Source organism: Thalassotalea mangrovi, from assembly GCF_005116735.1.
GTDB lineage: Bacteria > Pseudomonadota > Gammaproteobacteria > Enterobacterales > Alteromonadaceae > Thalassotalea_A > Thalassotalea_A mangrovi.
The window spans coordinates 57,672-173,014 of record NZ_SWDB01000009.1 but is presented as its reverse complement, the minus strand read 5'-3'; the positions used below and the strand labels follow the sequence as shown (position 1 = coordinate 173,014).

Sequence of the window (115,343 nt, the reverse complement as noted above, 5' to 3'; positions counted from 1 at the left end):
TGTATTTATTTCAGTCTCTAACTTAAAAGGATGTAAACGGGGTAGCGTATGATTCTGGTTGGCATAACAGGGACGTTCGTCCCTTGGCTGAGATTCCCTGTCGTGGCAGGGAATGACTCAAGGGATTTCGCTTTTTGCTCGGAACAGCGTGTGCTCGGAGCTGATGACATCAGCGTGCTCGGAGTGACGTATTCCGTCACGTGCTAGGAGTATCGTTTACGATATGTGCTGAGGGAGTTAATAACTCCATGTGCAAACCCGTACAGCGTCCTGCTCATCAAAAACAGAATCGATTGTCAGTTCTCGGCAATTGCCCCTGCATTGCTCTAATAAATTACGTCCATGTAACGACCGACACATTCGATATACATACTTCCTTGTATGCAACCATCCATGGTTCGGGAGGAGATATAAAGGGATTTATGGAATGTCGAGATATCAGGGATGACTATATCTCGACTAAGCACGTCCATGAAAGCAAACCCTCCCTTGCTACCATCCATGGTGCGGGAGGAGATATAAAGGGATTTATGGAATGTCGAGATATCAGGGATGACTATATCTCGACTAAGCACGTCCATGTTCATACCCGTACCGCGTCCTGCTCACCGGGCATACTTACATCCCTGTAATAAAAAACGCCCTTGCGGGCGTTTTGTACATTTAGTTAGCAGCTAAGGTTATTACATAACCTTAGTCACAGTCAGGGTCGAATTTAGCGGGTCCGGACCGGTTACCGTGAACAGGTAATCGCCAGCTTCACTAATATCAATCTTGAAGTTTGTTTGCGAATCCTGAACCAGGGCTTCTGGAGTACTCAGGAAAACATCGGCATCGTCACCAGAGGTGGCACCTAAGTTAACCGTTGACCAGTCTTGAGAAGCAACTTTGAATTCATAACTCTGTGCATCCAAAGACAAGGTTAGCGTGTATGTGCTGTTGCCAATGTATGTCATGGCATCGTTTTCGGACCAACCATTCATACTCCCTTTTACATACACTGTAGTTTCACCAAACATTTTGGCACTGTATACAGACAGGATCGGTTCTTGTTGGTTAGACGCATCAAAGATGAAGGTGTATTCACCATCGGCAAATACCATGTGCAGGTTGTCATTTGAACCCGGCACCAAAAGCTGTTCTTCACGCTCAAATACCTCAGTATCATCAAATGGCGCGCCCATGTTTACGGTTGCCCAATCGGCAGAAGCTACTTTAAAGTACTTATCACCGGCTTCAATAGTGGTAGTTAATGCGTATTTACCATCACCGATATAGGTGAATGGAGTGGTTTCACCCCAACCATTCATATCACCGCGTAGGAATACCGTTGTACCATAGAATGGCTCTTCATAAGTGACGCTTAGTATCGGCGCCGACGTATTCGTTGCGTCGATAGAGAAGGTGTAACGAGTCTCTTCGGTAATGGTGATCTTCAGATTGTCGTTGCTACCCGGCACCAGTACCAGATCGGTATTTAACATAACCGAATCACCATTTGGCGCACCAAGGTTAACCGTAGACCAGTCTCCTGAAGCGACTTTGAAGTTGTATTCACCTGCCGCTAAATCGATATCCACCGAGTAAACGCCGTTACCCTGATACGTCATTGCATCAGTTTCACCCCACCCATTCATGTCGCCTCGGACCAGGACAGTGGTATCGCCATAAGGGACAACATCAGGCGCACCTGCGGTCGCGAATGCTGATAGCCCTTCGCCTTGCATCTCGCCCTGAAGTTTTACAAATACCGCAGTGCTCAGTGCTGGCACGGTAAAAGTACCTTCGCCTTCGCCCGAAGTAAAACTTGCACCGGAAACCACACCATCAACAGAATTCTGTTGCACACTATGCAGCGTAAAACCAGACGCCGTTGCTACTGAATGAGAGTGCTCCATGTTACTTGTGTTAACAACAACGACGACTGCATCATGCATTGGGTCAAGGTCGGTAAAACCAGTACCATCGTCAATACTCATCACGATTAGTCCCTGAGTCTGACGCTTGCCAATATTGTGGAAACCAACACGGTTAATAATGTCATCAGCGTTCGTTAAACGGAACAGCTTACTGGACTGGCGAATCTGCAGAAATTCATTGAAGACATTGCTGGCAAAGCTGATTTCATGCATGCCGACCTGGGCCATGGGGTTTGATGCTAAAGAGACTAAAGTATCGTCATTACGACCACCTTTATCTAACGGCAGACCAACATTAAAATTGTTGCCGTAGAAATCAAAGTCGACTTTGTTGTGCCAATCGCCAGCGTCATAGGTATTGCGATCAAGTGATTTAGACCGCAAGAAATCGCCGCCCATTTGCAGGAACGGAACGCCTTGCGAAAGCAGAATAATCGACTGTGATACGTTTTGAGCACGCACTCGCTCGTCCATGCTCATAGAGAACGGCAATACAAACTGCAATTGATCCCAAAGTGATTCATTATCATGCTTGGAGACATAGTTAATAACATCTGCAGGGTCTTTTGCGTACATACCCGGGTTATAGGCACTACCCGTCGCATCAACACCGTTGTAGCTTTTTAACACATAGTCGGCTAATGAACCGGCCATACCAAGTTTAACAATATCCTGCTTGATGAAAGGACCATCCTCATAATCAATGTTTGAGAAGATTTCACCTGTGCGGATACCTTCGCGGATGCGGTCGTTAAAGGTAGATATTTCGGTACCAGCCATATTGAACTGGTTCGCCTGCTCAAAACCACGATCGTCTCGAGTCCAGCCTTCACCGTAGAAATAATTGTCTTCATCGATTTCCCGGACGGCATCACGAGCGGCAAGCATTTGTTGCTTAGAACCATGACTCATAATGTCAAAGCGGAAGCCATCGTACTTATATTGTTCCGTCCAAAGCAGCAGTGAATCTACCATGAACTTGTCCATCATACGGTGCTCAAGTGCCGTATCATTACAACAGGTCGACTGAATGACCGTACCTGATACCAGATCGCGGCTGTGGTAATAACCCGGGACGATTTTATCGAACACCGAATTATCCCAGAGGCCTGAAGAATTAGTGTGGTTGTAAACGACATCAAGGACGACCCGCAGACCAACTTCGTGCAGAGACTGAATCATCGTACGCATTTCTTTGATACGCGCTACACCGTCTGCATCGGAAGCATAAATACCATCAGGTACATTGAAGTGCTTAGGATCATAACCCCAGTTGAAGCTATCAAATTCACGCAACACGTTCATCAGGTCAGCGGCATCGTTAGTATAGGGACTGTAGTTTTCTAAAACAGACTGCAGTGATGCATTGTTGTCTTCCACGCCACAAACCGGTGCATCCGCTTTTAATGCACAAAGATCAGCAACCGTATCGGTTAAATCAACAATACGCTCTGGATCTTCATTAATCGACGCAATGTCATTGGCAGGAAGAATGTGGAAATGCGTTAACCCACTCTCCGCAAGTTTTTTCAGGTGCATGACCGGCGCGCTATCCATTTCAGCGAAAGCCAGGTACTTACCACGGTTTTCTTCAGAAACCGATTGGTCCATGGCACTGAAATCACGGATGTGAGCTTCATAAATTACCGCATCTTCAATGTCGGCTATGGTGGGAATGGATTGCTCAATCCAACCGTCAGGATACAAATCTGAATCTTCCAGATTCACAAACTGAGAAAACACACCGTTAGTCGATAAGCTTACCGAATACGGGTCAGTTACCAATAAGGTTTCGACCATCTGGTTTTGTGGGTGATAAACGGTGATTTCAAACTGATAAAAAGCGCGATCCATGGCTAAGTCAGCACTGTAGCTCCAGATACCTGTCATCGTATCTTCGCTCATTGGATAGCTGCCAGTTTCTACCTTGTTGGCATCATAGACTTTCAGCACAACGTTTTGAGCAGTCGGTGCCCAAAGCGCAACATCGATCATGCCATTGTCGTAGTTCAGGCCTAACTGCGCTTCATCGGCATCCATTTCGCCCATGGTGTACAGATAATCAAGAACCTTATCGGCCTGCACATTGCTGGCGGCTACAGCTTTGTCGTCGCTATCATAACCGACGAGTACTAACTGACCTTTTAATACCGATTTCGCTTCTTCTGCCGTCCAGTTACCCTGGTAGGCTGGCCAGTCTGCCACTTTCGGCGCAAAGGCTTTTTGTTCGTCGGTTAAATCGACAAAGCCTAGCTCCAGGGTTGAGCCATTGAATACATCATTTTCATCAGCTTCGATGCCGGCACTGGCTGAATAGTGCAGTTTGACACTACTAATGTCTGCATCTGAGTTCCATACCAGGGTATTGGTATCTATCCAGTGGGCAGCAAAGTCTGCGGCTTTAACCGGTTGTTCACCTAAAGATACTACTGGGTACTCAAACACAGAAGGTTCACCATTAAAGGTGAAGTTCATCCGTGCATAGGTAGGGTCGTCCTGACGCAACGGCATCTGGAAATCACCGCTACCGAGAGCTTTACCCGCATCATCAGTACCGATATGAACGATGAAATTACCACATTCGGTATAACCTTCTTTCAGGTTAAGGATGTAATACGCACCGTAGGTTGGATCAATGCCAGCATAATTGTGGCCATTCGCCCAATCGGATTCATCATGCGGTGGTGCATAAGCATCACACTGATCGGTATTCCAGGTATGCAGGCGGTAACCTTCGTAGGCACTTTCATCATCGGTGCCCAGGTTAAAATAAAGCACGGCTTCATTTTCTGCCGGGAAGTAAACTGGCGCTGGCGCATTCGGATCGACACCAACCACACAGGTTTCGTTTAGAGCATCCGGAACCGTTGGTACCGGACATTGAATCGGCTCAGGCGCCACACAAGATGTGCCGCTGGCATCAGGTACCATAGGTACATTACAGGTTAACAGGGACTCCCCTGACTTAATATCACTCTCACCGCCACAGGCGGTAAGAAATAGCGATACCAAGGCGACAATCAGCAAATTTGCTAGGTTTTTTGTCGTTTTCATTCTTATTATTCCTTATTCAATCGTTACTTAGGGTTTTCGATTTAGCCTGTGGCTAGAACGAGTAAGTAACACCTAAGTAAAATTGGCGACCGAAATACTGGGTCGTCCCGGAAAACTGCTTACTACCAAAGTAACTCTGGGTTGGCTCATCGGTCAGGTTGTTTACCTGGAACAAGGCGCCAAAATTTTCGGTAATGTTGTAAGAGGCTTGATAGTCAATGATAACTTCCTCATCGAAGTTAGCGATTTGCTGGTTTACACCCCATTGCTCAGAGACGAATTCGTCGCGATAACGAACACTGACACGGGTTTCAAAATCCTGGTATTCCCAGAATAAAGTCGACGTGAACAGGTTCTCTGAAAGCCCTGGTAGTGATTGTTCAACCGAACCACCAGCTAGATCAGTCACTAACTCAACATCACTTTTAGTGTGTGAGTAGCTCAGGCTAAGACCTAAACCAGACCATAGCTCCGGCAGGAATGAGAATACCTGGGTATAGGAGATTTCAAGACCTTTAATATTACCGCCTTCTTCGTTATTGATGGCGGTGCTGTAGATACCAACCGGGTCAACTTCACTGACCACACCTGTGGTTTCATTTTCAATGGTATCCGGCACGTAAAAGCCCGCTTCTTTAAAGTCAAAGTTGCTAACCGTCAGGTTTTGAATGAAAGACTCAATGTCCTTGTAAAACAGGGCTACAGCAACCGCTCCGTCGGTTTCGCTGAAGTAGTATTCGTAGGAAAGATCATACTGAGTCGCATAAAACGGCTTCAGGAACGGACTGTTATTACTTGACCCCGACACTTTTCCGTCGTCAGCCACAGTCGCGCTACGATCGGCGGCTAAGCGATTGATTGGCGGACGAGACATCACTTTTGCGGCAGCAAAACGTAATTGCGAATCGTCAGTCAAGCGAGCATTTAAGTTAAGCGATGGCAAGTAGTCGGTATACTCAATACCAATGACTTTCGGCGCATAATTAGAATTAACCAGGCCAACTTCGTCCATGACATTCTGGGCGCCGGCTGCCAATACGCCGCCAACGTTGTCCAGTGCCGTGGCACTTTGGTCAGTATCGACCATGCGAATACCAATATTTCCGCTAATTGGCGTATCGAAAAGTTCAAAATCAAGGTTGGCCATCACATAAGCGGAGAATACTTTTTCATACACTTCACCACTTTGCAACACTGACCAAGACGTGGAGTTATTGATTACACCATCTTCATCCGCACCCCAGGTTTGCACGGGTTGTGGAATATCATCACCGAACCAGGCGTTCAGGGCCTTATCTAGATCAATGGCCAGGTAGCTTGGGAAGTAACCAAACTCACCTTCCCAATCAACCACTTCAACCATGTCTTCGGTCAGACGAAGCGGTGGTTCACTGCTGGAAAAGTTATTGTCAGCACCATATTCGTATACCGAACGATCACTGCTGTAGTCACGATCAGAATAACGAACACCGAACTCAACCGAAGAGATAAAGTCATTATCTAATGAATAGTTAAAGTCAAGGCGATAGGCTTTCAACTCATCGGTATTCTCATATGGATAAATACCGTATTTGCTTACCATGACGCGATCGATGTCGGTAAATGCATCTTCCTGGCTAAAACCAACATCTGGAAGATCCAGGCCGTTTAGCATGTAGGAAATCGACACGTTTTGATCGAGAACCGGGTTTTCTGCGTTCGCGTCTTCTGCGACTAGCGACCAAAGCAGACCGTTGCGAAATTCGCTTTCGGCGCTGGAATAGCTGATATCCATGCTGGCATTTAACTGGTCGGTAATTTGCCAATCGAGATTCAGGCCATAACTTTGTACTTCATCGAAATCCTGATTGTCATCATTGACCAGCTCAACGCGGGTGTTGTTGCCTTTACTTTTACGATTAATGGTACCGCCAATCATTGAGTTATTAACGATAACCGGATTGGAAATGGCCGCTGTTTCACCATCAAATTTTACCCGAAAACCACGAGCAAAGGACTCACTATCAAATTGAGAAATGAAAGCATCGGCACGGACGATAAAAGTATCGTTTGGCGCCCATTCAATCGCACCAATATAACCGTTTCGGGTTTCCTCACCACCAAGATGCTGTAGCTCGAAACCTTCACTGATAAACTCGTTTTCTGGCGCATCGGCCGGACCATCCATATCATTTGCCAGGAAGTCGAGATCTTTATCGGCATTATATGCAAAGCCGATAAACTGGGTGGCAACACCTGGTTGGTACAGGCGGGCATAACCTAATGAAAGGCCTAAGGTTTCCTCGAGAAATTTACCTTGGTAAGAAAAACTGAAACGATGACCAAATTCTTCAGCATCAGCCACTTCCGATGCCCGGTCATTATACATGCCACGCAGGTTTACATTGAAAGTGTGTTGTTCTTCATTGGTCAGTGGACTTGCGGTTTTAAGTTCGACGGTACCGGCGACACCCCCTTCAATTAAAGAAGCTTTTGACGATTTGTAGACCGCGGCTGAAGAAATCAATTCAGAAGGATACTGATCATATTCGATTGAGCGGCTACCGGATGTGGATACTTGTTCACGACCATTTAACGTCGAAGAAACAAAGCCGCCGCCAAGACCACGAATGTTAATTTCTGCTGCCTGACCACCAGTACGTACCGCTGCTATACCCGGTAGTCGGGTTAAGGCATCGGCCATGGATACATCAGGAAGACCGCCGAGATCATCGGCTGATATTTGCTCGGATACCGTATCGGCCCAGCGTTTTTGGTTGATTGATTTGATTAAAGAGCTTTTAAAGCCAGTAACCTCAATCACTTCAATGTCATCTTCATTCGTCTCAGCTGTGCTGTTCTCAGCTTCCTGCGCATAGGTTTGCGCAGAGATCGCCAGAACGCCACTTGCCATCAGAGCAAGAGTGACTTTGCTAAAATTAAACATAGTGTTTTCCCCAGATGTTCAGTCCCTGAACCATCAATTTTTTATAAGCTACCTTGCTGTTGTTTTTATTATCCAACGCCCAACACAGAGGTTGGGACAGTTTTATATTAAAAATTGGGCGGGTGAAGAACTATACAATGCATACGTATTCATATCGGTTGACCAGGTTGCTAATAACTATGAATTATTTCGTAAGATCATGTAGTTAATTTACTTGTTTTCTAAATATGAAGTGCAGGCCAATAAATTCAGCCTGTCGGTGATTGCACGGCAAAATAAAACAATTTAACAAGGCTTATTTTTGGTGGTAATGAATACGTATGCAATGACCCTGGTGGGAAACCTGAGACAGGCTTGTTATCCATTGATGCTGGACTATTATTGAATAGGTTTAACTTATTGTTTGTTCAGCGGTTGTCGCTGCCTGCGGAGTTTTTATGAGTACCTCTAAACTGAAACTGGGCCTGATTACCTTAAGTCTGGCAGTCCCTGTTCTCGTTCATGCCAGCCCTGAAAACGAAGAACTCGCAAAAAAATTATCAAACCCCGTAGCGTCTCTTATAAGTGTGCCGTTTCAGTTTAATTATGATCATAATATTGGTGGCCGTGATGATGGCGATCGCTACCTGACAAATATCCAGCCAGTCATACCAATCAGCTTAAATGATGACTGGAATCTGATTTCCAGAACCATCCTTCCGGTTGTTTCTCAGGATGATATTTTTCCTGGTGCCGGTAGCCAGTTCGGTATTGGCGATGTAGTACAAAGCTTTTTCTTTTCGCCGGTCAGGCCGACGAAAAGTGGCTGGATTCTCGGCGCTGGCCCGGTTTTTTTGTTGCCAACCGGTAGTGATGATTTATTAACCGCCGATAAATGGGGCGCCGGACCGACCGCAGTAGCCCTGCGCCAGGATGGGCAATGGACGTATGGTGGGTTATTTAACCATATCTGGAGTTTTGCCGGCGAAGATGATCGGGCGGATGTAAATACGACATTTATGCAGCCATTTATCTCTTACACCACGAAATCGGCCATTACTTACTCACTTAATTCGGAAACCACCTACAACTGGGAAATTAAAGACTGGGCGGTTCCGGTGAACTTTCAGGTATCTAAGGTCGCCCAGCTTGGCGGACAAACGGTCAGTTATGGTGCCGGTTTACGCTATCATATTGCCAGCTCCAATGGTGGTCCTGAAGGTTTCGGTGTGCGTCTAATTTTTACCTTGCTGTTTCCTAAGTAAAACCGGGCATCAAAAATTATCGTAAATTTGTGTTGTTTAAGCGCTACCAATCTATATCTTTGCTGGCGAATGGTTTACTCTGAGCATTCGCTATTTGTCTTTTAAACACTATGCAAGTTATTGAAATATTTGCACGCTTCTTACTATTAGGTTGTTATTCCTTTGGTGGGCCAGTTGCCCATATTGGCTATTTTCGCCATGCCTTTGTTGAGAAATTGCAATGGGTCGACGATAAGCATTACGCTCAGTTAATTTCACTAACTCAATTCTTACCCGGACCAGGCTCTAGCCAGATTGGCTTCGCCATTGGTCTGGAACGAGCCGGATTGCTGGGTGGACTGGCAGCATTTCTCGGTTTTACCCTACCCTCATTTATATTGTTGTTTGTGCTTTCTTCAATGGCCTCACAATTTGAGCAAAACACCTTGTTTCAGGGCATTACTCACGGCTTGAAACTGTTTGCAGTGATTGTTGTCAGTGATGCTGTGCTTGGCATGTACAACAATTTCTGTAAACGACGCTTTCATTCTGGGATCGCGATTATTTGTGCTGCAGTATTATTGTCTTTGCCGGGGTTGGGGATGCAGCTAGTCGTGTTGGTTACCGCTGCCGCTGTTGGTTGGCTAGGCAAAGGCTGGAACCCGGCAATTGATAATTCAACGCCGCTACTGGTAGCGGATAACAACAGTCGATTGATCTCCTGGCCATTGGTGATATTTATAGGGTTATTTATCGCCCTGCCAGTGCTAGCCTCTACCTCTCTGGCATGGCAGACATTCGCTTCGTTTTATCAATCCGGGGCATTAGTGTTCGGCGGTGGTCATGTGGTGTTACCGTTATTGCAACAAACCTTAGAGGGATTGATCAGCAATGACCAGTTCTTAACGGGCTATGCTGCTGCTCAGGGTGTTCCGGGCCCGATGTTTACTGTTGCGACTTATCTGGGCGTACAAATTAACCCGGAACAAAGTTTGCTGTTTGCAATACTGGCGACAGTGGCGATATTTTTACCGGGCTTTTTATTAGTGATAGCCTTGAAAGACGCCTGGCTATCGCTGGCGCATAAACCTGCGGTCAGTGCCTCGGTCGATGCAATTAATGCCGCCGTTGTCGGCCTGCTGATTGCCGCCTTGTATCAGCCGGTATTTATCAGTGCCGTTGAGGGTGGTGTGGATATGGCTCTGGTGATTTTAGGCCTGTTTTTAATGAAAAAACTTAAATGGCCAATCATCTACCTGGTCATGCTATTTATCGCTATCGGCGCCGGATTAAGCGTTGTGAATATTTATTGAAAAATTTTTTAACCATAAACAAGAAGCTGAAAATGAAAAACTTAAGTCTTATTGCAAGTGCACTGCTTCTGGTCGCCTGTGGGAGCGAACCGGATAATAAGGTGCAACCTGAAACAACAATGGAAACGACAGAAATCACTTATCCAAATACACGAAAAGATGACGTGGTCGATGAGTACTTTGGCACCAATGTTGCCGACCCTTACCGCTGGCTTGAAGATGATCGCAGTGCTGAAACCGGCGAATGGGTAAAAGCGCAAAATAAAGTCACTTTCGGTTACTTAGACACCATTCCATATCGCGATACTCTTAAAAAGCGCTTAACTGAGCTTTGGAATTACGAAAAGTATTCCGCACCTTTTACTGAGGGCAACTATACCTATTTCTACAAAAATGATGGTCTGCAAAACCAATATGTTGTATATCGTCAAAAAGGTGACGGCGAAGCCGAAGTCTTTCTCGATCCAAACAAGTTCAGTGACGATGGCACCACGTCGTTATCACAACTGAGCTTTTCTAAAGATGGCAGCATTGCCGCTTATGCTATTTCTGAAGGCGGCAGTGACTGGCGTAAAGTCATCATTATCGATGCCGAGTCGAAAAAACAACTGGAGCCGGCGCTGGAAAATATTAAATTTTCCGATATTGCCTGGAAGGGTAATGAAGGCTTCTTTTATTCCAGTTATGACAAGCCTGAGGGCAGTGAGCTTAGTGCCAAAACTGATCAACACAAGCTGTATTATCACAAACTTGGTACCGCCCAATCTGAAGACAAGGTGATTTTTGGTGCAACTGCAGAACAAAAACGTCGTTATGTCGGTGGCCAGGTCTCTGAAGATGATCGCTTTTTGCTGATTTCCGGTGCTCAATCAACGTCAGGTAACGATTTACACCTGTTAGACCTGAGCAAGCCAGATGCGACCCTGCAAAAAGTGATGGATGATCGTGGTGTTGATACCTATTTGCTGGACAGCAAGGGTGACAACCTGTATCTGGTAACTAATCTCGATGCACCGAATCAGAAAGTGGTCGCCATGGATGTTAATAACCCGGCGCCTGACAACTGGAAAACCATTATTGCTGAATCTGAGCATGTGTTAAAAGCCTCGTCTGGCGGCGGTTATCTATACGCTCATTACATCGTCGATGCAACGACTAAGTTGGTGCAGTTTGACCATCAGGGCAATAAGCAACGAGATATCGCCTTACCGGATGTAGGTTCGGCATCAGGTCTCGATGGTAAAGCTAAAGATCAGGTTCTTTATTACAGCTTCACTAACTATAAAACCCCGGGCACGATTTATTCCTTCGATGTGAAAAGTGGTGAATCTGATCTTTATCAGGCTTCCGGCGCTAAGTTTAATAGCGACGAATACGAGTCTACGCAGGTATTTTATACATCAAAGGACGGTACTAAAGTACCGATGATCATTACCCACAAAAAAGGCGTTGAGCTGAACGGCAAAAACCCAACTATTTTATATGGTTATGGTGGCTTTAATATCAGTCTTACCCCGTCATTCAGTGTCGCTAATGCGGTTTGGATGGAACAGGGTGGTGTTTATGCGGTCGCGAACCTTCGCGGCGGTGGCGAGTATGGTAAGGACTGGCATAAAGCGGGGACACAAATGCAAAAGCAGAATGTATTTGATGACTTTATCGCCGCAGCCGAATACCTGATTGATGCCAATTACACGTCATCGGATTATCTAGCCATCCGTGGTGGCTCGAACGGTGGCTTATTGGTCGGTGCGGTCATGTTACAGCGCCCTGAACTGTTTAAAGTGGCTCTGCCAGCGGTTGGTGTGCTGGATATGCTGCGCTATCACAAGTTTACCTCAGGTGCCGGCTGGGCCTATGACTACGGTACGTCGGAGCAAAGCAAAGAAATGTTTGAGTACCTGTATGCATACTCGCCTTTGCATAACGTAAAAGAAGGCGGTCAGTACCCTGCGACGTTGGTTACCACGGGTGATCACGATGACCGGGTTGTTCCTGCCCACTCGTTTAAATTTGCGGCTGAATTGCAGGCGAAACAGGCGGGTGAAAACCCAGTGCTGATCCGTATTGAAACCAATGCCGGACACGGTGCGGGTACGCCGGTATCGAAATATATTGAGCAATACGCCGATATGTTTGGCTTTACCCTGTTTAACATGGGCGTTAAACAACTTTAAGGGCTAACTACTGCAGGTCCTCGCGCTTTTAGCGCGAGGACCTAATCACTCAATAGCTGACTTGATCAAAACCTTTCCCCAAAGTGAAAATTACCATCACTGTAAAATTAATTGTCACTTTTTCTTTATTTATAAATACCTTATTACCCCTGCCCATCCACTAACCTATTGAAAGAGCTTTGTTTTATGCTCTTTTAAAGGATTTTCTTAAAAGTGTAAAAAAATCCTACATTTTTCTGTCGTTTTTCGTTCTTTATCTATACTTAGGTTTATAAATCGATGGCCAATGGAAAGATTCCGGCCAAGTCCCCCAGGTTGTCTGTGTTGTTTCTGTTTGTCTGGGGCGATGTTTGAAGCTCGTCAGAGCAGCGATAAAACAGGGTACAACACAATGAAAAAACTAACGTCAAACCTTCATGTATCGGGCCTTAACCAGTCAGGCTTGGCTTTAACCTTAGTGCCACCCGAATCGAATTGCAGGTGCAATCGGTAAGCGCGCCAATCCCTTAAACGTCCACTGAATTTTCATTCAGCTTTTTTATGCACTTTTCTGGTGTAGGGGTTCCGCAGCTTAAATTCTGGAAAAGTACGACAAGGAATGCATGATGGTTAAGTTAACAGCACTACTTTTTGCTTTATTTTCCTGCAGCACTATAGCCATGGAGTTTGAAGTAAAACTTGGCGGTTGGTCGGATCATTTAAAGAAAAATGATACCGAGGCTATTATCCGTGAATTTATTGATCCGGAGTTTGAATATAACGAGAACCACAAAGGCTACGGGGTCAAATGGTACTTTTATGAATTATCGCCAAAATGGCAAATTAATCTTGAAGTCTGGCACATGCGCGACTCCCACGATATGGATTATGATTCCATCGGCCTGGGGTTTACCCGGGATTTTCCTCTCGAGGACAGTTTTCTCGACAAAATAAGCTTATCGATGCCAATCACCTACGTTGATCGCTCCGATATTTTGTACTCGGACACCAGTGCCGAGTTTATCCGTAAAGAATTCGTTCATTTCATGCCCTACTTAAGCTTTTACAAGAAAGGCTTTCATGTGGATTTTACTGTGCTTCCCCATGATACCAATACGGGCTTTTCCATTACCGCTTTTGCCCGCCTTGGCTATCGTTTTTGATTAGTGAATTGACAGGTAAGTCTCTTCATTAATGTCCTGACACCTGTTGCTTGCTGCGACCAGGCAGGCGCATGTTATCCACCATTAATTTCGCTTTTTCCGGCGCTTTGCTACCCAAAGCGGTGACGATAATCGCCACCGTAAAGTTCACGATCGCACCTACGGCACCAAAGGCGTTAGGCGAGATACCAAAGAACCAGTTTTCTGGCATTGCTCCTAAAAATCTGGTGCTGGGAATAAACATAATGCCTTTGTGCTGGAATACATACAGTAAGGTAACGCCAATCCCGGCACACATACCGGCAACGGCAGCTTTTCCCGAGATGGTTTTCGAAAATATGCCCATCATTAATGCCGGAAAAATCGAGGATGCGGCCAGGCCAAAGGCCAGGGCAACGGTTCCGGCGGCAAATCCTGGAGGGTTTAAGCCCAGGTAGCCGGCCAGCAGTATCGAAAGGGTCATGGTGATTCGCCCCGCCAGCAGTTCCCGTTTTTCAGATAAATTGGTGAAAAACAGTCCTTTCATCAGATCATGGGAAACCGAAGACGATATCGCCAGCAATAACCCGGCTGCGGTTGATAAGGCGGCCGCTAAGCCCCCCGCCGCCACCAGGGCGATGACCCAGTTGGGCAGATTGGCAATAGCCGGATTTGCCAGCACCATAATGTCGCGATCAACCGTTACCAGTTCATTAATATTTTCATCGGCATGATATTGGATTTTGCCATCATTATTTTTATCTTCGAACTCTAATAAGCCGGTGACTTCCCAGTCTTTAAACCATTGTGGTCGTTGTTCATATTCAATATGCTGACCGGGCTCTGGTTCGATGGTATGGGATAAGTTCAATCGTGCCATGGCGCCAACCGCCGGGGCGACGGTATATAGCAAAGCGATGAATATCAATGCATAGCCGGCACTTGAACGAGCGGCTTTAACGCTGGGCACCGTGAAAAATCGCATGATTACATGCGGCAGGCCGGCGGTGCCGATCATTAACGACAGGGTGTAGGCGAACATATCCAGGCGATTGTCCATACTGGCTGTGGTGTATTGAGCAAAGCCAAGATCGGTGACCACCTGATCGAGTTTATCGAGTAAATAGGTGCCACTGCCATCGGCGAGCGTCGAGCCTAATCCTAATTGTGGAATCGGGTTTCCGGTTAACTGCAGCGAAATAAAAATTGCAGGTACCGTGTAAGCGAAGATTAACACGCAGTATTGGGCTATCTGGGTGTAAGTGATACCTTTCATGCCGCCCAGAACCGCATAAAACCAAACCACTATCATGCCGATTCCTAAGCCCAGGCCATAGTCCACTTCCAAAAAGCGCGAGAAGGCAACACCTACGCCTTTCATCTGGCCGATGATATAGGTTAGGGAGGCAATGATCAGGCAGATAACCGCGACAATTCGCGCGGTACGGGACATAAAACGGTCGGCGATAAATTCCGGTACCGTAAATTTACCGTGTTTACGCATATAAGGTGCCAGTAACGTTGCCAGCAGCACGTAACCACCGGTCCAACCCATTAAAAAGACACTACCGCCGTATCCAAGAAAGGCAATTAAACCGGCCATGGAAATAAACGAAGCGGCACTCATCCAGTCTGCCGCTATGGCCATACCATTTTGTACCGGGCCGACATGACCACTGGCAACATAAAAATCACTGGTCGAAGCGGCTCGCGCCCACCAGGCAATGGCAAAATACAGGGCAAAGGAACCAAATACAGCAATGTAGGTATATAACTTCAACTCATCCATGATTTATTCCTTCACTGCAAACATTTTATCCAGTTTATTCATTTGCCGGGTGTAGTAAAAAATCAGAATGACAAAGGTATAAATAGAACCTTGTTGGGCAAACCAGAAGCCGAGCTTATAGCCACCGAGGCGAATCTCATTAAGTGGCTCAACCCACAATATGCCACAACCAAAGGAGACCAGAAACCAGATGCTCAGGCAAATGCCAATCAGCCGTAGGTTGGCGCGCCAGTATAGCTCATTCGCGAGTTCCTGGGTTTCATTGAGTCCCTGTTGTTCTTTAACCTGTTGATTCATTGCGATTCTTTATTGTCATGTCCTGACTATTTTATGACATGTTTTGTTGAAAAAATCACCTATTTAAATTTTCATGGTAGATTGACCCAAAGCAGCGACGCCTGCTGAGAGCTTTGCATGCGGGGAGTGGCGAAGCCAGGTAGGAAAAACGGGCCGAAGCCCGTTATTTACAATGTGATAAACGCCTACTCACTTGCCCCGTTAGCGGAGGGAGCGGCACCATTATTTTCAGAGTGGTTAGCAGGTTTTTGTGGTTGGGTTACAGTGATAGCGTCCCGAACCAAAGGGTGTTCACCGGTTAGCAAGTCACTCAGGGTACCTTTTTCTTTATCGACAATACCTAATTCTCGCATCATGCTGTCAACTAATGGCGCATTGGCGCGATAGTTTAATGCGGCGTTTGTGATTTGCTCGGAAAGGCCAGCACCAGCTCCCGAACTTTCAGCCCCAGAGGCAACCGTATTACCCTGTCCATAGCCTTGCAAAATCTTGATGCCTTCGATGTTTTCAAGCGGCTTGACGGCGCTGGCAACAATTGATGGTAAGGCCTGAAGAATCGCCAGGGATTTTTGCAATTCCACCTGCTCATCACGGAGTGTATTCTCTGCTTCGTACAGGGCTTTTTTACCTGCAGCTTCTACCGCGTAGACCTTTTCATCGGCTTCGGCTTTGAGTTTTTTCGCATCCGCATCCGCACGGGCTTCGGTCAGAATCGCTTGCGCTTTATCTTCTGCCGCTCGCTTATCCGCTTCCGCCTGAACCGTGATGCCTACCGCTTCACGTTCCGCTTCTTTTTTCGCATCGATAACTTCGATTTCTTTTTGACGATTCGCGACCGCGATCTGCTTGGCGGTTACAACCGCCTCTTCTTTTTCTACCTTGGCTTTTTCAGCCTCGGCTGCTTTTGCGCGAGCTGCAGACTCTTCTTCCGATTTTTGAGCGACTGCAATCTGTTTTTCCTGCATTGACACTTCAACATCACGCTCTTGTTGAATACGTGCCTGCTCAAGTGCTTTGCGTTTTTCAATTTCCTGCGTTTCAATATTTTTCGCTTTTTCAATTTCAGCCGCTTCAACAGCACGCTGTTTGGCAATTTCAGCCTCGCGTTCTTCACGCTCTTTGATTTCACGTTGTTTAACAATTTCTGCCTGTTGCTCAACACGCTTGAATTCGATCGCCTGCTGTTGGATCAACTGTGCTTCCTGTTGTTCTTTTTGAATTTCCAGTGACTGCTTTTCCGCTTCCAGGTTGCGCTGCTCGATCAGAATACGATTTTCCTGTTCGATATCGTTGGTTTCTTTACGCTTTTCCTCAATGATTTTTGCCAGGCGGGCACGACCTTCCGCATCAAATGCGTTGTTTTCATTAAAAAACTGTAAATCTGTCTGGTCAAAACCGGTTAATGATACCGATTCCAGCTCGAGACCATTTTTCTCAAGGTCGGTCATTACATTTTGCTGAACTTTTTGTACAAATTCGCTTCGTTGTTCATGCATCTCAGTCATGCTCATCTCAGCCGCAACCGCACGTAACACGTCAACAAACTTAGATTCCATCAACTTTTTCAGTTCTTCAACACGCATGGTGCGGGTACCAAGCGTTTGCGCGGCCATAGAAATACCTTCGCTATTGGGTGCTACCCGAAGGTAAAAATCGGCTTTTACATCGACTCGCATACGATCTTTAGTGATCAGAGCATCTTTTTGTGTTTTTTCCACTTCGATGCGCAGCGTATTCATATTTACCGGAATCGTTTCATGAACGACCGGCAAGACGATAGCACCGCCGTCCTTAACGACCCTTTCACCACCCATACCGGTGCGGACAAAGGCGATTTCTTTGGTTGCTCGAATATACAGCTTGGCGATGATCAGGCCGATGGTCATCAGCGAAATCAGTACTACACCAGTAATAATTAACATCAGGGTGAAATTGTCACCCGCAGTGAACTGTTCCATTTGGTTTCCTTTACTTTTTTCGTTTTTATGGGGTTAAAGGTGCAGCTATCCAGCTGCTGTTGGCTTTTTCAATTAATACAACCTGAGTACCTTGCAGGAACTCATCATGGTCATTTTCGGGTTCCACCATTACATAGTGTTTTTGATTGAAATCATCTACCAGAGAGGCTTCGGCAGCATTGCCTCTGCGGGCCCTGCCCAGGGTGATGGTGGCAACTTTGCCGGAAAATTCAATGGTCGACACTGCCGAAGTTTCATTTTTTGGAATGATCCTGGCGATCGCATCACCAAACGTGTGGGTGATGATCAGCGCACAAAATAAAGCGACAGGTTTTGCTGCCCAATAAAGGAGTTCAATATTAACTGAGCTTAAAACAAGATAGTTATAGATCAGTCCGGACAGACCAAAACTGGTAAGCATCAGAATCAGCCAAACCAGCAAGGGTAACTTGTCCAGACACAACCAGCCAAGCACTGAGGTTAGGCCGCCAGAACTGACATCCGCATCGACATCTGCATCAATATCAAACCCGGTCAGATCATCAAGCAGGGTCATCACACTGGAGCCAATGACCAGCGCAATACCCTCCAAAAGGGCCAATCCAAAGACAATGGTGAGCGCGACGGAAAACGCAAAATTCACGTCGCTTAATAAAAAATTCAACAAAAGAGATTCCCTTCTTCGCTATTTTTAAAGCATCAATTTACTGTATCTTTAGTGCTCATGCCAAGGGTTTCTGTTTAACAAGTAATCCATGTCATTGGTTATACGTCTCGGCTACATCCAGGATCTGGGTTGGCGCTCGACTTCAAAAAGGGCAAAGTCGGCGATGGTTTTGGCTAACTCTTCTTTTATGTAGGGAACCGTGACAGAGCCACTGGCAAGGACAAACTGGACACTGGCCAGTTGATGTCTCTTCTGCCAGATACTTTGTTTGATTTTCACTTGCTGCAATTTATAGGCTTCAAAAATGTGGTAATCAACGCCAAAACAACCCTTGCGCACGTAAATATAATGATTATCAGTGGCAATTCCCCAACGACGATAGCGCATAAAAATAACCACAGATAAAAATACGCTCAGCAGTGATGTGATGAGCAGTGGCATCGTTTTATCGGCAACGGCTAACAGGGTAAGCAGTGGAATGGCAATTAGGGCTAACAGTAGATACAGGCGCAGCAGATAGCGACGCTGGATGGGCTGAAAGTTTATCGCCGGCAATTGGCTTTGCGGATAAGCATCCGCTACCAGAAAGTCCCGCTGCTCAGCGGTCACTGATGGCACAATGATTTTATTGGTTCCTTCGCTTAGGGATGGCTGACCTTGATTGGCAGCATTAGCGTTCATTTGCTCAAACTTGATATTGATTCGTTTGAATAATTTGTCTAGCCAGTCCTGCTGACAGGTGACCATTTGCATGCGCGAATGCGGCATGGTGATTTCATGCCGGCTAAACAGTCCACTTCTGCGAATATATTTACTGTCTGCCTTACTCAATGAAAAATCATAAAAAGTGATAATGGCACCAATCACAGAAATCAGAGACATGATTGCCATGACAATAATCACCAGGGTTATTACCGCAAGGGTTAATTGCCACCATGGCATGTGTGCACTACTGACGATTTGATCGATATCAATGCCTTTCGCCTGCAGGTATTCGGGAATGCCTTTGGTCAAATTATCAATAAAGGGAGCGAGCGCACCCAATACAATCCATACCCGGTTATTAGAAATACCGTGCAACACAATATCTGAGATAGAACGACGGTTAAGTACGACCTCTCCCTCGAGAGAAGCCGATTGCTCCCCGGCAAGACCTTGTTCATTTGTCGTGGTTGTTGCAGATTGGCGATTGTCTGATGCTTTATGACGCACGATTTCGCGCCTGAGCTGCTCGGCGAAATGTTTTTCCAGTGCCGCGATATTGGCTTCCTGTTGCGCCGAACCGGCACTGTCGAGTTTTAGCGTTGCATAGCCAAAGGGACGATAGTACCAGGGGTGGCTGACTTCAACATTTTGAATGCGGTTAAAGGGTAAGTTCAGATATTTTTTAGAAAATACACCGGAGCGAATTTCCAGGTGATCATTACTCAATCGATATTGGAAAAACCAATAGCTGAGAATTGAGCTGACGATTATCAGGGCTAAGATCGCTATCGAGAGCGGCAACGCTGCCTGGGGATTTTTTTGGATCTGGTTATAGCCGACCAGCAACGCTGGCAGCAGGTAAGCCATATTACCGACAAAGCCGCGGACAAATCTGAGCGCATAATAGATGACCGCGATCGGCGATATGCGGTGCCATTGACTGACAGTGGCTGCGCCTTGATAGTCGCTATTATCAGATGGCGTGTTATCCGTCATTATTACCGCCTTTGTGGGAAAGAATAAACTGACGTATCGATTGTGCAGTTTTCAGCTCAAGTCCGGGGATCTCAAAGGTGTGCATCGCCCCACCAGCACTAAACACCTGCAGTTTTGCCAGTTCATTGCGGCGATCCAAGGGCCCCCGCTTTAGTTCAACATGCTGAATTCTGGTGATTGGCTGGGTGATTACTTTACGAAACAACAATCCGCTTTGATAGGACAGGTCCTGTTCTCGCAAGGCATAGGCTTTAATAGGCTCAGCAAACCACTGATAGATAAATGTGAACAAAAATATCAGTGATAAAATTGCAAAGACAAATAACAGGATGTTGCTGACCTTTTCGGGTAACCAGGTGTCAGGCAATACCAGGACGATTAACAACAGGGATGGAAACACGAATGACAACAGACATCCCAGGATCCGTGTCCATTTGATATGCATTGGCGAGATAGCGGTAAAATTTATCGACTGTATTGATGGCAACACATCGACTGGCAATTGGTTATTGCTAAAATCGGTATTCAAGCGATTGCTCCCGGTAAACGAATCTGAACGGCTGGTAGTGATAACCGTGCATCACAATATTGTAAGTAACACTATGATCTTAAATCAATTAACTCATGCAGATGAAGAAAAATCAAACGCTTTGATCGATCATCCAATGGCTAATGAAATAAACACTTATGATTTGGATCGCAACAATGTATGATTTGAAGGTGTTAAGAATTAATTATTCCTAATAAATTGATTTTATTGTAAGTTAATATTCCTTGAGTTTACCTGCTGTCCACGTTATAAACTACAGCATTATCCGCTAGCATCCCGATGAAAAATTCATGTCTGTTTCTGAGTCGCATCATCAACATACCGGGCTAACTGTCTTCATTGAACAGGTGGCGCGATTTCTTGCGTCAGAGCAGATCATTGATGACTATACCAGGCGTTATGCCTACGGCACCGATGCATCATTTTATCGCCTGGTGCCGGAGTATATTCTCCATTTATCGTCACTGGCGCAGGTGCAACTGGTGCTGGAACATGCGAATCAGTGCAAAGTGCCTGTCACGTTTCGAGCGGCAGGTACCAGTTTATCCGGTCAGGCGATTAGCGACTCGGTTTTGATCATACTTTCCGAGCAGTGGCAGGATTACCAAATCTTCGACAATGGCGAGAAAATTAAACTGCAACCAGGCTTAATCGGTGCCCGGGTTAATGAAATATTGAAGCCTTACGGCCGCAAAATAGGTCCGGATCCGGCGTCTATCGACAGTTGTAAAGTAGGCGGCATTGCAGCCAATAACTCGTCGGGGATGTGTTGTGGAGTAAAGCAAAACTCCTACCATACCGTAGCCGATGTGAGCATGGTGTTGGCTGACGGTACCCTGCTCGATACCAGTGACCGACAAAGTTGTCAGCAATTTATCGACAAGCGTCCTGAGCTTTATCATGGATTAATGGAACTTGCCGTTCAGGTGCAGGCCGATGAGGAACTAGCCGCGCATATCGCTCATAAATATCGCCTTAAAAACACCACTGGCTATGGCATTAATGCCCTGCTCGATTTTCAGGATGGTATCGAGATCATCAAGCGTTTGCTGATTGGCTCGGAAGGCACGCTTGGATTTATTGCCGATATCACCTACCACACGGTCGTCGACCATAAATTGAAAAGTGCCGGGTTATTCATTTTTAATGATATTCGCCAGGCATGCGAACTGGTACCTAAGCTGGCACCCCTTGACGTTGCCGCGGTTGAATTACTCGATAGCAAAGCATTACATGCGGTCGAGCGGCACCCATTGCTAGCGGGACAGCTTACCGATTTACCTGCAGCTGGCGCGGCGTTGCTGATTGAAGTCCAGGCAGATGATAACGCGACGCTAAGCCATAAAGCAGATGTCATCACTGACCTTATTGATTCAATGCGTTCGGATATATTCCTGTCGTTGGATTTCAGTCAGGATGTGAGTCGCAACGCCCAGTTATGGAATATTCGCAAAGGGACCTTTCCTGCCGTGGGCGCCCATCGCGACAATGGCACGACGGTGATTATTGAAGATGTGGCGTTTGCGGTGCAAGATTTAGCGGCTGCGGTGACCGAGTTACAGCAGTTGTTTGTAAAATATCACTATCATGAAGCGATAATCTTCGGCCATGCGCTCGATGGTAACCTGCATTTTGTGTTCACCCAGGCATTTGCCACTCAGGAACAAATCGGCCGCTACCAGGCGTTTATGGAAGCGGTAAGCCAACTGGTTGTTGCAAGGTTTGGCGGTTCGTTAAAAGCCGAGCATGGCACCGGTCGCAATATGGCGCCCTTTGTGCGACGGGAATGGGGTGATAAAGCCTATCAGTTAATGCTGAAAATAAAGGCGTTATTTGATGAGCATAATATTTTAAACCCTGGGGTTATCATCAACGATGATCCGCATGCTCATCTTCAGCATTTAAAAGCCATGCCTGCGGCCGATGACATCATTGATAAGTGTATCGAATGTGGATTTTGTGAGCCGGTTTGCCCTTCTAATGGCCTTACCTTAACACCACGGCAACGGATCACCGTCTGGCGGCGGATCAGCGAGTTAAAAGCCCTGTTGGCAGATGCTAATGCTGCTCCAACATTGCGCCAGCAGTGGCAACTGCAGTTACAGCAACTGCAAAAAGACTATCCGTATATGGGCATAGAGACCTGCGCTGCGACCGGTTTGTGTGGCATGCGCTGCCCAGTCGACATTAACACCGGGGAGTTTGTTAAAGCTTATCGCCAACAGGCCATTAAGGACTCGGCAATCAGGCGAAATGTCAGTAAACAGCTCGGCAATCGCTTTGCTACCACCCAGGTTCTGGCTCGATGGTCATTAGCGGCTCTTGATAAAACCCGCGCCCTGGTGGGAGAAAAAGCGGTTTCAAAAGCCATGGCATTAGGTAACTCTATCTCTAAAGGCCTGATCCCTGAATATCAATCATCCCTGCCTGCCAGCGAGCAACCTCTTGCGGCGGAGAAGCTTAACTCTAATTCTCAAAAACCGGGCGCGCCAAAGGTCATTTATTTCCCGACATGTGCCGGACGGATTTTTGCTGCCGATAGTGATGCCGACGATCAACGACCCTTGCCGGTGGTGTTTACGCGGCTGTTGCAAAAAGCCGGTTTTGATGTGGTAGTACCCGAGTCAATGAACCAATTATGCTGCGGAATGCCATTTTCCAGCAAAGGTGACGCGGCGCAAGGTCATGAAAAGGCGAAGCAAGTGATTGATACCCTCGATGATTTGCTGTTGAGTGAACGCAAAGATGGCGAAACCTGTTATCTGGTTACGGATGCCAGTTCCTGTGCCCTGCACCTAAAAGAGCAGCAAGGCCTTTTGAGCTCTGGCCAGCCATTGAAAGTGTATGAAGCGGCAGAATTTTTAAATCAGTTCGTGGTGGAAAAACTCACCATTACCCCGGTTAGTGAGCCGGTGATGTTACATATAACCTGCAGTTCAAAGCGCTTAGGGCAGGAAAAACATTTATTGCAGCTGGCACAGCGTTGCGCGGCAGAGGTAATCGTCCCTGCCGATATTCATTGTTGCGGGTTTGCCGGCGACAAAGGCTTTTTCGTTCCCGAGCTTAATGCTAACGCGCTGAAATCGCTACATGCGCAAAAGCCGGAAAATTGCCAAATCGGTGTATCTAATGCCCGCACCTGTGAAATAGGCCTGTCGAAGCACAGTCAGATTCCTTATCAATCAATTGTTTACCTGCTGGATAAGGTCAGCATTAACGACAACAAAGCAAGCAAGAGTAATCCAGATGACGTATATTGACCATAGAAATTGGCGCGCCATTATCATTAGTTGCCTATGCGTTTTGGTGCTTAGCGCTTGCCAGGTCACCTGTGACCTGGAGCAGCCTCCTCTGGTGCCTGGCCCGGTGAAAACCGGCTCGCACTTCTCCAGCGGTCAGTTTGCCTCGTTATCCGAGCTATTATCGCAACTGGATGACGTCGACGTACTCCTGGTCACCGATCATACCCTGCCGGAACATCTTAATATGGGGACCGGTGGTGCCCAGGGCAAAGAGCGGGTGTTTATCGACCCGGCGGCCACGCTATTGGCTCGTGAACTGAATAATCTCGGTTTGAATAGTTTTACCTTAAATGTCGAGGATATGACGTTTGCAAAGGGTGAACTGGCCGATAAAGCATCGGTGGATTTTGCCTATGGCGAATACGATAAGGTTTTGCAGCGAGCGGTCGCTAATGGCATTACCATCATTGCCCTGCATTTTGATGCTGATATCATGATTGCAGATGGCGAGACCGTTGCCAATTATATCGGTGGCACGCAAATTATTTTTGACCCTGATAGCCTGTCTGAGAGCTCGTTTAAGCTGGGCTATTACTTATTGCATGATTATCAGGTCCTGGAGTCTTTGCTTGATGCAGGATTCCGACCTCGCCCGGGCTATCGCCATGAATTTCGTTTTCAGGCCAACCAGACATTAAAGATCATTGGCGACTCAACCGGTGGCGGTTTGCTGTTGGAATTGGCCTCACAGGAACAGGCGATGCGTTTGTATCGCAGCCCTGAGGCGATAACTGCGGCATTGCAACCAAGTTTGCAATTATTGGCACGAGCCATCAGTGATTTTCGCTGGCAACTTTCTCAATCTGACAAAAAATTATCTCAACAATAACTCGATTACTTATGATGAACCTATTTACCCGTGCACACAATCTGTCTCGCTTCGCACGCACGGCGATGATTTCCGGTATCGCCTTATCCCTGTTTTCCTGCGCTAGTCGCGATATCAATACTGATTTTCAGTCTGAAAATTATTCCTCCCGGGTGCGTTTCCTGGTCATGCACTATACCGTCAGCGACTGGCAAAGCTCACTGACCACCCTGACCAAACCACCAGGGGGGGTGAGCTCTCATTATTTGATACCCGAGACCAACGATGAAACTTACCAGGAGAGCGATTTGCAGGTTTACCAACTGGTCGATGAATCGCAACGCGCCTGGCATGCAGGTCCCAGCTCTTGGGAAGATCGCAGTGCTATCAATGACCAGTCGATTGGCATCGAACTGGTGAATCAGGCCAACTGTATTTATCAGGAAGACAATCAGCGTCTCGACTTTCACAATGACTACCTATGTGATTATAAAGAGTTTTCCGAGCAGCAAATCCAACTGCTGATTAAGCTCAGCAAAGATATTTTAAAACGTCATCCACAAATTACTCCGACCCGTGTCGTTGGCCATGCCGATATCCAGCCAGAATGGAAATCTGATCCGGGTCCCAGGTTTCCCTGGTACACCCTTTACCAGCACGGCATCGGCGCCTGGTATGATCAGGAAACCTTATTTCGTCACTGGCAGCAGTTGACCAGCAAAGCGTTGCCGGAAATTTCCCAGGTCCAGTGTGCCCTTAAACAATATGGTTATGGCATTGAACTGACCGGTGTGTTTGACGAGCAAACGCATGATGTTATCCGCGCGTTCGAGCTACATTTTCGCCCGTGGCAGGCCGACGGTTTTATTGATTACAAAACCACGGCGACTCTGTGGGCGTTACTGGAAAAATACTTCCCGCATGCGATAAATCCAAAAGGTGAATTTTTCTGTCATTTTCAGGATCAGATTCACCAGCTAGCACCAGGCAAAGAGGATCAGCGCCAGGGAGTCTTTACTTCAACGCCGAACTAAGGTTTCGATGGAGTTTTTTCAAAACTATCGGTCAGGGCGATATCAGCTCATTGGTAAGGTAAGTTGTCACCAGCAATCATGGTGAACAATCAATAAAGAGAAACAGCAACAAGTTTGAAAATGGATTTACATTATATTTCTGCAACCGAGTTGCTTAACCGCTACCAGGATCTTAGCCTTTCGCCAATTGAGGTTTGTGATGCTTACCTGCGACGAATCAATCAGCTAAATGACAAGGTCAATGCTTTTACTTCGCTTAACCCTGAGGTGGCGATGAGTAACGCATTGCAGGCGAAGGAGGATTATCATCATGGCTCCTTCTCGGCTCTGAGTGGCTTACAGCTTGCGATTAAAGATGAAACTTATATTGCCGGTGAGCCGATGACTAATGGCTCATTGTTGCTTAAGGATAATATTGCCAGTACAACCGATCCGGCGGCGGAAAAACTTCTGACTGAGAAAGCCAGCGTTATTGGCCGCACCACTACGCCGGAGTTTTCCGCTTCCAGTGTCACCTGGTCAAATCTGTGGGGGGTAAGTCGCAACCCCTGGAACCTGGATGTTACCTGTGGAGGTTCATCGGGCGGCAGTGCGATAGCCGTTGCCAGCGGAATGTGCAGTTTTGCTAATGGTACTGATATTGGTGGCTCGATACGCATTCCAGCTGCCATGTGTGGTGTCTATGGTTATAAGCCTCCGCATGGACGAATCGCCGAAATCAGCCCATACAACATAGACCCCTATTGTCATCACGGCGTCATTGCCCGTAGTGTTGATGATACTTTTCTTGCTTATCAGAATATGAAGGGCCCGCACCCACTCGACTCTCACTCATACATACCGGATAACTTTTCCATATCATCGGCCCTGCCGGATGTGCGAGGAATGCGCATTGCCGTTTCCACCAATCTTGGTTTTTATCAGGTTGAACCGGATATAATCGATAATTTGCTGGCGTCGGTGAGGTTATTGAAACAGGCTGGCGCTACGGTTGAAGTTGTGGAAATTGATTGGGATGAGCGCATCATTCAAACCGCAAAAACCCACCAACGCGCCCTGATGGGTAAATTAATGCTGCAGGATTATGGTGCGCCAGAGCAGCGTAAGGTACTCACGCCGTACATGCGGCATTATCTGGATAAGGTCGAACAAACCACCCTAGATGATGTGTTTCAGGCAAACCAGCATTTATGCGAAATGTGGGACAAGATTGCTCCGGTTTTTGCTCGCTTTGACGCCCTGCTGTGTCCGACGGTTGCCACCAGCAAAGTACCCGCCGATTATGATTATTCGGTTGATCAGCTTGAGATAAACGGCCGACCGGTTGATGCCAGCAAAGGCTGGTTTATGACCTACCCGTTTAACAGTCTCGGGCAGTGTCCGGTAATGGCGATGCCGAATGGCATGTGTACCAACCAGGTACCAAGTTCGCTACAGATTGTTGGTCGCCCGTATCAGGAAGCACCGGTATTTGCCATCGCCAGGTATCTTGAACAGGCACAACCGATCCGCTGGTATCAGGATCATTTCCCGAGCTTTCAATCCGTTGGCTTGTCTGGTAATAATTAAAATCAGGAGATTGATGGTAACTAATTGAAAAAGTTATTGTCTTACCTAAAGTTTGGTGGCCGCTTCAGACCACGTTACAGCACCCATACTTACCATTAATCAGGGAAATTCCATTGCAAGCCGATCTAAAACGTATTTTTAAATGCCTAATGCTGATTGTTTGTTCAGGCTTAATCTTAGCTTGCGCCGCTATCGGAGATAACAGTGCAGATATTGATGAGTGTCGCGCGATTGCCTATACATCTTCAGATGACTCGGGTCATGGTGCTGTCGCTACGTTTGATTCATGCATGGCGGTAAAAGATAAACAGCGAAAAGAACATCAGAGGCAGGAAACAATGCAATTGTGGGCGAATTATTTTTTCGACCTTATTATCGACAATGATGAAGAAGACTATTAAAAATCAAGGGGTCAGAGTTGTTGATTTTCAACAACTCTGACCCCTTGATTTTTAATGTTAGTTTTTGCCCATTAATACTTTACCCAACTGGGTAAATTCATCAATTAACCAGTTTAGCGCAACCCCCATAGCACCCTGGCTGTGCCAGATCATGTCGACGCAGTGGGGAAACGTCACCGTCTGGTGAGTCGTGGGCAATTTAATAAGCACGCCCGATTGTAAATCTTTTTCGATACTGGCAACGGGTAGTTCAGCCCAGCCAAAGCCATGTTTTACCCCTTCAATTAGCAAACTTGCATCATTGCTGTACCACACCGAGGTAGATAGCTCACTGTCAAAACGGCGGAAGCCGGTAACGGTATCGGTAATGCGTAAATGTCGGTAACTGGCAAGATCCTGAGGAGTCACTTGTGCAAATGTTGCCAGCGGATGCTGATTGCTGACGACGGTACAGTAATGGGCATGGGATATACCTCGAAATGCAAACTGTTGCGGGTAATCATCTTTAGAAAGGGCAATCGCCAGATTGGCCTTGCCCTCGCTGATCAGGTGGTAAGCATGCTGGTGCGGCGAGGTATATAGCAGTAACGAGGTATGAGGAAACTTTTGTTCAAACCGTGCCACTAAGGGCAGCAATTTGGCGTGGGGAATCGCAAAACTATCAATTGCAACGGCGATTTCCGGCTCGACTTCTTCCGCAAGGTTAGCAATTCGACTGGTCAGGTTATGGTGACTGTTCAATACCGCATTAATATCGTTTAGTAACGACAAGCCTTCCGGGGTCAATTTTGGTGAGCGACTGGACCTGTCAAACAGAGAAAAGCCAGCATCAATTTCCAGGTTCATAATGAGCCCTGAAATCGATGATTGCGCTTTACCGAGTTTACGGGCGGCAGCGGAAAAGCTCCCGGTTTCGACAGTCACTTTAAATGCCTGAAGTTGCTCTAATGATAACTGCATTGTCTTTCGCTTATTATTCTTGGTTTGTTAAAAACTAACCCGTTAAACCGGTTTAAACAATATCTTAAATACCCGCAAGTGGCATTTCTAAGCGTTTTTGATGAGGTCTTTTACCTATGACATGAATGAGTTAATACACAATTTTAATCCTAATAGCATGTTTTTAAATGAATTAATTTTTTATTTTCATGGGGTGTAACTGTGAGAATAATTTAAACCTCTTCATCTATCGCCTTAACCGATAGAAGATAATTTTACCTTTTACTAACAATCTTTAATTCTAACCTCATCCCAGATTTTCAGCTGCCGCGACTGACTGATAATCATGACAAAAAACGATAAAACACTAAGTTGAGGTTGAATATGTTGCCGTTCAATATCCGCAAATCGGCGTTGCTTGTCGCAACCGCCCTATTGACCAGTCAGGCCTATGCCGAAGAGCAAGCACCTGATAGCTCGCTTAAAGACGAAGCCAAAGATATGGAAGTTATTGAAGTAACGTCTCTGGGCCGTGAAAGCCTGGCCAGCAAAGTGCCATTAAACGTAACCGCGATGGGCGCTGAGGAGTTGCGCGCAAAAGGCATTACCGATATTAAAGATTTATTCGCCGATAGTGTTGAGATCAGTGCCCCCGGAAATGGCGCTCGTTTTAATCAATCGGTCACGGTGCGAGGCCTAAACGTTTCTGCGGTAAGGGCAACCAACCTCACCTATTTTGAACGCACTACCCTGGCTTATTACCTTGATGCTACCTCATTGCCACAAATGGGTTATCGCATTAAAGATGTTGAGCGGGTCGAAACCCTGCTTGGACCGCAAGGCACCTTATATGGCGGCGGTAGCTTAGGGGGGACGGTTCGCTACATTACCAACAAACCGGATGTTGAAGGCTTTACCTTTGACTTTAATACCAGCGTTTATCAGGTAAAAGAAGGTAGCCTGAGCCATGATACGGATATGACGTTTAACGTACCGTTAGGTGATACCGTAGCGGTACGGGCGAATATTTCCCGTCTTGATGATAATGGTTATGTCGACCGTTACAAGCAAGCTGTCTGGTGGACTGAAGACGAATATCGTAAAGGTAGTCCGGAAGGTGAGTTCTTTGAAGATGATGACTGGGAAGAGACCACTTCTGGCCGTATTCAGTTGATGTGGACGCCATCGGATACGTTCGATATAAACTTCTCGTATATCAAGCAGGATCAGACGGCACATGGTACGACTGCGGCAAGTCGTTGGGATGTCGGCGAGGCATGTGAAGCGTTTTACCCTGGCTCCGAGTGTCCTTACGTTGATCGTGAGGGCGCGCCATTACAATATGATCGCTATACCTTGCAGCGTGCCCATGAAGAATTTACCGACCGTGAATTTGAAATGTCTTCGGTGGAATTTAACTGGGACGTGGGCTTTGCCAATATTACCAGTTCGACCGCCTATTATGATCAAACCAGTGATGGCCAGGGGGATTATTTAAACTACGGTATTCTTTATTACAATGTGTTCGCCTTTATTCCAGGCCTTGGCTTTAATGATACTAATGAATCGGCATATGTTCTGTATGACAATTCTTATAGTGGTTTGGAACATGAGACGCGCTTTACCTCGGACGGCACCGGTGACTGGTCCTGGATTGCCGGCTTTTATTATTCTGACCGGGAAAGTAGCCTGAAATTCTGGGAGATTTATCCAACATTGGACCAGGCGATGATTGATGCCTGGGCATTTGACCCGGTAGCAGCGTACCCGGGACGACAATATATGGATTCCGGATATTTTGAGGATATTAACTCCAACTATGAAGAAATCGCCCTGTACGGAGAGTTGGATTATAAAGTCACTGAGGATTTGACGTTAACGGTGGGTGCCCGGGTATTTAACTGGGAAGATACGAATAACCGCAATATTTCTGACTATACCGGCTGGTTAGGTGTCGATGAGAAGACGACTACCAATAAAGGCACAGGCGAGTCGATTTTTAAATTCAATGCCGCCTACGATATTACCGATAACCAACTGGCCTATTTTACCGCATCTCAGGGCTTTAGGCGTGGTGGTACTAATAGCTATCGTGATGATGGTGATTTGATGGTTTCTGATCAGGCGCAGGTTTTCCAGCCAGATGAAACGACTAACTATGAGTTGGGCTATAAGGGCACCATGCTCGATGGCGACCTCTACTTTCAGGCTGGCATGTATTTCATCGAATGGGATGGCACCCAGACCTATAATAGTCAGAGTCTGTTTGGCTTCCCGTTAAATGGCACCAACAATGGTCCGGATGCCGAATCGAAAGGGATTGAGCTTCATGCCCGTTATAACATTACCGATAGCTGGACGGTAAAATGGGCAGCCGCTAATGCCAGTGCCGAGTTCGTTGAAACTAAGTCGCTTTGTATTTTCGAAGGTGATGAAAACACCCCGGGTAATCAGTGCCGTACCTGGTATGAAGGTGGTGAGTTGGGAGGAACCCCGGAATGGCGTCATAACTTAAGCGTGAACTACTATCAGGAACTGGGGGAAGGTGCGCTGGATGCGTCTTTCCGTGCCCGTTATGTCGGTGAGTTGTATTCAGACCGTGTCGATACAGCACCAGATGAAAACGGTAATTTAGAAGAGTTTCCACCGTTTAAGTTTGAATCTTACGTGCTTTACAACGCATCGATTGGTTATGCCATGGATAACTGGAAAGTCACTGCCTGGGTGGACAACATTACTAACGAAGATGCCCAGACATCCTATCACTTTGATGGTGGTCCATTCGGCTATAACACCATTTACGTCACACCAAGAACCATCGGCGTTAACTTCTCTTATAACTACTTCTAAATCGTAGGATAAGAGTTTCCTTCAATGTTGTAGTTTTTAAGGGCCTTCGGGCCCTTATTACATGGATGGATGTATGCCCGGATATCGCCATGGAGGGTGTGTATATCGAAAATGCCGGGAGCAATTTTTGATGAAGCCGCCTACACCCAATAAAAGGTTCAATTCTCAAGCCACTGTGTTTATTATCATTTTTATAGTCCAGAGGAAGTTATGACAACAACAATAAGTAAACACTCTCAGGCTTCTCAGGTTTTGACGAGCGGATTGAACTGGTCCGGGCGAATTGGCTACTTTGCCCTGCTTTGGGTTGCCATGATGGGTGCTGCGGTGACAACACTTATGCCGCTCATCCTTGGCGCATTCTCCGAGTCCGGTCTTTTCTCGGTACAACAGGTCGGCTGGTTAACATCGGCGGACGTGGCGGGAATTTTATTATCCAGTGCCTCGGCATTTTTATGGGTACGTAAGGTGCCCTGGAAGCCTGTCGTTGCCCTGACCCTTGCCGGGTTTATTGCCGCCAACGGCATTAGCACATCGCTGACCGATTTTACTTCCTTGCTGGTATGTCGTTTTGTCGCCGGATTATGTTGCGGCGTGAGCTATGCCATTGCCCTGGCAGCGCTGGGTGATCAAAACAATAGCGATAAAGCCTTCGGTGATGCGGTTACGCTGCAGGTGATATATGGCACAATAGGATTTGCGATATTGCCCTGGATTATTCAACACTGGGGTTATGCGGGGATATTTCAGTTTTTTAATATCAGTTTGTTGATTACCTTCGTGTTGGTGTGGGTTCAGTTCCCGAGAAACCAGCGAACATCTAGCCAGGAAAACACCAAAATTGCGGTTTCACCTGTCGCCTTAATCTTCTTTGCCATCGTCTGTTACTACTTTGCCCAAGGTTTGATTTGGGCGCACCTTGAGCGTATCGGTGATGCCCATGGCATTAGCAGTACAGATATCGGCCTTATTTTGTCTGCAGGTTTTGGCATTAGCGCCCTTGGTTCCTGGTTGTCTGGTCCTTTAGCGAAGAAAATTGGCCGTCCAGCATCCTTGTATCTAACCCTGGTTTTGCAGCTTGGGTGCATCGTCGCGCTTATGCTGATGAATCAAGCCAATGCCTGGATCATTTATGCCATCGCGACCGTGATTTATCAGATATTCTGGAGCTTTGTGGTGCCCATTATGATGGCGATATTTAACGATAGCGACAAATCCGGACGTTTAATTGTTTTTTGTATCAGCGCGTTTAAGCTTGGCCTTGTTGCCGGGCCACCAGTTGCCGGTTTTATCCTTGCCTCCCATTCGCAGTACCATGTTATTGTTATTGGTGCTATGGCAATTGTGGTAAGTATTGTCTGCTGCCATCTTGCCAGTAAACAAATCGCAAGCAGGACATAGCGCTATCTAATTGCAAATTAGACCGTTAATGGTTTGACATTAACCTGATGACTGGCAATGATGTCTGTTTTTAATCTGCAAATGAGTTCAAAATGAAAAAGCTAATCTTCGCATTGACAGCGATGCTTGTCATGATTTCGCCTTCCCAGGCCGAAGAAAAGTACAATCACTTCCCTGCCCTGGAGTCTCCGGATACCGCAACAGCACTATGCAATATTCGAAATTTTAATGAAAAGCTGAATGCCCTGACCAGCAAAAAAACGTTAACCGCAGAAGATATGGTTAAGGTGCATGAATTAACCTATACACTGGAAAATGCGGTGATGCGGTTGCAACAAGACCTGGATGCCATTGCCGTGGACTTAGAAAAAGTACATAAAGCGTCAGAACAATTGGACGCCGCGACGATTAAAGACAGCGGTGAGAAATATCTAACGGCGACCGGGCTTATCCTTGATCCCAAAAGTTGTCAGTAACCTGCCCTGACTCGTAAATCAGGGAGCGATGACGTTCCCTGCAAATCTGCTTATTTACACTGTTCAGCATCGAGGCACAATCCGGCAACCTTAAATTGTGAATAGGATCTTATCAATATTGCCTTGTTTCTATATATGTTGGCTTAAGCCCGTGTTTCTCAGTCCTGATAAGGGCGCAGCAGGTAGTTGAAAATTAATCATTTATTGATTTATTGCAAAAGTCTGGCTTGTTTCAAAATGAATCGTTAAGCTTTTCAGCGAACGAGTAGAGAAGCGCTTGTGAGATCTTTCCTTTTCGGCTGATAAATAACGTCAACCCCCCAGATTTCCTGAAGTTTTGCGTGTTAATTTGTTGAGATTTTGCATACGTATGCAACACTTAAATGCATTACATACGTATGCATATGTTTGCTACCAAAGCTTAAATTAACGACACTTACTGCCAGAATTATAAATTTGCCTGAAATTTAAGCAGTTGTTGCAATTGAATTTGTTATGACTGAATTATCGTCCGCATGCTGGACAGATTCGATTACCAAAAGAGAAAAGTTTTACTATGGCGACAGCAACGAAAAAACCGTTAACCGCAGCGCAATTCAAAACCAAGGTTCTTCATCACCTGAACTTTACCTCCAGTGAAGTTGACTTTCAGGACAACCCATCGGCCGTTTTGCGAGCAGTGTGTCTGGCAGTGAATGAAGTTGTCTACGAGAAACTGAAAGAAACCAATGCCGCTCACACTGAGCAAAAAGCTCGCTCAGTAAACTACCTGTCCCTTGAATACCTGATGGGACGCATGCTTTCCAATAACCTGCATAACCTTAACCTGTTCGACATCGCCCAAAAAGCGGTTGCCGATCTTGGCTTTGAACTGGAAGATATTTTTGAAGAAGGTCATGACCTGGCACTTGGTAATGGTGGCCTTGGCCGTCTTGCTGCCTGTTTCTTAGATTCACTGGCGACCCTGGATTATAACGCTGTAGGTTACGGCATCCATTATCAACATGGCCTGTTTGAGCAACAGTTCCACAAATGTCGTCAAATTGAAACCCCGGATGAATGGCGTGAATATGGTAACCCTTGGGAAGTCTGTCGCCCGGAAGCGGTACAGGAAATCCCATTATTTGGTTCTGTAGAAACCCAGGCACAGGTAGATGGTAGCGTTAAGAAGATCTGGCATCCTGGACAGATCATCAAAGGGGTTCCATGGGATGTGCCGATCGTCGGTTATAACTCAAAAACCGTAAATGTATTGCGTTTATGGGAGTCTCGTGCCTGTAGTCATTTTGACTGGGACCAGTTTAACGCGGGTGCTTACCAGGATGCTCATAGCGCCCAGAACCAGGCGGAAACCATTTCGAAAGTATTGTATCCAAATGACGAAACCGAAGCCGGTAAAGAGTTACGTTTCATTCAGCAGTACTTCTTCTGTGCCTGTTCTATTAAAGACATTATTAAGCGCTATCAGAAACAATACGGTGACGACTGGTCAGAATTCGCCAATCAGACCGTAATCCAGTTAAACGACACGCATCCGACCATCGCGATTCTGGAATTAATGCGTACCCTGATGGATGATTACGATTTCAACTGGGATAACGCCTGGGCTATGTGTCGTCAGGTATTTGCCTACACCAACCACACCCTGCTTCCTGAAGCATTGGAAAAGTGGGCTGTGTCCATGTTCGAACGTGTACTGCCGCGTCACCTGGAAATCCTCTATGCCATCAATGAGCAGTTCCTGAATCATGAAGTGGCTCGCATGTGGCCTGGTGACGTACAGATGCGCGCGCGCCTGTCGTTGATTGAAGAAGGCCAGCAAAAAATGGTCCGCATGGCCCATCTTTGTGTAGTGACATCTTTTAAAGTCAATGGTGTGGCGCAGATTCACTCTGACTTAGTGCAATCTGATTTGTTCCCGGAATTTAACAAGTTATATCCAGGCAAACTGACCAATGTTACCAATGGTGTCACTCCGCGTCGCTGGTTGAAAGCCTGTAACCCGAAACTGTCTAAGCTGTTAGATACAGTAGTGAAAAACGACTGGGCGAAAGAACTTTCCAGCCTTAACGCCGTTGCTGAATATGCTGATGATGCCAAATTCCAGAAGAAATTCATGGATATTAAGCATGAGAACAAAGTAAAGCTTGCTGGCGAAATTCATAAGCTGACCGGCGTAGAGGTTAACCCTGAAGCGATTTTCGATGTCCAGATCAAGCGTTTGCATGAGTACAAGCGTCAACATCTGAATTTCCTGCACATTCTCGGCTTGTATCGTCGCCTTCTGGAAAATCCGGATTACGATATGCATCCACGGGTATTCATCTTTGGTGCCAAAGCGGCTCCGGGTTATTACCTGGCCAAAGAAATTATCTATGCCATCAACAAAGTGGCGGAGCGTATTAACAACGACGCTCGCATTAAAGACAAACTGAAAGTGGTATTCCTGCCGAACTACCGCGTTACCCTTGCCGAAAAAATCATTCCGGCAGCCGATGTTTCTGAACAAATCTCTACCGCAGGTAAAGAAGCTTCAGGTACCGGTAATATGAAGTTAGCGCTTAATGGTGCGGTTACCATTGGTACCCTTGACGGGGCTAACGTAGAAATCGCTGAAGAAGTGGGTGATGACAACATCTTTATCTTTGGTAACACGGTTGACCAGATTAAAGCGATGAAGGTGGCGGGTTACAATCCGTGGCAGTTTTATGAAGCGAATGAGGAATTAAAAGACGTCATCGACTGGTTACGTGGTGACTTCTTTACCCCGGGTAAGCCTGGCGAGTTGGGTGCGATTGCCCACAGCCTGCTCGAAGGTGGTGACCCATATCGCGTACTTGCCGATTATGACGATTATGCCCGCGCTCAAGAAGCGTTGGATGTGGCCTATAAGGACAGCAAACGCTGGGCTCGCATGGCAATTTTAAATACCGCTAAAATGGGTAAATTTACGTCGGACCGTTCGATTCAGGATTACGTTAACAATATCTGGAAATTAACGCCGATTAAGTAAACAGCCGCAGGCTGCAGGTGATAGGCGACGAGTTTATGTCACTTTTGCGTTGCAGCCTTGCTGATAGTGTTAAGCAAAAGCCGTAGTATTTTTATGCTGGGGCTTTTGTTGTATCAGCCGATAAATAAACGGATACGCTGGTGTAATTGATTGAATTGGTCGCCATTGAGGTAACCGGGATAAAAGAGTTGAAGGAACAGTAAATCATGCATGAACATAACCAGGCACTGAATAACGCCGAGCACGCTAACCCATTTAGTTTTTTAGGGATGCAAACTAATGAAAAAGGTTATCTGCAGTTCAATGTATTTATCCCCTGGGCCGATGACGTGGCGGTAATTGATCGTAAATCCGGTAAAGTGGTGGCGACACTTGAGCGCATCAGTGACCAGGGGCTGTTCAGTAAAACTACCCGTCGTAAAAACACATTTTCCTATCAATTACAGGTTACCAGTCAGGACAGTAAACGCGTTATTGATGACCCTTTTTCCTTTGGTTGTGTGCTCGGTGAAATGGACACCCACTTATTTATCGAAGGAAGCCATAAACATTTGTACCAGAAATTAGGTGCGCATTGTATTCAACATCAAGGTGTGGCCGGAGTCAGCTTTGCGGTATGGGCACCCAATGCCAGCCATGTCGCTGTAGTTGGTGATTTTAACGACTGGGATGGTCGTTGCCATCCGATGCGTAAATTATTAAATTGCGGTATCTGGGAGATTTTCATTCCTCATCAGAGTGCTCGTCATCCCCTGCAGCCAGGTTGTCACTACAAATACGAAATAAAAGACGCTGACGGTAATCTATTGCCTCTCAAAGCTGACCCGATGGGCCTGCAGGCGCAATATCGCCCGGATACGTCGTCAGTGGTCAACGGCGAAGCGGCATTTGACTGGGCTGATAACCAGTGGATGACTAGCCGCGAAGCGATGAATAATCGACATGCGCCGATCAGCATCTATGAAGTGCATTTAGGTTCCTGGCAGCGTGATGAACATAATGAGTTTTTAAATTATCGACAAATTGCGGAACGACTCATTCCATATGTTCAGGATCTTGGTTTTACCCATATTCAGTTGATGCCGGTCAGTGAGCACCCGTTCGATGGTTCCTGGGGCTATCAACCGGTAGGTTTGTTTGCTCCGACGGCGCGTTTCGGTAGTCCGGATGACTTTAAATTCTTTATCGATCAGTGTCACCAGGCTGGCCTCGGGGTATTAATCGACTGGGTACCCGGACACTTCCCGGTGGACGATCATGGGCTGGTGCGTTTTGACGGTACCTGTCTTTATGAACATGAAGATCCACGCAAAGGCTTTCATCCGGACTGGAACACCCTGATTTATAACTATGGTCGTACCGAAGTTGCTAATTTCCTGCGTGCCAGCGCTACCCACTGGCTGGAAAACTATCATATTGATGGCGTTCGGGTCGATGCAGTAGCGTCGATGTTATATCTCGATTATTCGCGCAATGAGGGTGAATGGGTAGCCAATCAGTTTGGTGGTAACGAGAACCTCGAAGCGGTCGATTTCCTGAAACGATTCAACGAAGAATTATATAGTGATTATCCCGGTGCCTTTTCGGTAGCTGAGGAATCCACTTCATGGCCGGGGGTATCTAAGCCGACCGATATGGGAGGCCTGGGCTTTGGTTTCAAGTGGAACATGGGCTGGATGAACGATACCCTGCAATACATGGGGCGCGATCCTATTCACCGTAAGTTCCATCATAATGAAATCAGCTTTGGCTTGGTCTATGCCTTCGATGAAAACTTCGTTTTGCCATTAAGCCATGATGAAGTGGTACATGGTAAAGGCTCCATTCTTGCTCGTATGCCAGGGGATGACTGGCAGCGATTTGCCAACCTGCGCGCCTATTATGGCTTTATGTGGACCCACCCAGGTAAAAAACTGATGTTTATGGGCTGTGAATTTGCCCAGCAGAATGAGTGGAATTATCAACAATCCCTGGATTGGCATTTACTGGAACATGAGCCGCATCAGGGCGTGCAACGGATGATCCGCGATCTGAACCGTCTTTATAAAAATACCCCGGCTCTGCATCAGCAAGATTGTCAGCATCAGGGCTTCGACTGGATTGATTATCAAAATGCTGAGCAATCCATTTTCAGCTATGTGCGCTATGGTGAGGAAGGAACCAATCCGCTATTGGTGGTGGTTAATTTTACCCCCGCTGTGCACCATGAATTTCGCGTTGGTACCCCGATTGCCGCCGAACACAAAGAAATATTTAACTCAGATGCAGCCATCTATGGTGGTAGTAATGTCGGCAACCCGGGGTCTGTGTATCCGACTGATACGCCATGGCAGGGCCAGGCACAGTCGCTGAGTATTACCGTACCGCCACTGTCTGCCGTGGTGTTTGAGATCCTTGGCTAATGCGTAAATTAAAGGCTGGAAAACCTTATCCTCTGGGTGCCACATTTGATGGTCAGGGGACTAATTTTGCCTTGTTTAGTGCGCATGCCAGTAAAGTAGAATTGTGTCTGTTTGATGCGACGACTGAGCAAGAGCTGGAGCGCATTGAGCTTTGCGAGTATACCGATGAAGTCTGGCATGTATATTTACCCGATGTAAAACCCGGCTGCCTTTATGGTTACCGCGTTCATGGGCCCTATGAACCCCATTCCGGACACCGGTTTAATCCAGCGAAGCTGCTACTCGACCCTTACGCCAAACAATTAAGCCGCAGTTTTACCTGGTCTAATAAACACTTTGGTTATGATCCACAAAGTCGTCAGCAGGATTTGATTATTGATCTTCGCGACAATAGTGACGTTATGCCTAAATGTGTGGTCAGTGAAACCATTAAAGGCCTGGGTAACCATATTCAAATCGCCGATCATGACACCATCATCTACGAGGCACACGTTAAGGGCTTTACCCAGAATCACCCTCATATTGATGCTGAAATGCGCGGGACTTTCAAGGCGCTGGGCCAGCCAGAGGCGATCCAGTATTTCAAAGACCTGGGGGTTACCAGTGTTGAACTGCTGCCGGTACAGGGCTTTTTTGATGAGTCTTTTCTTCGCGAAAAGGGATTGAAAAACTACTGGGGTTATAACTCAATCGCGTTTTTCGCACCGGAACCCAGATACTGTCATCAGAACCAGCTGGTCGAATTTCAGCAAATGGTTGAGAACTTCCACCAGGCAGGACTGCAGGTTATTCTCGATGTGGTATACAACCACACCGCCGAAGGCAATCATCTCGGGCCGACCTATTGTTTTAAGGGCATTGATAACCTCAGTTACTATCGTCTTGAACAGGAAGATAAGCGCTTTTATATCAACCACTCTGGTTGCGGAAATACCCTGAATTTAAATCATCCCAGGGTGTTGCAACTGGTGATGGATAGTTTGCGTTACTGGGTTGATGTGATGGGCGTAGATGGTTTTCGCTTCGACCTGGCACCGATTCTCGGGCGCAAAGACTATCAGGGCAACGACAGCTTTTATCAGCATGCCAGTTTCTTTGCAGCCCTGCGTCAGGATCCAACGCTCGCTAATGTAAAATTAATTGCCGAACCCTGGGATATCGGCCACGGTGGTTATCAGCTTGGACACTTTCCCAGCGGCTGGCTGGAGTGGAATGATCGCTTTCGCGATTCGGTGCGCCGATTCTGGCGCGGTGACGATGGCATGATCCCGGAGCTGGCGAGGCGCTTGCATGGCAGTGCCGACATATTTGAACATCACGGCCGCCGGCCCTATGCCAGTGTCAATATGGTGACCAGTCACGATGGTTACACCCTGCATGATTTGGTCACCTATGAAAAACGCCATAATCACGCCAATGGCGAGGAGAATCGCGACGGTCACAACCATAATTATTCACGCAATTATGGGGCTGAGGGGGAAACCGATGACAGTGAAATCATCCAGCTCAGGCAGCAGCAAAAGCGCAATATCCTCGCGACCTTATTTTTAAGCCAGGGCACGCCAATGCTGCTTGCCGGTGACGAAGTTAACCACAGTCAGTGGGGCAACAACAACGCCTATTGCCAGGATAACGAAATGACCTGGCTGAACTGGCACTGTTTAACCGATACCGGTTCGGCCAATTGCGATGCCGACCAGCAACAGTTGCAGTTTGTGCAAAAGTTGATTCAGCTGCGTAAGCTGCATCCGCTGTTAAACCGATTAAATTACCAGCATGGTTTGCAGGTTTCGGCCAAGACCGGACTGCAGGATCTAAGCTGGTTTAACTGTCATGGTGAACCTATGACAGAGGACAACTGGCACAATAAAGCGCTCAAATGTTTCGCCATGATGCTGGCGGAAACCGAGGCGTTTGAGCCGGACTCGACTCAGGATGGAGTCCAGGATGATGCATTATTGATTATCTTTAATGCCCATAAACATACCAGTCGATTCCAGCTCCCCAAATTACCGGGGCGCTGGACGCGCATCATTAATACAGCCGAGCCGGAGCACAGTCTTGCCTGCATGCTTACTGCCGCAACTCAGCAGTCCATTGATACGGCCTTAATCGATATTGCCGCATACAGCTGCTCGGTACTTACTTACAGCCAATATGATACTCAGGAATTAAATTTATGACGCCTTTACAACAGTTAGCCGATATTGTCGGTTTTCATCCAAGTTATAAGGATTGTTATGGCAACATGGTTCATGCCAACCAGGAGGCTTTGCAGGCGTTGCTGCAGGCAATGGGGTATGATTTAAGCTCGGACGTGGCGATTCTGGCCGCTGCCCAGGAACTGAAAAACAAATCCTGGTTAACCTTACTGCCAGCGATGTCGATGATCAAATCGGAAGCATCGCAGCATACCGTGACCTTAAGTGTTGCCGCTCAGGATGTCGCCCAGACTATTAGCTGGCAAATCACTCTGGAAAGCGGTGAAGTGCTCAATGGCACCCAGGCACTGTCAGAACTGAACAAACTTGATGAGCAGGACGTTGAAGGCGAGTTGTATCAGAAGCTGACCCTGGTGCTACCGCACGTTGAAGAAGGTTATCACCAGCTAGCCGTTGAGCTTGATGGACTGAACTCTACCGGGCATCTAATCGTTGCCCCGAAAACCTGTTACAGCCCGAACGAAGCAGCAGACTATCGGATGTGGGGCCTGGCGGCCCAGCTTTATTCTTTAAAGTCTGATAATAGCTGGGGCATGGGCGATTTTGGTGACTTGAAATCTCTGGTAGAGCAGTCGGCGAAACGCGGCGTTACTGCCATTGGTTTAAATCCATTACATCCGCTTTACCCGAATAATCCGGGACATATCAGCCCATATTCGCCTACCAGTCGCTGCTTTTTAAATACCCTGTATATTGATGTCACGGCAGTCCCTAACTTTAGCAGCTGCGAGGCCGCTCAGGATGTGGTTAACAGTGATGATTTCCAACAGCAGGTTGCTCAGGCCAATGGCCATGAATTTATCGATTATCCTCATGCCGCGCATCTGAAATATCAGGTATTGGAATTGCTGTATCAGGACTTTATCACTGAGCATTTAGACAAAGGCACGGATGTTGCGAAGCAATACCAGGCATTTTGCGATGCCATGGGTGACGACTTATTTGAGCTGGCCACCTTTGATGCCTTGTATGAACACTTCCGCAAGCTTGATTTCCATGCCTATGGCTGGAAGAAATGGCCTGTTGAATATCAGGACCCGCATAGCCCGGAAGTGGAGCAATTTAAGCTCGATCATGCTGAACGTATCGGCTATTTCCAGTTTCTGCAGTGGCAGGCCGATGCACAAATTGGTGCGGCGGCAAGCGCAGCCAAGGCCAATGATATGCCGGTTGGCCTGTACATGGACTTAGCGGTAGGTTGTGATGGCAGCGGCGCGGAAGTCTGGGCTGATAAGCACAGCTATGTATCTGGTGCTGCGGTTGGCGCGCCACCGGATGCGATGAATACCTTAGGCCAGGATTGGGGGTTAACGCCGATCAATCCGGTTGCTTTGCAGGAACAAGGCTATTTACCGCTGGTGAAAGCCCTACGCAGCAATATGCGCCATGCTGGTGCCCTGCGTATCGATCACGTTTTGGGATTGATGCGTCAATACTGGGTAGCGCCGGGCATGCGTGCCGATCAGGGCATTTATATTACCTTCCCGCTCGATGAAATTTTCCGCATTATTGCGCTGGAATCGCGTCGCAACCAATGTGTGGTGATCGGTGAAGACCTGGGCAATGTGCCGGAAGGGTTTGGTGAAATCATGGCGGAAGCTGGCCTGCTTTCTTATAAAGTGCTGTTTTTCGAGCGCTGGGATTCTGGCTTGTTCTTCCGTCCGGAGCTTTACCCAGAGCAGTCAATGGTCACCGTTTCTACCCATGATCTATCAACCATGGCCGGTTGGTGGACCGGTAACGACCTGAAATGGCGTCAGGAGCTTAACCTGTATCCTAATGAACAAATGGGCGTAGATGAGCGCAATGGTCGGGTAACCGATCGTGAGCAGTTATTGGCCGCTCTTGAGCATGAAGGTGTCTTGCATGCGGATGAGTTCCCGGGCATGGCGCCAGCGACCATGAATAATGCGCTATCGCGCGCCGTTCAGGCGTTTTTGGCCAAAGCCCCGAGTCGTATCCTGCTGGTGCCACTGGAAGATGCCTTGGGACTGCATGAACAGGTGAATATACCAGGTACTGTTGATGAACATCCGAACTGGCGTCGTCGGATGCCAATCACGATTGAGGAGTTCTGGCAGCATGTTGACATGAACAACCTGGTAGAAGTGATGAACAACGAGCGTCCAAAGGGATAATTGGACTAGCATTTTGAAGCCCATGCTTTGGCATGGGCCTGGATTATACATTGAACTCAATGGGGAGAGGGAAAATGTCAGCAATGAAAGTTACTAACAATATGATAAAAAATACCTTAAAACTGGCGGTAGCCAGTGCCTTCGTAACAGGTATCGCCGCCTGTTCTTCGGAAAAAAGTGAGTCGGTCGATATTATCGAATCGTCACCGGCGGTTGAATGGCATAAAGTGTCGGCCCAGAACCTGGCGCCATATCAGCAACGCGATGTACGTGATGAAGTGTTTTATTTCGTCATGCCGGACCGTTTTGAAAATGGCGATGTTAATAATGACAATGGTTCAACAACTAAGCTTGAATCCCGCGGCGGCTTTGATCAAACCAACACCGGTTATTACCATGGTGGCGATCTGCAAGGCCTGCAAAACAAACTGCCATACTTGCATGAAATGGGAATTACCTCAATCTGGATGACGCCAATTATGCGTAACCAGGCAGTGCAACATGATGGCAGTGGCTACCATGGCTACTGGGTTGTCGATTTTACTGAAATCGACCCGCATCTGGGTACCAACGAAGACCTGAAAACCTTTATTGAAGAAGCGCATAAACTCAATATTAAAGTTTTCTTTGATATTATCGCCAACCACACCGCCGATGTGATCAAATACAAAGAATGTCATGGTGAAGATGGCAAGCAATGGCTCGGTGAAACCGTTGGCCTTTGCGATTACAAGACATTAGAACAGGTCGCCGCCGGCGATGCATATACCCCATTTGTGATGCCGGGTAGCGAAGACATTAAAGTGCCGGCCTGGTTAAACGACCCTAAGTACTATCACAACCAGGGCGACAGCACCTGGGAGGGTGAAAGTGCCGTTTATGGCGATTTTGCCGGCTTGGACGATATTGATACCGATAATCCATACGTGGTGCAGGGCATGATCGATATCTTCAAAGATGTGATCACGGAATTTAAACCGGATGGCTTCAGAATCGATACGGTTAAACATGTGAATATCGAATTCTGGCAGGAGTTTTCTCCGGCGCTTGTTGAACATGCTAAAGCTCAGGGAATTCCACAATTCTTTATGTTTGGTGAGGTTTACTCTGCCGATCCTGAGTATTTGAGCCAGTTCACCACCACAGGCAACCTGCAGTCGATTCTTGATTTTGGTTTCCAGAGCGCCGTGCAGGCAACTCTGGTTGACCAACAGGGCACCGACGTAATGGCTAAGCTATTTGAAGCGGATCGCTTTTATCAAGATGAAGATTCCGATGCCAGCATGTTGGTTAACTTTACCGGCAACCATGATATGGGCCGTTTTGCTTACCTGTTAAAAAGCAAGCACCCGGATATGAGCGAGTCAGAAGCGCTGGCGCGCATCAAGTTATCCAATGCCCTGATGTATTTCTCCCGTGGTATTCCGGTCGTTTACTATGGCGATGAACAAGGCTTTGTTGGAGATGGCCATGATCGCGATTCGCGTCAGGATATGATGCCATCGAAAGTACCTTCTTATAACGATGATGACTTGTTGGGTACCGATGCGACCACAGCGGATGCAAACTTCGATCAGGAACACATTCTGTATAAAGATTTGACCTATCTGGCCAGCGTCTATCAGCAGCATCCGGGGTTGCGTATCAGTGAGCAGGAAACCCTGTATTCGCAGGATAGCCCGGGTATCCTGGCATTCACCCGCACCACGGATACGGAACAATATTTGTTGGTATTTAATACCGCATTGGAAGATCAGCAACAAAGCTTTGATATGCCGTTAGCCGGTTATGAACCAGTTGTAGTTGCCAAGGATAAAACCGAAAAAGACAGTAAGGTGACGATTAACCTGGCACCACTGAGCTTTGCGATATACAAAGCCGAAGCCGCAAACTAAAGTCTTTTGATTTAACGAAAAACACCTGGCATTGACCAGGTGTTTTTGTTTCTGCTTGTACCTATTCCATTAAGTTCTTGCACAACTCAGGCAGAGGTTGATTTGCAACATAGATTTCATTGATATAGTGATTCTATATTAATGAAATGGTATTAACGGTAGGCTATGGCGTTAACCTCTATCACCTGTTCACTATAGCCAAATTGCCATTCGGTTCGCTCTTCGATGATGACATCGGTGAGATAGCGGGTCCCTTCCCGCTGCGCTTTAGCTGCCGCTATGGCCTGCTGAGTTGAGGGAGCATCACCGATGGGTATTAGGTACAGAAACCACCGTTGTCTGGACTGCCCGGTCACCTCTCCAAGCATGGTTCCCGCTTGGCCGGGATCCTCGATGTAAGTGGCCGGGATAAAAGCGCCCTGGTTCGCCGTCATGCAACCGCTGATTACGAACGTCGTTAACAGCAGTACAAGGATTTTAATAAGATTCATGATGCTCTGCGCTGAGACAGCATTAGTGAACAATGAAGATGCTGCCGGCGGCTACTCGTGCCTTTCGAGTTGAAAGTATAGAAGCTTTATTCAATTCCACCGCTAAATATAACGAACCTAATCCAGATTGAGCAGCTCAAGCCCTTTAACGATAATACGGTAGCAACTTTCTGGGTTTTCCAGCGGCAACAAATGTCCGTGCTGCAAATCTTCCAAAAAAAGAGCATCAGGCTGACATTTTTGCCATTGTTGCCAGATTTCTTCGCTAAAGAATAGATTTGGCTTGCCTCGTATCGCTACGGTGGGCACAGAGATACGGGAAATTTCTTTGAGCATGTAAGGTGGCCTGGAAAAATTATGGGCCTCCCAGGCTTTCGGAAATCTTAGTGTGACTTCGTTCCCGTCATCAATGACAGAGTGTTCCACAAAGGCATCAAAGCTTTGCGGATGGAATCGTTGAAAGCTGCGTCGCTGCTGGCAATACTCGCGATAGCTTTGCCTGCAGGCCCAGCGATCCTGTTTTTTTAACGTGGTTTTTACCGGGTCGATATATTTCAAAAGTGCATCTGGCATCCACTTAATGGCGGTGGCCACGCTGCGCTTAACCATCGCTGGCTCGATCAATACCAGGGCTTTAAACAAATCCGGGCGCATATTCGCCGCATAAATGGTGGAACTTGCGCCTAGTGAATGGCCAACGGCAATAATCGGTGCGTCGTAGTGCGTTTCAATGAAAGCGATCAGGTCTTCACCATAAATCTGCCATGACCTGCTTTTTGGTGGTTTGCCAATATCGGGCCATGCGGCCCTGGAGTCTAACGCCGAAACGTTAAATGACTGGGTTAAGGCTTTGATAAATGGCTGGTAGGTGGCACTGGAAAAGCCGTTAGCATGGTAAAAGTGCAGGTCTTCACCCTTGCCGCTGTAAAACTGGAAACTGGCATTGTCGGGTAAGGGATGAAAAGTCGATTGGCTGGATTTGGGAGAAGTCATGACGCCGCCGATTCAAAATTTTACAAAAGAGACGTCATGTTAACGGCAAGCTGGTCGAAAAAGCAACTTCTCATCCGACCAGTATAGTTGACTACTGGTGTAAGTATTGAGTGGTTACTCGCTCAATACTTTAGGTTTGATCTCCTCAACGCGCATCCAGGCGATAGCGGAAATCAATAAACTGACCGCACTGATCACAAAGATAAGGCCTTTGTCTTCTGCCTGCGATACCGCCAGGCCCACACCAAGACTCACTACCAGCTGGGGAATAACTACCGACAGGTTGAATAAGCCCATATAGCTTCCCATGCGGGACTGATCGATTTTCTCTGACATAATCGCAAACGCCAGGGAAATAACCGCTGACCAGCCTATACCTAAAAATGCCATTAAACCGTAGAGCATGTATTCACTGTGACCAAACAGAACCACACCGAAATAACCGAGTGCCATGGTGGCGATACATACGGTATGAACCCGGACCAGGCCATAGGATCGGGTTAACGGTAACAGCACCAGGGCTGGCAGAATGGCGGCAACACCATTTAACACCAAAAAGCTTAAGTTAATAATTTTACCCAGTTCGTCATCGGCAATGCCTGGCATCTTGTCCTGAAGAAATGCGAACAGGAATACAAACATCGACTGAATGCCGATCCAGCTAAATGAATGTGCAGCAAGGACTTTACGAAATCCGATCAGGTTTGCTTGTTGTTCTGGCTTGCCTTGCTCTGAAGGGAGTAAGGTTGTGAATACAAAATAAGCGGTAAGGATAAGGCAGGCGATTTCCACCCAATAGTTATCGACCTGAATGCCTGCAAGTTTAATAAATAAGGCATAAGCATCATAGATTAAAAAGCCCCAAAGTGGCTTGATATTAACCAGGATCTCTTTCAGGTTGATAGCACCCTGGTCATTGCCGTCTTCATTTTCGGTCAGCTGTTTTGGCTCTTCGATGAAAAAAGGCGGAACAACGGCAAGCAGAAATACTAATGCTGCGCCGAGGTATATCAATACATAGTTACCTAAGGTAGCGCCGATGGCGTATGCCATCATTCCAAAGGTTCCTGAAATGAGCTGCATCCAGGTATATCCCTGGGTGCGCTGTTCACCCTGCGGGGTTACGTCGGCAATGATAGAACGGGTAGGATTCATGCTGACATTAATGGATAAATCCAGCGTCAGGGCGATAACAATCGCAATACCGAGCAGACCGTCCATGCCAAGAGCACCGGAAACAATGTCGATATTTGGCAATGCCAGCAACATCATCCCGGCCAGCACGCCACCCACTATGATAAATGGACGTCGACGACCTCCCCAGAACCAGACTTTATCGCTGATAATACCGATAATCACCTGGCCAAGAATACCGGCAATTGGACCCGCCGCCCAGACCAGGCCGACTTCGTGAATATCCAGCCCGTATTGGGTGTTTAACAGCCAGCTTAAAGCCGCAATCTGAATCGACAGGGCAAAACCCATCGCCGTCGAGGGTAAGCTCAGCAGCACATAAAACGACCGGCTCAGGTTTTTTTGAATGGTTAGCATCAGGGTTCTCTTGTTGTTATCCGGGTAGCAGGGGTAATTATTATTGAGCTACCGTCGTCGGTTGAAATAATTGGTATATTTAATGTATGGTGAGCAAATTACGTGGTCAAGCAGACGCTGACAAATTATTGCATACGTATTCATCCAGATATGCTTCTGTCAGCACACAAACTTTCTATTAACGGCCGGAAAAGGTATCACATTGATTGATATCGCCCGTAGTAAAGCCTCGTTTAAACCAGGCGACCCGTTGTTCCGAGCTACCATGGGTAAAGCTGTCCGGAGTTACCCGCCCTGTCGCCTGTTTCTGTAACCTGTCATCGCCAATGGCCGATGCGGCAACCAGTGCTTCATTGAGATCGCCTGAGTCGAGCATTTGTCGTTTGGTATCGGCGTGATAACCCCAGACCCCGGCATAACAATCTGCTTGCAATTCCAATTTTACCGAGAGCTTATTGCCATCCACTTTTGACATCATTTGTTGCGAACGATGCACTTTGTCTGATGTACCGAGAATGTTTTGCACGTGATGACCGATTTCATGGGCAATCACATAAGCCTGGGCAAAGTCTCCTGGCGCGCCATGGCGATTTTTTAAATCTTCGTAAAATGATAAATCGATATACACCTGCTCATCGCCAGGACAATAGAAGGGGCCTACGGCGGCACTTGCCATGCCACAGGCAGAATTGACCTGGCCGGTAAATAAAATCAGTTTCGGTTCGCGGTATGGAATACCTGCTGATTCGAGGATGCTATGCCAGGTTTGTTCGGTATCGGCGAGGATTACGGCAACGAAATCGCCCATTTGCTGTTGCTCCTGGGTAAGTTGTGCCGGCGCCTGGGCGCTACCTCCTGACGACAGACCTGGGGCAACATCGATGCCAAGAAATCGACTACCAACGAATACAACCACGCCAAGAATCAATAAGGTTCGACCTAATTTACTGCGTAGCAAATAAGGTAAAAATCGGAATAATAACGCGCCAATCCCGGCTCCGGCAGCAACGCGCTGACCTCGCCTGTCTTCGACATTACTGCTTTTTCGTTTGCCCTGCCAACGCATAAACTACCTCCGCCGCCTGTTGTAAAATTTAGCAGTTGTCACAGAGGGAGCAAGAAAATGCGATGAATAAACGGCAAGAATAAACCACTAAATTGCAAATGAAAATTATTCGCATTTTTATTTAGCGGCAATGCAAAGCCTGTCTTATAGTTAAAACTGGTTTCGATAAAGATTTAATGCAGGTCGTTTTTCGCCCATAGCTGTTTCTGGCGATCAAGCATACGCTATTCAGTTGTGGAGTATTTTATGACGACTTCCCGTGGTCTTTTGTTTGCTTTGCCTTTTTCTACTTTCGCCTTGTTGCCATCTGTCAGTCACAGCCAGGAAGATACGCTCGAATTCGTGTCAGGCCTGAATCAGGGGAAAATTGTTCATTGTGATAACAGCGTCGATAGCGGTAGTTTTCTCGATGTCTTTGTCTGCGGCGATGAACTCTTTGCTTTTACCTATAATGCGCTGGATGGCGTTGGTATGAACCTTGGTGACGGTGGTCGTCATAGCCGCGTACCTCGAGCTGATCTTTTCAATTGGGCTAATACCATACCACGGCGCAAAACGGGTCCAAACGCAGCAGCCTGTAGCGTTTGTCATACTCCCAGCAATATTATTGGTGGCGGTGGCAATGGTGGTGGCGCCGTCGTATTTAACGCGATTCGCGACCCGCTACACAGCAATCAACCCGGCTTATTTATTCAACGTAATACCACTCATTTGTTTGGCATGGCAGGCTTGCAATTACTGGCTGAAGAAATGACTGATGCATTGCAGCAACAGGTCGCTGACACGGTAGCCATGGTCTGTGAGTCGGGCATAGCACAACAATCCCTGCTTACCGCCAAAGGCATGGAGTTCGGCTCTGTGAATGTTTATCCCCCTTGTGATTCGCCGCAGATTGATGTGCAAAGTCAGGGCGTTAAAGATGATTTAATCATCCGGCCGTTTCAATGGAAAGGCAGTGAGCTTAATGTGCGCACTTTTTCGCGCGATGCCTTTCATAATGAGCTTGGCATGGACCCTGTGGAATTAACCGGTGATGATATTGATGGTGATTTTGACGGTGTCGTTAATGAAATAACTATCGACGATATTACCGCCATGGTGATATATCTGGCGGCGCAACCGCGGCCGACGAGTTTACTTGAGCTGGATGAACTTCGCAAAACGCTGCTTGGACGTCGCTATCGGGACAGTGGTGGGCCAGAGCTGGCCGAAGGGTTAATGCTTCCCCATTTAACCACAGGTGAACGACGTGCTATTAAGCGCGGTCAGAGGTTGTTCAACTCGATTGACTGTTCATCATGCCACAAACCCAGTATGACTATTGAACAGCAGTTTGTTTACAGCGAGCCTAGCGATAACCCGCTGTATCGTGAACAAACCTTTCCTGCCGGGCAAGCCGGTATTGAAATGATAAAAGCCATTCGCTTCGATATTCGCCGCGATCAGCCAGATAATCAGATAGTGTTAAATGGCGAGCTGATCAGTCATCTGGGCGCTTTTGAAACAAACCGAAAAGGTCAGGTTATGGTGCGTTTGTACGGTGATTTGAAATTGCATGATATGGGCCCGGAACTGGCGGAAAATATTGATGAAACCGGCGTTGGTGCCTCAGTATGGATGACAAAAGAATTATGGGGAGTAGGCAGTACTGCACCATATCTGCATGATGGTCGGGCAAGTACACTAGAAGAAGCGATATTAGCGCATGGCGGTGAGGCAGAAGCATCAAAACTTAACTATACTCGATTAAGTGCAACTAACCGTCAGGCGATACTGGCATTTCTAGAAAACCTGGTGCTTTACCTGCCCGCGACCGTACCGTGATTCGATTACACCTTATCGGTGTTTGGTGGATGTCAGGTGGGCAATAAACTTTTTGAAGTTGGTTCAACTAAAACTGGTTTCAGGTGGTACATATGAGATGTAAGCTGTGATCGTTGTACGTTGTTTTGTACCACCTTTCCTTCTATTTGTATTGCAAATTCAGGTGGCATCTATTGTTGCAAACGCCCGCACCGGAAACGTCCCTACCCCCTTTATCTTTACCGGCGTCGCAGTGAATCGAAAATTATCCTCGGGAATTTGCTTAAGGTTGGTGAGGTGCTCAACAATCAGGATGTTATTAGCGAGTAAGATACTATGCACCGGTCGGTTAGAATCCTGAGTATCATCAATGTTTAAACTATCAATGCCGACCAGGGCGACTCGTTGTTGCTGCAGGTATTCAGCCGCATCCTGGGTTAAATAAGGGTGCTCCTGGTAATATTGTTCGCTATTGAAGTGGCGACTCCAGTTGGTTTCCACCAGAACCGCTTTTCCTGTTAAATCATCAAGATGTTGAAAATATTCGGCATCAATAGCGCGAATCCCCTCTGCCACGGTAATTTTGATGCCCGGAAGGTTAGCCAGTGCCGACAAGGGTACAGCGCTGGTATCTTGGCCATTTTGATAGCGATGAAATGGGGTATCGAGATAAGTACCGGTATTCGAGCAAAGGGTAATTTCACTGATTAAAAAGCTAGTGTCCGGATTGTAGTGCTTTTTCGACTGTTCCCGGCTTAAAAAATCGCAGACATGGGGCGCAGGCAGGCCTTTGTAGGTGATCAGACCGTCGAAGATGGTGTGGCTGAGATCAATAAGCTTCATCGGTGCTAGTTAATCGGCTTTTAACCACTGCCAGGCTTGATACAGCTGGTCGTGATGAAAGTGACTTTCATCGATATTGACCAGCTTGGCGAGCACCGCGTCTACCTTAATTAACCATTCCCAGACCCTGGAATCCGATACGACGGCAACTTTTTCAATGTGCCTGATATTATGAAAGACCCATTTTATATCCTGCCATCCCGCTTCGACACCCCATCCGGCATCGTCATCGAGCAATAGCAGGATGCGAATTTTATTATGCTCGGCAATTAACCGGTCAAGTTTGCCGAGCCACTGTTGTTCGGTGTTTGAGTCAATTTTTCCTGATAGCTTAAAACCAATATATTTACCTTCACTTTGGGCGAGTTCTGCAATCATAAGGTTGGGTCCTAAGTAGGGTTAAGAGTCATGAGGTAAGGGTTCTGTACTAGGTTGGGCGATCTTTGCGATATTGCGGCAATTCATCGTTGATTGTGTACCATTCGACTTTAGAGTCAACATGCACATGGGCATCAGGAACCGGTAACGGTGTTAGCGAGCTGTCATCCATATCCAGGGTTGCCAGGGCAATTTCCAGGGTGTTGTTATCATTTGCCGATTGGAAGGTAAGGCTGGAACCACAATTGACACAAAACTGGCGTTTCGTGCCGTTACTAGCTTGATAGGTGGCTAAGCATTTGGCCCCGGTTTTCCAGGTTAAATCAGTCCGTGCCACAGGGACAAAAGTGCTAAAGGCGGCACCATGAAATTTACGACACATGCGGCAATGACAATGAGCAATTTCATTATCAAACCGGGTAAACTGATAATGAATGTTGCCACACAGGCAGCTACCTCTATACGCCATTACCTGGCCTCCGCGGTTATCTTCTCTGGGTTGGTATAAGTTCCGGAGTTGAATTTAACCACCGGTCGTCCTCAATGCCCACCAGGTGAGTAACAAGCCGGCGGCAATGCCAAGCATGAATAATCCCCAGAGTGAACCGACATTGGTTTCATCACCAAACTTATCGGAAATTTTTAATGCCCTGATAAAGATGGCGATGCCGGAAAAGCCACCAAGTAGTAATAAACAGGCGCCAACAACCAGGACAATGGTTTGAAATGTGGTCATGTTTGTTCTCCCAAACTTTACATCACTCTACGTCGAACTCGCGCACACCTTTACGGGTACGACATTCTTCGACGTATTTGCGCAGCAATTCACGGATCTCTTCAGCATTCTCTACCGCACGAATCGTCACTTGCGGATGAGTTCGATCCGATGTCGCCATTTCGATATTACTTTTGGAAAACATGCGCAGGAAAAAGGGCTGGTCCAGTCGATAATCACGAATACGGTACAACTCCAGTTCATCGATTTCTTTGTTAAATACGCCATGGTGAATTCTCAACCGCTGGGTGGTGAGTTCATACTTCATACTTTTCACCTGCAGCCATTTCCACAGCATGATAAACAGTGGGATCACCAACCAGAAGAATAATCCCAGTAAAATGTAGGACCCTAAGTTAATTACTTGCGAGGGCGTGCCTCGCCAGACTTCTTTTTCTTCAGCCATTACCTGTCTCCAGCCCACAGTGAGTTGATTCTGAACCTGAGGTGGGTGCTCAGCGATGATCTCCTGACCGGGTGTCAAAAACGGCTTGGATAATGACTGCTACCTTGCACGACGAACCGCCATAACTAATTAGTATTGTTGGCAATTCGCCCTGATGCAAGGCAGGAAAAACGAATATTGTGGTAATTACCAGGGCCTGGCCATGACGACGGTGGAATCTTCTCAGGGCTTGATGCATGATAGGCTATCCACTCAATAATAAGCCTATAAAATGAATCCGTTTTGTATCTTTCTATCGTCTAAACAAACACGCCTGGTTGCGTTAGCCGGCGCCATCTTCATGCAGTTAAGTGGCTGTGCATCAAATTCATCGCCAGATTCGCAAACGCCTTATTTAGCCATTCCTGAATCGCAGCTGAATCAATTTTCCGACCAGGCTCTACAACAGTTTTACGCCCCGGGCATGGCTGTCGGTATTGTCCATCGTGGCGAGGTAGTGCATTTGCAGGGCTATGGTTTACGGGATTACCAGGGAGTTGAATCGGTTAATGAAAATACCCTGTTTCGCTTAGCGTCAACGTCAAAAGCGTTTACCTCAGCAGCACTGGCGATATTGGCCGATGAAGGAAAAATCGATTGGGATGACAAGGTGATTGAGCACATCCCTGCATTTAACATGCAGCAGGAGTGGGTAACCCAAGAGTTTACGATCAAGGATTTATTGACACATCGCAGTGGCCTGGTCGGTGGTGCCGGAGATAGTATGCTGTGGCCAGAGCCCAGCGGTTTTAATCGCCAGGAGATCATCGAAAACCTGCAGTACCTGACGCCGAAATTCAGTTTTCGCAGTAAGTATGCATACAGCAATGTGTTCTACATTACCGCCGGCGAAATTATCGAGCGGGTCTCAGGAATGGCTTATGAAGACTTTATCGACCAGCGTATCTTTGCGCCGCTGGGGATGAATTGTTTTGCTGGCGATATGCCGGCGCCGGTAATGGCTAATATTGCCCGTCCGCATGGTGATATTGCTGGTGATATCTATCCAATAGACCGCAATGGTATTCATGGTACTGCCACGGTTTCTGCCGCCGCTGGTGGCTTAGTGTGCAATGCCTCAGGGATGAGCGAATGGCTGCGACTGTTACTTAATGACGGTAAAACGGCTGCTGGTGAACAACTTATCAGTCCAAAGCAGCTGCAAAACATGTGGCGTTCGCAGACTATCCTGCCAATGTCAGACGAAGAACAACAACGTAACCAGGGGCATTTTAAAACCTATGCGCTGGGCTGGCGAAAAAACGATATGTTTGGTGAAGAGGTCATTTCACACACAGGCACCCTGTCGGGTATGCAGGCTTATGTAGCCTTAGTTCCTGAGCACGAACTTGGGGTGATTATTTTGAATAATGGATCCAATGGTTCGTTGCGCGCGGCGATGATGCAGGAAATCCTCAGCGCTTACTTAAACCCTGAAGATGAAACCGACTGGATTGATTATTTTTATCAGAAACAGCTGAAAGACGAGCAAAAGTACCTGGCCAATCTATCGGTGCCCAATGGCTCAAATACCGTCTCCCTGCCAATCAAGAAGTATACCGGCGAGTTTCGCGATATCTGGTTCGGTGATGTGTCGATAACTCCCAGTACAGGACCGGCGACCGGCGAAGGGCTGCGCATTGCTTTTGCGAAAATGGTTAACCTTGCTGGAACCTTATCGCCATTCGATGACCATTCCTTCGTGATTCATTTTGATGACCGGAATGCCGCATCACCGGCATTGATTGAATTTACCGTGAGTTCCGAAGATAAGGTCACCGGCTTTACCCTACGCCCTTTTAGCACTAAGGTGCGCGACAATCATGCGTATCGGGATATGGAGTTTAATCGCCTAGATGAAGTGGCAACAGGGGGAGATTAAGAATGGCGGCGTTTAAGAATGACTGAGGGTGTCTAAAAAACAGGTGTCTAAAGCTGACTAGGGGTGTCGAAGGGTGACAACAAAAGGCTCTGGAGGGCATGAAACTTACAGCTTACAACTTTTAGCTTATGGCTTTCCTCGCCTATTTCCGTCATCCCCATGAAAATGGGGATCTCATCGACAAGCTTAGGGTTGAGATTTCCTGTCGTGGCAGGAAATGACGAATACTATCGGGTCTCAGGTCTCAGGTCTCAGGTCTCAGGTCTCAGGTCTCAGGTCTCAGGGCTGAGAGTGTTTTCGGGTTAGGGATTAACAGGCACAAAAAAGGCGACTAACGTCGCCTTTAAAAATGATAATAGCATCAAGCAAGTCTCTTACCGCTTAAAGCTTGCCGCTTACAGCTTAGTAATAACTATGCTCACCACGCTGGTGCTCGGTCATATCCTTCACACCTTTAAGCTCGTCGCCCATTTCTTCAAGAAGTTGCTTTTCGATACCTTCTTTCAGGGTGAAATCGACCTGGCTACAACCGTTACAGCCACCACCGAATTGTAAGATGGCAAAACCGTCTTCGGTAATTTCCATTAACGAACATTCACCGCCATGGCCGGCCAGCTGAGGATTAACTTCAGCCTGCAGGAAATAATTAACGCGATCGAATAATGGTGCATCATCGGCAACTTTACGCAATTTAGCGTTTGGCGCTTTCAAGGTTAACTGTGAACCCATTTGATCGGATACAAAATCAATCTCGGCGTCAACCAGGAATTTCTCACTGTCTTTATCAACCAGGGCAGCAAAACCATTGTATTCGATACGAATGTCGTCGGGCTCAATTGCCTCAACCGGACAATAGGAAACACCACATTCAGCTTGTGCTGTACCCGGGTTTACCACAAACACACGAATACAGGTGCCTTCTGCCTGTTGTGACAATAACTTAACAAAATGCTCTTGTGCCGCATCGGAAATTTGGATCATAGTTAGCTTCTCTCGCGCCTGGTGACTGAGGATAGGGAACCTGGCATTTGCCTGCGTTTAACCCTATACCTGACTAATTAACTCAAGTATGGGGTCTATCATACTATTCTCAAGGCCCTGGGGCTAGTCGAGATACAATTTCGTGATGATTTTCCCCAAAAAAATTCGCCTCAATAAATGGCTTCGAAGGATCTACCGCAAATTCCCGGCAGTTAATCTTCGCCACTATACGAATCTGCTATGGTTTTATGTTAATCTTCTCAGTTAATGTCATAGGTGCATGTGGCAAAAACCATTATTGCCACATGAACTCATTAACATCCTGATCTGGTTTAACTTTACCTCAGGTGAAGTGGATAATAATAACGGCTGAAAAGGCCCAAGGAGACTTCAATTGGTTCATTTCTTTAAAGCGGTAGCGTGCGCTGGCTTGTTTGCAATAGCGCCAGTATTTGCCGAGCCATTGTCATACTATTTCGAACAACCGACCAAGTATCGCAGCAAGGTTCCAACTCCGAAAGCGGTGTTGGGTTTTGATGTCGGCGATCGCCATGTACGTCATGACCAACTGGTGCATTATTTTAAAGAATTAGCGAATGCCAGTAATCAGGTTCGTTTGTTGTCGATGGGGTACACCAATGAACGTCGGCAACAGGTACTGGCGACAATCTCCAGCAGTAAAAACCTGAATAACCTGGAACAGATCCTGGAAAACCGCCGTGCCGGAAAAAATCAGAATGCTGACGATCCGGTCGTCGTCTGGTTAGGCTACTCGATTCATGGCAATGAAATTTCAGGTTCGCACGCGTCTATGCTAACCGCCTACTACCTGGCCGCGGCAGAAACTGAAGAAATGAAACAATTGCTTGATGATGTGGTCATCCTGATTGAGCCGAGCATGAACCCGGACGGCATGGACCGCTTTGTCACCTGGGTAAATACCAATCGCGGCACCAGCGTCAATACCGATCCGGAACATCGCGAACATCAGTTGCAGTGGCCATCCGGGCGCACCAATCATTTCATGTTTGATTTGAACCGTGACTGGTTACCACTTAGCCAGGTAGAAAGTCAGAACCGGGTGAAATTCTTCCACCAGTTTAAACCCAACGTACTGGCGGATTTCCATGAGATGGGTAAGGACAGCACCTACTTCTTCCAGCCGGGTATTCCGAGCCGCACCAACCCACTAACCCCAAAAACCAATATTGAACTGACTAAGGAATTTGCCCGTTATCATGGTGAAGCATTGGATGCCGATCACCGTTTGTATTTCAGCCGTGAGAGTTTTGACGATTTTTATTACGGTAAGGGTTCTACCTATCCGGACATCAATGGCGCGGTAGGCATTTTATTTGAACAGGCCAGCTCACGCGGGATGGCAACGACGTCGGAAAATGGCGTTCTGACCTTTGGTTTTGGTATCAAAAACCATGTCCTGACCTCGTTTTCAACGTTAAAAGCAGCACAGAAAAATAAAGCGAAATTACATCAGTTCCGTACCGACTTTTATGCAGAAAGCCTGGAGAAAGCCTCGGATGCAGACTTTGCCGGCTACTTATTGCATGAGCCAGCGGATCGTCAGCGCCTGAAAGACTTCCTGCACCTGCTTGAGCAGCATCAGATCCAAAGCTATGCCCTGACCGACACCTATGAGTCTGGCGATAGCAAATACCGCCCGGGCAGCAGCTATTTTGTTCCTCTTGAGCAGCCGCAATACCGATTGATCAAAACCATTTTTGACAAGGTGACCGAATTTAAAGACAACAGTTTTTATGATGTCTCAGGCTGGACGTTACCACTCGCCTACAACCTGGAAGTGAAAAAAATCAATCGTGCCCGTGATCTGGACACCGACTCGGAGCCGTTTACCGCCGACCTGTTAACCCTGCCTGAGCAAAACCTGCCGCTTAAAGAAGGCGCGTACGCCTATGCGTTTGCCTGGGATGACTACCTGGCGCCTAAGCTGCTGAATGATTTATTGAATCAGGGAATTAAAGCCAAGGTGGCGACTCAGCCATTCACCTTAGCCGGTGAAAGTAAAAACGAAAAACAAGAATTTGCTGCCGGCAGTATCCTGATTTTGTCGGGTTTGCAGAATCGTACCGACTGGTTCGATAAACTGATGGACATCTATCAGCAGTATCATATCGATATGGCCTCATTAACCACAGGCTTAAGCATTAAAGGCATTGATTTGGGTAGTCGCTCGATGGCACCGTTAAGCCCGGTTCGGGTTATGATGATCGGTGGCCATTCCGTGTCACAATACGAAGCAGGCCACATGCTGTACTACCTCGATGATACCTTAGGTGTGCCGGTGTCAGTGATCGATGATTATCGTCTTGATCAGATTGATTTTAATCGTTACACCCATGTGATCATGGTCGATGGTAATTATAAAAGCATTAGTGATAAGACGCTGGGTAAATTAAAAGCCTGGGTGGAAAATGGCGGCGTGATTTATGCCCAGAAACGTGCCGGTAAATGGCTAGCCAGCAAAAATATTCTGCAAAGCAGCTTTGTCAGCGACAATGAGTTAGCTCGTCTGTTTAATACCGATGAGCTAACTTACGCCGACCAGCAGCAATTGGCAGCGAAAAAGCGCATTGCCGGAACCATCTTCGCTACCGATATTGATTTAACTCATCCATTGGTGTTTGGTTATCAGACCCCGCGCTTGCCGATCTTTAAAAACTCAACCGTTATTATGGAAAAGGCTTCGCATCCGTTTGTGACCCTGGCTCAGTTTACCGACAAACCGTTGCTGAGTGGCTATAGTGATGATGCCATGGTGGGTAAAGTTGCCGAAAATACCGCGATTATCGCCCATAATGTTGGCAAAGGTCGCGTGATCGCCAGTTCCGAAAACCTGGTATTCAGAGGTTACTGGCACGGTACCGCGAAAATTGTCGCTAACGCGGTGTTTTTCCCGCATGCTTTTAGCGCGCGCATCAGCGCTAAATAAACTTGTCCATTTTTATTGCCATCAGCGTTTCAGGCTGATGGCAACACAATAAACGCTTACTCTTTTCACCCCTGCTTTTTTCAGTATCCGCGCCAGTTCATTGGCGGTAGTGCCTGAGGTCAGCACATCATCAACAATGGCAACATGCTCTGGTAATTGCCCTCTCAGATCCACCCGAAATGCACCGCGCAAATTGCGACGCCGTCCCTGCCCGCCTAACCCTACCTGGGTATTGGTCGAGCGCCAGCGTTTCAGGTCATCCATAGCCAGTGGTATTTGACAGCGCCTGGAGACAATCCTGGCCAGCAATGTCGCCTGATTGTATTGACGCCACTTTAATCGTCGCCAGTGCAGTGGCACCGGCATAATCAGATCGGGTTTGCTTTGTTGATATGACAATGTTGTCTCAATGTGCTCAGCCAGTAGTGCACCAAGCAGACGGGCAAGTTCTGGACGGAGTTGGAATTTAAGGCCGCTAATCCATTGGTCGAGCGGAAACTGATAAGGGCCAAACGCCAGCAAGGTGTCGATGTGTTTATGAGTAATGTGATTGGCGATAGCGGGAAGGCTAAGTAGGTTGCTGAATTCGGCATCCCCTGTAAATCGCGGTAATGCCTGCTGGCATGAGGTACACAGCAGAACGGCCTGGTTTTTCTGTTGAGAGCACCAAAGGCAAGGGCCTAACGATAACCAGTGATGCCATAACCGTTGTAACTGCCGGGCAATGTTTTGATATAGGTAACTTGCCGTTGTAGTTTCCACAATCGCCTTCCTTGCGTAAAATAAGGGTATTTCCTGAAGTTATTTTTCCAGGTCGAAAGGCCGTAAATTATGGCAGAGATTTTAAACATTCATCGCTATGGCACTCCGTCCCAGCAACCGGCCATCGTATTTATCCATGGCTGGGGCTTAAACAGCGCCATCTTTACTCCCGTCAGCCAACGCCTGGAAGGCGATTTTTACACCCTGGGTGTGGATTTACCCGGCTTTGGTTTAAATCAACAAAACCCCTGTCCAATCTATGCTCTGGATACCATCACTGAGCAGGTTGCAGCGACGATAGCGCAGGAATTATCACAAAAGGCGATTATTGTTGGTTGGTCTTTAGGGGGGCTGGTGGCATCGCAACTGGCGATTCGTCATCCGGATTTGGTCGCGGGCCTGGTAAATCTCTGTTCAACACCAAAATTTAGTGCCGATGATAACTGGCCCGGGATTGAACCGCGGTTATTGACGTCTTTTCATGCGTCCCTGGCAGGGGATCCGCAAAAGACCATTAACAATTTCCTGAAATTGCAGGCGATGGGCTCTGAGCATGTGCGCCAGGATATTAAAACCATTCAGGGGTTAATCAATCAGTACCCAACGGCCGATGTGAAAACCCTCGACCATTCCCTGAACCTGTTAGAGCAGGTCGATTTGCGTGCCAAGCTGGTAAATATCTCGGTTCCACACTTGCGCATGTATGGTCGGTTGGATGCGCTGGTGCCACAGGCGGTGATTACTCAGGTGGATAAACTGGCACCAAATAGTGATGTATATACCTTCAAGCGAGCGTCTCATGCGCCTTTTATTTCACACAGTGATGAATTTTACACTGTGTTAACGGACTGGATTACTGGTAATATAGGCACAGATAACAAGAATTTTTAAATCCTTATGAGTTCTCCATTAGCAAAACCTCTTTCCTTACCTTGTGGCGCGGAATTACCTAATCGACTGGGTAAAAGTGCAATGACCGAAGGCCTGGCCGATCCCTGGGACCGTCCAACGCCGGCATTAAACACCTTGTATGAAACCTGGTCCGAAGGCGGTACCGGTTTGCATATTAGCGGCAATGTGATGATCGATCGCCGTTACTTAGAACGTGCGGGCAATGTAGTGTTGGAAGACAGCCGTGATTTACCTAAGTTTAAGGCCTGGGCCGCGGCGGGCACCAAAGGTGGTAACCATTTCTGGATGCAGATTTCCCATCCGGGGCGCCAGTGCCAGAACCTGGTAAATACCCAGCCAATAGCGCCATCAGAAGTGCAGTTAAAAATTCTGTCGTTCTTCTCCAAGCCGCGGGCGATGACCCAGCTGGAGATTGAAGATGCGATTTATCGCTATGCCAACACCGCCCGCCTTGCTAAACAAGCAGGATTCACCGGTGTGCAAATTCACTGTGCCCATGGCTATTTAATCAGTCAGTTTTTATCACCCAAGACCAACCTGCGCCAGGACCAATGGGGCGGTAGCCTGGAAAATCGTGCCCGCTTTGCCCGTCGTGTCGTCCAGGCAGTGCGTAAAGCCGTTGGCGACAGTTTCCCGGTTGCGGTTAAACTCAATTCGGCCGATTTTCAAAAAGGTGGCTTTAGCCAGGAAGATTGCGTTCAGGTTGCTGGCTGGTTAGCGGAAGATGGTATTGATTTACTGGAAATCTCTGGCGGTACTTATGAGCAATTATCACTGATGGGCGTCGAGGCGACCGAGGTTCGGGAAAGTACCCGCCGTCGTGAAGCCTATTTCATTGAATACGCTGAGTCGATTAAAGCCAATGCCAAAGTGCCATTAATGATCACCGGCGGCTTTCGCTCCCGGGAAGTGATGGAACGCGCCGTAGCAAGCGGTGAGGTCGATGTGGTTGGTTTAGCCCGGCCATTATGTTCGCAGCCTGATGTCAGTCATCAGTTATTGCAGCAAAAAATCGATAACATTGATGACTTTGAGCATCAGTTAAAAATCGGCACCGGCTTTTGGGGCAACAACAGCCCGGTATCTTTGATCAAAACGATGAATACTGTTGGCCAGGTAAGCTACTATTACAAGCAAATCATTCGCTTGTCGCAGGGGTTGTTGCCGGACCGGGATTTCAATGTCGCGAAAGGTTTTTTCCGTCATTTAAAGACCGATTTTCAAAACAACCTGGCACGCAACAAGGCACAGGGTAAAAAACTGTTTAGCGATAATTAACGCGTTATTAATAAAACTCAGATAAGAATTTTTGCGGTATCTGTCTGAATGTGTTTATGCTACTTAAGAGAGGTGGCGGAAATGCAGGTACAGGAGATTTAGATGCAGCAACAATGGCTTATAGAATGGGCAAAATACCTGGATATCATTACCGACCATCCTATGCTGTATGCCGCCCTGGTGGTTTTCGGTTTTTGGATCGGCGCCTGGATCATCGACAAGTGGGTACTTTCCTGGGTACGCAAGTTAACCGAGAAAAGCCCTGCCCAGCTTGATGATCATCTGGTTGAATTCCTGCATACACCAGTCTTTTACAGTATCTTCATTTTCGGCCTGATTGTTGCGACCGATATCTATGGTGTGCCACCGGCCATCGAAAAAATCATCTTCCCAGTTTACTACACCTTATTGCTGTTGTTATGGACCATGTTCGCACTGCGCTTTACCCAGGTTGCCCTGCGCCAGTTAGCGAAGAGTGAAAAATATTTTAAGGTATTGCACCCGCAAACCCTTCCTTTGTTTGAAAACCTGGCACTGCTGATTATTATCGGCGTATCCATTTACTATATTTTATCGTCCTGGCGTATCGATATGACCGCCTGGCTGGCCAGTGCCGGTATCATCGGTATCGCCGTGGGTTTTGCCGCTAAGGATACGCTCGCCAACCTGTTTTCCGGGGTGTTTATTATGGCCGATGCGCCATATAAAATCCGTGATTATGTGGTGCTGGAGACTGGTGAGCGTGGTGAAGTCACCAATATCGGTTTACGCAGTACCCGGCTGTTAACCCGCGATAATATCGAGGTGACCATCCCCAACTCGGTAATGGGTAATACCAAAATCATCAATGAGTCCGGCGGCCCGAGTACTAATTATCGAATTCGCGCCCAGGTCAGCGTTGCCTATGGCAGCGATGTTGATCAGGTACGTGAAGTGTTATTGAAAATTGCCGAAGAAGAACCGGAAATGAATATGTTTCCAGCACCTGTTGCAAGGCTTCGAACCTTTGGCGCGTCCGGTCTCGATTTTGAATTAATGGGCTGGATTGAAGAGCCTGCGTTTCGCGGTCGTATTCTCGATCAAATCAATACCGCGATTTACAAGAGATTTAACGAGCTGGGCATCGAAATCCCCTACTCCAAGCATGATGTGTACGTTAAATCGTTTCCGAGTTTTCCTAATTTACCTAAGGACAGTTCACAAAGCGATGAAACTTAACTGCTGGGGAACGCAACACAGAACGTTGCTCGCAGGTTTCCGAACTCAGGCTTCGGAGGGCGAACGGCCTTGGCTTGAAGCGACGAGCACATTTCATTCCTGGCACGCTGACATGTCAGCTCCTGGCATGCAATCGTAGATTGCGCCTGGCAAAGGTTTCGTTACAGGTATGTAGCACAGAGATTAAGGCTCTTCGTTGCCACCGACGTCAGTCTATCACCCAAAATGCGACAACAAGAGCATTTTATCCGCCAGCGCAGCTTACCTCTTTAACATTGGCGTTGCGGTCAGCATCGACAATAAACCTTTTCGTCATTCCGGACTCCGATCCGGAATCTCACATTCAAGACTAGATACCGGGCGACCCCGGTATGACGTTAGGATTTGACATAGCGATGACGAGTAAGGATTAAGTAAAAACAAAAAAAGCTCCCTTAGGAGCTTTTTTCACATCTTACAGCTTACCGCTTAAAGCTTGCAGCTTAAGGACTACCGCTTACAGCTTACAGCTTAAAGTCAGATCCCATACTGCGCTCGATACGCTTTAACCCCTTCCAGGTGCTGCTGCATTTCCGGCTTTTCCGCCAGGTAGCTGATCACATCCGTCAGGCTAACGATAGCAACAACGGCGGTATCAAAGTCACGTTCAACTTCCTGAATCGCGCTTAACTCGCCCTTGCCTTTTTCCTGGCGATCTAAAGCAATCAAAACACCGCTTAGGTCGGCACCATTGGCCTTAATAATTTCCATCGATTCGCGAATCGCCGTACCGGCGGTGATCACGTCATCAACCAGCATTACCTTGCCTTTTAGCTCGCTACCTACCAGATTGCCGCCTTCGCCATGGGTTTTCGCTTCTTTGCGGTTAAAGCAGTAAGGTACGTCCAAATCGTGATGATCCGCTAGGGCCACTGCCGTTGTGGTTGCGATTGGAATACCTTTGTAAGCCGGGCCAAACAGCAAGTCATAATCAATACCGCTGTCAGCCAGGGCGGCGGCATAAAAACGACCTAATCGAGCGAGATCTCGACCAGTATTAAATAAGCCGGCATTAAAGAAATAAGGGCTGGTGCGGCCAGATTTCAGGGTGAACTCGCCAAAGCGTAATACGTTTTTTTCCAGGGCAAATTCGATAAATTCGCGTTGATAATCTTTCATTGTCTATTCCAGTTATTGCGGGAATGGAGCAGGTTTCAGCGAGAATGAACCTGCTCGGTAATACATATAGCCAGGTCTCGATATTCGAGGCCAACCTAACTTAGTTAAAATTAGCTTAGCGCAGCCTTTTGCGCTTCAAACAACTCCATAATGCCGGCTTTGGCCAGTTGCATCATGTCGTTCATTTCATCAAAGCTAAATGGCTCTTCTTCGGCGGTGCCCTGCACTTCAATCAGTTTGCCGGTATCCGTCATTACCACATTCATATCGGTTTCCGCTTCTGAATCTTCCGGGTAATCGAGATCGGCAACCGCAGTCCCCTGGTAAATACCAACAGACACGGCGGCAATCATATGCTTAAGGGGATTGGTTTTGATAATGCCTTTGCTGCGCAGATGGTTCAGTGCATCGACTAAGGCCACACAGGCACCGGTAATCGACGCAGTACGAGTACCCCCGTCAGCCTGAATCACATCACAATCAACAGTGATGGTGTTCTCACCCAGCGCGTTTAAATCAACCGCTGCGCGCAATGCCCGGGCGATTAAGCGTGAGATTTCCAGGGTGCGACCGCTTTGTTTGCCGCTAGCCGCTTCACGACGCATTCTTGAATGGGTTGAACGTGGCAACATGCCGTATTCGGCGGTAACCCAGCCTTTACCCTGACCTTTTAAGAAACGCGGTACGCCCTCTTCTACCGTGGCAGTACAAATCACTTTGGTATCACCAAATTCAATTAACACTGAGCCTTCCGCATGACAGGTAAATTGACGGGTGATGGTCACAGGCCGGATCTGGCCGGCAGTTCTTCCACTAGGGCGCATAATGATTTCCTAATTGGGTTAAGGGGAAAATTTAGCTACGCATTATAGTTGTTTGCGGGCCAAGTTAACAGGGCTGGTCAATCTTCAATTGGTTGTAAATTCATTCTGTTAGACCATGTTAATGGCTTGTAAGCACCACGGTCGTGGAGATCGAGCAGCAGGTGGTGCGGGCGGTGATTATGAAATATAGTAACTATATCTGTGGTCTTGTAGATAACCCCATATAATTTAATCAGTTAGTCAAACACATCGGGTTATCTATTTATAATCGAGAAAGTCTGCCAAGTTATGATTGTTAAAACCTTGCCGGGGCGGCATCTAATAGCTGCCAGCATCATGTTTGTTGCCAGTACCATGGTCAATGTCTGTGTCGCTGCAACCGTGCCCGCCAATAACCAGGCAGAGGCTCAACTTGCCAGTGATGCCGTTGACCAGGAGAGAAAAAGCGGTGGTTCGGTGACCACGGTAACGCCAAAGGATCCACAAACCGCGGAAATTGCCGAAAGCCTGCCCCTGTATTCGAAAATCTATGACGATAAACGTGACCCGTTTGTCGATGCGGTTGCCGCCATTTCCCTTGCCGGCTTCACCAATCGTAATGTGCTGATTGAGATAGGCGGTAACTGGTGTACCTGGTGTCATAAGCTCGATGCGTTTTTAGAACAGAACCCGGACATCTATAAAGCCCTGCACGAAAACTTTGTATTGTTAAAAGTCAACGTCAGTGACAGTAATGAAAATGCCGACTTTATGGCAGGCCTGCCGCCGGTATTGGGTTATCCCCATATGTATGTATCGACCGGCCAGGGCAAAGTGATTTTATCGAAAGATACCGCAGAATTTCTTGAAGATGGCAGTTACTCGAAAGAGGCATGGATGACATTTATTGGGCGCTGGCAATCGGCTAATAACGAGGCCAATACCAGCTTGCAGGCCAGTAAGCCGGAGCAAAGCCAAAAGGCGTCTGACGATAACACCGCATCTACCGAGCAACTACAAGGACAGGAAATCGATTAATGGCAAATCAACATTTCCTAAATACGGACATCAAGGTACCGCCGGCGATCCAGGCGCGTGTATCGAGACGACAATTCTTAAAATCTGCAGCATTGGCATCGGCCGCCGCTTCTGCGCCAGTATCTCTGGCTTTTGCAGCGGATGGCAAACCTTCTCCGGATTTAAAAAAAGAACCCTGGCAGACCCTGAACAGCGTGCTGGAACATTTATTGCCAATTTCTGATAAAGGCCCGGGTGCGAAAGAGCTAAAGATCCTCGATTATTTCGTCAATGTGCTTGAGCACCAACCCATTGATAAGGAAGAAAAGACCTTTATCGAAAATGGTGTTGGCTGGCTTAATGGTTACACCCAACAAACGCATAAACAGGATTTTGTCGGCTTGGGGTTTGACGATAAAGAAAAATCCCTGCGCACCATTGCCAAATCGCGGGCCGGTGAGAACTGGATCAACACCCTGTTAACCTATTTGATTGAAGGCATGCTGGCGCCGGCTGTTTATGGCGGTAATCCAGAAGGTCTGGGCTGGAAATGGCTTAACCATCAAGCGGGATTTCCGATGCCAGATAAGGGCAAACGTTATTACGAACTTCCGGCTTATGCACGTATTGATGTGGTTGAAGCTGAAGATTCAAGTGAAGTGGCTGACGACAACAAAACGGCATCAGTGACTGGTCGCAAATTAAAAAGTAAAAATCCGGTGCAGAAAAAAGGAATGGCGTAATGAAATATGATGCATGCATAGTCGGCTCCGGAGCGGGCGCTTCACCGGTGGCCTATGTATTGGCCAAAGCTGGATACAAAGTCGTGGTGCTGGAAAAAGGCCCCTGGCTTGACGAGAAAGATTTCTACAAAGACGAGCTCGCCTGTTGTCGTCGCACCACCTATTCGCCAAAACTTGCAGATGAACCCCAAGTAATCGAAGAAGAATATGAGAACGACGCCGGCGAAAGCTATTGGCAGGGTGAATCCACTGCCGAATCCGGTTGGGACTTTTGGAATGGCTCTATGGTTGGTGGTTCATCAAACTTAATGAGTGGCTATTTTCATCGCTTAAAGCCAGTAGATTTTCGCCTGAAATCTGAATTTGGTGCGATTAAAGGCGCTAACGTAGAAGACTGGCCAATCAGCTATAAAGAGTTGGAACCCTTTTATGATCAGGTTGACCGGGAAGTTGGCGTATCTGGCAAAGTGGTGGAGCACCCGCATTTAGAGCCCCATAAATCCGATTACCCATTTCCTCCAACCGCAGAACACCCAATTTCCGCCTGGATTGATAAAGCGGCCACTGAAATTGGTTATCATCCGATCCCGGTACCCAGGGCGGTATTATCAAAACCTTCCATGGGCCGCCGAAGCTGTGAATACTCCGGCTTTTGTTCCAGCTATGGTTGTTCATCCGGTGCGAAAGGCTCAGGCCGCGCTGCCTTGCTGAATCATGCGGTTGCTACTGGCAATTGTAAAATCATTCCAAACGCCAAAGTGTTCAAGTTGGATTCTGAAGGCCAGAAATCTGAAATGGATTCAGGCAATGAGCCAACCGTAACCGGCGTGCATTATTACGATCGCAACGGTCGCAAGAAAACCATCAATGCCCGTAAATACATCGTCGCCTGTCAGGCGATTGAAACCTCACGTTTGTTATTGGCCTCGAAATCTGAAGCCTTCCCTAATGGCCTTGCCAATAACCATGGTCAGGTAGGGAAAAACATCATCTTCTCTGCTGGCGGTACTGGCCGTGGTGATTTTATGTTTGATGAGGTTAGCAAAGAGCAAGAGCAGTTATTGCGGGTTCGTGGTCCGTTTATTAACCGCGCGGTACAGGATTTTTACGAAATCGACGACAAGAGTTTTGGAGACCGGTCCAAAGGCGGCACCATAGATTTTCTGTTCCATCAAAATGCCATTGCCAAAGCCAGCGGTGAACAGTGGGATGACGATGACAACCTGGTTTGGGGCGATGCCTTAAAAGAGCGATTATTAAATGCTTTTAACTACGGCCAGACATTGCGCTTTGAAGTCTTCAACGACTGGTTGCCGACCGATGATTGTTTCGTCGAACTCGATAACGAGGTGACCGACAAATGGGGTGACCCGGTAGCTAAAGTTCGCATCGGTGCCCATCAACACGATCTCAAAGTTGGCGAATACCTGGCAGCAAAAGCCGAAAACGTATTAAAAGCCATGGGGGCCACCAACGTAAGTTCATCGGTGAGTAGCTATCCACCACCAAATTTACAGGCCGGCGGTTGCCGCTTTGGCAACGATCCAAACACCTCGGTGTTAGATAAAAACTGTCGTGCCCATGAAGTGAAAAACCTCTACGTCACCGACGGCTCATTCATGCCAACCGGCGGCAGCGTGCCTTACACTTACACCATTTACGCCAATGCATTTCGTGTAGCAAAGCATATAAAAGAAGAGTTGAGTACTAAGAGTTAAGTGTTGTGGAATGAAAATTTACTTAATTATTTTTCAAGCAAAAATTAAGTGAACATTTGCGTATTTCTACTTAATTTTTGCTTAGCCCTAAGCTTTAAGCTTTAAGCTGTAAGCGATAAGTAGTTTGGTGGAGGTTTATGTTTTCATTAACTTCCACCAAAACTCAGCTTCATGCATTTTCGTCAGATAGGTCATCCATAACCATAACCTTCCACTTACAGCTTTCCTCTTCCACCTTTATACTTTCATCTTCGTCCTTCCTGTTGCATACTTTGCTCAGCAATTGGCACCACATCAATAAACAGTGCCGATTGTCCTCAATGACAATTAAGTTTTAAGGACATTTCATGATCCATAGTATGACCGCCTTTGCCCGTAATGAAATTAAGGGCGACTGGGGCAATGCCGTTTGGGAAATCCGCTCGGTAAACCAACGTTTTCTCGAAACCTTTTTCCGCATGCCAGAACAGTTCCGCTCACTAGAACCGATTTTACGTGAGCGCTTTCGTAAGCAGCTAAATCGTGGCAAAGTCGAATGCAGCTTGCGTTTTACAGCCAATCCGGCAGCAAAAAGCAATCTAACCCTGAATACCAAAATGGCTGAGCAGCTAGTAGCGCATGCCAAGACAATCTCTGAGATGAGCGGTGTACAGCAGTTAGACCCTGTCTCTATTATGAAATGGCCAGGGGTGATGGAAGCCGAAGAAACCGATATGGATGCCATCTCGGCTGAGCTATTAGCTGGCTTTGATAAAGCCCTGGAAGATTTCAAAGCCGCTCGCGCCAGCGAAGGCAAGAATATGGTAGCGCTTATCATCGAACGCCTGGAAGGCATTGCCGCTCAGGCCGAAGCCGTGAAAAAGCAAATGCCGGACATCATCCAATGGCAGCGGGATCGCATTGTTGAGAAGTTTAACGACGCCAACATCGAACCAGACTCCGGCCGCGTAGAACAGGAACTGGTACTGCTGGCACAGAAAATGGATGTCGACGAAGAAATCGACCGCCTTTATTCCCACGTCAAAGAAACCAACAAGATCCTCAAAAAAGGCGGCCCACAAGGCCGACGCCTCGATTTCATGATGCAGGAATTCAACCGCGAAGCGAACACTCTGGGCTCCAAATCCATCAACACCGACATCACCGCTGCCGCGGTCGAGCTTAAGGTTTTGATAGAGCAGATGAGAGAGCAAATTCAGAATATCGAGTAAAGTTGCTCAATATTTTCAATGTATGCTCTCAATTCGGTAGTATTAATCTAAAGCGATGAGAAACGATTAAGTTAATTATGATTTATCTGGATACAGCTGCTTCATACCCGCTTTTACCTGAAGTAAAAGACACTCTAAGCCGAGCATTTACTGAATTTTATGCTAATTCTGCGTCGAATCACTTTTTAGGTGAGATCGTATCTCAAAAAATAGAAGGCGTACGAGAGCTTTTGGCAGATGAAATTGGAGCTTACCCAAGTGAGATTATTTTTACCAGTGGTGCAACTGAGTCAAATAATATCGCGCTCAAAAGCACTCTGCTCCATCCAGACTTCCCCAAAGATAAGAAACATATTGTTACCACACAGATAGAGCATAAATGCATGTTTGCGATATGTAGCTACTTAGAGACTCTGGAGTTCGATGTAACATATATCGCCCCAAACAAAAGTGGCGTAATTGAGGCAAGTAAGGTTAAAGAAGCACTGCGGCCAGATACTGCTTTAGTGTCGGTAATGCACGTTAACAATGAGCTAGGAACGATAAACCCGATCGCAGAGATTGGCGAAGCTTGCTTTAATGCAGGCGTACTATTTCATAGTGATGCTGCTCAAAGCTTTCAAAAAGTAGGCATCGACGTAGATGAACTGAATGTGGATTTGATGTCTTTTTCTGCACATAAAATAGGCGGCCCTAAGGGAATTGGCGCTATTTACATTCGCGATTTAAGACAAAAGCATCTTACACCGGTTGTTCATGGAGCAGGTCAAGAAGCTGGCCTGAGAGGAGGTACGGTCGCTGCTCCTTTAATTATTGGTTTTGGTAAAGCGATTGAATTATTTTCTGAGCGTTATCGTGGATTTTCAAAAAACGAGATAAAGTCGAAATTTTTAGACCTACTAAAAGCTTCTGAAATTAACTTTCAGGTGAATGGTCTTTCAAATTCGCTACCTCATTGTCTTTCGTTAACATTACCCAAATTAAATAGTAGTAAATTGATAAGGGCTAACGAACGTATTCTATGCTTGGCCCAAGGCTCTGCATGCTCGTCTAAAGAGATTGAAGCATCCCACGTATTAACTGCTATTGGCTTAAATAGAGGCCTTGCAGATAAGACTTTCAGAATAAGCTTCCCTTTAGACGTTAAGGAGATAGATTTAAATATTATTGTTGATTCAATCAAAAAAGCCTCATTGGAAATATGAGGCTTTTAAGTCACGTATTTCTATTTATAGCAAGTGACACACGCGCCCCCGCCTTCCAAAGAATCATACATCTCATCTAAATCAGAAAACTCACAAAAGCCTTCAATATCTCCTAATAATGCATTTCTACGTTTTTTCTTTAAAAAACGAGCTTTTTGCTTTTCATGGTTGTTCATAATTCTTTGCTGAACTTCAGGATCTTCAAGTGTATCTAATGGCTGCCCTTGTCCCATCCAATAGAACCTCTCACCGACCGTGGTATTCGTATCATCACCTTTTTCAAAATCTTTTGCTTGTTCGAAAAGATCCGGGTGTTTGTCTTTAAGTTTCAACCACTCAATTTTTCTTTGATAAAAACAAAATGTACAACCAGATCGAGAGCGCCATTTATAATATTCAGGAAGCTCTAAGCCATTTCTTTGCAGGATATTTTCAATATCTGATTTAACAATACCATCTTCTCTGAACGGAAAAATTGATTTAATCGGTTTTTCAATTGTCATGAACCCGCTTCTGTCAGGTTCGTCTGCTCGAATACCAACATAATTGTGGATTTCATAGCCATCGGCAATAAATTCGTCAACCCACTTTTCAAATGGCTTTAACTTTAATTGAACAGTACACCAACGGTCGCGCTGAGAGGGTAAGTAATTACCATGCTCTTTTAGTAAATTTTTAAACGTCTTTTCGCCTCTACCGTCTATGTTATTGAGAGACCGAGCATTTAACTTATGTATATAGCCAAGTTGCTGTTCCAGCTTAATAATGAAATCATTAGTTTCCGGTAGCTCATATCCTGTATCAGTAAAAAAATACTCAATATCTAGATCTGGCCTAGTTTCTTTTACATACAAAGCCAAAGCACTACTGTCTTTTCCACCAGATAAACCTAAAACATGCTTTATTTTTTTAGCCACTTACTTGCTCCTTTTCAGTTTCTTCCATGATAGATGAAAGGATATTTGTAAGCGCCGCTAGTTGTTTATCTTTGGTCATATTGCCAATGGATAACTTTACATAATCAATGGCAGATTGAACTTCACCTGATTGCTCTATATCAAATTTAGTGAACCCTTCATAAGATCTAAGTGAACCATCTTTCTCTTTTGTTATAAACGAAACTACCTTAGTATCATTGTCTGACTTTATAGCGCCAAATGATTCTATTCTTAAAAATTGAATGCATAAATTGCGCAACTCATCTAATCCATTTCTCAGATGCTTATCGGTCCAATTTGCTTCAGGAACACCTGTAGCAAGACTTATAACAAATTCAAATTTATAATTACCAGAAACGTACTTCCCCAGCCTCGCTGCGAACTCCTTCAAAAGAGGTGTTTTAGCTACTTTGTCAACTAACGTGCAACGAGCCTTCAGATTGTCATCGAACTCGGCAGACAGGTTAGATAAAATAACTTGCTTATAGCCAGCTAATAACGTTTCATGTTGTGTCGATAATTCTTGAATAGCTTTTTTCAATGAGCTACTAAGTTTTTCACTAGCGTCTTTTTCTTCAACATCTATAGAGAATATTTTGGGCAAATCTTCGAGTATTAACTTGTATGGATCATTGGCTGATATCACTTTGTTTCTGAATGCCCGTGCTTCAAGTGACAGCTCATTGACACCATTCTCATTTATAAAGCTTTCACCACTTGTTTTCTTAACCCACGGCTTTAATGAATGAACGATTTTTACAATATGCTTGGCAATTCCCAAAATATTCTCATCAGTTTTATTAACTCCTATAGTTGCTACAGCTAGCGTATCTATTAAATGAGTTTGTATTTCTGAAATTTCAAAGTAACGTATACCGGCTTCTACGGGGTGCTTATATATCTTCGTAACTAATTCTTCATCCAGTTCAGGTATAAAAATATACTGCTTTGTTGAATCTAAGTCGTAGAAAGCAATTTGCCCTTCTAGTGACTTCAATAGTGCTAAACCATATAAACGGCACAATCCAGACGTGAGACCAAACGGAGGTTTCATCCAGCGTTCGTATAGTTTGTCCATGGTGATCATTTCATCGCTAGATTTGATGAAATTAACTCCATCTAACCAAAGCTCATGCATGTGAGAATGTTTTTGAATAGATTCTTTACTCCATTTATTAGGGAATACAAAACCCTCATCAGTTTCACAATGCCAACCATGCTTTTTAATGCAAGATAGATAAATTCCTTTCTCTGGGGGAAAGGATGAATCTTCAAAACCTAAATTCTCCTGATCCCCATTTTCTAGCATATACCTCATTAATTTTCTAATCGCACTATTCGCGCTTCCAGATGGTTTTGCTCTATTAACTAGTTCGTTTAAAACTGCCGGTGATTTACAATAAACTAAATCCGCTATATAAGAAGCGATAGAGGGCAAAGATTCTTGAGTTACTTGTTTTGAGCAGTATTCCCATCTTGCTTTTTCAAATGAGCTTTCAAGTTCGACTGCTGACTTATGTTCAAGAATTGCTTTTCGTTTTTTGATATTTTGCTGTGCGATGGGGTCGTGAACCAAATCCTCATCATCTTCTTCGATCTTCTTCAAAGCGATCAGCTCAGTTGCATATTCTTCGAGGCGGCTATAATCTTCGATAAAGCCAATGCAAATATGTTGGTAAGCTGGAGTTTCCTTCAAAAGATTTTGTAATGTTGCAAACATATTTCTATCGACTGCAAGCAAAAATGTTAGAAATGGTTCAGCGCTAGTTGGAGTTTTAGATACAAACTCTGGTGTTATATCTTTAATATCGTTAACGAGTCTTGCATTAGCCCATCTCATAACTCCAACTTTGTGATAATGAGCAGTTGCTAAATAGACTTTTTTAGAGTCGTATTCTTTTAACCAGTTAACCCCTTTATTTAAAGCTTTAACATGCTTTAAGACCAACTCCTGGACGTCAAGGTCTCCTCCTTGAAATATAACAACCGAATCGTTTTGCTTTCTTGGAGATAAAATTCGAGCTTCAATTAAATCATGCAAAGCATTTTCAACATTTACACGCTCGAATCCTGCTAATTCGTAGTAATCTAGAATTAGCGCTCGTTTAGCATGTATACCGGTATTTTTTTGCCCAAAAACACTAATTAGTGCAACAAGTTTAGTGATATTTAATTGCAATTTACTATTTAAACTACTTGCTCTATCAATAGAATTAAGTGCTTCATTCCATTTTTTACTTTCGGAAGAAGCTTCTAACAGGTGCTGATAATTATCCTCGAGGCAATTCCATAGGTTTTCGATGTCGTATAGCTTTGTAGGTGATTCGTTATTGCTATAGTTTTCCTCAATAAACTCTCTAAAACCGTAGCGTTCAAATGAATTAAGAAATCCGAACAGGCTCCTCTCGTTTTGAGCGAAACTACTAGATTTAAAAATTGGGCCTAATAAAGCACTTACCATTGGTTCCATTGGAAGTGCCTCTCGCAGTGCCCTGGCCTTTAGTTCACTGCTATGAGTTGCATTTTGATCACTTAAGTGAGTAGCAATAAGTCTTACTGAGTCTAACGAATCTTCAACTAACTGTTTTTGCAGTTTCTTTTCAATATCAATTGAGTCGCCGATCAATTGAATTGATTCATCAACACTCGGGTTATATCCAAAATCTTTATATCGGCCTTGAACCTTTTTCCATTCTTCTCTCTTCTTTATTGATTCTTCATTATAATACTCTGCAAAACCTTGATGGAGAAAACCGATTAAAATCACGGGATACTCAAGTTTTTGTATAATGTCAGCAAGATCTTGGAAAAAGTGAATATCTCTGTTGTAGCGCGATTGATAATCAAAAGCTTTGCCAAGTTCATCAATTAATATCAACAGACCATCTGAATTCAGGTCAATAGAGTTAAAAACGAACTCGATTTGTTTTAAACATTGCGAATCGGTTAGCTTTTCAATATTTACTATTTCTACATTAACTGCTTTTGATATTGACGATAAAATTGCTTGGGCTGGTGGCTCTATACCACATACGTGGCTGATTGATTTCCAGCCTTTTTCTAGACCAAAGCTATTTTGAATTTCAAGAGAGTTTACGCCTGCTTGCTCTAATTTTAATGAAGCTAAATCACGAACGCCGGGATCAGAAGACAACAAATAAGATAAATATAAAGCGACAGTAGACTTACCGGTACCGTAGGTACCAGTAACTGTAAACATTCTTTGAGCACTGCCCGAAAACTCTTTACTAAGGCCCGTTATGAATTTTATAGAAGTATCATGAGCAACGAAGGAGTTAATAAAGCTTGTAACGTTATTTGATGACGATTTAGCATCTATTCGCGTTGAGCTTTTGTAACTTTGCTTTAATTTTATAGGGGGATTCATAATTAAACTCCGTAAAAGCTTTTTGACAACAATGTAATTCCTGCCTCAGTTATATTTTTATCTACTTTTATTTCTCTAGAATTTGCACCTTCAACCCAACTGATGCCTGTTGTCAGCTCACACGCTTCATCCAGCTTATAACCCAATCCATTCGCGGAGAGTCTAAATATACGACCAGGGGAACCAGGTTCCTTTAATATTGTTTCAAAATTAATGACTTCGCGTTTTGAAATCTTTGTTTCTTGTTTAAAAAATTCAGCTAACGCAAAAATAAAAACTTCCGTGGCTAAATCAGGCCTTTCAGTAAGTTCACTTGAGTAGTTTCCATTACCTAAATCTGCTACTAAATTTAATTCAGATAGAGGGCTTACAAAGTCGTCTTCGTTAATAATATTCTTCTTACCACTAGCTTTTCGTTTTCCACAATAATTTAATAGAAAGCAATCTATGTCTTTCTTTAGTGTTGCTTCATTGAACAGACTGTTACTGACTAACTTTTCTGATTTTTTGATACACTCTCTCAAAAGAATTGACTTTTCAAAGTGTTGCAAAGCTGAGAAATTATAGAAAAACCGGTAAGCAGTTAGAGATGATAAATCACGATTCAGTAAGTAGTGAATTAACCAAATGGAAGATTTTTTTTCTAAATAGGGATCCCTCGCTGAATTTAAACTCCCCTCTGAAAAAAGATACTTCCCAAATGCAGTGAGTTCATTTTCATTTACGACACCGCACATCTTTCCCCAGTAGCAAATAGAGTCAACCATATTTTTACCCACGCCAAGCTCAACAATTGATTGAGGAGCCTCAAGCTTACTAGTTGACGGTAATTTATCTTTACTATTCACATAGTTAGCTAGCTTATAAAGCCATCCGTACCTTAGAGGGAAAGTTTCGTGACCTGAAAATTTTGCTTGCATTGCTTATTTGTGCTCCTGGAGAAATCGTCCAGGCGTAATACTATACCGCCATTCGCTAATAATAAAGGAATATGTCATAAAACATTGTATAAATAGACAGTGGTTTCGGGGGGGGGAATTCATAAATACACTGAGAGCAAGAGTTGCTATTGTTATTTTCGTTGTTTTTGTTACCTTAAGCCCTTCAAGTCTCAATTACAGTAAGCTTGAGCGTGCATCGATACGGATAGATGCACTAAATATGCACGGAGCCCTATGTCTTCCTTAAAACAACTTGGCTTAAAGAATGTTTACCGTACAGGCCATGACAACCTCTATACAGATTTCTATAGAAAGTCTTTAGCTGCATCTGCTTCATACGATAGAGCCGTAGGTTATTTCTCTTCTGAAATTCTAGCGATGAGCTCAAAAGGGCTCAGCAGACTTATATCATCAAATGGAAAAATGCGCCTTATTATCGGTCACCCATTAACAGATGAGGAATTTGACGCCGTTAAACACGGTCTGGCATTAAAAGCTGTAGTTGCAGATTTATCTCTAAAACTAGAAGAAATGCTTGAAAGTTCTAGTGACAAATATCCTAGGCTAGAATTATTGTCTTGGCTAATTGCATCTGGGAAATTGGAGATAAAATTTGCCTTACGCAGGGCTGGGATGTACCACGAAAAAATTGGTATTTTTAGAGACCTCGAAGGAAACATTGTTGTTTTTCAAGGCTCGGCAAATGAAACTCCTCATGGAATGGTTGCAGGCTATAACGCTGAATCGATAAGTGTTTATAAAAGCTGGGAACAAGAAATATTTACTGCATATGGCGAAGAATATTTAAGCGGCTTTGAAAGGCTTTGGAAAAATGAAGAAATAGAAATAGTCACCTTAGATATTCCTTCAAGTACTTACGATAAAATCTCAAAAAGCTTAAAAGTTGATGCTAGCCAAATTAATTCTTTAATTGAATTTGAAGAAGAGCTTGAAGCACGTCAATCAACTTCTACAAATCAAGAGCCCAAGGTACCACAAAAGATAGGCTCAAAAACATTTAATATTTACGACCATCAAAAAGACGCACTATCATTGTGGAAGAGCAATAGTTTTAAAGGGATTTTAAAATTAGCAACTGGCTCTGGTAAAACGATCACCTCAATATATGGTGCAGTAAAAATTTATGAGGCCAAGAAAAAGAAGGGGCAACAACTCTTTTTAATAGTAGCTGTCCCTTATGTTGAACTTGCAATACAGTGGATTGACAATTTAAAGCTCTTTGGAATTAATGCGCACGAATGTTTCGATTCCAAAAGCAGCTGGGCTACATCGCTCGAAAATCAGGTAAATTACTTCAATTCTGGAATCACAAATTTTTGCGCAGCAGTAGTTGTAAACAGAACTTTAACAACACCATATTTCCAATCATTACTAAACTCGATTGATGAAACATCTTTAATGTTGATTGGGGATGAGTGCCATAATCATGGCTCTAAAAATATAAACGCTCTATTGCCAACTGCTTATTATCGAATGGGGCTATCAGCTACTCCATTTAGAAGCGACGATGACGAAATAGACTCGCCATTCCCTAACGATGCTAAACAAAGGCTTCTTTCCTATTACGGAGATATCGTTGCGACTTACGGATTAGATGACGCTATCCACGATGGCGTATTGACTCCGTACGAATACCATATTATTCCAATTTTTCTAACCCTTGAAGAGCAAGAAAAGTATGAAGACATCTCTAAAAAAATTACGAAAATCATTCTAACACAACAAACCTCAGGTTTAAGTAAGGAAGATAGAGAAAACCTTACTAAATATTGTGGCCAAAGAAGCCGACTTTTAGGTTCAGCCCAGAACAAACTAATCAAGCTAGCTGAATTAACTGCTAATGTGCCGGAGAATGACAAGACTCATTCGCTCTTTTATGCCGGTGAAGGGAAACCTTTCGGTGAGTATGAAGAAGAAGATATAAAGGTCATCGATCAAGTGTCCAAGGTATTAAATAAAAATGGTTGGAAAACATCTCAATTTACTGGTGATGTATCACGACAAGATCGAAAGTTCTTAATGTCTGCATTTAAAGATCAAAGTATAGATGCCTTAGTTGCAATGAAAGTATTAGACGAAGGGATTGATGTACCTGCTTGCAAAACAGCATATATTCTCGCAAGTACTAAAAACCCAAGGCAGTACGTTCAGCGTCGAGGAAGAATATTAAGAAAGTCTGAAAACAAACACATAGCAAAAATATATGACTTTGTAGTATTACCCGCTAACGATAGTAATGCTTCTCAGAAGTTAAAGATATCTGAAGCTGAACGTATAAACGATTTCGCGTTACTAGCGGTTAATAAAATTGAAATTGAAAAACTGATTGAGGAGCATGGACTTAGTTATGACATCACTTGAAGAGATTAAAAAACAACTTCTTGAAGCCGAAAAAGAAGCTGATGTTCCTCGAGACCAATATCACGATCTTGCAAGGAAAATTGTAAACATAGAAAGGCAGTCATTTTACGGCGAAGACAGTGAAAGAAACAGACTTAAGAAAATTAGGGAAGAAATCGACGCGACTGTAAAAAGAGGTGGCAACAGTGAAGTTTAGGAAGATTAAATTAAAACATTTCCGTCAATTCTATGGCGAGCAATGCATTGAATTTTCAACAAACAACAATAAAAATATCACGTTAATTCATGCAGAAAATGGCACTGGAAAAACAGCTTTTTTAAATGCAATTCTGTGGTGTTTTTACGAAATAACTACGAGTAACTTTAAAGATCCTAAAGCACTTCTAAATAAAATAGCTAAAAGTGAAAACTCCAATAGTTATAGCGTTGCCATAGAGTTTGAAGATGATAAAAATAGAATTTATGAGACTATAAGGTCATTTGATAGCAATGGACAAAAATTTAGAGTTTTTGAGATCATCGATGGCTCACATACACCTATTGATAACCCTAATTCATTTATAAATTCTGTTATCCCTAAAGATATGGCTAAATACTTTTTCTTCCAAGGTGAAGGGATTGGAAAAATGTCAGGCTCTAAAGGAGGATCTGTAGTAAAAACTGCAGTAAGGGAAATATTAGGATTTACAATAGCAGAAAAAGCATTAGAAGACATTGTATCTATAAAGCGGACATACCAAAGGTCACTTTCTGCTGCCGACAAATCAGGACTACTTTCCAAATTACAAAATGAAATAATTGCATTAGAAAATGCAATTGAAAGAAATACTAAGCAATTAGAAGACTATACAAAATCAATAGCGATGTACGAAGAGAAGCTAGCACAAGTTGAAGAAAAGCTAGCTAATTCAGATAGTGCAGTAATTAAGCAAATCCATAGCCAAAGAAAGTCAACAGAAGCTCAGTTAATTAGAGAAAAAAGCCTTCTAAAGACAGCTCAAAACGAAAAGCGAAATCTCGTCACTGAATATGCCACAACAGTATTTGGTTTTGAATTATCCAACTTAGCTTTAGATTTTATAGATGAATCTGAATATAAAGGTACGGTTCCAGCCCCATACAATGAACAACTTGTGACAGATATTTTAAAAGCTAGTACATGCATTTGTGGCAGTGACATTAAGCCCGGTACTGAGGCATTTAGCCGAATTCAAGATATGTTAAAGCAAGCTGCTGATCCGATGCTAGAAAGCAGAGTTAGAAAAGCAAGAGCTCAATTAACTTCAATAAAGAATGACTCATCAAAAGCCAAAAAGCGGTTTAACAATAATATCAAAGCGTTAGCTGATGCAGAATCAGCCATTAGTCAATTAAAAAACGAAATTGATGAATTGACAGTAAAAATTAAAGGGGCAGAAAGTTTAGAAGATATTCAGAGTTTAGAAAGTGAAAGGATGCGTGCTAGAAACAACTTAATTCAAGATGAAAGAGCATCAGAAAGAACCAAAATAAAGATTGAGTCTGATGTAAAAAACCTTGTTCTTAAAAAAGGCGAACTCGGTCGCCTAGATACTTTTTCTTCCGAAATGCAAAAATATCAAACACTTGTTGAGTGTGTTGAAAAGGTTGAAAATATCTTAAAATCTACCCTTTCAAACTCTGAAAAAGATGTTGAAGAAAGATTAATAGTTAAAGTTAACAACTATTTAGAACAATTTGTTCGACAGGACTATAAAGCAAAATTAAATCCAGCAACATTTGACATCCGCTTAGTTGATAAAAATGACCACATAGTTCCTGAAAGTGATGGCCAAGCTCTGCTTCTAAGCTTAACCTTCATCTCATCGCTTATCGAAATTTCTAGAGAGCGGAAAAATGCTAGAGGTCAAATTTTAACTCCCGGAGCAATTGCTCCATTCGTGGTTGATGCACCATTTGGTGACTTAGATAACAAATATAAGGGGCATGTTGCTAAAGCCATTCCAAATTCTGTAGAGCAAGTTATTTTCTTGCTTTCTTCTAGCCACTGGGAAGGTGCAGTGGAAAGTAATATAAGAGATAAAGTTGGTGCCGAATACAATATGGTTTTAGAAGAAACATCAGAGAACATTTCAAAGGCATTAGATTCAATTACTATTCTTGATAAAGAATACGAGACCGTGAGATATGGTGCTCAAGTTGACAGAACAGTATTAGAAAAGGTTGGCTTATATGTTTAAAGAGAACATTGATAAACAGGCATGGAAAAAACTTGCTGTAAAGCGAGATAGAAAAAATGAGCCACTTGTCGAGAAGTTATGCTCAAACAAAGATGGAAGTAAGCCTGTATTTAACTACATAAAAGATCTAATGGTATTTGCAGCTATGGTGGGATTCTCAATAAATAAAAGATTCCCCCTTAGTGGAGACACTGTGTCAATCATATTAGAAACATATGCTACGGACCAAAAAGACGCTTTTATTTATTTGCTAGCACTTATGACTGAAAAAAATGGCGCATGTTTAAAAGATGAGAACTTACTTTCATCTATCAAGATATATGAGGAATACTGCAACGCAGGTCTTGAAGAAATTCAGTTGTGGTTAGATGAAAACCCTGGAGACCATGGAGGCATTGATACGCTGGCTAGTAAAATATTTGAGCAAGCAATTGCAAATGAACGCTCTCAGCGTATGGTCGATAATCCCGAAGAGTTAGACGTTGCTTTTTAAAAAATAATTCTAATTCCGAAGAAAAAGCGATAATAGGCTCGCTAAATTGATTGCTCGATTAGAATGTTTTTTTCGTGTTGGATCTTTCTTATTCGAAAGTGGGTGAGAAAGACCTAAAACAGTTGCAGATTTGCATGTATCAAATGATAAAAAGCATAATTTGTTACCCTTACTTCACAGCTAACATATGATTTTAAATAATAGTACAAAATTTAATACGCTCGAGTATTACCGCCAGTTTGTCGAGGATATTCCTGACAAAAGTGGGGTATATTATTGGGTGTATTGGCCTTTTAGAGATACAGATGCTGATAGTGATGATATCGATTTATTGTTGGAACACATTAGAATATTTACTATAACTAATTTGAATTTAGCTGAAGCAAGTAATACCGGATATAAATTTAATGTTATTGTTCAGGAAATTAGATTTAGCGGTGATGAGATTTTCGGATTGAACAATTCAAAAAAAACTAAACTGCTTGCGTTTTTAAAAGAGTCCAAAAGGAATAGGGACTATTTTTTACAGTTTTTAAAAAAGATTTCATTCAGTAGACCATTTTATATAGGAAAAGCTGATAACTTGAAACAACGTTTATCTCAACATTTCCAAAGAAGAAATTCTGAAATTCTTGTTCAGCTTGAAAATCAAAATATACGTGGATCTGACGTACTGATTGGTTATGAAATTATCGAAAATGATTATGATCAAAATGTTAATGTAATATTGGAAGAAATAGCTCAGAGAATAATTAAACCTGGGCTAACAAAAAGGCCTGGATGATGGATGAATTAGACGATTTAAATGGTATTGACTTAAGTTCTAACGAAAATGATGGCATGCTTTTTTCAAATGTATACAAAGTTTTGGAAGGAGGGTTTGAAAGAAATGGCATAGAAACCTACTTGTCATCTGTTAAAGTGGGTTGGCTTGCAAAAGATATAGAAATATTTGAAAAACTAACGGAAGATAAATCTTGGCCTGTAAGTTCAATAATTCAGCGCGAAATTGATGATAGACGTGTAAAACAAATAGCTGAAGAATATATTCTCAAGTCTACAAATAATGTGAAATATTTTCCTCCTATAATTGTGGCGATAGTACCTAGAGAGCCTAATGAGCATATTTCAAAGTTCTTTTCCATCCTCTCTGAGCAGGATATATCATCAAATGAAATAATTTTCAGTAAAAGTGATTTTCCAACTGCACTTAAGGAAAGGTTTTTGGATGCTGAAAATAAGAGCCGAGTCGATGGTCTTTATGTTTTGGACTGGCTTAATTCTCAAGGAAAGCTTGCATTAAGTTGGGATAAAGCAAAAATATATGGAATTGTAATCGATGGTCAACATAGACTTGAAGCGCTAAAATACGCGTTACAAAAGAAGCAAGATGTTGCCAACTATTTACAAGATGTTGTTTTTCTTGATGTATCTAAAAAAGCAAATAAAGAAAATCGAAGTCCTGCCGAAGCTCTTCGGAGAATCTTTATAGATATTAATTATAATGCTAAGCCCGTTTCAAATGCGCGTCGAACTCTAATGGATGACAAAGATTTGTCATCTTTAATAGTTCAATCACTAGTCAACGATGATGACATGAATGGAGAGCGGCTTAACAAGTATTTAGTCCCACAGATAGTTGACTGGCATTCGGAGAATCTTAAGCACTCATATCCTCAAATAACAGGAGTCTTAGTATTACAACAATTAATAGAAGATAATTTTCTTAATGGTGTGAATATAACATCCCTTTCTGATATGAGAACAAGAAATAGAGTCACTCGATTTGTTGAAATTTTAAACACTAAATTTCTCGTTGACGAAAAGATATTATCAAAAGAAAAGTATAGTGGTATTGGAAAATTAGAGGAGTCATACAATGAGTTTAAAGACAAAATTGACAAGGCTCCTAATGGTGGAGGCGCACCAGACGACAAGGAAGATATACTATTTACAATGGATTACAATGTATTGAACGTAGCTAGAGATACTTTTGAAGAGCTATACTCTACTAGCATTGTAAAGTTGTTTAACGAGTTCTCCCCATATAAAAGAGCCGTTGCTATTCTAGATAAAAATAAGGTTTTTGATAATGAATACAACCTCAATCGTTTAGTAATTAAAAATCCTTCTAAGCTTAGCGATGAGCAACGAGAACAGCTTGAAAAATTGCAAACTGAAATGAAAGTAGAGCTTGATCCTAAATTTTATTTAATATTCACTGTGTTGGGACAAAAAGCTTTCTTTAAACACTATTACAAGGAGTTAACGCGATATTTACAATCAAAAACAGTTACTGAAACTGAGGTTTTAACCTTCACTAAATTATGGCTGGATAAAATGAATTTCATAGTTGACAAACTTGTAACTTCGAATTTATTTTCAAAAGATCAGAAATTCTCAGTTCCTCCAGAAATCCAAAGTAAGCATGATGTAGGTGCGAGGGGGATTGTTGCAGGTAGTTTTTGGCAAGGAATTATCTATAATGACCAGAATATTATTTATAACAGGCAAGGTGTTGATGGTTTTGTCGGAGTGTTGAACTTTTTATATAACGTAGCGCATGAAGAAACACTATTGAGAAACGAATCTTTTACTTTGAGTACATGGGATGCTATTCCATACAGCAAAGCTAGAATACACAGGAAAATCAAACAGGATAATCCGGACTTAGAGGAAAGTGAGGTCGAAAAAATAGTTTCATCAATATGGTTGTCAAAACTAGAAACAATTAAAGACTTAGTAAGAAATACTTTCTTCATCTAAGGTCAGTCAAAAAACAGTACTAAATAAATCTCTTCTTGAAAGATTAGTTTAAACACTGCAATGTAGACCTACTTAGACAGTTGATTAAGATGCACTAGTGTGATTACCAAAGGAAACTGACGCTATAATTACCGAGGGACTTTGACGTGATCACACTAGTACAAATGGGCCAATTATACTTGTAACTTGTCTATCCTATATCCGCTGACTTCGTAAAGTTCAGAAAGTAATTGGGAAAATGACCGATAACTAATCTTTAATCTGGATATCTCTTGAACCGATAGGTCATTTAAGATTTTTGAGAGTTTTTTATTAAATGCTTTCTGTTTTTTGAAATCTGCAAAGCTGTTATCGAGGTACACTCCTTTGTTTAGGAGTAGAGGCCTCGAGTTTTTATTAACATAATCAAAAAAATCGACATCCTGATCAGCCATTTTTATTTTTACACGCTCCTTTAATTGTGGAAGTGGGCCGTCATCAAAGCCCTCATAACCAAGCAAGGTAAGCTTTCCCGAATTGATATGAATTTTCACCAATTGGATATCATCCAACTCACCATAAAGCTGAAGGCCTGCATTCACGTAAATACGCAACAATGGCGAGAGTGATTCAATGAACTTTTTATGCAGAGTTAGAGAATGTGGCTCGTCTTCCTCGTAGCCTAATTTACAGGCGGGTAAATAATCTTTTGCTAATAAACATTCTTCTTTGATTTTTTCAGTATCAGCAATGCCAAAAAGGAGTTCTTTGGCTTCATTTTGCGCAGTTTTATAATTTCCGAAGAAGACTTTGACATCTCGCTTTAGGTCATCCGGTTGCTGTGTATAAGGTTTCCGTTTTCCGAATAATTCTAAGGAAAAATAAATGGTTAAGTCTTCTTTGCGCATCTTGGCTGACATTTCAAACTCAGCATAGTCATACCAATCACACACAAGTTTGAAGGCTTTCTTATTTGAACCAATGACTTCCGAAATTTGCTCTGACAGCGAAAATTCCTCGGAGGATGGACAGCGGCCGTAGGCTAAGCATGCCAGCCAAAAGGATTCGAGTAAGTCACTATGCTTTGTAAACAGTAATCGGACTTTTTCTTCGCTAGTCGGAATTGGCGCAGTTTTTTGCTGCCATTGATAGTGACGCTTATTTCGGTTTTGCAGAAATTGTTGTTCTAGTTTTTTATCCTTAAATACGTAGTAAATGCCTGGAGCTACGGCAATAGCTTCTGTATCGACGATTTTTTCGATGTAACATTTAAGTTCGGCTTGGTTGAAGTATTTTTGGAAAGTATTTCGCGAAGTGATAACACCGTCTTTGTATGGGGTGAATTGTGCCAAGTATGACTCATTAGCTAACATGGCTGATACAACCAATAGCTTGTTTGTCAGCTCCCAGGCATTGAATACTGCTTCAATACGTTCATCCTGGTCTTCGATTACATTAATCACGTAGCCGATATTTACTAGGTCTGAGGTTACCTTGTCCGCATCCGGCCTAAATTTGGGGTCCCATCCCAGGGCATCTAAACCATGAGCTTCCAGCTCTCTTAAGTCATCTCCTCGTCCACACCCATAATCAAAAACGGAATACTCGCCATTGAGGAAACCATGTTTTGCCAGATTTTTCATCGGCGCGGATAGTTCATGGCGAACTAATGCGGTTTTATGGCGGTCTATTTGAGTATCATCACTACTAGCGCCGTTGACCTGTTCCACAGCTGATTTTCTGAATAATCGGCCATCTACAAGTGCGTAGCCATGTTTATCGATTAGTCTCGCCCATGAGTCTTTAAAACCGATCATTCGAGAGCTTTCATACAAACCCGCGTTTTCGCCCTCTTGAGTTAACATACAAAAATGAGAGTGATACTTGTGTGATTCAGGGATCATTAACTCTTTGCGGTGCAAAATGGGGGGATTATCAGAGTTTTCGTATTGGGTAACCGTGTGAGTCAATTTAGTGAGATCAACGGTTATGCTTCGTGTTAATGCTGGATATGAGTCTTCAAAAAAATCAGGGTAACTTAGAAGGGATAATTTAAATTCTTTCTTGAATACTTTAACAAGATTCCAACTATCTTCTTCTATTTTGAGCGCTTTGGATACTGTTCGGACAAATTTGGTTAAAGGGGCTGGCGCTTGCTCAAACGCATCGATATGAAAATAGACGGCATCAGGCAACACTTTACCGACTTCAACTTGTTGAACAAGCTCTTTAAATTGGGAGTGATTCATTCAGTAACCTCGGCCGCAAGTGCAATAGCATCTTCACCAAAAGCTTTTCTCCCAGGTATTCTTCGCCCATTTTTACTGATACCCATTACTTGCAAGTGTTTAGCGTTTTCTTGTCCAACACTAATATGTATCGGCCTGTCTGCTCCATAATAATAAAGCTTATCAAATGATAAGTTATTAACTATATAGCCCATGATTTCATCCATGCACTGTTCGAATCCCTTTATTAAAAAATCACAAGCTAAGCCGTTTCGATCGCAAATTAAATTATCTGCAGTATTTACCTCGGACCCTGAATGTTGATCAATGGAAGGGTAAGTTCCTTGAGGGCTGTGCTTTTGAATATGCCGGTTTAATTCCGCAGAGACAAAGCCATAGGTAATGTGCAATTCGCCGAACGTTCTTTCTAAAGGAATTAAGATTTGTTCTACCAGGTCGATAAGAGAATTCAATGTATTCTCTTTTCTAGGCCAGTTATCTGCCGATAAGTCGTGTTTTCCAACGTGCCAGTTTATTACTTTCGCAGCTATTGGGTGATTCAATAAAAGCTTTCGGTCATGGAGGGTATAAAGGAAAGCATTTCCTTTTTTTATGTACTGCAGCTCTCCCGCTGTTCTCATGTGCATCAGTTCACAATCAGTTATTCCTAATAAAAGCTTGGTTTCTTTCGATGAAAATGTCAGAGAATTCGGCATAAGTCGCTTAATCAGTATTGCTTAATTTATATATAACATGATTAAGTGAATTGGTCAGGGATTTAACCTCTTGCTAGATAACACTAAAACACTATATTCTGATTGAACTAAGTGGAACTTAGCAGTAACTAAACAAGGAAAAGGAATAGTTGTAGCAAATGGAAAACAGAAAACTTGCGGTTCTTATCGACTCTGAAAACACCCCTCACTCAAAGTTAAACTTTATCATCGAAGAATTATCGAGCTACGGCCAAATTGTGGTTAAACGTGCTTACGGTGACTTCTCTAGCGACCAGTTAAAAAACTGGAAAAAGCCGTTGAATGAAATTGCTATTCAGCCGCGCCAGCAGTTTGCATATACCACAGGAAAGAATTCTACCGATGCGTTGATGATTATCGATGCGATGGATCTTTTATACAGCAAAAGGTTTGATACTTTTGCCATCGTTTCTAGTGATAGTGATTTCACGAGCCTGGCAACTCGTCTTAAAGAATCAGAGATTCAGGTGATTGGTGTGGGAAAGGGAACAACACCAGTTTCTTTTAAAAATGCGTGTGATGATTTTATTGCTATTGAAGTGTTAGAGCCTAAAGTGGAAGAAGTCCGGGAAAAACCAGCTGCTAAGATACAAGTTTCAAAGGATTTGGAGCAGGAAATATGGCAGTTGATGCATCAGGCTTGGCAAAAGTATCGCAATGATAATGGCTGGGCGGAGCTGATTTCAGCAGGGAAATACTTAAAGCGATTGAAACCAGATTTTGATCCGAGAAACTACGGACTGAACAAGTTATCAGACTTCTTCGATTGTTTTCCGGGGCGCTACGATACGGACAGCAAGAATAATTCACAATTATTATTCAAGCTCATCACCAAAGCTAGCGTCACTAACGCTTAAATTGTGAGGGCAGGTCTTGAATTTCATAGCTTTGCTGCGCAGTTCAAGACTCGTCCTCAATTCGTTCAATCCCCAAGTTAGGCGTTTAGCCGTTTAACGGTTCTTATTAACTTCGATACTCTTTGGCAGATTGTTTTGGAAACCCAGCTCACGATCCTATCAAAAATCCTTATGTACAGAGGGATACGAGCTCTGTAGGGCGAGGGGTAGCAAATAAAAATATTATCCGAAAGCTCAGGTAACCCGGCATGGTTTGTATCTAGTTCTTCTGAACTAGTTTTTTGCGGTTTGGATGCTGTCATATTTTATTCCTTTAAATAGTAAATCCTATGGGTCAGACCCAGCATCTTGCAGGCAATGCGAAATTCAAGACCTGACCCCCAACCTTGTCTGAAATGGAGTTTGGTAGCCTAGCCGCTAGGAGCGTAAGTGTGCTAGGAATGTAATGTGCCAGGAACGAAGTGTGCTAGGAGTACTACGTGCGCTGCTCTACCCTAACATCGCCAAAAACTCATCATGGCTTGGCAGGCTGTCGACGATACGCGAATAACCAGATTCAATTTGCTGTAAGTCAGACATAATTTCCTGAGTGGTAAATTGACGGGTTAACGGGTGTGTGGTTTTCGGTAACATGCCCTGGCCATTCATCACCGATAACCAATTCAGCTCACTGAACAGCTCATTGTTCTCGCGGAACAGGTTGCCGTTTTGCTGGTACATTTCCATCTTATCTTTGAGAGAATCTGGCACATCCATATTGCGACAATAGTTCCAGAATGGGCTGTGGTCGTTATCGGTTTGTTTGTAATGGAGGATAACGAAATCTCGGATTGATGCGATTTCCGCATTGGCAAACCGGTTGTAGGTATCGATATTGGACTGATTAAAGTGTTTGTCCGGGAACAGGCTTAGCAAGCGGAATATCGCCGACTGAATTAACTGCAAACCGGTAGATTCCAGCGGCTCGATAAAACCCGCAGACAAACCAATGGCGACGCAATTCTTTCTCCAGGGCTCCGGTCGGCAGCCATTTACCCAGCGCAATTGATTGGGTTCGGTAATTAACTCTTCTTTAACTAATGACTGCAGCTTTTCTAATGCCTGGTCTTCAGTCATAAAACGACTGGAATATACCAGGCCATTCCCCACTCGATTTTGCAATGGAATTTGCCAGCGCCAGCCATGCTCATGGGCGATGGCTTTGGTGAACGAGTTTACCTGTGGCTGGCTTTTTGATTGGATAGCAACGGCGCTATCGCACGGTAACCAGTGACGCCAGTCTTCGTAACGAGCATGTAAGGTTTTTTCGATAAGCAGTGCTTTAAAGCCAGAGCAATCGATGAAAAAGTCACCGGGAACTTCGCGGCCATCGGTAAGGGTTAAGGATTGGATAAAGCCTTCGTTGTTTAAACGGGCTTGCTCAAATTGTCCTTCAATGCGCTTTACGCCCTTAGGCTCGGCGTATTGGCGTAAATAGTTGGCATATAAAACCGCATCGAGATGGAATGCGTAATTTAAGTGCTTGATCGGAAAGTTTGGGATATTGAGCTTAGGGCTAAACTTATTCTGCTGCGCGGCAAGCCCTTCCATATTGAAATTAACCAGTTCACCGACATCTTCACCGGCTAGTTTGGCTTTCAACCACAATTGATGAAAGGGAACGCCGTTTTTGTTAAGCCCGTATGGGCCAAATGGATGCAGGTATTTGCCGCCTTTGGTCCAGCCTTCAAATTCAATACCTAACTTAAAGGTGGCATTGGTGGCCTTTACCAATTCCTGCTCATTGATGTTTAAAAAACGGTTAAAGTCGTGGATCCCGGGAATCGTCGCCTCGCCAACCGACACGGTGCCAATTTGCTCAGATTCCACCAGGCTGATATTGAAGTGCTCTTGTGGCAGGGTATTGGCAAGCGCTGCGGCGGTCATCCAACCGGCGGAACCGCCGCCGAGAATTACAATATTAAATGGTGACGTTGTTGCATCTGCTCTGGTATCAGTTTTCATTATTGTTATCGATTACTACTTAAGTTGCGTTAATAAGAGCGAAATGGGGTCAGGTCTTGATCCGTGCAGCCAAACTGCGAAATTCAAGACCTGACCCCAATGCATCAAGTTACTAGAAGTTGTATTAGAATCCAACTGTTAAAGGGCCTTAGCAAGTCCTTCAGCCATATTTATCACCTGCTGCATTTGCGCGCCGTTTCGAGATTGATATTCCGCGCCGGTATAACCCCACCAGTCCCAACAGGCGTTGGGATTTAATGGCGCAAAGCTGGATTTGGTTTGCGGGTATAGAACGACAATTTTGTTGGTATCCGCCCAGGCGTTGTAACCGGTGTCGGTAACAAAGGTTTTATCGATTGCCTCGGCATTTTGCTTACAACCATGTAAAGCGATATGTATCCGGCACTCTTCACCGGACATACAGCTTGCCGGAACATAAGCATAACCGGTATCTGCCAGGGTATTATTGGCATTGGCGGCAACAAAATCTTCCTGGTTTATCTCGACAAGTTTGCCGTTAGCGGCCTCTGCTTTGGTATTTAGATCACCATATAAATGTTTAAGTAGGGTGCCCGCGGCATCGTAATTACATTGGTTGATAAAAGGCTCAGCGGTGCTGTCACATGGCACACCCTGGCTTTCAGTCGGGAAACCGTGCCCTGCTTCCATGGCAAATTCGGTTTTTGGCGTCGCACCAAGCTCGGCATAAAAATCGGCGCTTGCCTGAGTGACCTTATCGTTGACGCGATTGTCGGTTGTGCCATGGAAAATCCACACCGGGTGCCCGGCAATATTTGCCAGCGGCGCGATATCGCCCTTTTCTTGGGCTTGTTTTGCAAGCTCAACCAAAGGCGCAATATCCATGGCATTTTCAATGGCCATACATTCACTCAAAGCTGTATTAAGATCGCCTTTGGCGCAACCATATGGGCCACCGGCCAACAGCGCAGCGCCTTTGATTTTATCGGAATAGGCAATGTGCAGCTGATGCGCCATATAGGCTCCGGACGATAACCCGGATACGGTGGTTTGTTGCAAATCCAGATTCAATTCGAGCTCAGGATCTGGACTTGCGCTGCCCTGTTGTTCGCATGCACTGAGGCACACCAGCATCGATGCCATAAGTAATTTTATTTTCATTGTTTGTATCCTTATTGATCGTAAATCCGTGTTGTGAAAATTGTTTTATTAGATAGTCAGATTACCAAACCTAAGCTAAATCATCGCTTTTTGATCTTTCCGAAATCGGGTAGGTGAAACCCCAAACCAGCGTTTAAAGCTGCGGCTAAATGCCGAAAATTCCGAGTAACCTAAATTCAGAGCCAGTCTTGAAAGGGATATATTTTCCGCTTTGAGCGTATTGAGCGCGATGGATTTTCGTGTATCTTCCAATACGTCACGATAGGAAAAGTTGCGGGTGGCGAGAACCCGTTCCAGTTTTTTCGGGTGCATGCCCAGGCTTTGGGCGACATTTTCTTTACTGCAATCGCCAGTCGGCAATAGAGAGTTGATGGCATGACGGACCAACATAAATTCATCGTGAGGGCGTGCCTGCTGTTGAGAAAATTGTTTATCGATAATATCCCTGACTAAGCCAACATCTTTATATGGCCGCAGTCCCAGTACACTTTTCGAGAAGATGATGCTATCCCGGGTAGTACCAAATTCTACTTCGCAGTGGATCAATTCCATAACTGCACGTTGCTCTGCTTCAGGTAGGCTTTGGCGGCAGTTAATCTTAACATCCTGCCAGACATGGCCAATCATGTCATGAATAAGCTTATATATCAGGCCGATACTGAGTTGCACCAATTGCGGATATTGGCGGTTGGCATTGACCATCACATCAAACAGTAATTCGCACTGGTCCTTATTGATTTCGACAATTTTCAACATACTGCCCTGGGCATGCATGTGGGAAAATTTTTGCGCCACTTCCAATGCCTGGCCAATGGTATCTTTTTGGGCCATATGAGCGCCGATAAGTCCAATCGTCGATAAGCCCTGGATGGCGGCCAGGCGAAAGCCGAAATACGGGGTGTTTAATTCACGAGCGCTATCTTCAAGGATGTCACCAAGATGGTGGTAAGGGATCATGGAATCCGGGTCGCGGATATTGGCTGGCAGCAGCTGCGCCCGGTTCAAAAAATGCACCGGATCAGCGCCAAATGATTGAACGAGTTCGAAGTATCCCTGCAATGAGCCAGAGCGAACATAGTAATCCATTTCCAAGTCCTTGTTGTTTATTTTATACGCCGATTACTGTCGCATTATGTCATTTTTGTGTCGTGTAATGTCAAGCCTTTATGCTGATTTTATCTCTAATATGGAATTTCATTATATAAAAAAGCAGCACGTAGATGCTGCCAATAATAAAAATTATAACAACAAGACGGAACCATATGATGACGCCACACACTTTGAAAACCAAACGAACTTTCATTAGTACCTTGGTCTTAGCGGCACTTTGTCAAACCCCTGCGTTGGCGCAGGAGGGGGAGCCAGAATCAACGAAAGCCCTGGAAAAGATCACCGTTACCTCGCAAAAGCGGGTGCAATCACTGGACGAGGTACCGATTTCAGTATCGGCAATGAACGCCGATAAAATCGAGGCCGCCGGCATCGAGCGCTTTGAAGACTTATCGGCATATATCCCGAACTTTAAGGTTGCGAAAGATTCGATTGCCGATCGGATTAATATTCGCGGTATGCAGTCGGGCAACCAGGCGGGTTTTGAGCAATCCGTCGGCAGCTTTGTCAATGGCGTATACCGGGGTCGGGGCGCGCAATCGCGCTTTTCCTTTATGGATGTTGAGCGCGTCGAAGTGCTGCGTGGCCCGCAAAGTGTTCTGTTTGGTAAGAATACCGTTGCCGGCGCCTTGAATATCACCACGGCGCGTCCGGATGAGGAATTTAATGGACGGGTTTCAATAGGTTATAACCCAACGCATGATCAAACCGAACTCAGTGGCATGCTGACCGGTTCGCTTACCGACGAGTTGCGTGCCCGGGTATTCTTATTGTCTCGAGAGATGGACGAAGGCTGGGTACATAACAATTATTATGATACCGACAACCCGGACAGCGAAGAGAATATGGGGCGTGTCACGGTCGAATGGGATGTCACCGACAACACCATGATCACCTTAATTGGCGAAGCCAGCGACTATGATTTTGGTAGTTTCCCGCATGCCATGAAAGTACCGGGGCCATTGGCGGCGTTAGGTTCTTTTTCCAGTTATACCGAAGCGTTTGTCGGAAATGCCGATCCGGTATTGGATTTTGGTTCCTCACAGAATATGGAAGGCGATTCCAGTGAACTGGTATTGATCAGCGAAACCACCCTGGATGCTGGTCAGTTGACCATTACCGCGGCGCACTCTGAGTATCAGTTTGATCGTAATCTTGATGCTGACTATTCAGGCCTTGATGGTTTGCGGTTCAGCGATAGCGAAGATTTTTCACAGGATAGTATCGAAATTCGTTTTGCCTCAAACACCGGCGGCACCTTTGAGTACATCACCGGCCTTTACTGGCAACAACAGGAGATGACGCTCGATGGCCTGTCACTGTTTAACATTCCGGTATTACAACAGGTGTTATACGGTGGTTGTGCGGGTGGTATTGGCGCCTTTGGTGGCGATGTATCTAGCATCTATGCTGGCGGCGACGTGGTAACGACCGCGGCTGGGGTGATTGCACTAGGCGGCGAGAATACGCCGGCATCGCTGGTTAATGCCTGTGGTACCGCGGCGGCCTTTGATGGCCTGCCAACCGGGGTAGGACGCTATGCACTTCTGGAGCAGGACAGCGACATGTTCGGTGTGTTTGCCCAGGGTACCTGGAACGTCAGCGAAGATTTTCGCGCGACGGTCGGCCTGCGTTATACCATGGAAGAAAAATCTGCTAACAAACACGGCTATGCAACCGACTTCATCCCGGATAATCGCACCGAGTCGACTAACCCACTGGTCATTGCCGTTTCCCAACAGGTCGGTGAGTTTGTCACCCATCACTTTACCGATTCTGATGATGGTATGACTCGGGATGAAGATACACCGACCTGGTCAGTGAATCTTCAGTACGACATCAATGACGACACCATGAGTTACGCAACGGCGAGTACCGGCTTTAAGGCGGGTGGCTATAACTCGTTTTATATGCGCAGTAACCAGCGTGGCCCAAACATTGCTGACTCTCGCGATGTTGCCTTTGAAGATGAGAATGTCCTGGCCTTTGAACTGGGTTTGAAAACCAGTTTTCTTGATGGCTCCGCCGACTTAAATGTGGCGGCGTTCCACTCGACTTTTGATGATCTTCAGGTGTCGGTGTTCAGCGGTAATACCACCTTTGAGGTGCAGAACGCGGCGGAAGCAACTTCCTATGGTCTGGAAATGGACGGTCGCTGGCGGGCAACCGAAGCACTAACCTTCTCGGGTTCAGTGGGTTTACTTAACTTTGAATACGATACGTTCGCTAATCAGGCCTGTACCAGCGATCAGTTCCTGGCTGAGCGGCAGCGTCTATTTGCCCAGGCGAATGGCGACCTGGCGAGTCAGATTGGTATCGCTATGGGCTACAGCAATGCCATGTGTGCCAACGCGGGCATTAATGATATGTCGGGTCGCACCGCCTCGAATGCACCGGATATCAGCGCGGCTTTGGCGGCTAATCATGTTGCCGAATTTGGCAGCTTTGACCTGATCACCAATGTTGATGTCAATTATCACAGTGAAGTGTATCGCGTCGACGATTTAGATCCCATCGGTAAAGAGCCTTCACAAACGTTCGTAAATGCCAGTATCACCCTTGATGCGGTAGATCAAGGTTGGTCGTTAACATTAACGGGTAAAAACCTGACCGATGTGGAGCATTTCGATTATATCAACGACGTTCCGTTATTTGCTGGCGCGCATAACTTTATGCCGTTGGCGGGCAGAAACTGGATGCTGAAGTTTAACTACGCCTTTGGTGAATAAACTCCGGTACGGACGAAAGGCATTGCCTTTCGTCCGTTGTCGTTTCATCTCTACATATTTACTGTTATGCACCCTATTTTAAAGCAGCCACTGCTGCACTTTTTACTGATTGGGCTGATCCTCAGTGCGTCCTACCTGACCTTGCAATCCGAGGCTCAGGATACGGACGGTGAGGTGATTCAGGTTAATCGCGACTCGTTATTAAGTTATATGCAATACCGCAATAAAAGCTTTAACGCCGAACGGGCCACAGAGCTGTTTGATGCGATGCCGGCCGATGAGCGTGCGCAGCTCATTAACGATTATGTGCGCGAGGAAGTGCTATTCAACGAGGCGCAAAAGCTGGGTTTGGATGCCAATGACTTTGTGATTCGCCAGCGCATGATCCAGAAAATGACCTACCTTACCCAAAGCCTGGTCGAAACCGACAAACCACTGTCTGAAAGCGACCTGCAGGAATTTTACCTGGCGCACAAAGGTCAATACGTACAATCTGGGACGCTGACCTTTACCCACATTTTTTTCGATTTCTCAACACAAAGTGATGAGCAATTACAGCAGATGCGTAACCAGCTCAATCGCGATGGTGTCAACGCCAGTGAGGCGCTGACATTGGGACAGCCGTTTTTATTTCAGCGCCATTATGCGAAACGAAATACCGATTTGATTGCCAGTCATTTCGGGCAGGATTTTATTGGCCAGTTAGACAATGCCGTTGTCGACAACCAACAATGGCAGGGGCCATTTCGTTCCAGTCATGGCTGGCACCTGGTACAGCTGCAAGCTCGCAGCGAGCAACAATACCTGCCGTTTACAGAAATTCGCGAGCGGATCATCGCTGATGCTCGTCAATATTACCTGCAACAACAGGTCGAACAGCTGATTGCCGGGGTGATTGCGGATTACCGGGTCGATAATCAGTTCGCTGAGCCACAGGCTGGGACATTGTAATGCGCGCGGCAGTCTGTATCGTCATGCTGTTGCTGATCAGTAAAGCAATGGCACACGAAGCGCGGCCGGTGGTGGTTAACCTCACTCAACAGGCACAAATACTCAAACTTGCCGTGCAGGCACCCGCCTCGTTGCCGGCTGATCAGCTTCCATCGATCACTGTTGCGGCGAGCTGTGCAGAACAACTGCCGGCAAGCTTTGAACATCGGCATGGGGTGTTCAGTTCTGAGCAATGGCTGAACTGTACGGATTCTATCGCAGGACAAGTGGTCAACATTCAATACCCGCAAGACAACCCTTCCCTGTCGACCCTAGTCAAAGTGCAGTTACGATCCGGTGAGAAATTTTCACAACTATTAAGTCCGGCGCAACTTAGCTGGCAAATCCCCGTCTCGGAGACGGTTAGCGGCATTACCTGGCAATACACCCAACTTGGCGTCGAACATATCTGGCTGGGCTGGGATCACCTACTGTTTGTCATGTGCCTGGTACTGGTTGCCGGCACGGTAAAACGTGTCGTCATCACGGTAACTGGCTTTACCTTGGGCCACTCGGTGACGTTGATTGCTGCATCACTCGGCGTTATTCAGGTTCCCGTTGCCCTGTTTGAATCTTTGATTGCCCTTTCCATCGTGTTCCTGGCGGTTGAATTGGCAAGTAGAAATGCGCATTCCTGGCTACAGCGCTTTCCACTGATTATATCGGCGGGATTTGGCTTATTGCATGGCTTAGGGTTTGCGTCCGTGCTCGCCGATATCGGCCTGCCACAGGTACAGGTTTTCTGGGGACTGCTCGCATTCAACCTTGGCATTGAACTGGGGCAATTATCGTTCGTCATTGTGGTAATGGGCTTGATGGCCCTGGGTCGCAAATTGGTAGCGATGCCGGCGGTGCAGGCAAAAGCAACGACTGCAATGGTTTACGGCATTGGTATTACATCATCGTACTGGTTTTGGCAACGAAGCCTGAATATGTTTTTAGGGAGAGAGCTTTGAAGAATTTTGTTTATTGCCTGTTGGCAGGCTCGGTATTGCTGGGGATCTCGGAAACGGCCCAGGGTCAGGAGCGACAGCTATTGTGGGGCGATACCCATTTACATACCTCCTACTCCATTGATGCCTATCTGATGGGTAATAAAGATGCGACCCCGGCGACCGCTTATCGATTTGCCAAAGGCTTACCGGTGGTGCATCCCTACAGTGGGGTGAAAGTGCAGTTACAACGACCCTTGGATTTTCTGGTGGTCAGCGATCATGGCGAGTACTTAGGCATTATCCAGAAAATCTTTGCCGGTGACCCTTTGTTAATGCAAACCGAGATTGGCCGGCGCTGGAAACAGATGCAGGAGGAAGGCAATGGCCGTGGTGCCTATTTTGAAGCCGTAGGCCATGCCAATAAAGGTAAGCCGGCAGAGGAGCTGCAGCAGGACAAAGTCCGCGCTTCGGTCTGGTCAGAAATTGTCGATGTCGCCGAGCGTTACAATGAACCCGGCACGTTTACTGCGTTTGTTGGCTGGGAGTGGAGCTCGATTACCGATGGTGCCAACCTGCATCGGGTGATTCTAAGTGATGCTAACCAGGAATCGGGCAACCAGTTTTTACCCTATTCGTTATTTGACAGCGACAGGCCAGAAGATTTGTGGAACTGGCTGGAAGCTACCAGTGAACGAACCGGTGTCGACTTTGTCGCTATTCCGCACAATTCCAATATCAGCAAAGGCCTGATGTTCCCGCTAACCGATTCTACCGGTGCCCCTATAGATGCTGACTATGCCCGCACCCGAATGCGCTGGGAGCCTGTGGTTGAAGTCACCCAGATTAAAGGCGACTCAGAAACTCATCCCGATTTATCCCCTGATGATGAATTTGCCGATTATGAGAAGTTTGAAAAAGTGATGCAGGTTGGTGATAAAGATGCGGCACCAGCAAAAGAAGACATGGCGGCAAATTATGTTCGCAGCGCCCTCAAACGAGGCCTATCGGTGGCCGAGAAAATCGATGCCAATCCCTATAAGTTCGGCTTGATTGGCTCTACCGACGCGCATACCGCTTTGTCTACTGCGACTGAATCCAACTTCTGGGGAAAAATGGCGATTGACTCCACGCCTGCCAATACCCTGGATGCCAATAAGGCGGTGATCCCGCCATCATCCACCGGTGCCGATATGAGTGCGGCTGGCAGAGCTGCGGTGTGGGCCAAGGAAAATACCCGCGAGAGCATTCTTGCCGCATTTAAGCGCAAGGAAGTATACGCCACAACCGGTCCGCGCATTCAATTGCAGGTGTTCGGTGGCTTTAATTTTCAGGCTAGCGATGCATCCCAGGCCAATTTAGCGCAAATCGGCTATCGCAAGGGTACGCCCATGGGAGGCGACATGGTGCCAGCCCCGGGCGATACGGCGCCATCATTATTGATTTCGGCGACCATGGATCCGCTTGCTGCATCCCTGGATCGGGTACAGGTGATAAAAGGCTGGGTGAACGATGATGGCCAGGCGCAAGAGAAAATCTTTAATGTTGCCTGGGCCGGTGATCGTCAATTGGATGCCGATGGCAAACTCCCTGCAATTAGCAACACCGTTAATCTGAACACCCTGCAATTTGATAACAGCAGCGGAGCGAAACGGTTGAATAAGGTTTGGACGGATCCGGAGTTTAACCCTGAGCAGCGGGCTTTTTATTATGTCCGGGTGCTGCAGATCCCAACGCCACGCCATACCTTGTATGACGCAGTAGCACTGGATGTGCAACACCCTGAGAAATATCCGGCCACGATACAAGAACGAGCATACAGTTCGCCGATATGGTATGCGCCACAATAAAAGGAATAATAATAATGAATCAAATGCAATCCGTATTATTGGAAAATGGCAAGTTAGCCGTAAACACCATAGATAAGCCTACCCCTGGCCCAGGTCAGGTTTTGGTAAAAAGCCTGGCATGTGGAATTTGTGGATCGGATTTACACATTACCCGTCATACCGACGAGGTTTACGATGTCTACAAGACACTGGGCGTCATGGATGCGTCCATCCAGGATGATCCTGGTATTTTACTGGGCCATGAATTTGTTGCCGAAGTAGTGAGCTACGGACCAGAGACAAAGCAATCCATGGCACCAGGGGCTCGAGTCACCTGTGTGCCGATCCTGATGAGCATGGGTGGTGCCGGCGTTGGCGTAACCCCAGGCCTGTATGGTGCCTATTCCGAGTACTTCCTGATCGATGAGGCACTGATGTTGCCGGTCCCTGATGGTGTGTCTTCCATTGAAGCGGCCACGACAGAGCCACTGGCCGTGGGTTTGCATGCGGTGAATCGCTCGAACATTGAAAATCAGGAAGTCGCTCTCGTTGTTGGCTGCGGCGCTATAGGTCTTGCAGCCATCGCTGCCCTGAAACTTCGTGGCGTAAAACATATCATTGCCTCCGAGCCCAGGGCATCGCGACGTCAGGTTGCGCTTGAGTTTGGTGCCACCCATGTGGTTGACCCAACTCAGGACGATGAAGTTGCCCTTGCCAGCCAGTTGGCCGATGGGCAACCGGTGGTGATCTTCGAATGTGTCGGTATTCATCAGTTAATTAATAACTATATTATGCGGGCACCAGCGAAAGCGAGAATGGTGATCACCGGCATCCATACCACTCCGACTGAGGTGAACTTTGCCTACGCAACGGTTAAAGAGATGGATATCAGCTTTTCCTATTATTACACCCCGGAAGAATTTGCCCAGTCGTTGCAGAACATCGCCGAAGGGAAAATACCGGCGCAAAAAATGTGTACCGGTAAAGTCGGTATTGATGGCGTCGCCGATACCTTTGCGACTCTTTTTAAACCCAATGATCACATCAAAGTTGTTATCGAACCCTGGCGACAGGGCGCACTGGAAATGATGAGCGAGTAAAGATGATGGAAAATGTATTTATTACTGGCGCCGGTGGTTTTATTGGTCGCCACCTGGTGGAAGCTCTTTTGGATAAAGGCGTAAAGGTAACGGCTCTCATGGTTCCTCATGAGCCGGTGCCCGAGAGTTGGGGCAATCTGGTTCACATTATCCGCGGTGATGTACGTAACTTAGTCGAAATCAGCAGGCATATTGAACCCATTGATACCCTATTTCACCTGGCAGCTATTGTCAGCGACTGGGGTGGACGTGACGAGCATGTCGATATTACCGTCCATGGTACGGAACAGGCGATAAAGCTGGCGCTAAAACACCAGGCCAGGTTCGTGGTAACAACCAGTATTGCCGCATTTGGTAGCACTTTGGGGCACGGTGAAATCGATGAAAATTCTCCTCGTGGCAGCACCTTGTCAAACTACGAGTATGTTAAACAATTGCAGGAAGATGTCACCCTATCCGCCGTCAATGAACATGGCCTGGATGCGGTCATTATTCGTCCTGCGAATGTATATGGTGTTGGCAGTGTCTGGGTTAATCGATTCGTGGAATTGCTGCGCAATAAAGAGCCGGCACTGATGGGAAGTGGCGATTGGGATGCGGGGCTAGTACATGTTAATCATGTGGTGCAGGCAATGATCCTGTCGGCAGAAAATCAGCAGCTTACTTCCGGAGAGATTTTTGTCATTGCCGATGACCCCGGCGTTACCTGGCAACAATACCTGCAGGCGTTATCTGACACCCTCGGATTGCCACAAGCGAAAAGTATCCCGAACTGGCTGGCGAAAATGCTGGCACCGGTACTGGAATTTTTTGGCCATCTGTTTAAGCAAAAAAATGCTCCGGTTGTCACTCACCTGGCTTACCGTTTAACCGGTGTCGAGAGCATTTTTAAAAATGACAAAGCGAAACAGCTGTTGGGTTATAGGCCAATGATTACGCTTGAACAAGCGATGACAGAAATTAAAAACAATCAACAATAATAACAACAAAACAGGAGATTATTATGGCATTACCAGATATGGTGAATCATCTAGATTATTTACTTTGCGTTCATACTAACGAAGAAAAACTGATCAAAAATGCCTTGCCAGGTGTGCACTTGTATCCATTGGTGCTAGATGTGGAAAACGGGTTATGGGTGTTGCGCGTGTTGTTCGAACCGGGTGTGACCCTGCCGAAGCATTTTCATACCGGTACCGTACATCTGTATACCATGAGCGGTTGCTGGCATTATGTCGAATACCCAGACGATAAGCAGGTCGCGGGTAGCTATTTATTCGAGCCCGGCGGTTCGATTCATACCTTCCACGTACCTGAGACGAATGATGGTCTAACTGATACCTTTATGGTCGTTAATGGCGCCAACATCAATTTTGATGAAGATGGTAATTTTGTAAACATCATGGATGCCGGCTGGATTGAGCAGGTTGCGCTGGCTGCTGCTAAAGAGCAAGGCATTGAGCCGAAGTACATTAAGCCACAATCAAGCTACGACTTTACCAAAAAATAAATACAAGGAGAGCATGGGCAGCGGTTCTGCCCATGCAATCAAATAAGGGGAGCGATATGCTAGAAAGACTGAATGATTTTCAAAACCTGAATGAGTATCTGCAGCATGCCATGGAAAGGTACCAGGATCTGCCTGCGTACACCTGCCTGGGACAGACATTAACCTTCGCCGAGGTTGATGAAAAAGCGAATCAACTGGCGGCCTATTACCAGTCGATTGGGTTAAAAGCTGGTGATCGTATTGTTATTCAACTACCTAATTTAATTCAATATCCGATTGCCATGTATGCGGCCCTGAAGGCCGGCCTGGTGATCGTCAATACCAACCCTTTATATACACCTGCGGAAATGCTGCATCAGTTTAATGATTCTGGCGCCGTGGCCATTGTTATCCTGTCCGATCTGTATCCAAAACTTGCGCAAATCAAGTCTCAGACCGGGATAAAGCATGTGATTACCAGCAATGCTGGCGACTTGTTAACGGGCAGCAAAGACAAACCGGATGCGGAGGCGGTTAGTTTTAATGACGCCCTTGAGTCGGGAGCGCAGCGGACAGTTATTGAGTCTAATGCCGGCATCGATGATCTTGCCGTTCTCCAATATACCGGCGGTACGACTGGCGTATCGAAAGGCGCGCAACTGACCCATAAAAACATCATTGCCAATGCCTTGCAATCGGCAGAGCGCCTTGGGGACAGCTGCCGGGAAGGTGATGGCATCTTCATTTGTCCACTGCCGCTTTACCATATTTACGCGTTTACGGTGAATATGGTGTTGCTTGCCTCTATTGGTAATCACAATGTGCTGATTCCAAATCCGCGTGATTTGGATGCCTTTATAGGTGCCATTAAAGCGTTCAAGTTTAACGGCTTTGCCGGACTGAATACCCTGTTTGTCGGCCTGTGCAGTAAGCCGGAATTTCGTGCCCTGGACTTTAGCGAGTTTCGGGTCACCTTATCCGGTGGTACGGCGCTGACTCACACTGCTGCCGATACCTGGCAATCGGTTACCGGTTGTACCATTTCTGAAGGCTATGGCTTGTCGGAAACAGCACCGGTTGTCTGCCTAAATCAACCGGGACATGAGCAAATTGGCACCGTAGGGACACCTCTCGTTGGTACCGAAGTGCAGCTATGGAGCGATGATGATCAGCCTGTCGCTGATGGTGAATCCGGCCAGGTGGTGGTTAAAGGTCCACAGGTGATGACCGGGTATTGGAACATGCCTGATGAAACGGCTCAGTGTCTTACCGCAAATGGTTATTTTAAAACCGGCGATATCGGTATCCGCCTCCCTGACGGGAAAATCCAGATCGTCGACAGACTGAAGGACTTAATTATTGTTTCCGGGTTTAATGTCTACCCGAATGAAGTCGAAGATGCCCTGGTGAAACATCCGGCAGTGATGGAAGCCGCGGTGATTGGTGAGCCTTGTGAACACAGTGGCGAGCGTGTGCATGCTTATGTGACCTTGAGGGAGCAGGCAGATAACAGTGAAATTATCGCTCATTGCCGCCAGACCCTGACGGCCTATAAGGTGCCCAAGGCAATTACGGTGATGGACGAGTTACCGAAATCGGCGGTTGGGAAGATATTGCGTCGCAGTTTGCGTAACGTTGGCTAGTATCCCAGGCAATTAGCCTGAATTTACCGCCATGAGGTTCGTGGTCGATAGCAAAAGCTCCTGATAAAACGGGAGCTTTTTTATTTAACCTTCTTAATGACGAAATGTAATGGTTGAGGGGTGCTATAGTTTAACCAATCCGTGCTTTCCAGGCGTAATGCTAAACTGCATCTATTGCATGTCGTGCTGGTTTGGTCACGTAAGACAATTTGCTATTCGTTGATATTTCCAAGGCTAAATCATGAAATCCACGTCTGTTCTTGTTCTTCTCAGTATGTTTTTGATGTCCGGAGAAATGCAGGCACAGGAACGTAACGTTAAATCCAATGACGAAAAGCTCGCCGATGATCCCACCAAAGTCATCACCAAATTCGGGCTGTCCTACGCCAATAATTACGATTTTAATGACAGTAACTTTTCTATTTCCGGCTCGTTTGCGTTCGATCAGGCGCGCAAGATTAACGCCCGGGTGAATGGCGACGGCAGTGAGTGGCGCATCGGTGGTTCCTGGTTGTTCCCGTTCAGTATTATCAACTTTAATTTTGGTAAAAATGAATATGCCAATGGTGGCAATCAGACCAATTACAGCATTGGTACCTTTATGCCGTTAAGTCATTTTGGTATCGAGCCGGCGGGCTTCCAGATATTTCCCATGGCAGGCTACACCTATAATGATGGTGAAGCACCAGTATGCGTTGAAGGTCGGTGTAGCAGTGAAGACATAACCATTGAGGTGACACCGGAAAATGGCTTTAAGATGGTGCAATCAAAAGGCGGCAGTGGTTATTTAGGTGCATTCGCGCTTAAACCGTTGCAAGCTCACTGGACCTTGATGACGGTGGTGAACTTTAGCTATGGTTCAGAAAACGCCGAAGGCGAAAACTACAAAGGCTGGTTTGGTGGCGTTGGTGCCAGTTTTGCCCCGAATACTAACCATTCATTCAGCGCCTTTACCTTCCTGATGAACAATAACACGTATCTCGACGAAGCGGATAAGCGACTGATTCTGTCCTATACCTATCAGTTTGATTGAGCGATTTTTAATAAAAGTCTCTGCTTTCTCCCTACATAATGGTCTTGATCAAACCGCCTTCAGTTTTAATGCTGGCGCCATTTATCGCTGCGCTTAATGGTGAAGCGATAAAGGTAACAACACTGGCGATTTCTTCCGGTTTAATAAAGCGTTGTAGCAAGGAATCAGGCTCTGTTTCCTGAAAAAAATCGGCAACGAATTCGGCTTCAGTTTTATTCTGCACCTTGGCGCTTTCTTTGAGCCAGGCTTCAACTCCTTCGGTTAAGGTTGGTCCAGGCAATACGGTGTTGACGGTGAGATCCTTACCACTGCCCTTGGTTAAATTTGCCAGGCCACGACCAATCACCATTTGTGCGCCCTTGGTCATCGAGTAATGCACCATGCTTTCCAGGCCCCTGGCACCGGCTTCACTGGCAATGTTTATAATGCGTCCAAACGATTGCTGCTGCATTTTGGGAAAATAATGACGACACAGGCGTACTGTGCTCATGATGTTGCAGTCGAAAAACTGCTGCCAGTCACTATCTTCAATATCAGCAAATGGTTTGGGACTGAAAATCCCCATGTTATTGACCAGCACATCGAGGTTGCCAATGGCATCAATTTCGGCGCAGATGCGCTGACAGTCTTCCGGCTTTGATAAATCACCAGTGACCGCATGGACTTCGCCTTTTGCGGACAGGGTTTTGACTAAATCCGATAAATCCCGGCGTCCATTAACGATTACCCTGGCACCTTCCTCGAGCATATGTTCGGCAATCGACTTGCCGATCCCCTGACTCGAACCACTGATAAATACGAGCTTGTTGTTAAGTTGAAGATCCATAGGAAAGGCCTGATTAAACGCGACTATAAAAGTCAAAAGTATAGTCGTGAAAGGTGACAAGTCGAACTTAAGCTCTCCTGGGTGACAGAGCCGAATTTGAACAGCGAATTCGGCTCACTGACTAACGCCATAAACAACACGGCGTTAGGTGACAGCATGAAATTAGAATTTCACGCTGCTGACAATGCTGCAAAAGACGTTCATTAGATTTGTACTTCAACCCGTCATTCCGCACTTGATACGGAATCTAAACAACGAGATACCGGCCTTCGCCAAATTGTCATTTCCTGCTACGACAGGAAATCTTAGCCAACAATTTAAGATCCCCATTTTCATGGGGATGACGATGTTAGAAGGGGCAGCCCACCACCCAGTTTGCAGAAATGTGCGGTAGCCTCGTACTTCAGCCCGTCATTCCGGACCTCGATCCGGAATCTAAACGACGAGATACCGGGCTACCCCGGTATGACAAAAGGAAGGCCCCTCGTTGTCACCAAAAATAGAATCGTAATTATGTTCCAGACAATTCCGACATACCGGTCATCCATGACCATAACCGACGTTAGTCTGTCACCCAAAATGCGACATCGAGAGCATTTTCTCCACTTAAAAATGAATTCTGTATGGTGTTAATTCATTTTTATCCACCAGCGCAGCTTACCTCTATAACAGTAGCGAAACGTCTAGTTTCGCTACTTAACTCCTTTTTTTCTTTACCCTTTCCTGTTACTATCGCTGCCGAACCAAGGGGTGCAATGTGACATCACATTGCTGAGAACATAACCCTTATTACCTGAAACGGATAATGCCGGCGTAGGGATGGTTGAAGACACGTTGCTTGCCTGAATACCGCAAGCGAGGTGTGTCTGCCGCTTTCATGCACCGGTGATGATGTAGAGATAGTTATGACATTTACTCAATCACCAATTTCTTTCGCGATGCTGTCAATCGCCACCTCTTTTTCTGCATTTGCAGAATCGCAATCGTCCCAGGATAGCCAGGAACAGGCCATCGAGGTGACGGAAACCATCACGGTACAATCGGATTTTCGTGAAGAAACCCTACAAACCATTCCTTCTTCGTTGACCATAATGTCGGCGGCCGATATGGATACCCGCAATGCACAAAACCTGGAAGAGCTCACCGGTGCCGTTGCCAATGTAAACTTTGCTGCGGGTTCGCAGCGAGCCCGCTATTATCAGGTACGAGGCATCGGTGAACGTAGTCAGTATCAGGAAGTGATTAACCCGTCTGTTGGGATAGTCATGGATGATATCGACCTGGCGGGTATTGGCGGTATCGCATCAACGTTTGATATCGGGCAGGTGGAGTTTTTTAAAGGGCCACAGGGTTCACGTTTTGGTGCTAATGCGTTAGCCGGATTAATTTACCTGCAGTCGAATGCGCCCACCGACGAGTTTGAAGGTCGGGTGCGATTATCCGCGGCTAATTACGACAGTTTCAGTACCGGCCTGGTGCTATCCGGCCCTGCAACGGACCGCGTAAACTATCGATTAGTTGCGGAGAAAAATGTCAGCGATGGCTTTATGGAAAACCGCATTGTTGACGCTGACGGCCGTGAATTAAACCGTGATGACACCAATAACCGTGACGAGCTGACGTTACGCGGTAAACTGGCGATTGCCGCGACTGATAACCTGGATGTGGATATCACCCTAATTCATGCGGATTTCGATAATGGTTATGATGGATTCTCGTTAGATAACAGCCGCGAGACATTTTCCGATCAACCGGGTTTTGATCAGCAACAAACCACCGCGGCTAGTGTGAAATTTACCTATACCGGCCAGGACGCCTTTGATCTGATCACCATTGTTACCCACGCTAATTCCGATTTGGCCTACGGTTATGACGAAGACTGGAGTTATGTTGGTTTGCATCCATGGGAGTATTCATCCACCGATCATTACTTGCGCGATCGACAAAACTCAACATTAGAGCTGCGTTTGGTTTCCAAACCGGAACAACGTATTTTTACTGATACTACGGATTGGGTCATTGGCGTTTATGGCAAAAATGACCAGGAAGATTTAACCCGTCAGTACACCTATTTAGCTTCCGATTTCACTTCGTCATTTGACGCACAAAACCTGGCGATATTTGCAGAGCTGCAAACCCATCTTTCTGATGCGTTAACCTTAACCACCGGGCTTCGCATTGAGCAACGCGATATCGACTACGTTAATTCCGACGGCCTGGATTACCAGCCGGAAGATACGATGCTTGGCGGTAAGCTGCTATTGGCCTATCAGTTAAGCGATGCGGCGATGACCTATGCGTCTATCAATCGCGGCTACAAAGCTGGCAGTGTTAATAGTAATGGCACCCTGTCGGATGAATTGCGAGCATTCGACCCGGAATATTTGTGGAATTATGAGTTAGGGTTTAAAACCTCGTTACTGGACAACCGCGCCGTTTTTCGAGCCGCAGTGTTTTACATGACCCGCGATGATATTCAGATCAGCAGTTATCATTTAGATGAGCGTGCAGATGGTAGCAGCGAATTCATCAGTTTTTGGGATAATGCGGCAACAGGCAATAACGCTGGTGTTGAAGTCGAGTTTTTATGGGATATCAGTGACTCGTTAAATATCTATACTAGCCTGGGCTTGTTGAATACCGAGTTTTCCGGCTTTACTTATGGCGATGGTACGAAGGAGACCGGTCGTGACCAGGCCCATGCGCCAAACTATCAGTTCAACGCCGGCGCAAATTATTATATTACTGATCGTTGGTTACTGAACGTAAATGTCGAAGGCAAAGATGAGTTTTACTTCTCTGACAGCCATATCGAAAAATCCGATAGTGTTGTGTTGTGGGCTTCGTCATTGAGTTACCAGGCCGATAACTGGCGGGTAAAACTATGGGGGCGTAATGTCTTTGATGAGCTATATGCCACCCGAGGTTTTTACTTTGGTAATGATCCGCGTGATGGCTATGAAGCTAAGCCTTACTATCAATTTGGTGAGCCAGCGCGCATTGGATTGACCTTCGACTACAACTTTTAACGGACAACATCAGTCGCCAGTTAACGCTGGTGGCCAAGTGAGGCAATATGCAGGTATCTATTGAAATCAGTTTGTATCCATTAGCAGAACAGACTTACAAATCACAGATCTGGGGCTTTATTGATAACCTAAAGGCCATCGATGGCTTGGCGGTGGTCACCAACGGCATGAGCACCCAGGTATTTGGTGACTATGACCTGGCAACGAGCACAGTGATGGCAGAGATTAAAAAAGTGCACCAGGCCCTTGGAGCGGCGGTATTTGTCTGTAAATTTATCGCTGGCGACCGCCAACGAGTGGAAGCACGGAATTAATATCGGCCATGGTTGAACATTTCACCACCCTGCCATTTTGGGAAATAGTCGCGGTAATAACGGCATTACTGTATGTGGTGCTGGCGGCAAGGGGGAATATCTGGTGTTGGCCAGCGGCCCTGATCAGTACCCTGATATACACGGTTATTTTTTACGATGTTTACCTTTGGATGGATGGGTTACTGCAGGTCTATTATTTTGCGATGGCGCTGTATGGCTGGTATGTCTGGCAACAGCGGCCTGTGAATGAGGATATTGGTAAGAGTATTGTACGCTGGCGTGGCATGTCCCATGTTAATGCTATTGCCATTCTCGCCGTGTTATCCATTTTACTCGGCTGGGTGATGGATAACTTTACGCCCACGGATTTTCCATACTTAGACTCGGCAACGACGGTATTTGCGGTGTTTGCTACCTACCTGGTGGCGCAAAAGGTACTGGAAAACTGGCTTTACTGGGTAGCAATAGATTTACTATCTATCTATATCTACATCGAAAAATCGCTACAGCCGACGGCATTTTTATTTGCTATCTATGTAATTATCGCCATCTATGGCTACCTCAACTGGTCTGCCCGCTATAAGCAGCATCAACCTTTAACGGCGATATCTTAATTGCTTGGATACTGATGCAGATGGCTAACGGAAGAATTTCGCAACTGCTAAACCTGCCCTGCTTCGCCGGTCAGGATTGTCAGGCAGAGCCATTCATCGGCAGCGGTAATCATGACTGTTATCTGGTGAAGGTGGCTACAGGCTCGCAATGTTGGTTCGCTAAACATCTTGGTATTACCAATGGAGCCGACAACTCTGCTGCCAACAAAGCGGTGTATCCGCAGTTGGAAAGCCTTTCGCCAGTGCCTTTTTATCAGGATGAAAACTGGCTGATTCTGCCATTTATTGATGGTACTAACATACTCGATTGGGACATCTTAGTATCGGATAAAATCAAACTCGCTGTGCCATTAATGGCCAAGCTGCATGAGCGCGTTAATGCAGAGCTGCCTGAGCTAAGCTTGCAGGCCCAGTTTGCCGAGCTATTGGATACGGTGGATATCCCCGCATCGAAAACCGAATCATTGCGTCGCCAGATTGATAAATTTCTCCCAAAAACCCATGCAGAACAGCCACACGTTGTATGTCATGGCGATTTGAATTTTGCCAATATCATCATTGATAGAGAGGAAAAAGCCTGGCTGCTGGATCTTGAATATCTGTGCCGGGCGCCAAGGGAATACGACATCGCCATGTTTATGGCGATCAATGCTTTGTCACCGGATAAATGGCGCTCTACTGTCATTGACCATTATCAGACGGCCGCGAATGTCGATGTGAATCAACATTTAATCGATATCTATCTGCCTTGTTGCTTGTTACTCAATGGCCTCTGGTATGCCAGCCGAGGACGACAACATCCTGAATTTCGGCAAAAAGCCAGTTGGCAATTACAGCAATTTCGTTTGGTTACCGGGCATTCGTTGTCAGCAGAACTGATCCGGTAATTGCCAGGCTGGTATAAGGCTTAGCTTCTCGTCACCAAACCCGTTAATTCACACAAATGCTATTTTCTGCCTTACTTATTCGAAGTGCATAATATTGGCTGCAATTACCGCAGCAACTGAGTTGCTGAGAAACAATTGCTTGCAATTTATCGGCACGAAACTCGCCGTCCGACATCGTATTTGAACTATTATTGAAAAGTTACCGTATTTTTTATCGCAGACCGGTCATTCCGGATCGTTCTGACAAGGCTGTAAAGAGAGGTACTTATGGATTTGTTTATTGAATCACTAGAAGGTAACACTTATCTCGTGGAAATCGGTGACGGTGGCAAGCGCTCCGTCGTGACTGACGAACAGCAACAACCGTTAAAATTTAATTCGCTCGGCGATATTAAAGAACATTTCAATGAACATTTCTTAAATGAAGTCTGGCTGGAACAATGCACGCCTTACGAAGAAATGTGTGGATTGGTAAGCTCGGGGGATAAACTCCGGATCCGCCTCAATTGGTAATCTTATTGGATAATTGAAAAAGCGACCCGGATGGTCGCTTTTCTTTTATGGGCCGTTGTTAGCAACATTCAATCTGGCTAAACAATCCCAATAAATGGTATCTGTAGTGACTTTCTTCATATTTAAGCATAAGTTGCAGCCATTTCGCTGATCAAAAGAAAGTAACCCGTTAATTCATTGCCTACCCTATTGACCGTTTTTCCTGTGCCATAAGTACCAGCTGTAAATCACCGGGATCAGCGCTGGGGGTAATATGAGTCCGAGCATCAGGTAGCCTAAGTGCTGCTCTGCCAGGGCGAATGAGATTAACAGGCCGATGACACCAGCGAGCATAAACAGGCGTCCGCCAAGATGATGAGTTCTGCGCCAGTTTTCGTCACTGGATAAGGTCCAGGGCGTACGAATGCCAATAAAGAAATTGCTGCGGGTCTTGGAAAGGAAATTGCCAATGATGATAAATAACATAAATATCGCAATCATCAACAGGCGTAGTACCGGTACTTCATAACCCATGCCCAGACCAATGTTCGCCGCAGCCATTAACGCCATCAGCAAGGTTACTGCCAGACCAATCCAGCCCTTGGCTTTTTCTGATTCCTGCAGGTTTTCCTGGCGGGGCTCAAAATGCTTTAAAAAGGTCAACAACAGTAGCAGCCCCAGCATGATCGCTGGCGGGTAGATCAGGGCTACCGTTAACGAGCCGAATCGATCCGGTTCACCATGAATATTCCAGTGTTGTGGAATTTGCATGTCGCCTGGTAACAGCCACAGGCCAGTCAGGCATGCTGCCAGCGTTATTGCAAACACCACCCAGGCACTTCGCATCGCAGTCATAATCTTTTTTCCTTGTTAAACAATGAATAAAGCTGGTTCAGGAGATCTTCAACGACACTGGTCTTGAGACTGTAAATGATGGTAGTGCCTTGCCGCTGGGTCGCTACTAAGTCTGCAGATTTCAGTACATTCAGGTGTCCGGACAAGGTTGACTTGCCAATGTTTAATTGCTCGGCAATCTCCCCTGCACTGAGATCGCCTTGTTTTAACAGGGCAAGAATATCCCGGCGAGCGGCACTGGAAAGTGCCTGGTAAACGTCTGCCACCACAACTCCTGATTAATATTTGAACTCCTTAATTCGTAATTTAGTGAAATACCGAAATAAAAGCAAGTTTAGCCAGGATAGCCAGTTTATCAGAGCTTGCGCAGAACTTCGTTCAGCTCGTAATTACGATCGCAAATGATGGTTTCCAGATGCGCAATGCGCTGTTTTAATGCTGAAATTTCATCATCTTTTGCCTGCTGCTTTGTACTTTGGCCAATTTCAGCCTCAAAACCATATCCGTTGATATCCCAATCTGCCGATAAGAGTTTATAGATATGCTTGAGTTGGGGATGATTTTTGCTGCGAGCCTGGCCATAGCTGCACGCTGCTATAAACAGCCAGATGCCGATAAATGCAAGAATAAATTCAGTCATTGTCTCTCTCCGTTCAGTTGTCTTATCTACATAGTCACGATGGCGTGAGATTTCTTACAGAAAATTTCTAGCAGGAGACTACTGTTGGCATTCAGGCATGGATTGCAAGGTGTTTCAATTTATAGGTTAAATTTGTCTTATATTCGACTATGCTATAGCGTAATAACCTAATGAAAATTCGGAGAAAATCATGCAAAAATCGGATCAGGGAAATGCGGCCCAGGAGGCCGCAGATAAGTTAAGCCTGTCTCAGGTACCAGAATTTTTCCATAAATATATCGACATGGTGGTCGACTTCACCATTACTCTGGTTATTGCGTTGGTGGTATTGCGCATTACCTTGTGGGTTGCCAACAGTATCGTCCGTTTTCTTAACCGGGCGATGGAAAAACGCGAGGTTGAGATTACCTTGCGTAAGTTCCTGCTCGATATCATTCACAGCATATTACGACTAATCTGCATCATTATCTTCGCATCGATGATAGGTATTGAAACCGCATCATTGATTGCCCTGTTAGGTGCGGCTGGTTTAGCGGTTGGCCTGGCATTGCAAGGCAGCCTATCTAACTTTGCCGGCGGAATTCTGATCCTGATGTACCGGCCGTTTAAAGCGGGTGACTTTATTGAAGCTCAGGGACAGAGCGGTACCGTGGAAGAAATCCAGATTTTTAATACCGTATTAAAAACGCCGGATAACAAGAAAGTGTTTATTCCTAACGGCATGCTTTCCAATGGCAGCCTGGTGAACTATTCGGCGGAAAATACCCGACGTGTCGACTTTGTGGTCAGTGTCAGCTATGACGATTCGATTAAGCTGGCAAAACAGGTGATTGGCGATCTTCTCGACAAGGAGAAGCGCATCCTCAGTGATAAATCGAGAACCCTGGTGGTCGGTGCCCATGGCGCAAACTCGGTAGATTTATACGTTCGGGTGTGGGTCAATCGCCCGGATTACTGGGATGTCTATTTTGATTTCATGGAAAATATTAAACTGGCCTTCGATGAAAACGGCTTGACCATTCCATATCCGCAACAGGATGTTTATATTCATCAGGTAGCCAACAAAGAATAGATTGCGCTAGACTGGGCGAAATTTTTGACGGTACGTATCGAGTACATGGAAAACTTTTCGCCCTCTTGCGAGCGTAATAAACAGGCTATTTATCAGCAGTTAGCAGCATATTTGCCGCAAAGTTACAGCATTTTTGAAGTTGGTAGCCTGTCGGGCCAGCATGCGCTACATTTCACCGGGCTACGTCCGGATATCCTCTGGCAATGTAGTGATATTGAAGACAACCTTCCCGCTTTAGCGACCAATATTCGCCATTACGGCGGCGAGTCGTTATTGCCACCAGTGGTGTGTGATCTTATCAATCAGGATTCGTGGCAACATTCGCCAGTTGATGGCCTGTATACTGCCAATACCTTGCATATTGTTGCCCCACAATTGGTAGAAAATTTTTTTACGGTCGCCAATAAACTGGTTAAATCTAAGGGCAAGTTGTTTATTTACGGGCCGTTTAAATACAATGGCCACTACACCAGCGCCAGCAATGCCGATTTTCAACTTTGGTTATTGGAGCGGGATCCAAATAGTGGCATTCGTGATTTTGAATGGGTCAATGCCCTGGCTACCGAAGCCAGGTTTTCGTTGCTGAATGATATCGCCATGCCCGCCAATAATCAGTTGCTCGTATTTCAGCGGGATTAGCGTATGATCTCGCTTCACTTTTAATAAAATGAGGGTTTAGCCCATGGGTTTTTGTCGATTGGTTTGTTTGACCTTTTCCGGATTATTGTCAGTTGCAGTGTGTGCCGGTGAAGACACAGCGAAAAGCCAGCAGGAGCTGGTGCAGAACTTTACTGAGATTCACCAGAATATGATGGCCAAGGTTGCGGTTGCCGACATGTTGTTTGGTTGCAAACTGGAAAAGCAGGAAGTCGAGGCCTCGGGTTCAGAGTTGCAAACTTATATTGTCGACACCGACCGAAACTCTCTGGCTGAGCAGTTGATGGCTTGTATTGGGGAAGAAAATATTGGTTCAGAAATGGCCTTGAATTTTGGCATTATTGGCTGTTTCAGCGATCAAACCAGGCATCTGGAACAACAAGAGCAACAGCAGAAAATGACCCAGGTTGCTGATGCGATGAAGGTGATTAGCAAAGAGGAGCGCCAAAAAAGTTTTACTCAATGTGTGAATAACCAGGCATTGCAATATCTGCAGGTAGAAAAATAACGCGCAAATTCATACGCTTAATCGCTAGAAAAAATGCCCGGACTTAGAGCCGGGCTTTTTTATGGGTGTTTATAAGTGATTACATACTCGGGAGTGCCTTTATTTGTTAATGGTAATGTGAATGGTTATCATTAGTATCTATATGATTTTATTGCGAAAAAAACGAAAAATTGCCGGGTTTGACCTATCCTTAATAGTGGGCTGATCAATTCAATTGAGGAATGTGATGAAAGGTAACAAAAAGGTAATTGAGGGGTTTAATGCGTTGTTGGCGAATGAGCTGGCAGCGATCGATCAATACTTTATTCATTCTCGAATGTACGATGATTGGGGTTTAAATCGTCTGTATCAGCGCCTCGATCACGAGCGGGAAGAAGAAACGGAACATGCGGATTTTCTGATCAAGCGCATGCTGTTTCTGGAAGGCACCCCTAACATGGTAAAACGTCGCGATTTAATGATTGGCAACGACGTTAAAGAAATGATGGAAAATGACCTGGTGCTGGAAATGGAAGTGGTGCAGTCATTGAAAGACGTTATCGGTATTTGTGAGGAAGAGCAGGATTATCAATCCCGGGAAATTCTCGAGAAGCTTTTGTACGACACGGAAGAAGATCATGTTTACTGGTTGGAAAAACAACTGGGTTTAATCGACAAGATAGGCATGAAAAACTACATTCAGTCGCAGATGGGCGACAATGATAGTGACCAATAGGAGTTGAGGATGAAAACATCGAAGGAGTTAATTCAGCAACTCAACAATGTCCTGGCCAATGAGTTAATCGCCATTAATCAGTATTTCCTGCATGCGAGGATGCATAAAAACTGGGGCTTTAAAGGGCTGAATAAGGCCGACTACAAGCGCTCGATTCGGGTCATGAAAAATGCCGATGATATTATCGAGCGAATTTTATTTCTCGAAGGCTTGCCTAATTTGCAACACTTGGGTCGGTTGCGCATCGGTGAGCACTGTGAAGAGATGATTGCCGCCAATTTAAGCTTTGAAATGGATTCATTGCAGACGTTGAAAGCCACCATCGCCTTTTGTGAACAACATCAGGACTATGTTAGCCGCGATATGCTGGAAGAGATCCTTGAATATCAGGAAGAGCAGATAGACTGGCTGGAAGCACAACAGTACTTGATCGATCATGCGGG

Annotated in this window: 88 protein-coding genes and 1 riboswitch (1 of these 89 only partly in view); of the genes, 54 read left to right on the top strand and 34 right to left on the bottom strand. The window is 45.6% G+C overall.

The window, feature by feature from the left end; translation table 11 throughout:
• Window positions 1-683: 683 nt before the first annotated feature.
• Window positions 684-4,973, bottom strand: a complete 4,290-nt coding sequence (locus E8M12_RS04855; RefSeq protein ID WP_136734962.1) for an alpha-1,6-glucosidase domain-containing protein — start codon at window positions 4,971-4,973, stop codon at window positions 684-686.
• Between the two features lie 52 nt (window positions 4,974-5,025).
• Window positions 5,026-7,899, bottom strand: coding sequence for a TonB-dependent receptor (locus tag E8M12_RS04850; protein WP_136734961.1), 2,874 nt, complete (start codon window positions 7,897-7,899; stop codon window positions 5,026-5,028).
• A 437-nt stretch (window positions 7,900-8,336) separates the two neighbouring features.
• Between E8M12_RS04850 and E8M12_RS04845 the strand changes: the two genes are divergently transcribed.
• The 4 genes from E8M12_RS04845 to E8M12_RS04830 all read left to right on the top strand — a co-directional run bounded on the left by E8M12_RS04845 (window position 8,337) and on the right by E8M12_RS04830 (window position 13,754).
• Complete coding sequence (locus E8M12_RS04845; protein ID WP_136734960.1) at window positions 8,337-9,143, top strand: transporter; 807 nt, start codon at window positions 8,337-8,339, stop codon at window positions 9,141-9,143.
• 110 nt (window positions 9,144-9,253) lie between these two features.
• A complete protein-coding gene (gene chrA / locus E8M12_RS04840) occupies window positions 9,254-10,435 on the top strand; it encodes a chromate efflux transporter (RefSeq protein ID WP_136734959.1) in 1,182 nt (393 codons plus the stop codon).
• Window positions 10,436-10,467: 32 nt separating this feature from the next.
• The gene (locus tag E8M12_RS04835; protein ID WP_136734958.1) at window positions 10,468-12,612 is read left to right on the top strand and encodes a prolyl oligopeptidase family serine peptidase; all 2,145 of its coding nucleotides are present in this window, start codon (window positions 10,468-10,470) and stop codon (window positions 12,610-12,612) included.
• Between the two features lie 605 nt (window positions 12,613-13,217).
• On the top strand, window positions 13,218-13,754 hold the full coding sequence (locus E8M12_RS04830; RefSeq protein ID WP_136734957.1) for a hypothetical protein: 537 nt from the start codon (window positions 13,218-13,220) through the stop codon (window positions 13,752-13,754).
• A 28-nt stretch (window positions 13,755-13,782) separates the two neighbouring features.
• On the opposite strand, the gene E8M12_RS04825 is transcribed toward E8M12_RS04830, so the two are convergent.
• The 6 genes from E8M12_RS04825 to E8M12_RS04800 all read right to left on the bottom strand — a co-directional run bounded on the left by E8M12_RS04825 (window position 13,783) and on the right by E8M12_RS04800 (window position 20,674).
• Window positions 13,783-15,522, bottom strand: coding sequence for a sodium:solute symporter family protein (locus E8M12_RS04825; RefSeq protein WP_136734956.1), 1,740 nt, complete (start codon window positions 15,520-15,522; stop codon window positions 13,783-13,785).
• 3 nt (window positions 15,523-15,525) lie between these two features.
• Window positions 15,526-15,819, bottom strand: a complete 294-nt coding sequence (locus E8M12_RS04820) for a DUF4212 domain-containing protein (protein ID WP_136734955.1) — start codon at window positions 15,817-15,819, stop codon at window positions 15,526-15,528.
• A 185-nt stretch (window positions 15,820-16,004) separates the two neighbouring features.
• Complete coding sequence (locus E8M12_RS04815; protein WP_438363454.1) at window positions 16,005-17,741, bottom strand: flotillin family protein; 1,737 nt, start codon at window positions 17,739-17,741, stop codon at window positions 16,005-16,007.
• A 61-nt stretch (window positions 17,742-17,802) separates the two neighbouring features.
• Window positions 17,803-18,444, bottom strand: coding sequence for a YqiJ family protein (locus E8M12_RS04810; RefSeq protein WP_136734953.1), 642 nt, complete (start codon window positions 18,442-18,444; stop codon window positions 17,803-17,805).
• Between the two features lie 111 nt (window positions 18,445-18,555).
• Window positions 18,556-20,145: a PH domain-containing protein gene (locus E8M12_RS04805; RefSeq protein ID WP_136734952.1), complete on the bottom strand. Its 1,590-nt coding sequence runs from the start codon at window positions 20,143-20,145 to the stop codon at window positions 18,556-18,558.
• Window positions 20,135-20,674, bottom strand: coding sequence for a PH domain-containing protein (locus E8M12_RS04800; RefSeq protein ID WP_246034013.1), 540 nt, complete (start codon window positions 20,672-20,674; stop codon window positions 20,135-20,137). Before E8M12_RS04800 ends, E8M12_RS04805 begins: the two co-directional genes overlap by 11 nt.
• 311 nt (window positions 20,675-20,985) lie before the next feature.
• Between E8M12_RS04800 and E8M12_RS04795 the strand changes: the two genes are divergently transcribed.
• From E8M12_RS04795 to E8M12_RS04775, 5 genes are all read left to right on the top strand, one after another.
• Window positions 20,986-23,955, top strand: coding sequence for an FAD-binding and (Fe-S)-binding domain-containing protein (locus E8M12_RS04795; RefSeq protein ID WP_136734951.1), 2,970 nt, complete (start codon window positions 20,986-20,988; stop codon window positions 23,953-23,955).
• On the top strand, window positions 23,942-24,826 hold the full coding sequence (locus E8M12_RS04790) for a hypothetical protein (protein WP_136734950.1): 885 nt from the start codon (window positions 23,942-23,944) through the stop codon (window positions 24,824-24,826). The genes E8M12_RS04795 and E8M12_RS04790 overlap by 14 nt, the downstream gene beginning before the upstream one ends.
• 11 nt (window positions 24,827-24,837) lie before the next feature.
• On the top strand, window positions 24,838-25,839 hold the full coding sequence (locus E8M12_RS04785) for an N-acetylmuramoyl-L-alanine amidase (RefSeq protein ID WP_136734949.1): 1,002 nt from the start codon (window positions 24,838-24,840) through the stop codon (window positions 25,837-25,839).
• 120 nt (window positions 25,840-25,959) lie between these two features.
• Window positions 25,960-27,408 carry an amidase gene (locus E8M12_RS04780; RefSeq protein WP_136734948.1) on the top strand — a complete coding sequence of 483 codons (1,449 nt, stop codon included), beginning with the start codon at window positions 25,960-25,962 and terminating at the stop codon, window positions 27,406-27,408.
• Window positions 27,409-27,521: 113 nt separating this feature from the next.
• The gene (locus E8M12_RS04775) at window positions 27,522-27,809 is read left to right on the top strand and encodes a hypothetical protein (RefSeq protein ID WP_136734947.1); all 288 of its coding nucleotides are present in this window, start codon (window positions 27,522-27,524) and stop codon (window positions 27,807-27,809) included.
• A gap of 57 nt (window positions 27,810-27,866) precedes the next feature.
• Here E8M12_RS04775 and E8M12_RS04770 read toward each other — a convergent pair whose 3' ends face one another.
• Window positions 27,867-28,769 (bottom strand): LysR family transcriptional regulator, encoded by a 903-nt coding sequence (locus tag E8M12_RS04770; protein ID WP_136734946.1) that lies wholly within the window; start codon window positions 28,767-28,769, stop codon window positions 27,867-27,869.
• Window positions 28,770-29,132: 363 nt separating this feature from the next.
• Between E8M12_RS04770 and E8M12_RS04765 the strand changes: the two genes are divergently transcribed.
• The 8 genes from E8M12_RS04765 to E8M12_RS04730 all read left to right on the top strand — a co-directional run bounded on the left by E8M12_RS04765 (window position 29,133) and on the right by E8M12_RS04730 (window position 45,145).
• Window positions 29,133-31,598 (top strand): TonB-dependent receptor, encoded by a 2,466-nt coding sequence (locus E8M12_RS04765; protein WP_136734945.1) that lies wholly within the window; start codon window positions 29,133-29,135, stop codon window positions 31,596-31,598.
• Window positions 31,599-31,808: 210 nt separating this feature from the next.
• Window positions 31,809-32,999 carry an MFS transporter gene (locus E8M12_RS04760; RefSeq protein ID WP_136734944.1) on the top strand — a complete coding sequence of 397 codons (1,191 nt, stop codon included), beginning with the start codon at window positions 31,809-31,811 and terminating at the stop codon, window positions 32,997-32,999.
• 92 nt (window positions 33,000-33,091) lie between these two features.
• The gene (locus tag E8M12_RS04755; RefSeq protein ID WP_136734943.1) at window positions 33,092-33,475 is read left to right on the top strand and encodes a DUF6746 family protein; all 384 of its coding nucleotides are present in this window, start codon (window positions 33,092-33,094) and stop codon (window positions 33,473-33,475) included.
• A 556-nt stretch (window positions 33,476-34,031) separates the two neighbouring features.
• A complete protein-coding gene (locus tag E8M12_RS04750) occupies window positions 34,032-36,488 on the top strand; it encodes a glycogen/starch/alpha-glucan phosphorylase (RefSeq protein ID WP_136734942.1) in 2,457 nt (818 codons plus the stop codon).
• 206 nt (window positions 36,489-36,694) lie between these two features.
• Entirely contained in the window at window positions 36,695-38,890 is a 2,196-nt protein-coding gene (gene glgB, locus E8M12_RS04745; RefSeq protein WP_136734941.1) for a 1,4-alpha-glucan branching protein GlgB, read from the top strand.
• On the top strand, window positions 38,890-41,073 hold the full coding sequence (gene glgX, locus E8M12_RS04740; RefSeq protein WP_136734940.1) for a glycogen debranching protein GlgX: 2,184 nt from the start codon (window positions 38,890-38,892) through the stop codon (window positions 41,071-41,073). Before glgB ends, glgX begins: the two co-directional genes overlap by 1 nt.
• Window positions 41,070-43,250 carry a 4-alpha-glucanotransferase gene (gene malQ / locus E8M12_RS04735; RefSeq protein WP_136734939.1) on the top strand — a complete coding sequence of 727 codons (2,181 nt, stop codon included), beginning with the start codon at window positions 41,070-41,072 and terminating at the stop codon, window positions 43,248-43,250. The genes glgX and malQ overlap by 4 nt, the downstream gene beginning before the upstream one ends.
• Window positions 43,251-43,324: 74 nt before the next feature.
• On the top strand, window positions 43,325-45,145 hold the full coding sequence (locus E8M12_RS04730) for an alpha-amylase family glycosyl hydrolase (RefSeq protein WP_169303037.1): 1,821 nt from the start codon (window positions 43,325-43,327) through the stop codon (window positions 45,143-45,145).
• Window positions 45,146-45,297: 152 nt separating this feature from the next.
• On the opposite strand, the gene E8M12_RS04725 is transcribed toward E8M12_RS04730, so the two are convergent.
• The 4 genes from E8M12_RS04725 to ypfJ all read right to left on the bottom strand — a co-directional run bounded on the left by E8M12_RS04725 (window position 45,298) and on the right by ypfJ (window position 49,246).
• Entirely contained in the window at window positions 45,298-45,636 is a 339-nt protein-coding gene (locus E8M12_RS04725) for a hypothetical protein (protein WP_136734937.1), read from the bottom strand.
• A gap of 117 nt (window positions 45,637-45,753) precedes the next feature.
• Entirely contained in the window at window positions 45,754-46,629 is an 876-nt protein-coding gene (locus E8M12_RS04720; RefSeq protein WP_136734936.1) for an alpha/beta fold hydrolase, read from the bottom strand.
• A 114-nt stretch (window positions 46,630-46,743) separates the two neighbouring features.
• A complete protein-coding gene (locus E8M12_RS04715) occupies window positions 46,744-48,180 on the bottom strand; it encodes an MFS transporter (RefSeq protein WP_136734935.1) in 1,437 nt (478 codons plus the stop codon).
• Window positions 48,181-48,358: 178 nt separating this feature from the next.
• Window positions 48,359-49,246 (bottom strand): KPN_02809 family neutral zinc metallopeptidase, encoded by an 888-nt coding sequence (ypfJ, locus tag E8M12_RS04710; RefSeq protein ID WP_136734934.1) that lies wholly within the window; start codon window positions 49,244-49,246, stop codon window positions 48,359-48,361.
• 246 nt (window positions 49,247-49,492) lie between these two features.
• On the opposite strand from ypfJ, the gene E8M12_RS04705 reads away from it, so the two are divergent.
• Window positions 49,493-51,070 (top strand): di-heme oxidoredictase family protein, encoded by a 1,578-nt coding sequence (locus E8M12_RS04705; protein ID WP_136734933.1) that lies wholly within the window; start codon window positions 49,493-49,495, stop codon window positions 51,068-51,070.
• 159 nt (window positions 51,071-51,229) lie between these two features.
• On the opposite strand, the gene E8M12_RS04700 is transcribed toward E8M12_RS04705, so the two are convergent.
• From E8M12_RS04700 to E8M12_RS04680, 5 genes are read right to left on the bottom strand one after another with little or no spacing between them, the layout of a single operon-like run.
• Window positions 51,230-51,892 carry a cyclase family protein gene (locus E8M12_RS04700; RefSeq protein WP_136734932.1) on the bottom strand — a complete coding sequence of 221 codons (663 nt, stop codon included), beginning with the start codon at window positions 51,890-51,892 and terminating at the stop codon, window positions 51,230-51,232.
• A 9-nt stretch (window positions 51,893-51,901) separates the two neighbouring features.
• Complete coding sequence (locus tag E8M12_RS04695) at window positions 51,902-52,270, bottom strand: SpoIIAA family protein (protein ID WP_136734931.1); 369 nt, start codon at window positions 52,268-52,270, stop codon at window positions 51,902-51,904.
• A gap of 49 nt (window positions 52,271-52,319) precedes the next feature.
• The gene (locus E8M12_RS04690; protein WP_136734930.1) at window positions 52,320-52,739 is read right to left on the bottom strand and encodes a GFA family protein; all 420 of its coding nucleotides are present in this window, start codon (window positions 52,737-52,739) and stop codon (window positions 52,320-52,322) included.
• 54 nt (window positions 52,740-52,793) lie between these two features.
• Complete coding sequence (locus E8M12_RS04685) at window positions 52,794-53,006, bottom strand: hypothetical protein (RefSeq protein WP_136734929.1); 213 nt, start codon at window positions 53,004-53,006, stop codon at window positions 52,794-52,796.
• 22 nt (window positions 53,007-53,028) lie between these two features.
• Window positions 53,029-53,451: a PH domain-containing protein gene (locus E8M12_RS04680; protein ID WP_136734928.1), complete on the bottom strand. Its 423-nt coding sequence runs from the start codon at window positions 53,449-53,451 to the stop codon at window positions 53,029-53,031.
• 271 nt (window positions 53,452-53,722) lie between these two features.
• On the opposite strand from E8M12_RS04680, the gene E8M12_RS04675 reads away from it, so the two are divergent.
• A complete protein-coding gene (locus tag E8M12_RS04675) occupies window positions 53,723-55,372 on the top strand; it encodes a serine hydrolase (protein WP_136734927.1) in 1,650 nt (549 codons plus the stop codon).
• Window positions 55,373-55,774: 402 nt separating this feature from the next.
• Here E8M12_RS04675 and nfuA read toward each other — a convergent pair whose 3' ends face one another.
• Window positions 55,775-56,353 carry a Fe-S biogenesis protein NfuA gene (gene nfuA, locus E8M12_RS04670; protein ID WP_136734926.1) on the bottom strand — a complete coding sequence of 193 codons (579 nt, stop codon included), beginning with the start codon at window positions 56,351-56,353 and terminating at the stop codon, window positions 55,775-55,777.
• A gap of 394 nt (window positions 56,354-56,747) precedes the next feature.
• Here nfuA and E8M12_RS04665 point away from each other — a divergent pair, with 394 nt between their 5' ends.
• On the top strand, window positions 56,748-59,321 hold the full coding sequence (locus tag E8M12_RS04665) for a M14 family metallopeptidase (protein WP_246034011.1): 2,574 nt from the start codon (window positions 56,748-56,750) through the stop codon (window positions 59,319-59,321).
• 21 nt (window positions 59,322-59,342) lie between these two features.
• Here E8M12_RS04665 and E8M12_RS04660 read toward each other — a convergent pair whose 3' ends face one another.
• The gene (locus E8M12_RS04660; RefSeq protein ID WP_136734925.1) at window positions 59,343-60,083 is read right to left on the bottom strand and encodes a ComF family protein; all 741 of its coding nucleotides are present in this window, start codon (window positions 60,081-60,083) and stop codon (window positions 59,343-59,345) included.
• Window positions 60,084-60,152: 69 nt separating this feature from the next.
• On the opposite strand from E8M12_RS04660, the gene bioH reads away from it, so the two are divergent.
• From bioH to E8M12_RS04645, 3 genes are all read left to right on the top strand, one after another.
• The gene (gene bioH / locus E8M12_RS04655; protein ID WP_136734924.1) at window positions 60,153-60,974 is read left to right on the top strand and encodes a pimeloyl-ACP methyl ester esterase BioH; all 822 of its coding nucleotides are present in this window, start codon (window positions 60,153-60,155) and stop codon (window positions 60,972-60,974) included.
• A 6-nt stretch (window positions 60,975-60,980) separates the two neighbouring features.
• Entirely contained in the window at window positions 60,981-62,273 is a 1,293-nt protein-coding gene (locus tag E8M12_RS04650; protein ID WP_136734923.1) for an NADH:flavin oxidoreductase/NADH oxidase family protein, read from the top strand.
• A gap of 102 nt (window positions 62,274-62,375) precedes the next feature.
• A complete protein-coding gene (locus tag E8M12_RS04645; protein ID WP_136734922.1) occupies window positions 62,376-63,491 on the top strand; it encodes a mechanosensitive ion channel family protein in 1,116 nt (371 codons plus the stop codon).
• A 516-nt stretch (window positions 63,492-64,007) separates the two neighbouring features.
• Here E8M12_RS04645 and pyrE read toward each other — a convergent pair.
• Window positions 64,008-64,649: an orotate phosphoribosyltransferase gene (gene pyrE / locus E8M12_RS04640; RefSeq protein WP_136734921.1), complete on the bottom strand. Its 642-nt coding sequence runs from the start codon at window positions 64,647-64,649 to the stop codon at window positions 64,008-64,010.
• A 110-nt stretch (window positions 64,650-64,759) separates the two neighbouring features.
• On the bottom strand, window positions 64,760-65,473 hold the full coding sequence (gene rph / locus E8M12_RS04635) for a ribonuclease PH (RefSeq protein ID WP_136734920.1): 714 nt from the start codon (window positions 65,471-65,473) through the stop codon (window positions 64,760-64,762).
• 288 nt (window positions 65,474-65,761) lie between these two features.
• On the opposite strand from rph, the gene E8M12_RS04630 reads away from it, so the two are divergent.
• From E8M12_RS04630 to E8M12_RS04610, 5 genes are all read left to right on the top strand, one after another.
• Window positions 65,762-66,490 (top strand): thioredoxin family protein, encoded by a 729-nt coding sequence (locus E8M12_RS04630; protein WP_246034009.1) that lies wholly within the window; start codon window positions 65,762-65,764, stop codon window positions 66,488-66,490.
• Window positions 66,490-67,212: a gluconate 2-dehydrogenase subunit 3 family protein gene (locus E8M12_RS04625; protein ID WP_136734919.1), complete on the top strand. Its 723-nt coding sequence runs from the start codon at window positions 66,490-66,492 to the stop codon at window positions 67,210-67,212. Before E8M12_RS04630 ends, E8M12_RS04625 begins: the two co-directional genes overlap by 1 nt.
• Entirely contained in the window at window positions 67,212-68,930 is a 1,719-nt protein-coding gene (locus E8M12_RS04620) for a GMC family oxidoreductase (protein ID WP_136734918.1), read from the top strand. The genes E8M12_RS04625 and E8M12_RS04620 overlap by 1 nt, the downstream gene beginning before the upstream one ends.
• A 347-nt stretch (window positions 68,931-69,277) precedes the next feature.
• Complete coding sequence (locus tag E8M12_RS04615) at window positions 69,278-70,141, top strand: YicC/YloC family endoribonuclease (protein WP_136734917.1); 864 nt, start codon at window positions 69,278-69,280, stop codon at window positions 70,139-70,141.
• 77 nt (window positions 70,142-70,218) lie between these two features.
• Complete coding sequence (locus E8M12_RS04610; RefSeq protein WP_136734916.1) at window positions 70,219-71,346, top strand: cysteine desulfurase family protein; 1,128 nt, start codon at window positions 70,219-70,221, stop codon at window positions 71,344-71,346.
• Window positions 71,347-71,366: 20 nt separating this feature from the next.
• On the opposite strand, the gene E8M12_RS04605 is transcribed toward E8M12_RS04610, so the two are convergent.
• Genes E8M12_RS04605 through E8M12_RS04595 form a run of 3 tightly spaced genes read right to left on the bottom strand, consistent with a single transcriptional unit; the run spans window position 71,367 to window position 76,592 of the window.
• Window positions 71,367-72,263 carry a phosphoadenosine phosphosulfate reductase family protein gene (locus tag E8M12_RS04605; protein WP_136734915.1) on the bottom strand — a complete coding sequence of 299 codons (897 nt, stop codon included), beginning with the start codon at window positions 72,261-72,263 and terminating at the stop codon, window positions 71,367-71,369.
• Window positions 72,256-75,672, bottom strand: a complete 3,417-nt coding sequence (locus tag E8M12_RS04600; protein WP_136734914.1) for a hypothetical protein — start codon at window positions 75,670-75,672, stop codon at window positions 72,256-72,258. Before E8M12_RS04600 ends, E8M12_RS04605 begins: the two co-directional genes overlap by 8 nt.
• 2 nt (window positions 75,673-75,674) lie before the next feature.
• Window positions 75,675-76,592, bottom strand: a complete 918-nt coding sequence (locus E8M12_RS04595) for a DUF4007 family protein (RefSeq protein WP_136734913.1) — start codon at window positions 76,590-76,592, stop codon at window positions 75,675-75,677.
• 255 nt (window positions 76,593-76,847) lie between these two features.
• Here E8M12_RS04595 and E8M12_RS04590 point away from each other — a divergent pair, with 255 nt between their 5' ends.
• The 6 genes from E8M12_RS04590 (at window position 76,848) to E8M12_RS04565 (ending at window position 84,473) form a co-directional block, all read left to right on the top strand.
• Window positions 76,848-78,995 (top strand): DEAD/DEAH box helicase family protein, encoded by a 2,148-nt coding sequence (locus tag E8M12_RS04590; RefSeq protein ID WP_136734912.1) that lies wholly within the window; start codon window positions 76,848-76,850, stop codon window positions 78,993-78,995.
• Complete coding sequence (locus E8M12_RS04585) at window positions 78,982-79,191, top strand: hypothetical protein (RefSeq protein ID WP_136734911.1); 210 nt, start codon at window positions 78,982-78,984, stop codon at window positions 79,189-79,191. The genes E8M12_RS04590 and E8M12_RS04585 overlap by 14 nt, the downstream gene beginning before the upstream one ends.
• On the top strand, window positions 79,181-81,214 hold the full coding sequence (locus E8M12_RS04580) for an AAA family ATPase (RefSeq protein ID WP_169303036.1): 2,034 nt from the start codon (window positions 79,181-79,183) through the stop codon (window positions 81,212-81,214). The genes E8M12_RS04585 and E8M12_RS04580 overlap by 11 nt, the downstream gene beginning before the upstream one ends.
• Window positions 81,207-81,707 carry a DNA phosphorothioation-associated protein 4 gene (locus E8M12_RS04575; RefSeq protein WP_136734909.1) on the top strand — a complete coding sequence of 167 codons (501 nt, stop codon included), beginning with the start codon at window positions 81,207-81,209 and terminating at the stop codon, window positions 81,705-81,707. The genes E8M12_RS04580 and E8M12_RS04575 overlap by 8 nt, the downstream gene beginning before the upstream one ends.
• A gap of 187 nt (window positions 81,708-81,894) precedes the next feature.
• Window positions 81,895-82,491 (top strand): GIY-YIG nuclease family protein, encoded by a 597-nt coding sequence (locus E8M12_RS04570; RefSeq protein ID WP_136734908.1) that lies wholly within the window; start codon window positions 81,895-81,897, stop codon window positions 82,489-82,491.
• Complete coding sequence (locus E8M12_RS04565; protein ID WP_136734907.1) at window positions 82,488-84,473, top strand: DGQHR domain-containing protein; 1,986 nt, start codon at window positions 82,488-82,490, stop codon at window positions 84,471-84,473. The genes E8M12_RS04570 and E8M12_RS04565 overlap by 4 nt, the downstream gene beginning before the upstream one ends.
• Window positions 84,474-84,646: 173 nt before the next feature.
• On the opposite strand, the gene E8M12_RS04560 is transcribed toward E8M12_RS04565, so the two are convergent.
• Together E8M12_RS04560 and E8M12_RS04555 are read right to left on the bottom strand one after the other, a co-directional pair.
• Window positions 84,647-86,701, bottom strand: a complete 2,055-nt coding sequence (locus E8M12_RS04560; protein WP_136734906.1) for a DNA phosphorothioation-associated putative methyltransferase — start codon at window positions 86,699-86,701, stop codon at window positions 84,647-84,649.
• Entirely contained in the window at window positions 86,698-87,396 is a 699-nt protein-coding gene (locus E8M12_RS04555; RefSeq protein ID WP_136734905.1) for a hypothetical protein, read from the bottom strand. The genes E8M12_RS04560 and E8M12_RS04555 overlap by 4 nt, the downstream gene beginning before the upstream one ends.
• 158 nt (window positions 87,397-87,554) lie before the next feature.
• Between E8M12_RS04555 and E8M12_RS04550 the strand changes: the two genes are divergently transcribed.
• Window positions 87,555-88,292 carry an NYN domain-containing protein gene (locus E8M12_RS04550; protein WP_136734904.1) on the top strand — a complete coding sequence of 246 codons (738 nt, stop codon included), beginning with the start codon at window positions 87,555-87,557 and terminating at the stop codon, window positions 88,290-88,292.
• 489 nt (window positions 88,293-88,781) lie between these two features.
• On the opposite strand, the gene E8M12_RS04545 is transcribed toward E8M12_RS04550, so the two are convergent.
• The 3 genes from E8M12_RS04545 to E8M12_RS04535 form a co-directional block, all read right to left on the bottom strand.
• Window positions 88,782-90,296 (bottom strand): tryptophan halogenase family protein, encoded by a 1,515-nt coding sequence (locus E8M12_RS04545; protein ID WP_136734903.1) that lies wholly within the window; start codon window positions 90,294-90,296, stop codon window positions 88,782-88,784.
• Window positions 90,297-90,434: 138 nt separating this feature from the next.
• Window positions 90,435-91,436 (bottom strand): extracellular catalytic domain type 2 short-chain-length polyhydroxyalkanoate depolymerase, encoded by a 1,002-nt coding sequence (locus tag E8M12_RS04540; RefSeq protein ID WP_136734902.1) that lies wholly within the window; start codon window positions 91,434-91,436, stop codon window positions 90,435-90,437.
• A 75-nt stretch (window positions 91,437-91,511) separates the two neighbouring features.
• The gene (locus tag E8M12_RS04535) at window positions 91,512-92,522 is read right to left on the bottom strand and encodes an AraC family transcriptional regulator (protein WP_136734901.1); all 1,011 of its coding nucleotides are present in this window, start codon (window positions 92,520-92,522) and stop codon (window positions 91,512-91,514) included.
• Window positions 92,523-92,698: 176 nt separating this feature from the next.
• Here E8M12_RS04535 and E8M12_RS04530 point away from each other — a divergent pair, with 176 nt between their 5' ends.
• The 9 genes from E8M12_RS04530 (at window position 92,699) to E8M12_RS04490 (ending at window position 104,291) form a co-directional block, all read left to right on the top strand.
• Window positions 92,699-95,275, top strand: coding sequence for a TonB-dependent receptor (locus E8M12_RS04530; RefSeq protein WP_169303035.1), 2,577 nt, complete (start codon window positions 92,699-92,701; stop codon window positions 95,273-95,275).
• A gap of 66 nt (window positions 95,276-95,341) precedes the next feature.
• Window positions 95,342-96,226, top strand: coding sequence for a peptidyl-prolyl cis-trans isomerase (locus tag E8M12_RS04525; protein WP_136734899.1), 885 nt, complete (start codon window positions 95,342-95,344; stop codon window positions 96,224-96,226).
• Window positions 96,226-97,221: a HupE/UreJ family protein gene (locus E8M12_RS04520; RefSeq protein WP_136734898.1), complete on the top strand. Its 996-nt coding sequence runs from the start codon at window positions 96,226-96,228 to the stop codon at window positions 97,219-97,221. The genes E8M12_RS04525 and E8M12_RS04520 overlap by 1 nt, the downstream gene beginning before the upstream one ends.
• Complete coding sequence (locus tag E8M12_RS04515) at window positions 97,218-99,047, top strand: DUF3604 domain-containing protein (RefSeq protein WP_211244982.1); 1,830 nt, start codon at window positions 97,218-97,220, stop codon at window positions 99,045-99,047. The genes E8M12_RS04520 and E8M12_RS04515 overlap by 4 nt, the downstream gene beginning before the upstream one ends.
• Window positions 99,048-99,061: 14 nt before the next feature.
• On the top strand, window positions 99,062-100,126 hold the full coding sequence (locus E8M12_RS04510; RefSeq protein ID WP_136734897.1) for a zinc-binding dehydrogenase: 1,065 nt from the start codon (window positions 99,062-99,064) through the stop codon (window positions 100,124-100,126).
• A gap of 2 nt (window positions 100,127-100,128) precedes the next feature.
• Window positions 100,129-101,106 (top strand): NAD-dependent epimerase/dehydratase family protein, encoded by a 978-nt coding sequence (locus E8M12_RS04505; RefSeq protein ID WP_136734896.1) that lies wholly within the window; start codon window positions 100,129-100,131, stop codon window positions 101,104-101,106.
• A gap of 23 nt (window positions 101,107-101,129) precedes the next feature.
• A complete protein-coding gene (locus E8M12_RS04500; RefSeq protein WP_136734895.1) occupies window positions 101,130-101,636 on the top strand; it encodes a 2,4'-dihydroxyacetophenone dioxygenase family protein in 507 nt (168 codons plus the stop codon).
• A 56-nt stretch (window positions 101,637-101,692) separates the two neighbouring features.
• Window positions 101,693-103,258: an AMP-binding protein gene (locus E8M12_RS04495; RefSeq protein WP_136734894.1), complete on the top strand. Its 1,566-nt coding sequence runs from the start codon at window positions 101,693-101,695 to the stop codon at window positions 103,256-103,258.
• Window positions 103,259-103,499: 241 nt separating this feature from the next.
• Entirely contained in the window at window positions 103,500-104,291 is a 792-nt protein-coding gene (locus tag E8M12_RS04490) for a hypothetical protein (protein ID WP_136734893.1), read from the top strand.
• Window positions 104,292-104,322: 31 nt separating this feature from the next.
• Here E8M12_RS04490 and E8M12_RS04485 read toward each other — a convergent pair whose 3' ends face one another.
• A complete protein-coding gene (locus E8M12_RS04485; protein WP_136734892.1) occupies window positions 104,323-105,117 on the bottom strand; it encodes an SDR family NAD(P)-dependent oxidoreductase in 795 nt (264 codons plus the stop codon).
• Window positions 105,118-105,853: 736 nt separating this feature from the next.
• Window positions 105,854-105,954, top strand: a riboswitch (TPP riboswitch).
• 68 nt (window positions 105,955-106,022) lie between these two features.
• Here E8M12_RS04485 and E8M12_RS04480 point away from each other — a divergent pair.
• The 5 genes from E8M12_RS04480 to E8M12_RS04460 all read left to right on the top strand — a co-directional run bounded on the left by E8M12_RS04480 (window position 106,023) and on the right by E8M12_RS04460 (window position 110,474).
• Window positions 106,023-108,146 carry a TonB-dependent receptor gene (locus E8M12_RS04480; RefSeq protein ID WP_136734891.1) on the top strand — a complete coding sequence of 708 codons (2,124 nt, stop codon included), beginning with the start codon at window positions 106,023-106,025 and terminating at the stop codon, window positions 108,144-108,146.
• A 47-nt stretch (window positions 108,147-108,193) separates the two neighbouring features.
• Window positions 108,194-108,460, top strand: a complete 267-nt coding sequence (locus tag E8M12_RS04475; protein ID WP_136734890.1) for a hypothetical protein — start codon at window positions 108,194-108,196, stop codon at window positions 108,458-108,460.
• A gap of 8 nt (window positions 108,461-108,468) precedes the next feature.
• Entirely contained in the window at window positions 108,469-109,074 is a 606-nt protein-coding gene (gene pnuC / locus E8M12_RS04470; RefSeq protein WP_136734889.1) for a nicotinamide riboside transporter PnuC, read from the top strand.
• A 20-nt stretch (window positions 109,075-109,094) separates the two neighbouring features.
• On the top strand, window positions 109,095-109,961 hold the full coding sequence (locus tag E8M12_RS04465; RefSeq protein ID WP_169303034.1) for a phosphotransferase: 867 nt from the start codon (window positions 109,095-109,097) through the stop codon (window positions 109,959-109,961).
• Window positions 109,962-110,228: 267 nt separating this feature from the next.
• Window positions 110,229-110,474 (top strand): DUF6482 family protein, encoded by a 246-nt coding sequence (locus tag E8M12_RS04460; RefSeq protein ID WP_136734887.1) that lies wholly within the window; start codon window positions 110,229-110,231, stop codon window positions 110,472-110,474.
• 186 nt (window positions 110,475-110,660) lie between these two features.
• Here E8M12_RS04460 and E8M12_RS04455 read toward each other — a convergent pair whose 3' ends face one another.
• From E8M12_RS04455 to E8M12_RS04445, 3 genes are all read right to left on the bottom strand, one after another.
• A complete protein-coding gene (locus tag E8M12_RS04455) occupies window positions 110,661-111,308 on the bottom strand; it encodes an SdpI family protein (RefSeq protein ID WP_136734886.1) in 648 nt (215 codons plus the stop codon).
• A complete protein-coding gene (locus tag E8M12_RS04450) occupies window positions 111,305-111,574 on the bottom strand; it encodes an autorepressor SdpR family transcription factor (protein WP_136734885.1) in 270 nt (89 codons plus the stop codon). Before E8M12_RS04450 ends, E8M12_RS04455 begins: the two co-directional genes overlap by 4 nt.
• Before the next feature lie 89 nt (window positions 111,575-111,663).
• On the bottom strand, window positions 111,664-111,948 hold the full coding sequence (locus E8M12_RS04445; RefSeq protein ID WP_136734884.1) for a hypothetical protein: 285 nt from the start codon (window positions 111,946-111,948) through the stop codon (window positions 111,664-111,666).
• Between the two features lie 190 nt (window positions 111,949-112,138).
• Between E8M12_RS04445 and E8M12_RS04440 the strand changes: the two genes are divergently transcribed.
• From E8M12_RS04440 to bfr (E8M12_RS04420), 5 genes are all read left to right on the top strand, one after another.
• On the top strand, window positions 112,139-113,020 hold the full coding sequence (locus E8M12_RS04440; protein ID WP_136734883.1) for a mechanosensitive ion channel family protein: 882 nt from the start codon (window positions 112,139-112,141) through the stop codon (window positions 113,018-113,020).
• Between the two features lie 24 nt (window positions 113,021-113,044).
• Window positions 113,045-113,659, top strand: a complete 615-nt coding sequence (locus tag E8M12_RS04435; RefSeq protein WP_136734882.1) for a DUF938 domain-containing protein — start codon at window positions 113,045-113,047, stop codon at window positions 113,657-113,659.
• A 43-nt stretch (window positions 113,660-113,702) separates the two neighbouring features.
• Window positions 113,703-114,185: a hypothetical protein gene (locus E8M12_RS04430; protein WP_136734881.1), complete on the top strand. Its 483-nt coding sequence runs from the start codon at window positions 113,703-113,705 to the stop codon at window positions 114,183-114,185.
• Window positions 114,186-114,411: 226 nt separating this feature from the next.
• Window positions 114,412-114,900 carry a bacterioferritin gene (gene bfr, locus E8M12_RS04425; RefSeq protein ID WP_136734880.1) on the top strand — a complete coding sequence of 163 codons (489 nt, stop codon included), beginning with the start codon at window positions 114,412-114,414 and terminating at the stop codon, window positions 114,898-114,900.
• A 9-nt stretch (window positions 114,901-114,909) separates the two neighbouring features.
• A protein-coding gene (gene bfr, locus E8M12_RS04420) for a bacterioferritin (RefSeq protein WP_136734879.1) crosses the window boundary here: on the top strand, window positions 114,910-115,343 show its 5' portion. The gene runs 40 nt beyond the window's last position; only the first 434 of its 474 coding nucleotides appear in the window; its start codon is at window positions 114,910-114,912; the stop codon falls past the right edge of the window.

Bases quoted from the DNA above. Each gene is read 5' to 3' on its own strand.
- E8M12_RS04855 (WP_136734962.1), bottom strand. From the start codon at position 4,973: ATGAAAACGACAAAAAACCTAGCAAATTTGCTGATTGTCGCCTTGGTA.
- E8M12_RS04850 (WP_136734961.1), bottom strand. From the start codon at position 7,899: ATGTTTAATTTTAGCAAAGTCACTCTTGCTCTGATGGCAAGTGGCGTT.
- E8M12_RS04845 (WP_136734960.1), top strand. From the start codon at position 8,337: ATGAGTACCTCTAAACTGAAACTGGGCCTGATTACCTTAAGTCTGGCA.
- chrA (WP_136734959.1), top strand. From the start codon at position 9,254: ATGCAAGTTATTGAAATATTTGCACGCTTCTTACTATTAGGTTGTTAT.
- E8M12_RS04835 (WP_136734958.1), top strand. From the start codon at position 10,468: ATGAAAAACTTAAGTCTTATTGCAAGTGCACTGCTTCTGGTCGCCTGT.
- E8M12_RS04830 (WP_136734957.1), top strand. From the start codon at position 13,218: ATGGTTAAGTTAACAGCACTACTTTTTGCTTTATTTTCCTGCAGCACT.
- E8M12_RS04825 (WP_136734956.1), bottom strand. From the start codon at position 15,522: ATGGATGAGTTGAAGTTATATACCTACATTGCTGTATTTGGTTCCTTT.
- E8M12_RS04820 (WP_136734955.1), bottom strand. From the start codon at position 15,819: ATGAATCAACAGGTTAAAGAACAACAGGGACTCAATGAAACCCAGGAA.
- E8M12_RS04815 (WP_438363454.1), bottom strand. From the start codon at position 17,741: ATGTTAATTATTACTGGTGTAGTACTGATTTCGCTGATGACCATCGGC.
- E8M12_RS04805 (WP_136734952.1), bottom strand. From the start codon at position 20,145: ATGACGGATAACACGCCATCTGATAATAGCGACTATCAAGGCGCAGCC.
- E8M12_RS04795 (WP_136734951.1), top strand. From the start codon at position 20,986: ATGTCTGTTTCTGAGTCGCATCATCAACATACCGGGCTAACTGTCTTC.
- E8M12_RS04790 (WP_136734950.1), top strand. From the start codon at position 23,942: ATGACGTATATTGACCATAGAAATTGGCGCGCCATTATCATTAGTTGC.
- E8M12_RS04785 (WP_136734949.1), top strand. From the start codon at position 24,838: ATGATGAACCTATTTACCCGTGCACACAATCTGTCTCGCTTCGCACGC.
- E8M12_RS04780 (WP_136734948.1), top strand. From the start codon at position 25,960: ATGGATTTACATTATATTTCTGCAACCGAGTTGCTTAACCGCTACCAG.
- E8M12_RS04770 (WP_136734946.1), bottom strand. From the start codon at position 28,769: ATGCAGTTATCATTAGAGCAACTTCAGGCATTTAAAGTGACTGTCGAA.
- E8M12_RS04765 (WP_136734945.1), top strand. From the start codon at position 29,133: ATGTTGCCGTTCAATATCCGCAAATCGGCGTTGCTTGTCGCAACCGCC.
- E8M12_RS04760 (WP_136734944.1), top strand. From the start codon at position 31,809: ATGACAACAACAATAAGTAAACACTCTCAGGCTTCTCAGGTTTTGACG.
- E8M12_RS04755 (WP_136734943.1), top strand. From the start codon at position 33,092: ATGAAAAAGCTAATCTTCGCATTGACAGCGATGCTTGTCATGATTTCG.
- E8M12_RS04750 (WP_136734942.1), top strand. From the start codon at position 34,032: ATGGCGACAGCAACGAAAAAACCGTTAACCGCAGCGCAATTCAAAACC.
- glgB (WP_136734941.1), top strand. From the start codon at position 36,695: ATGCATGAACATAACCAGGCACTGAATAACGCCGAGCACGCTAACCCA.
- glgX (WP_136734940.1), top strand. From the start codon at position 38,890: ATGCGTAAATTAAAGGCTGGAAAACCTTATCCTCTGGGTGCCACATTT.
- malQ (WP_136734939.1), top strand. From the start codon at position 41,070: ATGACGCCTTTACAACAGTTAGCCGATATTGTCGGTTTTCATCCAAGT.
- E8M12_RS04730 (WP_169303037.1), top strand. From the start codon at position 43,325: ATGTCAGCAATGAAAGTTACTAACAATATGATAAAAAATACCTTAAAA.
- E8M12_RS04725 (WP_136734937.1), bottom strand. From the start codon at position 45,636: ATGAATCTTATTAAAATCCTTGTACTGCTGTTAACGACGTTCGTAATC.
- E8M12_RS04720 (WP_136734936.1), bottom strand. From the start codon at position 46,629: ATGACTTCTCCCAAATCCAGCCAATCGACTTTTCATCCCTTACCCGAC.
- E8M12_RS04715 (WP_136734935.1), bottom strand. From the start codon at position 48,180: ATGCTAACCATTCAAAAAAACCTGAGCCGGTCGTTTTATGTGCTGCTG.
- ypfJ (WP_136734934.1), bottom strand. From the start codon at position 49,246: ATGCGTTGGCAGGGCAAACGAAAAAGCAGTAATGTCGAAGACAGGCGA.
- E8M12_RS04705 (WP_136734933.1), top strand. From the start codon at position 49,493: ATGACGACTTCCCGTGGTCTTTTGTTTGCTTTGCCTTTTTCTACTTTC.
- E8M12_RS04700 (WP_136734932.1), bottom strand. From the start codon at position 51,892: ATGAAGCTTATTGATCTCAGCCACACCATCTTCGACGGTCTGATCACC.
- E8M12_RS04695 (WP_136734931.1), bottom strand. From the start codon at position 52,270: ATGATTGCAGAACTCGCCCAAAGTGAAGGTAAATATATTGGTTTTAAG.
- E8M12_RS04690 (WP_136734930.1), bottom strand. From the start codon at position 52,739: ATGGCGTATAGAGGTAGCTGCCTGTGTGGCAACATTCATTATCAGTTT.
- E8M12_RS04685 (WP_136734929.1), bottom strand. From the start codon at position 53,006: ATGACCACATTTCAAACCATTGTCCTGGTTGTTGGCGCCTGTTTATTA.
- E8M12_RS04680 (WP_136734928.1), bottom strand. From the start codon at position 53,451: ATGGCTGAAGAAAAAGAAGTCTGGCGAGGCACGCCCTCGCAAGTAATT.
- E8M12_RS04675 (WP_136734927.1), top strand. From the start codon at position 53,723: ATGAATCCGTTTTGTATCTTTCTATCGTCTAAACAAACACGCCTGGTT.
- nfuA (WP_136734926.1), bottom strand. From the start codon at position 56,353: ATGATCCAAATTTCCGATGCGGCACAAGAGCATTTTGTTAAGTTATTG.
- bioH (WP_136734924.1), top strand. From the start codon at position 60,153: ATGGCAGAGATTTTAAACATTCATCGCTATGGCACTCCGTCCCAGCAA.
- E8M12_RS04650 (WP_136734923.1), top strand. From the start codon at position 60,981: ATGAGTTCTCCATTAGCAAAACCTCTTTCCTTACCTTGTGGCGCGGAA.
- E8M12_RS04645 (WP_136734922.1), top strand. From the start codon at position 62,376: ATGCAGCAACAATGGCTTATAGAATGGGCAAAATACCTGGATATCATT.
- pyrE (WP_136734921.1), bottom strand. From the start codon at position 64,649: ATGAAAGATTATCAACGCGAATTTATCGAATTTGCCCTGGAAAAAAAC.
- rph (WP_136734920.1), bottom strand. From the start codon at position 65,473: ATGCGCCCTAGTGGAAGAACTGCCGGCCAGATCCGGCCTGTGACCATC.
- E8M12_RS04630 (WP_246034009.1), top strand. From the start codon at position 65,762: ATGATTGTTAAAACCTTGCCGGGGCGGCATCTAATAGCTGCCAGCATC.
- E8M12_RS04625 (WP_136734919.1), top strand. From the start codon at position 66,490: ATGGCAAATCAACATTTCCTAAATACGGACATCAAGGTACCGCCGGCG.
- E8M12_RS04620 (WP_136734918.1), top strand. From the start codon at position 67,212: ATGAAATATGATGCATGCATAGTCGGCTCCGGAGCGGGCGCTTCACCG.
- E8M12_RS04615 (WP_136734917.1), top strand. From the start codon at position 69,278: ATGATCCATAGTATGACCGCCTTTGCCCGTAATGAAATTAAGGGCGAC.
- E8M12_RS04610 (WP_136734916.1), top strand. From the start codon at position 70,219: ATGATTTATCTGGATACAGCTGCTTCATACCCGCTTTTACCTGAAGTA.
- E8M12_RS04600 (WP_136734914.1), bottom strand. From the start codon at position 75,672: ATGAATCCCCCTATAAAATTAAAGCAAAGTTACAAAAGCTCAACGCGA.
- E8M12_RS04595 (WP_136734913.1), bottom strand. From the start codon at position 76,592: ATGCAAGCAAAATTTTCAGGTCACGAAACTTTCCCTCTAAGGTACGGA.
- E8M12_RS04590 (WP_136734912.1), top strand. From the start codon at position 76,848: ATGTCTTCCTTAAAACAACTTGGCTTAAAGAATGTTTACCGTACAGGC.
- E8M12_RS04585 (WP_136734911.1), top strand. From the start codon at position 78,982: ATGACATCACTTGAAGAGATTAAAAAACAACTTCTTGAAGCCGAAAAA.
- E8M12_RS04575 (WP_136734909.1), top strand. From the start codon at position 81,207: ATGTTTAAAGAGAACATTGATAAACAGGCATGGAAAAAACTTGCTGTA.
- E8M12_RS04570 (WP_136734908.1), top strand. From the start codon at position 81,895: ATGATTTTAAATAATAGTACAAAATTTAATACGCTCGAGTATTACCGC.
- E8M12_RS04565 (WP_136734907.1), top strand. From the start codon at position 82,488: ATGATGGATGAATTAGACGATTTAAATGGTATTGACTTAAGTTCTAAC.
- E8M12_RS04560 (WP_136734906.1), bottom strand. From the start codon at position 86,701: ATGAATCACTCCCAATTTAAAGAGCTTGTTCAACAAGTTGAAGTCGGT.
- E8M12_RS04555 (WP_136734905.1), bottom strand. From the start codon at position 87,396: ATGCCGAATTCTCTGACATTTTCATCGAAAGAAACCAAGCTTTTATTA.
- E8M12_RS04550 (WP_136734904.1), top strand. From the start codon at position 87,555: ATGGAAAACAGAAAACTTGCGGTTCTTATCGACTCTGAAAACACCCCT.
- E8M12_RS04545 (WP_136734903.1), bottom strand. From the start codon at position 90,296: ATGAAAACTGATACCAGAGCAGATGCAACAACGTCACCATTTAATATT.
- E8M12_RS04540 (WP_136734902.1), bottom strand. From the start codon at position 91,436: ATGAAAATAAAATTACTTATGGCATCGATGCTGGTGTGCCTCAGTGCA.
- E8M12_RS04535 (WP_136734901.1), bottom strand. From the start codon at position 92,522: ATGGATTACTATGTTCGCTCTGGCTCATTGCAGGGATACTTCGAACTC.
- E8M12_RS04530 (WP_169303035.1), top strand. From the start codon at position 92,699: ATGATGACGCCACACACTTTGAAAACCAAACGAACTTTCATTAGTACC.
- E8M12_RS04525 (WP_136734899.1), top strand. From the start codon at position 95,342: ATGCACCCTATTTTAAAGCAGCCACTGCTGCACTTTTTACTGATTGGG.
- E8M12_RS04520 (WP_136734898.1), top strand. From the start codon at position 96,226: ATGCGCGCGGCAGTCTGTATCGTCATGCTGTTGCTGATCAGTAAAGCA.
- E8M12_RS04510 (WP_136734897.1), top strand. From the start codon at position 99,062: ATGAATCAAATGCAATCCGTATTATTGGAAAATGGCAAGTTAGCCGTA.
- E8M12_RS04505 (WP_136734896.1), top strand. From the start codon at position 100,129: ATGATGGAAAATGTATTTATTACTGGCGCCGGTGGTTTTATTGGTCGC.
- E8M12_RS04500 (WP_136734895.1), top strand. From the start codon at position 101,130: ATGGCATTACCAGATATGGTGAATCATCTAGATTATTTACTTTGCGTT.
- E8M12_RS04495 (WP_136734894.1), top strand. From the start codon at position 101,693: ATGCTAGAAAGACTGAATGATTTTCAAAACCTGAATGAGTATCTGCAG.
- E8M12_RS04490 (WP_136734893.1), top strand. From the start codon at position 103,500: ATGAAATCCACGTCTGTTCTTGTTCTTCTCAGTATGTTTTTGATGTCC.
- E8M12_RS04485 (WP_136734892.1), bottom strand. From the start codon at position 105,117: ATGGATCTTCAACTTAACAACAAGCTCGTATTTATCAGTGGTTCGAGT.
- E8M12_RS04480 (WP_136734891.1), top strand. From the start codon at position 106,023: ATGACATTTACTCAATCACCAATTTCTTTCGCGATGCTGTCAATCGCC.
- E8M12_RS04475 (WP_136734890.1), top strand. From the start codon at position 108,194: ATGCAGGTATCTATTGAAATCAGTTTGTATCCATTAGCAGAACAGACT.
- pnuC (WP_136734889.1), top strand. From the start codon at position 108,469: ATGGTTGAACATTTCACCACCCTGCCATTTTGGGAAATAGTCGCGGTA.
- E8M12_RS04465 (WP_169303034.1), top strand. From the start codon at position 109,095: ATGGCTAACGGAAGAATTTCGCAACTGCTAAACCTGCCCTGCTTCGCC.
- E8M12_RS04460 (WP_136734887.1), top strand. From the start codon at position 110,229: ATGGATTTGTTTATTGAATCACTAGAAGGTAACACTTATCTCGTGGAA.
- E8M12_RS04455 (WP_136734886.1), bottom strand. From the start codon at position 111,308: ATGACTGCGATGCGAAGTGCCTGGGTGGTGTTTGCAATAACGCTGGCA.
- E8M12_RS04445 (WP_136734884.1), bottom strand. From the start codon at position 111,948: ATGACTGAATTTATTCTTGCATTTATCGGCATCTGGCTGTTTATAGCA.
- E8M12_RS04440 (WP_136734883.1), top strand. From the start codon at position 112,139: ATGCAAAAATCGGATCAGGGAAATGCGGCCCAGGAGGCCGCAGATAAG.
- E8M12_RS04430 (WP_136734881.1), top strand. From the start codon at position 113,703: ATGGGTTTTTGTCGATTGGTTTGTTTGACCTTTTCCGGATTATTGTCA.
- bfr (WP_136734880.1), top strand. From the start codon at position 114,412: ATGAAAGGTAACAAAAAGGTAATTGAGGGGTTTAATGCGTTGTTGGCG.